Below are 114,168 nucleotides of genomic sequence, written 5' to 3' on the forward strand. Positions count from 1 at the left end.
GCCTGACCGCGGTGCCTCTGGATCGCCTGGAGCGCATGCTCGGCAAACACAACCTGAGCCTGCTGCCCGGTCTGCCAGCGCTCACCAGCTCCCCCTGCCTCTATGAAGAAAGCCTGCTGCGCGAACCGAGCCTGCTGATCAACTCGGGCGAACCGGGCCTGCTGCTGGAAGTCTCCAGCGAAGCCTTCAAAAGCATGCTCAACAAGGCCAGCGCCGCGAACTTCGGCGAAGCCCTGAACACGATCCGTCCGAACCTCGACCGCCCCCACGATGACCGCGAGGAAATCACCCAGGCGGTGCAAGCCTTCACTGCCCGGCGTATTCAGCAACGGCTGGAAGAGACCATCGAGATTCCACCACTGGCCGAGACCGCGCAGAAAATCATCAAACTGCGGGTCGACCCCAACGCCACCATCGACGACATCACTGGGGTGGTGGAAACCGATCCGGCCCTGGCCGCGCAAGTGGTGAGCTGGGCGGCGTCGCCGTACTACGCCTCGCCGGGCAAGATTCGCTCCGTGGAAGACGCGATCGTCCGCGTGCTCGGTTTCGATCTGGTGATCAACCTGGCGCTGGGCCTGGCGCTGGGCAAAACCCTGAGCCTGCCCAAAGACCATCCGCAACACACCACGCCGTACTGGCAGCAGTCGATCTACACCGCGGCAGTCATCGAAGGCCTGACCCGCGCCATGCCCCGCGCCCAGCGCCCGGAGGCTGGCCTGACCTACCTCGCAGGCCTGCTGCACAACTTTGGCTATCTGCTGCTGGCTCACGTCTTCCCGCCGCACTTCTCGCTGATCTGCCGCCATCTGGAGGTCAACCCGCACCTGTGCCACAGCTATGTCGAGCAGCACCTGCTGGGCATCAGCCGCGAACAGATCGGCGCCTGGCTGATGCGCCATTGGGACATGCCGGAAGAACTGTCCACCGCCCTGCGCTTCCAGCACGACCCAGGCTACGACGGCGACTACGCTGAGTACCCGAACCTGGTCTGCCTGGCCATACGCTTGCTGCGCAGTCGCGGGATCGGCTCCGGCCCCGATGAAGAAATCCCCGACGCCCTGCTCGACCGCCTGGGCCTGACCCGCACCAAAGCCGATGACGTCGTCAGCAAAGTCCTGGAAGCCGAAGCCCTGCTACGCGAACTGGCCTCGCAGTTCAGCCAGGGCTAAAGCACCGCAGGCAAGAACTGGGCGGCCCCCTGCTCCTGCGGGTTACGCGAGCGTCGAACGGCTCATCAGACTCAATGCCGGCTGCTCCCACACTCGATCTTATGTGGGGGAGCAGCCGGGCTACGCTGCGCTTGTTCACGAAGGCATAGAGAGTCTGGAGGGTGAATCAGTCAATTTTGGGGCTGGGATAACTGATTCACTCTCACTAAAGGCACTTTTATCAAAAATTAGATCGAGTATTTTCTGTGGGCTACCGTGGCCTTCAACCGTGTGTGTCCAATAGTTGAAGTCGCGGTCTATCCATCCTTGCAGTTGAGTTGCGTAACTCTCTGGGTACTGCGCCTGCTCGATGCCGGGCAACGTTTTATAGTGATCCAGTACCGCAGTGAAAAAGTGGGTGAGTTTTCCTGTGCCATTGTATTCAGCCGTCGCCATGGCTACGACCATTTGACGCCACGCTGACTCTTGGTGAAACGCTTCACTCCACGCCGCTCTTCTTTCATTGACCGTGAACGTTCCACTCTCATCATAGGTAATCAGCGCAAGCTGATCTCGTGACAGGCCAGCAAAAGGATTTGATCCACTCCCGTTTTCGAACTGTGTGGCTTTCCTGGCGCGAGCCAGAAGCTCAGGGTTATCTGTATTCGGAACCTCAGCGTCATTATTGGCCTTGTTGGCAAAGTAGCTGTCCCCCGCAACCTGGCTGAGCAACTCGGTAGCCTTCGCGCCGAGCGCCCTCCTGCTCAGACTTGCATCGCGAGCTTCGGCACGTGTTGCACTTTCGCTTAACTGCTGAGCAAGCAATGAAAGCCTGCCAGTGCCTCCAGAATTTTCTGTGACACGAGTTGCGGCACTGGCACTCGCTGTTGCGACAGATTGAGTTGAGGGGGTAGAGATACTGGCCGTCTGGTTATTAGTGAACAGCGTCGAGCTTACTGAAGTCACCATTATGAGGCTCTCCTTAACATGAAGTTTTCATGAAAATATCTTTGGCAGACTTATTATTGGCAGCTTAAAAGCTGCATTTTTTGGCGCACAACACGATTGAAGTCCTTCTATCAAGGTAGGGCCGTGCAGAAAACTCTCAGCACGGCCCGATCAGGTATCACTTCATCGTAAATTCAACTGACCACGCGTAAGTTGTTGCGTTCATCGAAGTAGACTTCGCCGTGCAGGTTGCTCCACCACCAGCGGTGGCTCTATTGTTCCACTTAGGAATTTTCGAGCCCTGTGGTCCTGACATAGCGACAAAAGTCGCGATAAAAGTACAAGTTTTACCGCCCATCATGTAGCGCAAGTTAGCGTAATTGCCATCTGGAGAAACATTGCTTTGCACAACATAAGTGTCAGTCTCCCCACTCCTGACTAAAGCAACAGGTTTTGGAGTTGCATTATTATGGGTAGAAGCTTCGTTGCTTGTTCCAATCCTGTAAATCGCGTCGGTGTCCCCAACGTTCTTGAATGTCACCGTAACTGCGGGTCCGGCCAGCGCCGAACCTGCAGCGGAGATTGCGATAATTGTCATTGCTACAAAAAGCGATGTTGATACTTTCATGCTTAGTGCTCCCTGAATTTTAAGTTGGTATTCCCTTACCGAATTGAACGCCGAAGATCTTTTGTGCGCTTTATATTCAATATCAGTGACTGGGCCAGTCTAGTGTGCTGAGCCATATCCACTCCCTGGATATGGTTCTTTTATCTAAACCTATGGAATCAAGTGCGCTAAGAATCCGGAGGGTGAATCAGTCAACTTTGGGGCTGGGACAGCTGATTCACTCTCGTTAAAGACACTTTTATCAAAAATCAGATCGAGTATTTTCTGTGGGCTACCGTGGCCTTCAACCGTGTGTGTCCAATAGTTGAAGTCGAGGTCTATCCATCCTTGCAGTGCGGTTGCGTAACTGGCTGGGTACTGCGCCTGCTCGATGCCGGGCAACGTTTTATAGTGATCCAGTACAGCAGTGAAAAAGTGGGTGAGCTTTCCTGTGCTGTTGTATTCAACCATCGCCATGGCTACGACCATTTGACACCACGCTGACTCTTGGTCAAACGCCTCACGCCACGCCGCTCTTCTTTCATTGACTGTAAACGTTCCACTCTCATCATATTTAATCAGCGCAAGCTGATCTGGTGACAGACCAGCAAAAGGATTTGTTCCGCTCCCGTTTATGAACTGTGTGGCTTTCCTGGCGCGAGCCAGAAGCTCAGGGTTATCTGTATTCGGGACCTCAGCGTCATTATTGACCTTGTTAGCAAAGTAACCGTCCCCCGCAATTTGGCTGAGCAACCCGGTAGCCTTCACACCGAGCTCCCTCCTGCTCAGACTTGCATCGCGTGCTTCGGCACGTGTCGCACTTTCGCTTAACTGCTGAGCAAGCAATGAAAGCGTACTAGTGCCTCCAGTATTTTCTGTGACACGAGTTGCTGCATTGGCACTGGCTGTTGCGACAGATTGGGTTGAGGGGGCAAAGATACTGGCTGTCTGGTTGTTAGTGAGCAGCGTCGAGCTTACTGAAGTCACCATTATGAGGCTCTCCTTAACATGAAATTTTTATGGAAATGTCTTTAGCAGATTTATGATTATCGGCAGCTTAAAAACTGCATTTTTTGGCGCACGACACGATTGAAATTCTTCTATCAAGGTAGGGCCGTGCAGAAAACTTTCCGCACGGCCTGACCAGGCATCACCTCATCGTAAATTCAACTGACCAAGCGTAAGTTCTTGCGTTCATCGAAGTAGACCTCGCCGTGCAGGTTGCTCCGCCATCAGCGGTGGCTTTATTGTTCCACTTAGGAATTTTCGAGCGCAGTGGTCCTGGCATAGCGACAAAAGTCGCGAGAAAAGTACAAGTTTTACTGCCCATCGTGTAACGCAAACTAGCGTAATTGCCATCTGGGGAAATATTGCTTTGTACAACATAAGTGTTAGCACCTCCACTTCCGACTGAAACAATGGGCTTTGGTCTTGAATTGACATGGGTAATAGCTTCGTTGTTTGTTACGACTGTGTAAGTCGCATCAGTGTTCCCAACACTCTTGAATGTCACCGTAACGGCGGGGCCCGCCAGTGCCGAACCTGCAGCGGAGATTGCGATAATTGTCATTGCTACAAAAAGTTATGTTGATACTTTCATGCTTAGCGCTCCCTGAATTTTAAGTTGGTATTCCCTTACCGAATTGAACGCCGAAGATTTTGTGTACGTTTTATATTCAATGTCAGTGACTGGGTCAGTCAGTCCAGCTTGCTGAGACATATCCACTCCCTGGATATGCTTCATTTAACTAAAACCTACTGGACCAAGTGCGCTACCGGGAAATCAGTCATTGGATTGATCGTTTGTCGTGCACTGTGCCCAGCGTGTATCTGCCTGAACTAATCTCATGGTATGCGATGGGTTCTAATCGTGCATCCGAGACCCTTGTAGGCTGTTTCTGCTTGTAACGAAGGGCACTTCGGACATTTTCAATAAGGCGTGAATTGCCTGACCAAGAGATAGACATTTCTTCGGGTTCAAGCGGAAATTGCTTGTAGGCGTATATCGAGTAAGGGTTCAGCTTCGAAGTTGAGGCCCCGCCGTAAAAATCACCGCCCATAAAAAAGGCCACTGCAAACGCAGTGGCCGGGAGGCATTAACCTATTTTGGGACTAGACAACCACAGCAAATAAGTCCGTCTTCTTTTCCCCGATCTCATGTAGGAGCGCACCGGGCGCCGCTGCACTTGCTCACGAAGAAGTAGAAGTGGTCTGACTGACCAACCTCACACCTGCGGCTTTTTCTTCGGCTTCAAATACTTGGTCAGCCCCTGGAACCAGATCACCAGCGCCGGGTTGCCCTTGATCTGGATCGACTTGTCCTGAATCCCTGTCATGAACGCCAGTTGCTTGTTTTTCGCCTGCATCGTGGCAAAGCCGTACGCGGCGTCTTTAAAGGCAATGGCGAATGCCGGCGTTGGGTAAACACCCGCGCGGCTGGTAATACGCTGGTCTTTGACGAAGAAGTGACGGGCAACCTTGCCGTCAATCGTCTGCAACTGGAACACCAGTTCTTTATCACCCAATTGCTGCTGAAACGCCGGGTTGTTACGACTGGCTTTGCCCATCAACAGGCCCAGCATCCAGAGAAGAAAACGAAATTTCATGCTCACAGCCTCAAAGGAAAAAATGAACGGCCGGCGCAGTGTAGCGGCTTCATTGAAGAACGCCACCGTTGTGCAGCGTTAGAAGAAGATGATGCGGTTTTTGCGGCTGATGACTACTAAGTCACGGAATTATCCTGGCCAGCCCACTCTCTGTAGTAGCTGCCGCCAAGACTTGGGCACACACAGGGCATCGTGCAATTCACGAGTCGTAATTTTTCGATCTGCCACATCGAAGGCCAGCGCTGTTCGCAGGGCTGGCCAACAGTGTTTAGGAAGATGTTTGGGCGCTTTCAGTTGCCGCTCCAGGTGCACGTCACGGGCGTGGGTAGATGGCAAACGGCAGAACGGGTGCTTACCGCCCGCCAGTTCAAAGATTACACAGGCCACCGCGTACAGATCGGCACTGGCCGACAACGGTGCACCTTCAAGCAGTTCGGGGGCAGCGTAACTTGGCGTCCAGGCGTTGAATCGGCTACGGCTCAGCCGCGGCAAGCCGGGCAACACACCCTCCTCGGCCTGGCCGAGGCCAAAATCGAACAGCCGTACCCCTTCTTCACTGAGCATGACATTGCTCGGTTTCAAGTCGCCATGCAGCACACCGCGGTCATGAGCATAGGCCAAGGCGTTCATTAGCGGTACGGCGACATCCCGCAGCTCGCTCCACGGCAAACCGGTCGGCCGCTCGCAGAGCAACCTATCCAGGGTCAACCCGCGCATCAGCTCCATGGTGAAGAAGGCGCGCTGGAAATCGGCGTCCACTTCGAAGCTGTGTGGGCGCAGTACATTAGGATGGTGTAGCCGTCGGGTCAGGGCGAACTCGCTATAGAGCAAGGCGCTTGCATCCGGAGACTCGACAAATTCTTCGCTGAGTATTTTCAGCGCAATGTACGGGTCGGGATCGCCATACTGTTCGTGCAGCAGATCCCGTGCTCGATAGACTGCGCCCATGCCCCCGGCACCGAGCAGGCGCTCGATGCGATAACGCCCCCCGAGCACCTCCGGCAACTCGCTTGCGCGGGTTTTGGTCGGGACCATGACACGCGGCATTTCACGGGGTATGGCGAAGGCGAAACAAGTCAGATTGCCTGGTTCCTCTTCGGTCGCCAGCAAGCGATCCATCTGCGGTATGAGGTCACTCATTTGCGAATTACCACAGCGGTCAGGTTATCCCGAGCCGAGCCTCGCAAGGCGCTGTCGAACAAGCGCTCCAATGCCACTTGCGGCGAAAGCAGGCTCAAGGCGTTGCCCAGCACTTCGCTGGACAGTCCTTGGTACAAGCCATCGCTGCACAGCAAAAATGCATCGCCTGGATAGACCTCGAGCTCGAGCACATCCAGGGTCAACTGTTCGCTGGCGCCGACCGCTCGGGTAAGCGCATTTGCGGACGGGTGGACTTTGGCTTGCTCGACACTCATCTGTTTTTCGTCGACCAATTGCTGTAGCAGTGAATGATCCCTGGACAGCTGATAGAGCCGCTGCCCGCGCCACAGGTAGCAGCGACTGTCACCGGCCCAGGTGCAGACTGCACGATTGCCCTCAAGCAACAGTACGACCACGGTGCTACCCATAATGCAGTCGCGCCGCTCGGCGGTGACGGTCAGTTCCTGTCCCAGGCGGCGGTTAAGCCAGTGCAGGCACTGGCGCACACCCTTGAGCCGTTCATCGAAGCCGTCTTGCGAAGGTAGTTCGGCGAGAGTGGCGACAATCAGCTGACTGGCAATATCGCCTCCCTGATGGCCACCCATACCATCGGCGACCACCCAAAGCCCCTGCTCCGGACAGGCCAGGAAGGCATCTTCGTTGCGCGCCCGAACCTTGCCCGGATCGGTACGCGCCGCGCTGCGCCAGGTACTGACACCCCCCATCAGAGCTGCGCCGGCATACGAAAGGTGCGCAACACGCCCATGTCGAACGGGTTCGGTGTGCGTTGGCTCAGCAGTAGATAGTTGGCGCGCAGGCCACCCAGATCGGCCTTGAGCACCATCACGTCGCGGCCGGTCAGGTACTCGGTCTGCATCAGGTCGAAAAGACGGAACAACGACCAAGGCCCGATGTTTTTCTCGATACCAATCGGTCGGCCGGCCATTTTTTCCAGGACCAGACTGGCACGACCGTCTTCTGCATCGCTCGGCCAATAGAAAGACGTCGACACAATCGGGCCATGGCGGTATTCCATCAACTGACTGCCGAAGCGGAATTCAGCGCGGCTCACGCCCGGGTCGAGGGTGTACGGTTCAAGCTTGAACTGCACCTGCGGCTCGGCTGGATTTTGTGCGAAGAAACTCTGGCGGATCACCTGCGCTGCGGCCATCTGGTCGAGGTAGCCCCTGGACATCGGCAGGCTGTGGCCATCGATGCTGCGCAAACGATAGTTGCCTGGATTGCCGTTGATGAAAGGCCTCATGTAGGTTTCGAAGAAGCCATCCACCACACCTTGCGCCTTGAAAAATTCGCGAAAGTCGTTGATGGCAACATCGCTGGTGCTATGGGCGTTGAACGGATAACGCTTGTTGATTGCCTTGTCGTAAAAGCTATAGAGCTCACTCTGATAGCGCTGGTTGAGGTGCTGGTAGGAATCGTTGAGCACCAGACGCCAAGTGTCCTCGGCTAGCAGGTTGAACCAGACACTCACCGGGCGCGGTAAGCGCATCGAGGCGTTCCGCAGGTTACTCAGTGCATCGCGCTGGCCGCTCATGCGGGTCTTGGCCATTTCGAAGGCGGCCTGCTCAGGCTGGCTCGCACGACCGAGACTGGCCAGCTGCAATTGCAGGTCGTTGAGCGCTTGCAGGGTTGGGGTCAGGTCAGCCGCTGGGCCGTTGTTGTCGTCCAGCAACCGATGCAGCGGCTCGAAACGACGTTGCAGGGATTGCTTCGCAGTGTCTGGCAGGTTCTTGGTCAGTGCACTCCGAGCATTGCCCAGAGCCGCAGTGCCAGCTGCAACCTTGCCCAGGATACTAACCTTCACACCGAACTTATCAGCGACTTCGGCCACGTCATCGACGTTGTCGGCGATGGTCGCAAAGCGTGTGTTTTCACGCACCGCGACCAACAGTAGCAGCAGCGGCGAATTGGCCGACGTCAGAGCGGCAAGCTGATCAGCGCCTTCGCCAGCATCGCTGAATGGCTGCAAACCAACCTGGCTGACGGCCTCGCCCCAGGCGTTGGCGTAGTCGCGGAAGTACAGTTGCTCAAGCTCGACCATCAAGCGCCGCAAATCCATGCCGCTGATGCTGCCGCCCTCGCCCAGCACCCAGTTGTCACGCAGGATATCGGTCACCAGGCTCGCGCCCTGGATGGTGAAATACTGCTGATAACCCTGCTGAGTGTAGAAGCCCGGGATCAGGTAATCGGTGCCGACAAACAAGCTACCTTGTGAGCCAAGATGCTGGCTAAGACGGTATTCCGGCAGATTGCGGGCTTGCTCGCGCAGAACCCGATAGACCACGTTGGCCAAGGATTCGCTACGCAATATCTGACGCGACTGGGCGACCAGTGCATCGTTGAGCGGATAGATAAACGGCTGTTTGAGCAGACGTTCGAAGTGCGCATTCAGTCCGCTCTGAACCGCGGGGTTACCGGGGTAACGCAGCGACCAATTGGACGCAACTCTCTCCTGCAGCCACGATGGGTCACGACGTTCCGTCATGCTCAACATCAGGTACGCGCGCAAGTTATTGAGCAGGCGATCGCGGTCTTTCATGTTGTCGCGGATCTGCCCTTCCAGCAGCTGTGCGACCCTTGGAAGCAGCTGTTTTTCCAGCTCTCGTTCATAGGAGCTCTTGAGCACCGGACCGGCCAGTCCACCCTGATACAGACCAACATGCTCATGTAGCGAAACATCACCTCTGGAGGCAAAGACCTTGGTCGCCTCAAAGGCCGTATCCAGCGGCTTGAGGACCGCCATCGCATCATCGCGTGCACTCAACGACGAACGCTGTTGAGTCCACTCTTGTGCCAGATCACGAATTCGCTCAAGACGCTCATGGTTGGCCGAATAACCTCCAGCCCAGAGAGAACCGAATAAGCCTAGCGCAACCAGTGCACCGACGTATAACGCACGCTGCCCCCAATGGATTCGGCTGTGCTCACGCTTTTCTAGCCCAACCAGATCGGCCTCAGGAAAAATCACTCGGCTCAACAAGTGGTGAATAAAACGCGCACGACCGCTGCGCAAGGTTGGCAGCACACCACTGCTCATGCTCAGGTTGGCGCCAATACTCGCAGTGTCCCGGTCAAGCTTTTCAGTCAGATATGGGGCGCTGGTCAGGTAAAAACCACGCAATTGGCAGACACGTTGATAGCGGTTGCCGGTAAACGCCATGTCGACAAACAGACACAGACGCTCGCCGATCTGCCCTAGCTGATGCGGAAAGTCGAGTATCCGTCCCCGACGCTGAGTGTCGCGCTCCTGGTGCATACGCATGATCACTTGGCTGTTGAGGCGCCGCAGCAGTTCTTCGAACTCCTGACGCAGCACCGCCACGTCAGTCCCGCCCTGCTCTTTGCGGAAACTGGTACCGAGTACCTGATCACTTTCTTCGCGGCTCAGCTGATCGAAGAACTCATCGAAGCCCAACAACTCATCGGCTTTGCTCAGGACCAGATAGATCGGTAAATCGACATGCAGCTTCTGGTGAACATCTTGCAGACGCGCACGGACCTGGCGCGCGAGGATATCAAGGTCCTGTTCACTGCTGGCCAGTAGCATCCCGACGGGAATAGTCACCAGCACGCCATTGAGCGGACGGTTGCGGCGACGAGTGCGCAGCAGACTCAGCAAGGTTGTCCAGGCACCGCCGTCAACGTCGGCGTCGGGCTGGGTCAGGTAGCGACCGGCGGTGTCGATTAATACGCCGTGATCAGCGAAGTACCAGTCGCAATGCATAGTCCCGGTGGTATCGCGGGTCAGTTTGCGTTCGATCTTGTTGATCGGAAACTCCAGCCCCGAAAAGTCCAGCAGGCTGGTCTTGCCGCTGCCCTGCGGTCCGATCAGCAGGTACCAGGGTAAATCGTCGCGCCAGCGTTCACTGCGACCGCGATACAAACTCGAACTCTTCAAGGTGCGCAAGGCATCCTTGAAGCGGCTGCGCAGTTCTTTATGCTCTTCGTCGATCAGCTCTTCACGGCGGAGGCGATCCTGGCCGCCCTCGCTTTCTTCAACCTGTTTCTTGCGCACACCGGTATGCCAGCTGGCAAAGACCATAGTGAGCCCCCAGATCAGGAATAACACACTGATGGTCAGTAAACGGGAGGTCGAACCTTCCCAGAACTTGTAGTCATTGACCGCGAGCAACGGTCCGATGAACCAGACCAACATCGCTACGAACAGCACCAGCAGCAACGTCCAGACCCAGGTCCTGCGCACAAACGCGCCGACTTTTTTGAAGAAAAATCTCATCACACTTCCCTGTATTAACGAGGTTGAACCACGGCCGGATCAAGCTGCAGATAGGGCTGCAGAACGGTCTCACGCTGCTCGCCGAGGACCCAGGAGAAACCCGAATACATCATTGCCAGGCAACCCACCGTGAACAGCACCACCATCCACCACGGCACGATGCGCACCAGCCTGCGGCGCTGATCGCTGATACCTTCCCAATGGGGTGACAGCTCACGGGAAACGTCACCGCGCAGCTGGCGAATCTGTCGATACAAGGCGTCGCGAACACCCTCGAGCTCCAGCACTCCGCGGGTCATCACCCGGTATTTGCCTTCGAAGCCCAGCGACAGACACAGGTACATCAGTTCAAGTATCGGCAAATGCTTGACCGGGCTCTTCGACAGCCGATCGAGCATTTGGAAGAATTTTTCACCGCCGAAAGTTTCGTTGTGGAAGCTACTGAGCAGGCTCATCTGCGCCCACTCGCTTTCGTTGCCCCAGGATGTCGTGACCACCGCTTCATCGGCCACAGTGCAGAGGACGTAACGGGCGGCCATTACCTGGCTACTCTCAGCACCGCTGTGCAGCGCCAGAACCTCAAACTGTTTCAGACTGTTGGTCAGTCGCTCATGAAGTCTTCGCATGTCTTCGCCAGACTTGCTGTGCTTGAGCCGCACTACTTCCGACAGCAGCTCGGAAGCCGCCGCGACCAACGAGTTGAGGCTGACGTTGAACACCTCCGCCGGGCGAAGACGCGCGGCATAAATCATCCGCTCTTCCAGCTGTTCGATACGCGGCGGCACAGCAAAGTCGGTGAGAGGGCTTAAAGCAGGGTCGTGACCTTGACGATCGAGAAGGACTGTCTTGTCGTCGAGCTGGTGATCGTTTTCCTTGATCATATCGTTCAGTTCCTGATGGCCCAGAATTTCAATTCAAGTTCGGCAAATTCACCAGACACGTGAAAGGCGAAGCCACCGGAGCCTCCCAGTTGCACTAAGTCTTCGGAATTGAGTTCGAGGATGAAATAGGTTTTGTTCGAGTGAAACGGAATCTGTCGCGGAGCCACGGGCAAGGGTTTGACCTTGATGCCTGGCAGGTGCAGGTTAACCAGTTGGCGAATGCGCTCTACCGGGCCTACTTTGAGGTGCGCCGGTAAACGATGGCGCAACTCGTCACCATCGCAGTTGGCACTGGCCGCCAGCACGAACGACGCCGAACCCAGCAGTTTGTGGTCGTGCAGCGGCGACACCAGAATCCCGTATTGACGGGCTTGCAGCGCCAGTTCGGTGGCGTGCTGTTCAAGCACCATCGACAGCACCTGACGGATCGCCTCCATTAGTTTGCGGAAGCTCGCGCCCTGGTCGCTATGAAGGTAACGACTGTCCAGATTCGGGCGTTTGCTGTCGCTGGCGAACGTCGCTAGATCACCCAGCATCGACAGCAGCGTGCGATACAACTCCTCCGGATGTACGTGTTCCAGGCTCAAGTAGTGACGCAGCACGAGTTCGGTCCGGTTGATCAATTGCAGCATCATGAAGTCGCCGACTTCCGCACCGCCGACCTTACCGTTGGCGCGAATCCGCTCAGCAATGGCGTCGCCCCGGTGGCCAAGCATGCTGATGACTTCTTTGAGACACGACAGCAGGTAACCGCAAGCATGGGCGTGAATGAAAGTCGGAACGAAGTCCGGGTCGAGACTGATCACGCCGTCTGGTGTAGTGTTGAGGACTTCGCAGACTTTCAGCTTCACGTAGGCCTGATCACTCTGCTGCTCGCCGAGTAGCAGGCGAAAATCCGGACGTGCACAGCTGACCTGGCAGCTGAAGTCATCACCCGCGTTGGAGTCGGCCACTTGTGCCTCATAGGCGGTATAGCGCGCCAGCACGTCGGACTGCTCCGGGCGACGGGATTCGATGTGGTTGCCGGTCACCAGTGGCAAGGCTAGATAGATCGGCGTATTGCCTGTATTCGGCGGTACATCCAGAGCTAGTGGCTCGGTGTTGCCACCCAATTCGAACAGGCTTCCGTCGGGCAAGACTCCACAGGCGTGGCTGATCACCAGTTTGCCCATGTTGAGGAACTGCAGGTCGATCTCAAGCCCGAGAAAACCCCAAATGTAACTACCCAGTAATTGGGTACGGGTTTTCATCTGGTTATCGTAGTAACGATCGTTGTGCTGGAAATGCTGTGGGCGCAACAGCATGCCTTCCTGCCAAATGACTTTATGCACACTCATAATCAGTCATCCGCCTTGGCGAACGTTTTATTGTTGTTGTGGATACCGGCCTGATCGAGAGTCAACTCGGCCTCCGTCAGTTTCACCGGGGTGACCTGAACCACATAGCGCCACTTGGTTTCAGGCAGGTCACGGTAAGCCGCCAACACCCCAACGTAACGGCTACCACTCTCGAGGCTGAGCTTGAGCTCGACACTTTCCCCGGGGCGCAACTCAAGCTCTTCGCTGGCTCCCAGATCCGGCGCCAAGGATTCCCTGGCGCGTTCGTAGAGACTGAAAAAGTCGGCGTTCTCAAAAGCCACCGGATGCTTGAGCTCCATCAGTCGTACCACGATCGGCGAAGGTCGGCCGTTAAGGTCCGGGTTGACCTGGTCGCTGGCGGTCAGCTTCAGGTCCAGCTTGGTCATGCTGGAATACGGCGAAAGCGACGAGCAACCGGCCAGTAGCACCAGAGCGACGAGCGCAGTCAGTGTTTTGAGTAAAACGGTCGAGAAGCGAGACATTCGCATCATCCTTGGTGTTCAGTGTGGAGGGTGGAGATCAGGCGGATCTGTTCTTCGTAGGCTTGAGCGAAATCCCGAGCCAACAGGCGCTCGCACCAGTCATGGTCCTGACACAACGCCTGGTGGTAACGACCATAGGCTCTCCAGCGGTTGCCCGAAGTGGCGAGTAGCGGCTGGTGGCCGTCGCGCTCGAAACGCAAGGTCAGCTGTTGCGGCGAGAAGTGTTCGAGGGCGCCGCGTATCGCCGCACGACTGGCGGCAAGCAAAGCCACCTGATGCGCCTGCAGGTCGCGGAAGGCCCGAGCGATGGCTTGCTCGGCCGGAAACTGGCCCGGCTTGTTGGGCTGCAGCAGAACGCCCAGCGCTTCGCTGGCATCCGCGGCAAATTTCAGTGGGTTTTTGCTGGTGCCCTGAGCGGTGGTCAACGCCAGACGCAGTTCATTCTTCAGCTCGCTACGGGTGTGCAGACTCTGCTGCAAACCACCAATGCTTTGCTTGAGCAAACACGCAGCATTAATCGCCAGGGCTTCGCGGCGCTCGTGGTCAAGAGAGTCAAGATCGACCCCCAGCGCGGCGCCAAAATGTTGCCAGAAACCTTCGCTCTGCAGTTCCACCGTCTTAGATGCTGACGCAGGCGCTGCCTCTTCCGGCGCCGAGACCAGCTCGGGCACGATCAAGCTTTCCATGTCGATGCGCGCATAATCGGCGCACTGTTTCGACTCTTGGCGCGGCGCATTGAGCTCGGTGAACTCATCGAGCTCCAAGTACACCTGCTCCTGCTGGTCGAGCGCACTCACCGGGTCGAGGTCGAGGAAGGCATCGTCAGGAATGGTGCTCCCCGCAGACTGCGGGCAGCCGACTTCAGCCTCGTAGAACTCTGGAGTGCGGACCAGCCGCGCGCGGATTTCGAAATCCCCCAGCATGTAGACGCTGCCATGCTCGATACGTCGGGCTTCGTCCTTGCGCAGGCGCTCACCGGTTTCACGGGTCTGAATACCGTTGCTGCTGGTATCGGTCAGGAAGAAAGCTCCGTCGCGATAGCTGATCAACGCGTGATGGTTGGACAAGTGACGTTTGCGGTCTGGAATGATCCAGTCGCAATCCTCTCCACGCCCTATCACGCCGCCGGCCTGCGTGAAGGTTTTGCTACTCGCCTGCGTGGGCACAAACTGCTGGGTGTTCAGCATTTCAAAAACCAGTTCCATATGATCATGCTCCTTGCGCTCACTGACCGCGATTGACCGTCTGCGGATCACCCAATGGGCGATAGGTGTTGTCGTTGAATTTGTAGTTGCCGTTACAGCCGCCGAGGCTGCTTAGAACGACGAGGATCAGCAGGACGGTTTGCCAGTGGCGAACAGACATCAGGTGGCTCCATGGAAAGACAATGCTGACAGCGTCGACCTGGTTGGCGACTCTGCGAAGAGCGAAAAATCGGGTTGAAATCAGCACGCGTTGCTAACCCTCAAAATTGCCAAGGTTTAGATTCAGGCGTCCGAGGCGATACAGCAGAGTGCGGCGCGGCAAGCCCAGTTCACGGGCCGCCAGGGTCTGGTTACCTCCGTTCTTGCGCAGGCAATCGAGCAACAGACTGCGCTCGACCTGTACCAGACGTTCACGCAGATTCAGGCTGAATGCTTGCGGCACAACGTCGGTGCGCAACGAAAAGTGCTCGGCCAGCAATTCCCCGTCCTCGCAGAGCAACACCGCACGCTCCACCAACCCTTTGAGCTCGCGCACGTTGCCTGGAAAGTCATAAGCGCACAGGCGATCCAGCGCTGCGTCGGACCAGCGCACCAGGTCACGCTGCAGAAAAGCGCAGGCCTTGTCGGCGAAATGCCTGGCCAGATCGGGGATGTCACCCTCGCGCTGACGCAATGCCGGCAATTCGATGGGAAACTGCGCCAGGCGGTAATACAGGTCCTCTCGAAACTTACCCTCGCCCACCAACACCGACAGATCACGGTGGGTCGCAGCGAGAATGCGCACGTCGGACTTATGGGTGTCGTTGGAGCCCAGCGGACGAATCTCGCCTTCCTGCAACACTCGCAACAACTTGGCTTGCAGAGACATCGGCATGTCGCCGATTTCATCCAGCAGCAAGGTGCCGCCATTAGCCGCATCGAACAGCCCGGCGCGGTCACGATCGGCGCCGGTAAAGGCTCCTTTGCGGTAACCGAACAATTCACTTTCCAACAGGTTTTCCGGAAACGCCGCGCAGTTCTGCACAATGAACGCCCGGGAGCGCCGCGGTCCACATTCGTGAATGGCGCGAGCAACCACTTCTTTGCCAGTCCCGGTCTCGCCACGTAGCAATACGGTGTAGGGGTTGTGCAAAACCTTGCTGATCAGCTGTAAAGTCTGGTGCATGGCAGGGCTCCTGCCGATCAACCCGTAACCACTGGCATTCGTGATAACGTTGGGTGTCGACGAAACATAGCCCGCTGGTCGACGCAAACCTTGCAGCAGGTGCAACTGCGCCAGAACGAACGAGCCCAATTGCCCAAGTGAATCAGCAAAACCTTGTAAATCGACATGCTCGCAGCTGACACAGAGCAACAGCCCTTGAACAGCCTTCTGCTGGTTGACCAAGGGCACGCACAACAGCGACTGCCACGGTACGTCCTGCACCGGCAAGAAACTGGTTTCGTGGAGGCTTGCGTTCAAGTTGCTGAAGCTCACTACCCGGTTCTGGCACAACGCGAACTGCAGCAACTGCTCGCCGTTGTAATCGACCGGCAGGCTCGCGGCCTCCCGTAGCTTCAGAGTGCCCTGCAAGCACTCGGCGTTCAGCCACAGGTGGGTGTGAGTCACATCGAGCAAGTACAGCTGACTCAACTCACAGGCACTGAGTTCGGCCGCTGCCCGCACAAAGTCACCCAGCAACGTAGCGCAGTCGGACACACGGGAAAGGCTGGTAAATTGCGCCACCAAAGCTTCGGCATAGACCAGCGGCTGCCCTACTCGAGTAAACATCACACCCACCTCAGGAGAACTCGCAGGTCACGCCGGCGCTGGCGTCGAACGTTGCATGTACGCGCTTAAGGCTTTCACCATTGGCCATGGCGTCAAGGAGCCGGTCAGCCACCAACGGCAACAGGTGCAGATCCAGCATGTGATCGATCAACCGCGCGCCGCTGTCGCTTTGGGTGCAGCGCTCAACCAGATGCTCGACAAGCGCCTGGCAGTGACTGAAGCTCAATTGGCGCCGTTGCAAACGATCACCCAAACGTCGCAGTTTGATTTCGATCAGCTCACGCAGGATCGGGCCACTGACCGGGTAGTAAGGGACCACCCGCATACGTGCCAGCAACGCTGGTTTGAAATGCTTGCTGAGGAAAGGGCGGATGGCTTCTTCGAGGGTTTCGGCCGTCGGCCGCGTACCGTTCTCGCAGAGCTCGCTGATGCGTTCGCTGGCAAGGTTCGAGGTCATCAGTATCAACGTGTTGCGAAAGTCGATCTCACGCCCTTCGCCGTCGTTGGCCACGCCTTTGTCGAAGATCTGATAGAACAGGTTCAGTACATCTGGGTCGGCCTTCTCGACTTCGTCGAGCAGTACCACCGAGTACGGCTTCTGTCGCACCGCTTCAGTGAGCATCCCGCCTTCGCCATAGCCGACGTAGCCCGGCGGCGCTCCGATCAGCCGTGAGACGGTGTGCTTCTCCTGGAACTCGGACATGTTGAGGGTGGTGATGAAACGGTCACCGCCATACAGCAGGTCTGCCAACGCCAGCGCGGTTTCGGTCTTGCCGACTCCACTAGGACCGACCAGCAGGAATACGCCCGCCGGTGCATCCGGTTTGTTCAAGCCAGCAGCGTTGGCGCGCATCGAACGGTCCAGCGCGTGGACCGCTTGCTCCTGACCACGAATACGCGTGCGCAAGTCCTTAGCGAAGCTTGCGACCTTCGCATTGTGCTCACGGGCCAATTGCGCCAGCGGCACACCGGTCCAGGCGCAGATCACTTCCGCCACCAGATGCGGGCAAACCTCGAAACGCACCAGACGCTCACTTGTCTGGGCGGCGCTCAGGGTACGGTGGGTTTCGTTGAGTGCGGCTTCCAGGGCTTCGACGCTTTGCGTCTGATCGACTGCAGTCTTGAGGGTTTCGACCTCTCGGGCCTTGACCAATTGCTGACGCAGTTCCAGCAGACGCTCAGCCAACTTGCGCTGTTTGCCCCAGCGTTTTTCCAACGCTTGCTGCTCGACTTCGGCATCGGCCAAGCGAGCTTCCAGAGCGTCCAGCTCTTGCTGATCGATCGGCAAACCGGCCTCGGCATCGCGGCGCAGGGCCTGACGCTGACGACCGCCTTCAGCCAGTTCTCCGCGCATGCATTCCAGACTTTCCGGCGCGGCAGCCAGGCTGATCCGCACCCGGGCGCACGCGGTGTCGAGGACATCAACGGCCTTATCCGGCAGTTGCCGGCCAGCGAGGTAACGGGCCGACAATTCAGCGGCGGCAACCACCGCATCATCGCGCAAGTAGATGCCATGGCTCTTCTCATAGACCTGGGCCAAGCCACGAAGAATAGTCACGGCTTCGCAGACGGTGGGCTCGTGCAATTGCACCGGCTGAAAGCGCCGAGCCAAAGCCGGATCTTTCTCAAAGTACTTCTTGTACTCTGCCCACGTCGTCGCGGCGATGGTACGCAACTCACCACGAGCAAGCGCTGGTTTCAGCAGGTTAGCCGCATCCAAACCACCGGCTTGGCCGCCAGCACCAATCAATGTGTGGGCTTCATCAATAAACAGAATGATCGGTTTTGGCGACGCTTTGACTTCTTCGATCACGCCTTTGAGGCGCCGTTCGAACTCACCTTTGATGCTGGCTCCGGCTTGCAACAGGCCCATGTCCAGCGACAGTAGCTCGACGCCCTTGAGCACCTGCGGAACTTCATCGGCAGCGATCCGCGAAGCCAGGCCTTCGACGATTGCGGTTTTACCGACGCCGGCTTCACCGACCACGATCGGGTTGTTTTTGCGGCGGCGTGCGAGGATGTCGATCATCTGGCGGATCGAGCCGTTGCGACACAACACCGGATCAAGCTTGCCGTCACGGGCTTGCTGGGTCAGGTTGTGAGTAAAACGTTGCAAGAGCGATTCGCCCGCAATGGTGGGTTTGCCAGCCGGATCGGCCTTGTCGGACAGGGCAAAATCCTTCAGACGTTCAATATTGAGCCTGGCCAGTAATGGCTGATAACGGCTACCGGCATAACGCATCGGGTTGCGCAGCAGCGAGAGAATCAGCGCCGCTTGCTCGACCTGGCTTTGACCCAACTCGAGGTTGGCCACTACCAGCGCATCTTGTAACCACTGCACCAGTTCAGGAGCAAACACCGGGTTACGCGAAGCACTGTGTTCGAGTCGCGGTTGCAGGGCCCCGATCAGCTCGCCAGCATTCACATCAGCATCTTGCAGGGCCCGAGCCAGCAAACCTTGCGGACGCTCCAACAATCCCAGCAACAGGTCTTCAACGAGGATTTTGCTGCCGCCGCGAACCACACAGCGTTCGGCAGAACCTTCCAGGTCTCGACGGGTTTCGGCGTCCAGCACCTGGATAAGTTGTTGCAGGTCTACATTGATCATGGTCATCCGTCCTTAATGAGTTTTACTGCCCAGGATCACCACGCCGTCTGCGTGTTCACCGCCCAGCCAACTGGTCCACCCGAGGCGACAGGTGTTCTGCTCCCCGATACGCAACTCGCGGATTTCCTCCTGACGCAGGACCAGGCGAATGTCGTAGTCCAAGGGGTCACGCAGGGTGAATCGCACCAATGCGCACAGCGGCTGGTAGCCGAAACCAATCGGCAGGAATTCGTGAAAACGTTGCCAGTCGAGCTGACGGATATGAATGCGGAACTTGCCACTGCGATCGCGCACACACTCGCCGAGCACCAGATCTTCGCCGAGCCTGCTGTTGGCGCGCCCCAAGCGATTGCGCTGCTCCTCCAGGATTTCCACACGGCGCTCGATGCACTGCTCGATGACAAGCTCCGCATGCTTGAAGTAGTAGCGCAGTACCGCCTCAATCAGCGCTGCCGAGTGGGCGCGTAAACTGAGTAAGCCGAGGTACGGCAGCAGACGCTTCCAGTTCAGCTCCCTGGCTGTGCGGATGTCTTCACCACCCAGACCGATCAGCGCGAACAGCTGCTCGGAAAACGGGTCGATTGCACCGCTCCGAAAACTCGCTCGATAGCGGTACTTACGCCAGATCGGCAGCATCAGACGTTGCAGACGGTGGTGAAACAAATCAAGGAAAGTGCGCGTCGGGTTGTCGTCCTGGTTGTTGCCCAAGGCCTGTTCACCGTAGAACGCCGGTAGCGGCGAACCGGAACCAACCAGGCCAATCAGGTTGAAACACAGCCGCGCGCGCAGTTCACCGTGCTCCTCGAAAAACTCCACGCTATCAACATCGCTGCCGGGGAACCCCAGGCTCGGGTTAGCCTGGAATTCCAGTTGGTCGTAGAGCTCCTCGTCACTCAAGTGCGGGTGGGCCACGCGCAGCCGGTCAACCACCAGCAGCACGGCCTGAAACAGCGAGTACTCGCGTATTACCCGGGTCAGCTCGCTTAAAGCAGGGGCTGCAGGCCCATACGTGGCGCCCATTGGTACACCTCTCCCTCTGTGCTTTTTACCCGCAGTTCGTGGTACGAATTGAGACTGGCGTAGAGAGCGAAAAACTCGTTAAGCATCGAAGCGAAAACGAACAGATCGCCTTCGCCGATGTACCCTTGCGGGTCGATAGTCAGCTCTGTGCGCAATCCGCGCAGCGGCAACCCACGGTGCAATCTGTCAACGTGTTGATGACGGATCGATTTGAGACCGTCCAGCAAGCGTTTGCTGACCTTTTCTGCATGCCGGTCGTAGTAGCGTGGCAGGTCGTAGGTCTCGAGGATCACCTTGAGCGCGTCGACGTTGGCCAGCGATAGGTAGTTGAGTGACATGTTGCTGATCAACTTCCAGAGGAAGTCGCGATTCAACGGCGGCGCGAAGCTCGACGTGGCAGGAGTGATGTCGCGGAAACTGAGGAACTGCGGTGTCTCTTCGCAGGCCTGGCAGATGTCGCCGAGCTTTAGTCGGCGCGGCAGGTTCTGGTTGGTGCAGGTCAGCTCGATGGACAAGGTTTCCTGGGCATCGGTGCGGCGAATACCGAAACTGAGGTAGGTGTCGAGACCGTCATGCAACAACGAGGAACGTTGACGAATGCTGTAGTGCGCACGGCTCTGCAGCACATCAAAGCTTGGGTCGTGCTCGAAGGATTCGAACGGTACGTACTCCTGAGATCCTGTACCGCCCGGACGCCAGCCAGTAACACTTTCGATCGAGAATACCCCGCAGTTTCCAAGGTCATACTCGGCGGGCAGCAACAGGTATTCGTCCTGCTTGCCATCGAGGCGGATCGGCAAGGCATCGTGCTTGAACAGATTGACGATAGGCGTGCAGTACAGCTTTACGTTGTCCAGGGTCGGACGCAGTCGCTGAATGCCGCTCTTGCGAATATCAAAGCGAAGCTCCAGGCCGCGTATCTGCTTAAGGGTATTTTCGGGCAGGGATTTGAGCAGATTGAGGCCGTTCAAATCGACGAACAGAAACTTGTCCTGAAAGGCGAAATATTCCTGCAAATAGCGATATCCGCGGAAGGTATTTAACGGATACGGAATCAAGGCTTCCTCTTCGGCAAAGCCGACCGGCTGCACCCGATCGCTCGGCAGGCTGAACAACATTGGCGCGCCGCTGACGCCATTAATCGGCTTGTTGGCCGCATCCAGAGGGATCAACTGGATACCTTCAAGGTTGCGCAGCAGGCTCAGATAAAGCATCTGGCTGATATAGCGCTCGCCGGCTAGATGCAGCCGCAGGCGACTCAGGTTCAGTTCACCGATATGCCCATCGCAACTCATCTCCAGCTGCAAGCTCAACAGCGAACCATCGCCCTTCACCGAGTACTTCAGAGTGGTCAAATCCAGCGGTAACACTTCCGTCGGATAGCAGGTGCGAAAGCGGCAGCGCACGTCATCGATCGGCACGCTCTCCACTGGCGTATCGCGCTCGACCAGCAATGCCGGCCCGGAACGCTTCAGCGCATCGAACTGCAAAATACTGAACGCCGGCAGCGGCCGCATGTAGTTCGGCCACAGCAGGTGCATCAGCGAATGACTCAGCTCCGGCAATTCGTCATCGAGCTTCTGGCGCAAGCGACCGGTCAGAAACGCAAACCCCTCAAGCAACCGCTCCACATCCGGATCACGCCCGGCCTGCCCCAAAAACGGTGCCAATGCCGGACTACGCTCAGCGAAACGGCGACCCAACTGGCGAAGCGCGGTGAGTTCGCTTTGGTAGTAGTGGTTAAAAGACACGGGGGTCACCTTTGCATGCTGTTTTTGCGTGGCTGGGTGCTGTAAATCGCAATCGGCCCGGTGCCATGACCAGGACGCGGGGAAGCGACTGGGTCGGTGACTCGTGCAGCGGTGTTTTTCCGGACATAGGAGTCTCCTTAGCTCACCCTGACTTGACCGCAGCCATCCAGCCGCGCGGTGAAACTGACCTGACGCTTTAAACCATCAACCTCCAGCTGGCCTTCGATACTGAACGACAGCTGAAGTTGATCGTTATTGCGCGGCAGGGGTACGACATGCGCATCGAACAAGCGCGGCTCATAAGCTTCGATGAAGCGTTCGATGGCCTGGCGGGCCTGGCTCAGGGAGTCGTGCAGGCTCAGGCGCATGTCGTTGAGATCGGGTAGTCCGTAATCGGCCAGAGTCTGTACGCTACCCGCACGGGTGCTGAGCATTTTCGCCAAATGGGCAGCCACCGAGGCCATGGCACAAGCCTCGCGGCTCCAGCCGACCCGTTTGTCGGTTTCACCACCAAGGCGTTCGAAAAGGCTGCCATATCCGGCCATAGCTCAGCTCCTGGTTACTCTTTGTCCAGTTTGCCAACCAGCGACAGAGTGAAATCAGCTCCCATGTATTTGAAATGCGGGCGCACGTTCAGGCTGACGCGGTACCAGCCAGGCTCGCCGTCAACATCACTGACGATGATCTGGGCAGCACGTAGCGGGCGACGGCCACGGACTTCGGCGCTCGGGTTTTCCTGGTCGGCCACGTACTGACGGATCCACTTGTTGAGCTCCAGCTCAAGGTCCGTACGTTCTTTCCACGAACCGAGTTGCTCGCGCTGCAACACTTTCAAGTAGTGAGCCAGGCGGTTGACGATCATCATGTACGGCAGTTGGGTGCTGAGCTTGTAGTTCAGCTCGGCCGTCTTGCCTTCGGCGCTGATACCGAAGCTCTTGGTCTTTTGCACTGAGTTGGCAGAGAAAAACGCGGCGTTGTCGCTGCCTTTACGCATGGTCAGGGAGATGAAGCCTTCCTCCGCCAGCTCATATTCACGACGGTCGGAGACCAGCACTTCAGTCGGAATCTTGGTTTCGATCTCGCCCATGCTTTCGAAGTGGTGCAACGGCAGGTCTTCAACCGCGCCACCGCTCTGCGGGCCAATGATGTTCGGGCACCAGCGAAATTTGGCGAAGCTGTCGGTCAGTTTGGTACCGAACGCATAGGCGGTATTGCCCCATAGGTAATGCTCGTGACTGTTGGCAACCGATTCCTTGTAGACGAAGGATTTCACCGGATTTTCTTCCGGATCGTACGGGTTGCGTAGCAGGAAACGCGGCACGGTCAGGCCGACGTAACGCGAGTCTTCGGACTGACGGAAGCTCTGCCATTTGGCGAATTGCGGGCCATCGAAATGATCTTTCAGATCCTTGAGGTCCGGCAGCCCGGCGAAGCTTTCCAGGCCGAAGAATTTCGGACCGGCCGCGGTGATGAACGGCGCATGGGACATGCAGGCAACATTTGCGACGTACTGCATCAATTTGACGTCTGGCGAGCTCGGTGACATGAAGTAGTTGGCGATGATCGCGGCCACCGGCTCACCACCGAACTGGCCGTATTCAGCGGTGTAAACGTGTTTATAGAGGCCTGCCTGCATCACTTCCGGGGAATCTTCGAAGTCGTCCAGCAAGTCGTCCTTGGAGACATTGAGAATTTCGATCTTGATGTTTTCGCGGAAATTGGTGCGCTCGACCAGCAACTGCAGGCCACGCCACGCGGATTCCAGCGACTGGAACACTTCGTGGTGAAGGATCTCGTCCATCTGGCGGCTGAGCTTGGCATCGATCTCGGCAATCATGCGGTCAACCATGGCCTTTTTGACCGGTTCACCTCTGTTCTGTGGCTTGAGCAGCTCTTCGATGAAGGCTGACACTCCACGCTTGGCGATGTTGTAGGCATCGTCGTTCCTGGTCAGTCTGGTCTCGGCAATGATGCTGTCGAGAATGCTGTGTTCTACGCTCTCATGGTTTTTTTGCTGTGCGACAAGTGTGCTCATAATGTTGGCTTCCTTGGCTGATGGGGACTCAAGCGTCTTGGATTACGGCAGCTTGCAGACCTAGTTCACCCAATACGCGACCGCGCGATGCGTCATCGGCAAGTACGCCTTCGATGGCTTTACGAAATGCCGGTGCATTGCCCAGCGGGCCTTTGAGGGCCATCAGCGCGTCACGCAGTTCCATCAGCTTTTTCAGCTCAGGCACTTGCTCAACCAGGCTGGCCGGGTTGAAGTCCTTCATCGAATTAATCCGCAGCTTGATTGCCAGTTCTTCGGTGTCGCTGTCTTCCTGAAGGCGGTTTGGCACACTCAACGTCAAACTCAGCGCCTGCTTGGACAGCACATCGTCGAACGTCATTTTGTCGATACTGATCGGCTTCCGATCCTCAACCTTGCGTTCGTCCGCACGGTGGGTGTAGTCACCGATTGCCAGCAGCTTCAACGGCAGTTCAATCTCTTCCTGAGCTCCGCCGGTGGCGGGTTTGAAGGTGACGTTGATGCGTTCCTTAGGGGCTACCGATCCTTCTTTGGCCATGGCTTTTCTCCTTGCGGTTGTGGCCCGGGGGCCTATTCGAGTACCACTTCAAGGTCGAGGTGGCACAGCCTGCGATAAATCTCTTCCTTGCGTTCTCGCACTGCGTGGTTCTGCGGTAACAACTCACAACAGCTGTGCAGGAGGTGCAGCACTTCAAGCGCAAGATCAGGTTCCCAGGCCTGCACACCTGAGTTCTGTAATTCTTGATCTAGGGATTCCAGTTGGGTCTTGGCCAGCTCGTATTTCTTGGCCATGAAACACAACCGGGCCAAACTGAACTGCCAGAAAAACCTTACGCGGCCACCATGGGCGCGTTGCAGTCCTTGCTTGAGAATCTGTACCGCGGCCTTGAGGCCGTCCTTGTGCAGAATCGGCATGACCTCTTCCAGCGCCTCTTCCCAGGCGAGTTGGCCGGTGTTGGTTTCGACCTTGCGCGGCGCACTGGTGGTTTGCAGATGGGGCATGACGTTGGCGCTGATCCAACTGCGGGTAGCCGGGTCGGCGAAGGGCGCGCCGTCGTGAAAACGCAGCTCGACAACTCCCGGCAACCGCTGCAGCAACAGCGAGAGTTGAATTTCCACCTCACGCATGGCGAAGTCGGCGTTCAACCCCTGCAAACACTCCCAAGCCATGCGCTGGCCGTCGAACCAGAACGGCGCTCGGGCCAAACTGGCTTCGAGCTCCACTAGCAGGTCGGCGTACTGTCCTTGCGCGTAGCCTTCCTGGTAGGTTTTCAACTTGTCCGCGGGCAACCCGCGCAAGGCGGTGATCTGCTCGGCATTGCGCTCGGGGACGCTGTCGATAGGCAGCCAAAGCAGCGTGCGACTGAGGCGCAGAGCACGCAGGTCGGTGGCCTTCTGACGCAACCACCAGGCACACAATGGACGAGCACTTTCCTGCTGCGCGCGCAGGGCTTTATGGGCTTCTTTTTCGTTATCGATGGGAGAACCGGGGGTAAACAGCTGGGTCGCGGCCTGCTTGACTTGGGCCACCGCCGCACCGACCGCGCCGGGTTCTGGTTGATTATCGGCGGCGCGCTGGACCATGGTCGCCAGTCGTCGGCAAATCGGCAGCAACAACGGTGCGCCATCGCCCAGGTGTTGCGTCAGCGCAACGTCCAGCCCCTCCAGGTACTCGACCAAGCGGCGAAATAGCGGAAGCTGCTCCTTAATTGGCACGTTTTCGCTCAGTATTTGCTCAAGACGCGGTACCAGCCAACCGATGGCGGCAGCCCGGGTACGCAGCTTGATCGGGTAAATCTGCTCCCAATGCTGGTCGCACAAGTGGTGCAGCAGACCGAAGCCGGCTAACAGGCCCTGAAAGGACTCACGTTGATACAACGCCCAGGTCAGCCATGCGGCGATCCGCAGATCCTTGGATTGAGTACGTAACAGAGCTTCGCTGTTTTCGAGAATTTTCAGCCAGTCAATTTGCCCGCTTCCATGCATGGATTGCGCTTTGCCCAGCTCACTCTCCAACGCCTCATATTCGTTTGAAAAACGAATGTCCTCGCCCGCCAGGCTTTTTTTGGAAACAGAGCACTTGGCAAGTTCAAGGTAATGGGCTGACAGTTTGCTTGAGTAGGACATCCATGGCCTTCATCAGGATTACAATTAATACAAATTTCGAAATTGCCGAGAAAGGGACAATATCGAAGATCAATTTGAGTCTTTTGCTCTTTCAGCAGACAAATATCGCATTCACAACGATGACAGTTGACGAGCAACGCATTTAACAAGCAGAAATACCTTATTACTTGTAGAAAACACCCTGCATCAAGCAACAAGCTCTTTTAACACCCAACCACTCAGGTATCGCCCCACCCCACCACCAATCCAATGTCGCAGCAACTTCTTGTAGAATTGATCACGAGGTAAGTAGTTGCGCAGAGTAAAGAGGACGAACACTCAGGTATGTAGGATTTATCCTAGAAATAAACACTTTGTGCGCACAAGATATTTCACGGAGCCCCATGAGAAAAACCCTGAAACAAAGGCACTTCATATATGATCGGCCAATAGTCGAATACGTAACCAACCAAATCAGATAACGATGCGCAGGCATTTTCAATACCTGCACACTCAACCGCCATACCCGTAATATCCAGCAAACCTTTCACCCACAAAAAATGGGCACCCAACCTGATTGGCGTGCCCATCTTAAATACCGCTCTCCCGCTACTTTGGGAGTACGCATCCGTTATGGATTGACGCTGTCTTTCAGCGATTTGCCTGGTTTGAAGGCAACGGTGTTGCTTGCCTTGATTTTCACAGGCTCACCGGTTTGCGGGTTTTTACCGGTGCGGGCGCCACGGTGGCGTTGCAGGAAGGTGCCGAAGCCCACCAGGGTGACGCTGTCTTTACGGTGCAGAGCGCCTGTGATTTCTTCAAGAACGGCGTTGAGCACGCGACTGGCTTGTTCTTTGGTGAGATCAGCTTTTTCAGCAATGGCGGCTGCGAGATCTGGTTTACGCATAGTGAAGCCTCTTTGACGGTTTTTTGTTGTTATGTCCGTGCTGTTCTTCCGGAACAGCGCCCAAGGCGCCGCAGGCTCTACTCTGCGGCAGACAGCAGTGAGAATGGCATGCGGGCAAGGGCGGCGCCAGCCTGCGCGCGACCTTTGTAGTGGCAAAAGTGTGTTGAATCCGACAGAACGACCGGTATTTATGCCAGCAGCGCTGGAAGCTCCCGGTTTAGAGCGAGTTTTTCCATCACGGCGCTGCCGGTCAGTGCATAGCCCAGCAGTTTGCCGCTGGCGTCACGGCACAGCGCCTTGATATTGACGCCCTCACCTTCAACCGTCCAGACACCTTCCGAGCCCCGTGGCGGCGGCGAGACGACCAACGGGCAGACCGGTGTTTTCACGGTAATCGGCATGGGGCCATAGCTGACCACCGTCGGGTTGCCGGCCAGGGTCTGGGCCAGCGCACGGGCGCAACTCATCAGCGGCATGACGTACAGCAGGTTCAGCCCGTCGACTTCGGCGCAGTCGCCCAGGGCGTAGATATTGGCGTGGGACGTTTTGAGATGACGGTCGACCACGATGCCGCGATTGACGGCCAGGCCAGCGGCCGCAGCCAGATCGATGCGCGGGCGCAGGCCAATGGCTGAAACAACGACATCGCAGGGGATGACCTCACCGTCGCTGAGGTGCGCCTCAAGCCCGCCTACCGTGCGCTGCAAGCGGTTGAGCACCGGCCCCAGGTGGAAACGCGCACCCAGGCTTTCCAGCCCGGCTTGTACCGCGGCAGCGGCGGCTGGATGCAGCAAAGTCGGCATCACTTGCTCGCACGGCGCCACCAGTTGCACTTCGTAGCCACCGAGGATCAGGTCGTTGGCGAACTCACAGCCGATCAGGCCGGCGCCGAGCAGCAATACCCGGCGCTTGCCGGCCGCCGCGGCGCGAAAGCGTGCGTAATCTTCAAGGTCGTTGATCGGGAATATCGCCTCGGGGGCATCGCCTTCCACGGGCACCCGCACGGTTTCCGCGCCCCAGGCCAAGATCAGGTCGCGATAGACCACCGCCTCTTCGCCGATCCACAGGCGCTTGTGGCCCGGATCAATGCCGCTGATGCGGGTATGGGTGCGTATCTCGGCCTTGAGTTGCTCGGCCATGGCACCGGGTTCGGCCATGCTCAGGCCGTCGGCGTCCTTGTTTTTGCCAAAGCCGGTGGAGAGCATCGGCTTGGAGTAGGAGCGACCATCATCTGCGGTAATCAGCAGCAGCGGAGTTTCGCCATCGAGTTTGCGAAACTCCCGGGCCAGGTTGTAGCCAGCCAGCCCGGTGCCGACGATCACGACAGGTGCGCTCATCCCTTTCTCCTCTTCAATTCATAAAAAAGCTGCGATCAAGCAGCAATTTCGATCATCTCGAAATCCATTTTGCCGACGCCACAGTCCGGGCACAGCCAGTCTTGCGGTACATCTTCCCAGCGAGTGCCAGGCAAAATACCGTCATCCGGCCAGCCGTCAGCCTCGTTGTAGATCAGGCCGCAGACCACACATTGCCACTTCTTCATTACTTGTTTCCTCAGATTCCAGGCTTTTTCTGGCACGCACAGTCTAATGCCTCGCCGTGCGGCTCAGGGCGTTTTGTACTGATCGGGATCAATAGATGCAAGCACGTTCGACGCGCGGGCCGGACCCGATCAGGCTCAATCGCTTATCAACATGGTAAGCTCGCCGCCTCATTTGCTGCCAATAATGACTCACTGTGCCGCACTCTACGCCCCTCACCCCTGCCCCTGTCTGGCTGCCCCAAAGCCATCTGACGCCCCTCCCCGACGCGCAAACCCTCGACTGGTTGTTCGATGAAGGCTCGCTGACCCGCCGCCTGACCCGGCTGTCGGATAACGGCTTCAGTGTCACGCCACTGTTCGAGGGCTGGCAAACGCTGCGCGCCGACGAATGCACCGCGCTGAACCTCCCCCCGGAGAGTCAGGGCTGGATCCGCGAGGTGTATTTGCGCGGTCATGGCCAGCCGTGGGTCTTTGCCCGCAGCGTGGCGGCGCGCAGTGCCTTGCAGGGTGGCGGGCTGAATATGGATGAACTGGGCAGCCGTTCGCTGGGCGAGCTGTTGTTCTGCGATCAGGCGTTCCAGCGCCGCGCCATCGAGGTCTGCCACTACCCACTCCAGTGGCTGCCCGTCGAGTCTCGGGCTCCCGGGCTTTGGGGGCGTCGTTCACGTTTTGATCGGGGTGCATTGAGCGTGCTGGTCGCGGAAATATTCCTCCCGACCCTTTGGCTCGCCGCGAGCACCCATCCGGAGAACTGCTGATGTACCTGAGCCTGCTCAAATCGCTGAATCGCCTGAACCCGCGCGCCTGGGACTTCATTCAGCTGACCCGCATGGACAAGCCGATAGGCATTTACCTGTTGCTGTGGCCGACCCTCTGGGCACTGTGGATTGCCGGCAAGGGCTCGCCATCGCTGAGCAACATCGTGATCTTCGTTCTTGGTGTGGTGCTGACCCGCGCTGGCGGCTGCGTCATCAATGACTGGGCAGACCGTAAAGTCGATGGCCATGTGAAGCGCACCGAGCAGCGGCCGCTGGTCAGCGGCAAGATCAGCTCCAAAGAGGCACTGGTGTTCTTTGCGGTGCTGATGAGCGTGAGCTTTTTGCTGGTGCTGTGCACCAATTCGACGACTATCTGGTTGTCATTCGGCGGGCTGGCGCTGGCGGCCAGTTACCCCTTCATGAAGCGCTACACCTATTACCCGCAAGTGGTGTTGGGTGCGGCGTTTTCCTGGGGAATGCCAATGGCGTTCACCGCCGAAACCGGCAACCTGCCGGCCGCCGCCTGGCTGCTGTATATCGCCAACCTGCTGTGGACCGTGGGTTACGACACTTATTACGCCATGACCGACCGTGACGACGACCTGAAGATCGGCGTGAAATCCACGGCGATCCTGTTTGGCGATGCGGATCGGGCGATCATCCTCACCCTGCAAGGGCTCGCGCTGGGTTGCTTGCTGCTGGCAGGCGCACGCTTCGAGCTGGGCGGCTGGTTCCACCTCGGGCTTGCGGCGGCGGCGGCGTGTTTTGCCTGGGAATTCTGGTACACCCGAGACAAGGACCGACTGAAATGTTTCCAGGCCTTCCTGCATAACCATTGGGCGGGGTTGGCGATATTTGTCGGGATCGTGGCGGATTACGGGTTACGTTGAATGTGAGTCCTGACAGGCGTCAGGGCTGACGCCTTCGCGGGCAGCCTCGCTCCTACGGGTAAGAGCAAGGCTTGCAGGTGGCGCAGATCAACTACTTCTGGGTCATGTGCCAGACACCACCTTTGCCGTCACCCATTGCGTCTCCCGGTTTCGCGTCCATTTTATAGGTGTACATCGGCTTGCCGTCATGAGCCCATTGCATCATGCCGTCGTCACGCTTGATGATCGACCACTTGCCTTCGGCCTTGGCACCCGCCGGGGCCATCATCGGCGGCCAATTCTTGGCACAATCAGCGTTACACATCGACTTGCCGCCTGTGTCCTTGTCGAACGTGTACAAGGTCATGCCCTTTTGATCGACCATCATGCCGTTTTTCATCATCCCCGGTTCTGCGGCAAGTGCCAGCCCCGGCAGGACTAGTGCAGCAGTCACCAACAGGGCTTTCCAGGAAACAGTGCAGTGAGACATAGAAACCTTCCTTTTGTGGTTGTCAGGAGTCGGACTTAGAGCTTAGTTCAGGATTGCGCTAATCGCCGTAGCACTGAAATACCGCCACACGACTGCAATAATTCCGTTATCTGGTGCGGCGCAAGACAGTTAAATGACAAGAGGATTCAGCATGGTTGGCAGGAGCATTCTGATTGTTGACGACGAAGCGCAGCGGCCCTGAAACCTGCGATCGCATGTCGTCAGCACACTGCATCTATAGGTTTTGCGACTGCTGCGCCCGAGCACGGACCGGCCGGCGGGAGCTCTCGCCACATGGAAAGAGCTCGACCAGAGAATTTGCGGTGTTTGGGCTGACGCTTCGCGGGCAACAGCCTCGCTCCCACAAGAACTGTGTTATTCCTGCAGGAGCGGGCTTGCAGGGGATCGACCTCAGGACTAACCCGAACTATTCAGGTTTGGCAACGTGCCAGGCGCCGTCCATTTTCCCTTCACCAGTCATGTCACCAGCCTTCTTGTCCATGACGAAGGTGTACAGCGGCTTGCCGTAGTAGGCCCATTGCATCTTGCCGTCAGCGCGTTTGATCACCGTCCAGTCGCCCTTGGACTTGTCGGCACTGGTGGCCATCAGCGGCGGCCAGTTGGCGGCGCATGCGTCATTGCACATGGACTTGTCAGCAGTGTCTTTGGCAAAGGTGTACAAGGTCATGCCCTTTTGGTCGACAAGCATTCCGCCCTTTGTCATCGCCGGATCGGCAGCAAAAGCCAGCCCCGGCAGGACTAATGCAGCAATCACCAACAAGGCTTTCCAGGAAACAGTGCTGTGAGACATAGAAACCTTCCTTTTGTGGTTGTCAGGTGTGGGACTTAGAGCTTAGTTCAGGAACACGCCGATCGCTCTGGCACTAAAATACTGTCACACGACTGCAATAATTCCGTTATCTAATGCGGCGCAAGACAGTTAAATGACAAGAGGATTCAGCATGGTTGGCAGGAGCATTCTGATTGTTGACGACGAAGCGCCTATTCGCGAGATGATCGCCGTTGCGTTGGAAATGGCCGGCTACGACTGCCTGGAAGCGGAAAACTCCCAGCAGGCCCATGCCATCATTGTCGACCGCAAGCCCGACCTGATTCTGCTCGACTGGATGCTCCCCGGCACGTCAGGCATCGAGTTGGCCCGGCGCCTCAAGCGCGATGAGCTGACCGGGGATATCCCGATCATCATGCTCACCGCCAAGGGCGAAGAGGACAACAAGATCCAGGGCCTGGAAGTCGGCGCCGACGACTACATCACCAAACCCTTTTCCCCTCGTGAGCTGGTCGCCCGTCTGAAGGCCGTACTGCGCCGCGCCGGCCCGACCGATGGCGAAGCGCCGATCGAAGTCGGTGGCCTGCTGCTCGACCCGATCAGCCATCGCGTGACCATCGACGGCAAACCCGCCGAGATGGGCCCCACCGAATACCGCTTGCTGCAGTTCTTCATGACCCACCAGGAGCGTGCTTATACCCGCGGGCAACTGCTCGATCAGGTCTGGGGCGGCAATGTGTATGTCGAGGAGCGCACTGTTGACGTGCATATCCGTCGTCTGCGCAAAGCCCTCGGCGATGCCTATGAGAATCTGGTACAAACCGTACGTGGCACCGGCTATCGCTTTTCCACCAAAGGCTGAGCCGCACTTACCCGCCGGACAAGCTGACAAGGACGCATGTTTAATTGAACCAAAACTGGCATGGCACCCTGATACGCCACATGCTGCTTCTGATCACCGGCTGTTTGCTGATCGGTTTGATCAGCGGTTATTACGGCTGGAGCCTGGCCATTGGCCTGGGTGCCTATCTGGGCTGGACGCTCAAGCAACTGTTGCGTTTGCACGAATGGCTGCGCCTGCACAAACCCGACGACGCCCCGCCCGACGGCTATGGCCTGTGGGGCGAAGTGTTCGACAGCATCTATCACCTGCAACGCCGCGACCAGCGGGTGCGCGGGCGGCTGCAAGCGGTGATCGATCGGGTTCAGGAATCCACGGCCGCGCTGAAAGACGCGGTGATCATGCTCGACAGCGACGGCAACCTGGAATGGTGGAACCGCGCCGCGGAAACCCTGCTCGGCCTTAAAACCCCGCAGGACAGTGGCCAACCGGTGACCAACCTGGTACGCCATCCGCGCTTCAAGGAATATTTCGAGCAGGAAAACTACGCCGAACCGCTGGAAATCCCCTCGCCGACCAATGATCGCCTGCGCATCCAGCTGTACATCACCCGCTACGGCAACAACGAGCACTTGATGCTCGTACGTGATGTCACCCGCATTCATCAACTCGAACAGATGCGCAAAGACTTCATCGCCAACGTGTCCCATGAGCTGCGTACGCCGCTGACGGTGATTTGCGGTTACCTGGAAACCTTGCTCGACAACATCGAAGAAGTGAACCCGCGCTGGACCCGCGCCTTGCAGCAAATGCAGCAGCAAGGTGGACGCATGCAGACCCTGCTCAATGACTTGTTGCTGCTGGCCAAGCTGGAAGCCACCGACTACCCGTCGGATAATCAGCCAGTGTCGGTGGACAACCTGCTGCTATCGATCAAGAACGATGCTCTGGCATTGTCCGGGCAACGCAATCAACGCATCACGCTGGAAGCCGATTCTTCGATTTTGCTCAAGGGCAGCGAAGCCGAGCTGCGCAGTGCGTTCTCCAATCTGGTGTTCAACGCGGTGAAATACACCCCGGCCGAAGGCAACATCCGCATTCGTTGGTGGGGCGACGAACAAGGCGCGCACCTCAGCGTGCAGGACTCCGGCATTGGCATCGACAGCAAACACCTGCCGCGCCTGACCGAACGCTTCTACCGCGTCGACTCCAGCCGCAACTCCAATACCGGTGGCACCGGGCTGGGGCTGGCCATCGTCAAACACGTGTTGCTGCGCCACCGCGCGCGGCTGGAGATCAGCAGCGTGCTGGGCCATGGCAGCACCTTCACCTGCCATTTCGTACCCGCCCAAGTCACGAAATCCAGGGCCGGCAGCCTGACCGACTAGCTCCACAATGACTGACCACTAGGCAATCACCCTGTCAGCCGCTACATTGGCTGACTTGGGCCTGCCTTTCAGGCTCGGCAATCCTCTTTCTTTTCGAATATACGGAACCCGCAAAACTCCACCATGGACCCTTCCCCTAGTTTCACCATCGCCTCACTCTTCGCCGATTTCGGCATGATCCTTTTTGCACTGATCCTGGTTTTGCTCAACGGCTTCTTCGTTGCGGCCGAGTTCGCCATGGTCAAACTGCGCTCGACCCGGGTTGAGTCCATCGCTCACACCAATGGCTGGCGCGGGCAGATCCTGCGCACCGTACACAGCCAGCTCGACGCCTACCTGTCTGCCTGCCAGCTGGGTATTACCCTCGCTTCCCTGGGCCTGGGTTGGGTCGGTGAGCCGGCGTTCGCGCACATTCTCGAACCACTACTCGACGCCGTCGGCGTACATTCCGCTGAAGTGGTCAAAGGCGTGTCGTTCTTTACCGCCTTCTTCATCATTTCCTACCTGCACATTGTGGTCGGCGAACTGGCCCCAAAATCCTGGGCGATTCGCAAGCCCGAGTTGCTGTCGCTGTGGACCGCGGTGCCGCTGTACCTGTTCTATTGGGTGATGTACCCGGCCATTTACCTGCTCAACGCCAGCGCCAATACCATCCTGCGGATCGCCGGCCAGGGCGAACCCGGCCCGCATCACGACCACCATTACACCCGTGAGGAACTGAAACTGATCCTGCACTCCAGCCGTGGCCAGGATCCGAGCGACCAAGGCATGCGAGTACTGGCCTCGGCCGTGGAAATGGGCGAGCTGGAGGTGGTCGACTGGGCCAACTCCCGTGAGGACCTGGTATCGATCGAGTTCAACGCTCCGCTCAAGGAAATCCTCGCGCAGTTCCGTCGCCACAAGTTCAGCCGCTACCCGGTCTACGACACCGAGCGCAATGAGTTCGTCGGTCTACTGCACATCAAGGATCTGCTGCTGGAACTGGCCGCGCTGGACCACATTCCCGAGTCGTTCAACCTCGCCGAACTGACCCGCCCGCTGGAGCGCGTGTCCCGACACATGCCGCTGTCGCACTTGCTGGAGCAGTTCCGCAAGGGCGGCTCACACTTCGTTCTGGTGGAAGAAGCCGATCGCAACATCATTGGCTACCTGACCATGGAAGACGTGCTGGAAGTGCTGGTCGGTGACATCCAGGACGAACACCGCAAGGCCGAACGCGGCATCCTCGCCTACCAGCCGGGCAAACTGCTGGTGCGTGGCGATACGCCGCTGTTCAAGGTCGAACGCCTGCTGGGCATCGACCTGGACCACATCGAAGCCGAAACCCTCGCCGGGCTGGTCTACGAAACCCTCAAACGGGTGCCGGAAGAGGAAGAAGTACTGGAAGTCGAAGGTTTGCGGATCATCATCAAAAAGATGAAAGGCCCGAAAATCATATTGGCCAAGGTGTTGATGCTCGATTAAGCACAAGGCGGGCGACCGCCTGCGATTTTCTGCTTTTAAACAATCATTGCCTGCCCAACGCAAAGTTGGGCAGTGCCCCTACCGGTTGATTGAACTGAAACGGGATCGACACCAACCCCAGGCCGGTATTGCGCTGCACCACAAAATGCAGGTGCGGCCCGCTGCTGTTGCCGGTGTTGCCTGACAGCGCCAACGCGCTCCCCACCGCCACTCGCTGCCCCTCACGAACATTCACCGAGCCTTGCTTGAGGTGCAGATAGACGCCCATGGTGCCGTCGTCGTGCAGCACCCGGACAAAGTTGCCGGAAGGGTCGGTGCCACGCCCGGTCTGGGTATTTTCAGTCTTCACCACTATCCCGCCACGGGCCGCGATGATGGGCGTGCCTTCGGGCATGGCAATGTCCATGGCGTAGCGACTCTTGACTGCGAAGTGACTGTATTGACCGTTGGCCCCCTGAGTCAGCCGAAACGGCCCGCCTCGCCAAGGCAGTGGATAACGATAGGCCTGCACCGCCCCTGAAGGGTCACCCAGCGAATAACGGAACCTTGGGGTATAGACCAACGGCTTGTCGCCCAGCGTTGGCCGGTCGCTGTACGAGACCACGCCGCTGGCGTCGGTGGACTTGTAGATCGTCATGGCCACAGCCGATGTGGTGGCCATGAAAAGACCACAGAAAAACAACAATCGCGCGAGCATGGGCAAGGATCTGTCGACTAAGGCGTGCAAAGCAGCCTATCAGCTGTGATGCACCAGCGAAGTCGTCAGATGTTTCAGAACTGTGCGTTGATTCAGGGAGGATTGTGTTGAATTCAAGGCCGCCATATCGCGGGCAATCCGACTTGCCCGCGATAGACGGTCTGACCATCGGAATAGAGATCGATCAGACCCAAAAACGCTTATGCACCCGGCACAAAATGCTTCTGCGCCGTACCGCGAGCGATCAGTCGGGAAATGTAGTCGAGTTTCTGCGCGTCCTGGTCGACAAAGCGGAAGGTCAGTTGCAGCCAGTCGCTGTCCGGTTTCGGCTCGTGGGCGACGACCGCGTGCAGGTAGCCGTTCAGACGCGCCACTTCGGCATTGTCGCCCTGCTCAAGGTCGAGCACGGCGCTGTCGAGGACTTGCGGCAGGGTGTCGGTGCGTTTTACTACCAGCAGCGCTTCTTTGATGCTCAGCGCCTTGATCACACACTGTTGGGTACCGCTGGGCAGACGCAATTGGCCTTGACCACGACCGCCAGCCGAGGCGGCGGAAGCTACTGGCGCCTTGACCGGTGGGCTGTTGAGCAGACCTCGAGCCGGCGCCTCGGCTGCAGGTTTGGTGAACGGGCTGACCGGGGCAGCAGCCGACGGAACCACTGCAGCCTTACCGCCGGTCAGCGCACTGAGGGAGTCGTTGCCGAACGCCGAGTTCATTTTGGTGGGGGCGCTGGAAAGCAAGGTGTCGAGTTTACCGACCTTGTTCAGGGCCTGTTTGACCTTGGTCAGCAACTGCTCGTTGGTGAAGGGTTTGCTGACGTAGCCGGAAACGCCGGCCTGGATCGCCTGAACCACGTTCTCTTTGTCGCCACGGCTGGTGACCATGACGAACGGCATGGCTTTGAGGTTGTCCTGTTCGCGGCACCAGGTCAGCAGTTCGAGGCCGGACATTTCCGGCATCTCCCAGTCGCACAGGACCAGATCGAACGCTTCACGGGCGAGTAAGGCCTGGGCTTTCCTGCCGTTGACGGCATCCTCAATCCTGATGCCGGGGAAGTAGTTGCGCAGGCACTTCTTCATCAGATCACGAATGAACGAAGCATCATCCACCACCAACACACTTACCTTACTCATCGACCACCCCTTTAAAAAATCCCGGCAAGCATAACGCTCATCTGATGGCAATTTGCCAAAACTCTTCAGCCACGCCGGTACTTTTTTCGTTCGCGGGTGCTATGAATTCGAAAACCACAAACAAAAACGCCCGACCAAAAGGCCGGGCGCTTTTCTTGGGCAATCTTACTTATCGTCAGGTTTGCCCGGAACATTAGCGCTTTCAGCGCTTGTGCCTTCAACTTCTTCTTTCATGCGTTTGAGGCCCAGGTGACGTACGTCGGTGCCGCGCACCAGGTAGATCACCAGTTCCGAGATGTTGCGCGCATGGTCACCGATCCGCTCCAGCGAACGCAGGACCCAGATGATGCTCAAGACCCTTGAGATAGAGCGCGGGTCTTCCATCATGAAAGTCGCCAGCTCACGCAGCGCGGTCTTGTATTCGCGGTCGATGACCTTGTCGTACTGTGCCACCGACAGCGCCAGATCGGCGTCGAAGCGCGCGAAGGCGTCCAGTGCATCGCGGACCATGTTGCGCACCTGGTCACCGATGTGCCGGACTTCGACGTAACCACGCGGCGCTTCGCCTTCTTCGCACAACTGGATGGCGCGACGGGCGATCTTGGTCGCTTCATCGCCGATGCGCTCCAGGTCGATCACCGATTTGGAGATGCTGATGATCAAACGCAGGTCGGACGCCGCCGGTTGACGACGAGCCAGAATGCGCAGGCATTCTTCGTCGATGTTGCGCTCCATCTGATTGATCTGATCGTCGATCTCGCGCACTTGCTGGGCCAGACCCGAGTCGGCTTCAATCAGCGCGGTCACGGCGTCGTTGACCTGTTTCTCCACCAAACCACCCATCGCCAGAAGGTGGCTGCGCACCTCCTCGAGTTCGGCATTGAACTGCTGGGAGATGTGATGCGTGAGGCTGTCTTTACTAATCATGGTTGGCGTCCTTGGAGCGTCCGGTAAGGTGCGGTCGACCGCAGCGTTGGTTCAGTGAACGACTGCTGCTTCCTAGCCGTAACGACCGGTGATGTAGTCTTCAGTCTGCTTCTTCGCCGGATTGGTGAACAGGGTGTCAGTGTCGCCGAACTCCACCAGTTTGCCCATGTACATGAACGCCGTGTAGTCAGAAACCCGGGCGGCCTGTTGCATGTTGTGGGTGACGATAACGATGGTGAATTTGGATTTCAGCTCGTAGATCAGCTCTTCCACTTTCAGCGTCGAGATAGGGTCCAGAGCCGAGCACGGTTCGTCGAGCAACAGGACTTCCGGCTCCACGGCGATGGTGCGGGCAATCACCAGACGTTGCTGCTGACCACCGGACAGGCCAAGTGCCGACTCGTGCAGGCGGTCCTTGACCTCCTCCCACAGCGCCGCGCCCTTAAGCGCCCATTCGACCGCTTCGTCGAGCACACGCTTTTTGTTGATGCCTTGAATGCGCAGGCCGTAAACCACGTTCTCATAGATGGTTTTCGGGAACGGGTTAGGCTTCTGGAACACCATCCCGACCCGGCGACGCAATTCGGCGACGTCTTCACCCTTGCGGTAGATGTTGTTGCCGTACAGATTGATTTCACCTTCCACGCGGCAGCCGTCGACCAGATCGTTCATCCGGTTGAAGGTACGCAGCAGGGTCGACTTGCCGCAGCCGGACGGGCCGATGAAGGCGGTCACGCGCTGCTTGGGAATGTTCATGCTGACGTCGAACAGTGCTTGTTTGTCGCCGTAATACAGGCTCAGGCTCGGCACTTCGATGGCGACGGTTTCTTGCGCCAGACTCAAGCTTTGCTTGTCGCGCCCCAGGGCGGACATGTTGATGCCGTGGCTATGTGCTTCGTGCTGCATGGGATGCTCCCTACGCTAACAAATTCGATTCAGTTGGCCGCTGGCCTCACGAGGCGGGCCAGCGGTAATGCCGTTCTGTAGGAGCGAGCGGTGCGGCGATCCGACTTGCCCGCGATGCCGCCGGTGAGTTTTAACCGGCTCACCACGGTGATGCCATCGCGAGCAAGCATCGCTCCTACAGGGTCGGCGGCGATTAACTATCCAAAGCTTTGTATTTTTCGCGCAGGTGGTTACGAATCGCCACCGCGGACAGGTTGAGCAAGGCGATCACCAGCACCAGCAGCAGCGCCGTGGCGTACACCAGCGGCCGTGCGGCTTCGACGTTCGGGCTTTGGAAGCCGACATCATAAATATGGAAGCCCAGGTGCATGATCTTCTGGTCCAGGTGCAGGTACGGGTAGTTACCATCCATCGGCAGCGACGGGGCCAGTTTCACCACGCCCACCAGCATCAGCGGCGCCACTTCACCAGCGGCGCGGGCCACGGCGAGGATCATGCCGGTCATCATCGCGGGGCTGGCCATCGGCAGAACGATCTTCCACAGCGTTTCCGCCTTGGTCGCACCGAGCGCCAACGAACCTTCACGCACTGTGCGAGGGATCCGCGCCAGACCTTCTTCCGTGGCGACGATGACTACCGGCACCGCCAGCAATGCCAGGGTCAGGGACGCCCAGAGCAGGCCCGGCGTACCGAAGGTCGGTGCCGGTAGCGCTTCAGGGAAGAACAAACGGTCGACCGAGCCGCCCAATACGTAGACAAAGAAGCCCAGACCGAACACGCCGTACACAATGGCCGGAACACCTGCCAGGTTGTTCACGGCGATGCGGATCAGTCGGGTCATCGGGCCCTGACGTGCATATTCACGCAGGTAAACCGCCGCCAGCACGCCGAACGGGGTAACGATCATGGCCATGATCAGGGTCATCATCACGGTGCCGAAAATCGCCGGGAAGATCCCGCCTTCGGTGTTGGCTTCACGCGGGTCGTCGCTGAGGAATTCCCAGGCCTTGTTGAAGTAGAAACCGACTTTGGTCAGCGTGCTCATGGCGTTCGGCTGATAGGCGTGAACCACTTTGCCGATGCCGATTTCCACTTCTTTACCGTTGGCATCGCGGGCCGTGAGGCTGTCGCGATTGAACTGCGTGTGCAGGTCACTGAGCTGCGCTTCGACCGCCTGATAGCGGTTGTTCAGCTCGGCGCGCTCCCCGTCCATATCCGCCTGAGCGGCGGCATCGAGCTTGCCGGCCAGTTCCAGCTTGCGAGCATGCAGACGCAAACGTTCGAGGCCGGCGTTGATGGCACCGATATCAGACTTTTCGAGGGCTTTGAGTTGCACGGCGAGCTTGTTGACGCGCTCGACACGGGCTTGCAGTTCCGGCCATGCGGCCTCGCCTTCAGCGATGACCTTGCCGTCCTGCTTGACGTTGACCAGGTAGCCGTAGAAGTTGCCCCACTCACGACGCTCGATGGTCATCAGTTCAGCAGGCGTGCTCTGGTTGGTCAGCCACTCGCCAACGATCCAGGTGAAGTCGTTGCCATTGAGGTCACGGTTGCCGACCTTGATCAGCTCGCGGGTCATGAACTCCGGGCCTTGATCAGGTACTGGCAGGCCAGCACTTTTCAGGCGCTCACGAGGCACTTCTTCTTTCTGCACCACTTCGCCGATGACGATGTGATTGGCCTGGTTCGGCACGTTGTAACTGGCGTGCATCAGGTCCGCCGGCCAGAAATGGCCCAGACCGCGCACGGCAATCACTGCCAGCAGACCGAGGGTCATGATGACCGCGATGGACACCGCACCACCGCTGATCCAGACGCCGGGGGCGCCGCTCTTGAACCAGCCTTTTAGGGAGTTCTGTTTCACAGACTTCTACCTTTCTTAAAGCGACGAGTATTTCTTGCGCAGACGCTGACGGATCAGCTCGGCGAGGGTGTTCATGATGAAGGTGAACAACAGCAGCACCAGCGCCGAGAGGAACAGCACGCGGTAGTGGCTGCCGCCGACTTCCGATTCGGGCATTTCCACCGCGACGTTGGCGGCCAGGGTACGCAGCCCTTCGAACAGGTTCAATTCCATGACCGGGGTGTTGCCGGTGGCCATCAGCACGATCATGGTTTCACCCACCGCACGGCCCATGCCGATCATCAACGCCGAGAAGATGCCCGGGCTGGCGGTGAGGATCACCACCCGTGTCATGGTCTGCCATGGAGTAGCACCCAGTGCCAGCGAACCCAGCGTCAGGCCACGCGGCACACTGAACACAGCGTCTTCGGCAATCGAGTAGATGTTCGGAATAACGGCGAAACCCATGGCCAGACCAACTACCAGGGCGTTGCGCTGGTCGTAGGTAATGCCCAGGTCGTGGGAGATCCACATGCGCATGTCGCCGCCGAAGAACCAGGTTTCCATGTATGGGCTCATGTACAGCGACAGCCAGCCTACGAACAGAATCACCGGAATCAGGATTGCGCTTTCCCAGCCGTCCGGAACCCGCAGGCGCAGCGACTCAGGCAGGCGGCTCCAGGCGAACCCGGCCACCAGGATGCCAATCGGCAGCAGCATCAGCAGGCTGAAGATGCCCGGCAAATGACCTTCGACATACGGTGCCAGGAACAGACCGGCGAAGAAACCGAGGATCACCGTCGGCATCGCTTCCATCAGCTCGATTACCGGTTTGACCTTGCGGCGCATGCCCGGAGCCATGAAATACGCGGTATAGATCGCGGCGGCGACGGCCAGCGGTGCGGCCAGCAGCATGGCGTAGAACGCAGCTTTCAGCGTACCGAAGGTCAGCGGCGAGAGGCTCAGCTTGGGTTCGAAGTCAGTGTTGGCGGCGGTCGACTGCCAGACATACTTAGGCTCGTCGTAGTTTTCGTACCAGACCTTGCCCCACAGCGCGCTCCAGGAAACCTCCGGGTGCGGGTTGTCGAGCAGCAGCGGTTGCAGCTTGCCACCCGCCTCGACGATAACGCGGTTGGCTCGTGGCGACAGACCGAAAATACCGGCGCCGTCGACCACTGGTTCAACCAGCAAGGTGCGGTGGGCGGTGCTATGGAACACACCGAGCTTGCCCGAGGCGTCCAGGGCGATGAAACCTTTGCGACGTTCTTCAGCGGTGATTTCAACGATCGGCGTGGTGCTCATCTGGAAGGTCCGAATCTGCTTCAGACGCAGCTCGCCATCCGTGTCGCGGGCCATGAACCACTGGGCCAGGCCGCCTTTGGAGTCACCGATGATCAACGAGATACCGCCCACCAGTTGGGTACTGGCAGTCACTTCGGCATTGCCGTCTTCGAGCAGCTTGTAGCGACCGTTGAGGCTCTTGTCGCGCAGGCTGAACACGTCGGCCTGGGCACGACCGTTGACCACGTACAGCCATTGCTGGCGCGGATCGATGTAGATCGCTTTGACCGTCTCGGTCATTTGCGGCAGTTCGATGCGGGTCTGATTACTGGTGACTTCACCGGTCATCATGTTTTCTTCGCGGGTCAGCGACAGCACATGCAGCTGCGGACCGGTAGAGCCGGCAACCACCAGCGCCGATTCGGTGGCGTTGAGGCTGACGCGCTCAAGGGCGCCGCCCTGCTCGTTCAGCGCGATCGGTGTTTCACCGTACGGGTATTCGATGGCTGGCGAAATGGTCTTCTTGCCATCCGGGTAGCTGACTTTGTAAGTGTGGCGGAACACCAGGGCCTGGCCGTTTGACAAGCCAACTACCACCAACGGATGCCCCGGCTGGTCTTCACCAATGGACGTCACGCTGATGCCGGCCGGAATCGGCAGGTTCACGCGGCTCAATTCGGCACCACTGTCGATGTCGAAGAACAACGCCTGACCTTTGTCGGAAACCCGCATAGCGACCTGGTTCTGCTCTTCAAGAGAGATCATCAACGGCTTGCCGGCGTCTTGTATCCAGGCAGGGGTGATGGCGTCCTTGGCGGTCAAGTCAGCGCCCTGGAACAGCGGCATTACGACGTAACCGAGGAAGAAGAAGATCAAGGTGATTGCGCCGAGGACGGCCAGACCGCCTATCAGCACATACCATTGGGTCAGGCGGTCTTTGAGCGCGCGGATACGGCGCTTGCGTTGCAGCTCAGGCGTATTGAAGTCAATTCGCTTGGGGGGATTGGTAGTCATGGTGGAATTGGCCAGATCATTCATGCGCACACCCTAGCGGTCCTGTATGACAAAAAGATGACAATGCAGTGACGCGACAAATCCGCCGCGTAGCAGAGCTGGCAGCGGACCGGAAAAATTGGGGGCGTAGAAGCGAGGCTTGCCCGCGATTCAGTCGACTCGATCTGACTGGATCACCGCGGTGATGCCAGCGCGAGCCAGCATCGCTCCTACAGGTCCGGGCTAAGCCCCCGGACCTAAGGTGTTACTTTTTTACGACTTCACCGCCGCCTTCTTGCAGGCCCAGGTCAGCCAGTGCTTTTGCAGCAACCTTGGCTGGCAGAGGGATGTAGCCGTCTTTCACAACCACTTCCTGGCCCTGTTTGGACAGAACCAGCTTCACGAACTCGGCTTCCAGCGGGGCCAGAGGCTTGTTCGGGGCTTTGTTGACGTAAACGTAGAGGAAACGCGACAGCGGGTATTTGCCGTTCAGGGCGTTTTCTTCGCTGTCTTCGATGAAGTCAGTGCTGCCTTTTTTGGCCAGAGCCACGGTCTTCACGCTAGCGGTTTTGTAGCCGATGCCCGAGTAACCGATACCGTTCAGCGAGCTGCTGATCGATTGTACGACCGAAGCCGAACCTGGTTGTTCGTTGACGTTTGGCTTGTAGTCGCCTTTGCACAGGGCTTCTTCTTTGAAGTAGCCATAGGTGCCTGATACCGAGTTACGACCGAACAGCTGGACTGGCTTGTTGGCCAGGTCGCCGGTCACGCCCAGGTCACCCCAGGTTTTCACTTCGGTTTTGGCGCCGCACAGACGAGTCGAGGAGAAGATTGCGTCGACTTGTTCCATGGTCAGGTGCTTGATCGGGTTGTCCTTGTGCACGAATACGGCCAGGGCATCCACAGCGACCGGGATTGCGGTCGGCTTGTAACCGTACTTCTGCTCGAAGGCAGCCAGTTCGGTGTCTTTCATCTTGCGGCTCATCGGGCCCAGGTTCGAGGTGCCTTCAGTCAGCGCAGGTGGCGCAGTGGCGGAGCCAGCGGCCTGAATCTGGATGTTTACGTTCGGGTATTCTTTTTTGTAGTTCTCGGCCCACAGGGTCATCAGGTTCGCCAAGGTATCGGAACCGACGCTGGACAGGTTGCCCGACACACCAGTGGTCTTGGTGTAGCTCGGGATAGCAGGGTCAACAGCGGCAACCGCATTAGCAGTCGCAACGCCAGCAGCGACAAAAGTCATTGCCGCCATCAAACGCTTCAGTTTCATGCCTTACTCCTAGCAGATAGGGTGAATTGGATCGGGGCCAAGTATCTGTAGGCCGTGTGAACACTCTATGACTGGAATATGACAATTAGATGAAGGTCCGGCATTCGATTAGAAGGCTGGACCTTGAGGGAGAAGGTAAAGCAAACGCTGAGGTGATGCGGGGTTTAGCGAGCTTTACGCCACAGATACAGGCCCACCAACAGGCCCATGCTGCAAATTACTGCAACATAATAGGCAGGACCCATCGGGCTTTCCTTGAGTAGCAGGGTGACGATCATCGGGGTCAGACCGCCGAAAATCGCGTAGGCCAGGTTGTAGGAGAATGACAAACCGCTGAAGCGCACTACGGCCGGAAACGCGTTGACCATCACGAATGGTACCGCGCCGATGGTGCCGACGAACAAACCGGTCAGCGAGTACAGCGGGAACAGCCAGTCAGGGTGGTTGAACAGGCTGTGATAGAAGGTCCACGACGTCAGCAACAGCGCCGCGCTTCCAAACACGAACACCCTGCCCGCGCCGAAACGGTCAGCCAGTGCGCCGGAAGCGACACAACCCAGGCTCAGAAACACGATTGCCAGGCTGTTGGCCTGCAACGCGGTGGTCGCCGAGAAGTGGTAGACCGTCTGCAGTACGGTCGGAGTCATCAGAATGACCACAATGACCCCCGCAGAGAGCAACCAGGTCAGCAGCATCGAAATCACAATCGCCCCGCGATGATCGCGCAGCACGGCGCGCAACGGCACTTCTTCGGCCAGGGCTTTGCGCAGTTGCAGTTCGGCGAACACCGGGGTTTCGTGTAGCCAGCGACGCAGGTACACCGAAAACAGGCCGAACACCCCACCCAGCAGGAACGGGACACGCCAGGCGTAATCGGAGACTTCGGTCGGGCTGTAAATGCTGTTGATCGCCGTGGCGACCAATGAGCCGAGCAGGATCCCGGCGGTCAGGCCACAAGTCAGCGTCCCGCAGGCGTAACCGATGTGCCGCTGCGGTACGTGCTCGGACACGAACACCCAGGCGCCTGGCACTTCACCGCCGATGGCCGCACCCTGGATAACTCGCATCAGCAGCAAGAGAATCGGCGCCCACATACCGATCTGCGCGTAAGTCGGCAACATGCCCATGATCAGCGTCGGCACGGCCATCATGAAAATGCTCAGGGTGAACATCTTCTTGCGCCCCAGCAGGTCACCGAAGTGTGCCATGACGATACCGCCCAACGGCCGGGCCAGATAACCAGCCGCGAAAATCCCGAAGGTCTGCATCAGGCGTAGCCACTCCGGCATGTCCGCCGGGAAGAACAGCTTGCCGACCACCGTGGCGAAGAACACGAAGATAATGAAGTCGTAAAACTCCAGTGCCCCACCCAAGGCAGAGAGCGACAAAGTCTTGTAGTCGTTGCGGGTCAACGGACGTGCGGCTTGTGCTGGCTGCGCAATGCTCGAGGGCACACTGGTCATGGCAAGGGCTTCTCTTATAGTCGGGTCTGGAAGCCGCAACAGCGCTGGTTGGGGCCTGGCAGGTTTGGCACGATAGCAAATTGTTCGAAAAAGCACATAGATGAGCGCAATTGACGGTCAAAATGAGAACCGGACGGTCGTCGCGAGGTCTACCGATCGATATACTCGCAATCTACGGGTAAACACCCGCACGCAGAGGGTTGCTGTGCGAAAGCGCCGTTGGGCACCAACCAGCCGGTTTCGCAGAGTTTCCCTTTAGTACGCCTTACGAAAAACGTGACGAACGTAGTATGTTCGGGCTGAATCGTTTTTCCCGAGACGGCTATTCACCCGCAGCACACTGTAGAGTCACGGGTCAGAGGCACCCCCGGCATGATAGAGCTCGAACAAGAAGATCCTATTCCGCAAGGCGATCTGGCCCTGCAAATCACCGCGCTTCCTCGCGAAACCAACGGTTTTGGCGATATTTTCGGTGGTTGGCTGGTCGCGCAAATGGACCTGGCCGGCACGGCGATGGCCAGCAAAGTCGCGGGCGGACGCGTGGCAACGGTAGCGATTGATCGCATGGCGTTTCTGGTGCCGGTTGCGGTCGGAGCGCAACTGTCCTTCTATACCCAGGCGCTGGAAATCGGCCGCAGCTCGATCCAGATGATGGTTGAGGTCTGGAGCGACGATCCACTGTCCAGCGAATGGCGTAAAGTGACCGAAGCGGTGTTTGTCTTCGTCGCCATCGATGGCAGCGGCCGGACCCGTTCGGTGCCTCCACGGCGTTAAACTCATGGACCCGTTGCGGGTCCATTGCAGTCATTGTTTCCAAGTGAGATCTGCAGCATGCCTACGCCCAACGTTGAAGCTGTGAAACTGGATGAACTGAACTGCTGGCGCATCCGCCACGGTCAGGCCGAATTGCTGGTGGCCCAACAAGGTGCACACATCCTCAGCTATCAGTTGGCGGGGCAACCACCGTTGATCTGGCTCAACGATGAGGCCGTGTTCAAAACCGGCAAGAGCATTCGTGCCGGCGTTCCGGTGTGCTGGCCGTGGTTCGGTAATCTGGCGCGCAACCCGCAAAGCGTTCAGGACATGCGCCAGAGCACTGAACCCGCCACCGCCCACGGTTTGGTAAGGGCGATGGACTGGGAGTTGGACGGGATTGAAGCTGAAGGTGAAAACCTGAAGGTTGAATTCGTTCTGCCTCAACCCGAAGGCGGCTTGCCTGGCTGGCCGCACAAGGTTGATTTGAAGCTGAGCATTCGTCTGGATGAGCAACTGCACATCAGCCTCACCAGCCACAACCAGGGTACTGAAAACGTGAGTATCAGCCAGGCGCTGCACAGCTACTTTGCAGTCAGCGATGTGCGCAACGTGCACGTCGAAGGACTGGACGGGGTGAGCTATATCGAAACCCTGGACGACTGGAAAACCTGTATTCAGGCCGGTGATTTGCGCTTTGCCGGTGAAACTGACCGCATCTACCTGGATACGCCTGAACAGCTGAACATTGTTGACCCGAGTTGGGAGCGGCGGATTCAACTGACCAGCCGCGGCTCGCGCTCGGCGGTGATCTGGAATCCGTGGATCGAACGCGCCAAACAATTCAGCGACATGGCCGACGATGGCTGGCAGCGCATGCTGTGCATCGAAACGGCGAATGTGATGGATGATGTGATAACCCTGGCGCCGGGGGCGAGTCATACGCTGGGCGTGAGTGTTGCCAGCAAGCCCCTTTAACACCACGAAACCAATGTGGGAAGCGTCGCCCGACCCTTCCCACATTAAATCGGTGCCCAAATGTCTGGCGCTGTTATAGATCCGACTCTTTCACCACCCTAACCTTCGCCGCATCCAGCGCATACGCCGCATCAGCCAGGTCATTGTTGACCTTCTCGACTTTCAGCGTGCCGGTTACCCACAGCGGCGTATAGATATCATCGAGCTTCAAACCCTTCGGATAACGCACCAGCACCAGTTGATTGGGAGGCGGCGGCGGTACGTGGATGCAGGCGCCTGGGTATGGCACCAAGAAGAACAGCGTGCTGCGACCTTTGGCATCCGTTTCCAGCGGCACCGGGTAACCACCGATACGGATGTCCTTGTCGTTCATCGCCGCCACGGTTTTGGTCGAATACATCACCGCAGGCAGGCCTTTACTCTGTTTCAAGCCACCCTTGTCGGTGAATGTCCCATTGGCTTCGGGCGAGTTATGGTCAATTTCCGGCATTTGTTCGAGGGCTTTCTGGTCCGACTTTGGCATCAGTTCGAGCCAGTCGGTTTCCGGCAGTTCGCCGGCATGGGCCAGGCCACTGCCCAGCAGAAGAAGAGTCAACAGAAGACGGCGCATGGGTTTGCTCGGAAAAGGAAGAACAGTGGAACGCCGAGCATTCTAGTGCCCTATTTCGTAACTGCGTTCAACTTTTGACAAGTGAATAGCGTTTTCAGGCAAGGCGCGGCGACGAGTCATAGCCTGCTATGGCGAAGAGCTGGACGCGGTCAAAGGTGAACACTCATTTCGAGACGGGCACCACTCTCCGCGTTCCGCGCAGAGAGGGCTTTGTCGCTTTAATCAGCTCTTTTTGACCAGGCCGTAGATCACCAGAAGGACGATTGCGCCAATCAGTGCGCCGATGAAGCCCGCCCCCTGACCCGCATGATAGATGCCTAATGCCTGGCCACCATAGGTCGCCGCCAGCGAACCGCCGATACCGAGCAGGATGGTCATGATCCAGCCCATGCTGTCATCGCCCGGTTTCAGGAAGCGTGCCAGCAGACCAACGATCAAGCCGACAAAGATGGTTCCAATAATATGCATGGCATTTCCTCTGTATGAAATGGTTATGCCGAAGCCTAGTCAGCGCTTTGGCATCCTGCCATCAGAGAACGGCGGTGACCGAAGGTTCCCGCCAACCCAAGGGATTTCTTACTCGGCGATCAGCGCTTCGACCTTGAGAATCTGCCGCTCAAGGGTGGCCTTGTCAGCGCAGCGCAGGCTGGCGTGACCGACCTTTCGGCCGACCTTGAACGCCTTGCCATAATGGTGCAAATGGCAATCGGCAATGGCGATGACCTTCTCCACGGCCGGTACTTCACCGATAAAGTTGAGCATTGCGCTTTCGCCGACCTTGGCGGTCGACCCCAGCGGCAGACCGGCCACCGCCCGCAGGTGGTTTTCGAACTGGCTGCACTCGGCGCCTTCGGTGGTCCAGTGCCCGGAGTTGTGGACCCGCGGGGCGATTTCGTTGGCCTTGAGGCCGCCGTCGACTTCAAAGAACTCGAACGCCATCACGCCAACGTAATCCAGCTGCTTGAGCACGCGGCTCGAGTAGTCTTCGGCCAGGGCCTGCAGCGGATGGTCGGTGCTGACCACGGACAGACGCAGAATGCCGTTGTCGTGGGTGTTGTGTACCAACGGGTAAAACTTCGTTTCGCCATCGCGGGCACGCACGGCGATCAGCGAGACTTCGCCAGTGAACGCCACGAAACCTTCCAGCAGGCAGGCGACACTGCCCAACTCGGCGAAAGTGCCCGCCACGTCGGCGGCGCTGCGCAGAACCTTCTGACCCTTGCCGTCATAACCTAGAGTACGGGTCTTCAGGACTGCCGGCAGACCAATGCTGGCCACGGCTGCGTCCAGATCGGCTTGCGACTGGATGTCGGCGAACGCCGGAGTCGGAATCTCGAGGTCCTTGAACATGCTCTTTTCGAACCAGCGATCCCGGGCGATGCGCAGGGCTTCGGCGCTCGGGTAGACCGGCACGAACTGCGACAGGAAGGCCACGGTTTCAGCCGGGACGCTCTCGAATTCGAAAGTCACCAGATCCACTTCATCGGCCAGCTGGCGCAAGTGATCCTGATCGCCGTAATCGGCCCGCAGGTGTTCGCCCAGCGCCGCTGCGCAAGCATCCGGTGCCGGATCAAGGAAAGCGAAGTTCATCCCCAGCGGTGTACCCGCCAGAGCCAGCATGCGACCCAACTGGCCGCCACCGATTACACCGATCTTCATCGTCAAAAACCTCAGGCGACGCGTGGGTCTGGATTTTCCAGAACGCTGTCTGTCTGCTCAGCGCGGAATTTCTTCAGCACAGTGTGAAATTGCGGGTGCTTGGCACCAAGGATGCTCGCGGACAATAGCGCGGCATTGATCGCCCCGGCCTTGCCGATGGCCAGCGTGGCGACCGGAATGCCCGCCGGCATCTGCACGATGGACAGCAGCGAGTCGACGCCCGAGAGCATCGACGACTGCACCGGCACGCCCAGTACCGGCAGGTGCGTCTTGGCCGCACACATACCCGGCAAGTGGGCAGCGCCACCGGCGCCGGCGATGATCACCTCGATGCCACGCGCTTCGGCCTCTTCGGCGTACTGGAACAGCAGGTCCGGGGTACGGTGGGCAGAGACCACTTTCACCTCGTAAGGGATGCCGAGCTTTTCCAGCATATCGGCGGTGTGGCTAAGGGTGGACCAATCGGACTTGGAGCCCATGATCACGCCAACCAGTGCACTCATCGTCGTGCCTCTTCTCTCTGGGCGCCCGCAGGCGCGTCAAAAAACAACAAGCCACGCGGGAAAACCGGCGTGGCTTGTTATACGAATCAAGGCCGGTTAAACCGGCCGAAGGCCGCGCAGTATACCGTAAAGAGACAGATAAACAGACCCCGGTTCGACCATCTGTCATATGGCGCAAAGTGGTGATTTTATTGACTCGAAGGTCAGGGCAATACACCACAAATCCAGTGTGGGAGCGGGCTTGCTCGCGAAAGCGGACTGTCAGTCACATTAATGCTGGATGTGCCGCCGTCTTCGCGAGCAAGCCCGCTCCCACATTGGATCTTCGTTGGCTTCAGGATCCTGTTGTGCCTTGCGCCGCACCACCTTCCAGCTTGCGCCACAACAAACGGACGTTGGCCTTGCGCACCAGGGCGCAACGATACAGGCGGATCTCCAGCGGCACATGCCATTGCGGGCCACCGCAGACCACCAGCTCACCTCGCGCCAGTTCGGCGCGCGCGCTGAGCTGCGGTACCCAAGCGATGCCCAGGCCTTCCAGTGCCATGCTTTTGAGGCTGTCGGCCATGGCAGTTTCATAGATGGTGGTGAAACGCAGGGCGCGCTGACGCAGGAGCATGTTCACCGAACGACCGAGGAAGGCACCGGCGCTGTAAGCCAGCAACGGCACACTGGCTTCGCCTTCCAGGTCAAACAGCGGTTTGCCGTCGGCATCGGCGGCGCAGACCGGGAGCATTTCAGTGTGACCCAGGTGCAGCGAGGGAAAGATTTCCGGATCCATTTGCATGGCCGCATCGGGATCATAGAACGCCAGCATCAGGTCACAACCACCTTCGCGCAGGGCATGCACGGCGTCGCCGACGTTGGTCGCAACCAGCCGCGTGGCGATGTTCAAGCCTTCGTTGCGCAGTTGCGCGATCCAGCGCGGGAAGAAGCCCAGCGCCAGGGAATGCGCGGCGGCGACTTGTATCACTTCGCCCTGCCCGCCTTCCAGATGATGTAAATGGCGCAACACTTCGCCGAGCTGCTCGACCACGGTACGCGCGGTCACCAGAAACAACTGTCCCGCCGCCGTCAGTTCGATTGGCGTGCGCGAGCGGTTGACCAGCGTCAGACCCAGTGCCGCCTCAAGACTGCGGATCCGCCGACTGAACGCTGGCTGGGTGACGAAACGTCGCTCGGCAGCCTGGGAGAAACTGCGGGTGGCGGCCAGAGCACTAAAGTCCTCAAGCCATTTGCTTTCCAGATTCATCACGCCCTCCCGGACACGCACCATTTTAGGTCGCACGTTCGACGCCCAAGCGGCGTCACATCGACATTATGCCGTTTATGCATAGGCTAGTGCTTAACAGCATTGGCCGTAAATTGCCCCCAAGCCTAGCATTGGCAGCGTTCCGGCACAGACCGGGTCCATATCGAGATGATTTCTATCATGTCCTCCGCTGCATCTTTCCGCACCGAAAAAGACCTGCTTGGCGTACTCGACGTACCGGCTCAAGCGTATTACGGCATCCAGACCCTGCGAGCGGTGAACAACTTCCGTCTCTCCGGCGTTCCGATTTCGCATTACCCGAAGCTGGTTGTGGGCCTGGCCATGGTCAAACAGGCCGCTGCCGACGCCAACCGTGAGCTGGGTCACCTCAGCGAAGCCAAGCACGCTGCCATCAGCGAAGCCTGTGCCCGTCTGATCCGCGGCGATTTCCACGAAGAGTTCGTGGTGGACATGATTCAAGGCGGCGCTGGCACTTCGACCAACATGAATGCCAACGAAGTCATCGCCAACATCGCGCTGGAGGCCATGGGTCACCAGAAGGGCGAATACCAGTACCTGCACCCGAACAACGACGTGAACATGGCGCAGTCGACCAACGACGCCTACCCGACGGCCATCCGCCTGGGTCTGCTGTTGGGTCACGACGCGCTGCTGGCCAGCCTCGACAGTCTGATCCAGTCGTTCGCCGCCAAAGGTGAAGAATTCAGCCACGTCCTGAAGATGGGTCGTACCCAACTGCAAGACGCCGTGCCGATGACCCTGGGCCAGGAATTCCGCGCCTTCGCCACTACCCTGAGCGAAGACCTGGCGCGCCTGAAAACACTGGCGCCTGAGCTGCTGACTGAAGTGAACCTGGGCGGCACCGCGATCGGCACCGGCATCAACGCCGACCCGCGTTACCAGCACCTGGCTGTTCAGCGCCTGGCCCTGATCAGCGGTCAACCGCTGGTACCGGCTGCCGACCTGATCGAAGCCACCTCCGACATGGGCGCCTTCGTGCTGTTCTCCGGCATGCTCAAGCGCACCGCGGTCAAGCTGTCGAAGATCTGCAACGACCTGCGCCTGCTGTCCAGCGGCCCACGTACCGGCATCAACGAAATCAACCTGCCAGCGCGTCAGCCAGGCAGCTCGATCATGCCTGGCAAGGTCAACCCGGTTATTCCTGAAGCGGTCAACCAGGTGGCGTTCCAGATCATCGGTAACGACCTGGCGCTGACCATCGCGGCCGAAGGCGGCCAGCTGCAGCTGAACGTGATGGAGCCGCTGATCGCCTTCAAGATCTTCGACTCGATCCGCCTGCTGCAACGCGCCATGGACATGCTGCGCGAGCATTGCATCGTCGGCATCACTGCCAACGAAGCCCGCTGCCGCGAACTGGTCGAACACTCGATCGGTCTGGTCACCGCTCTGAACCCGTACATCGGCTATGAGAACGCCACCCGCATCGCTCGCATCGCGCTGGAAAGCGGCCGCGGCGTGCTGGAACTGGTGCGCGAAGAAGGCTTGCTCGACGAAGCCATGCTCGACGACATCCTGCGCCCGGAAAACATGATTGCTCCGCGTTTGGTGCCTCTGAAGGCCTGACCAACGCCGGCTTTCAAGGCATAGCACTGCTCACCAGGATGAGGGACTAGACACCTCTCACCTTTTGAGGGCTTGGAGATTACTCTCCAGGCCCTTTTTTTTAACTTGTTTGCAACAACGCAGAACCTGTGGGAGCGAGCTTGCTCGCGATGAACGATGACGCGGCTTTCCTGAAAAACTGCGGTGCCGGCATCGCGAGCAAGCTCGCTCCCACAAGAGCCCGACGCCATAAAGTCGGGTGTTTCAAGGCTTCGTTTCGGCGTTTGCACCACAACTGTGCAGACGGACGCCGCACTGATAGGTATAGTGCCGCCCCTCTTCGCGTGAGCGGTCGTCAGTAACGAGGCCCAAACCCATGCGAAACCCGAACTAATAACAACCCGCGAAATGGAACAGGACCAACCTTCGCCTCACCTATTGTGCCGTGCGCAATCGGGTGTAATGCGATGTGTCGGACCGACCAGCATTTGCCTACACAAAAAAACAGCGAGGAAAACTCCATGCTCGAAGTCATCAACGACTTCCTCTCAGGGAAAGTACTGATCGTGCTCATTGTCGGGCTCGGTAGCTACTTCACGATCCGCTCGCGTTTCGTCCAGTTGCGTCACTTCTTCCACATGTTCGCGGTGTTCCGTGACAGCCTGCGCAGCAGCGCCGGTCAACTCAGCTCCTTCCAGGCCCTGATGCTCAGCCTCGCCGGCCGAGTCGGCGCGGGCAACATTGCCGGTGTCGGCATCGCCGTGACCCTGGGTGGCCCGGGTGCGGTGTTCTGGATGTGGGTGACCGCGCTGGTCGGCATGTCCAGCAGCTTCTTCGAATGCTCCCTCGGCCAGCTCTACAAGCGCTGCGACTCCGAAGGCCAGTACCGTGGCGGCCCGTCCTATTACATCCAGCATGGCCTGCAGAAACGCTGGTTGGGCATGATCATGGCCTTCCTGCTGCTGGTGACCTTCGGTTTCGCCTTCAACGGCCTGCAATCCCATGCCGTGACCCACTCGCTCAATAACGCCTTCGGCCTGAACACCACCTACACCGGGCTGGGCCTGGCAGTGCTGCTGGGTCTGGTATTCATCGGTGGCATCAAGCGTATCGCCAAGGTCGCTGACCTGCTGGTTCCGGTGAAGACCCTGGTGTACATCGGCGTGACCCTCTATGTGATCGTGCTGCAATTCGACCACGTGCCGGCCATGCTGATGACCATCGTCAAAAGCGCCTTCGGTCTGGATCAAGCCTTCGGTGGCCTGATCGGTAGCGCAATCATCATGGGCGTGAAGCGCGGCGTATTCGCTAACGAAGCCGGTCTGGGCAGTGCGCCTAACGTTGCCGCTGTCGCGCAGGTCGAGCACCCGGTCGCACAAGGCGTAGTACAAGCGTTCAGCGTGTTCCTGGATACCTTCGTGATCTGCACCTGCACCGCGTTGCTGATTCTGCTGTCAGGCTTCTACACCCCTGGTTTCGAAGGTGACGGCATTGCCCTGACCCAGAACTCCCTGGCGGCGGTAGTCGGCGACTGGGGCCGGATGTTCATCAGCGTCGCGCTGGCGTTGTTCGTGTTCACCTCGATCCTCTACAACTACTACCTGGGCGAGAGCAACCTGCGCTTCTTGATCGGCGACAACCGCAAGGTGCTGATCGGCTATCGCGCATTGGTATTGGTGTTGATCTTCTGGGGTGCGATCGAGAACCTCGGCACCGTGTTCGCCTTCGCCGACATCACCATGACGTTGCTGGCCTTCGTTAACCTGATCGCGTTGTTCCTGCTGTTCAAGGTCGGCATGCGCATCCTGCGTGACTACGACGACCAACGCGCCGCAGGCATCAAGACACCAGTGTTCGACTCCAGCAAGTTTGCGGACCTGGATCTGGACCTGAAAGCCTGGCCAGCCAATCCGCCAGCACCGGCCACTCAAGCCCAGGCAACACCTGCAGTCGCGAGCGCAGCGCAACGCTGATCGCCAAACCGGGCGCAATCCATTGCGTCCGACGTGACACACCGCACGGTCAGCGTCATGCTCGACCGTACGGTGTACTCGTCCAGGAGATTCCCACATGAACCCCGCAACTTACCCCGCAGCACAGCACGTCATGGTGCTCTACACCGGTGGCACCATCGGCATGCAAGCCAGCGCTCACGGCCTGGCGCCAGCTTCCGGTTTTGAAGCACGGATGCGCGACTACCTCCACAGCCAGCCAGAGCTGGTAGTGCCGAACTGGCGCTTCCGCGAAATGGCCCCGCTGATCGACAGCGCCAACATGACACCTGCCTATTGGCTGCGTTTGCGTGAAGCGGTCATCGATGCAGTCGACGTACAGGGCTGCGACAGCGTGCTGATCCTGCACGGCACTGACACCCTCGCTTACAGCGCCGCAGCCATGAGCTTCCAGTTGCTCGGCCTGCACGCGCGGGTCGTGTTCACCGGCTCCATGCTGCCGGCCGGCGTGACCGACAGCGATGCCTGGGAAAACCTCGGCGGAGCGTTGGTTGCACTGGGCCAAGGCCTGGCGCCGGGAGTGCATTTGTACTTCCACGGCGAACTGCTGGCGCCGACCCGTTGCGCGAAAGTTCGCAGCTTTGGTCGTCATCCGTTTGCTGCGCTGCAACGTAACGGTGGCGTGGCCAAGGCGCCGTCAGTTCCCGCTCAGCTGCAATACGATCAGAGCAAGCAACTGGCCAGGGTTGGCGTGCTGCCGTTGTTCCCCGGCATTGGTGCTGAACAACTTGATGGCCTGCTCAATAGCGGCATTCAAGGGCTGCTGCTCGAGTGCTTCGGCAGCGGCACCGGGCCAAGCGACAACTCAGAGTTCCTCGCCAGCCTGCGACGAGCGCAGGACAAGGGCATCGTAGTGGTGGCGATCACTCAGTGCCATGAAGGCGGGGTTAAGCTGGACGTCTACGAAGCTGGCAGCCGGTTGCGCGATGCTGGCGTGTTGTCGGGTGGCGGCATGACTCGTGAGGCGGCGTTTGGCAAATTGCATGCGCTGTTGGGTGCAGGGCTTGAGACGGCCGAGGTTCGGCGTTTGGTTGAGCTGGATCTGTGCGGCGAATTGAGCTGACCGTCCACTGATCGTTCCCACGCTCTGCGTGGGAATGCAGCCCGTGACGCTGCGCGTCACTGCCGAAGCGGACGCAGAGCGTCCAGTGAGGCATTCCCACGCGGGAGCATGGGAACGATCAATTATCCGCCAACTTGCGGCACACAACTTGCTCGGTTCCAGCATCCCCAGCCGGAACCGAGCATGCTGCACTCCCATCTCACGACCCTCAACGCGGTCTCACTGGTGCTCAGCACCTTCAAGGCTGAAGGTCTGTCCAGCGAAGCGCTGTTGGCCGGCAGCGGCATCAGTGCGACAGATCTGAGCCGTGCCGACACGCGAATCACCACTAATCAAGAAATGCAGGTTTGCGCCAATGCTGTCGCGCTCAAGCGCGAGATCGGCCTGGAGCTGGGCCGGCGCATGCATGTCTCTTCCTACGGCATGCTGGGTTATGCCCTGCTCACCAGTGCCACCTTCGGTGACGCTTTGCGTCTGGCGCTGCATTATCCGGCGCTATTGGGAACACTTTTCGAGTTGAGCCTCGAGGACGATGGCGAGCGCATCTGGCTCACGGCCGGCGACTATCGGGAAAACCCGGCGCTGGCGGAGTTCAACACCGAGTTCTGCCTGGTCTCGATGAAGGTCATCTGCGACGACCTGCTCGGCCACCCGCTGCCATTGCTCGGTGCCCGCTTCGAATATCCCGCACCGGACTACCAGACCCGCTACACCGAGCGCTTCGACTGCTCCTTGCAGTTCGATGCCACGGCCAATGGCTTTGCCTTCGACAAGCGGTGGCTCGACCAACCGTTGCCACTGGCCGACACCATTACCCACCAGGCCATGGCCGAGCGCTGCCGCAAACAGAACACCGAATTCACCGGACGTCAGGCCTGGCTGGGGCGAATCCGCCAACTGCTCGCCACGCAACTCAACGCTGCACCGGGACTTGAGGGCTTGGCCGAGCAAATGAACTGTTCGGCGCGCACTCTGCGCAGGCATCTCAAGGATCTGGGGTGCAGCTATCAGGAGCTGCTCGACGAGCTGCGCTTTGAGCGGGCCAAGCAAATGCTCCGCGAAGATCAGTTGCCGATTTACCAGATCGCCGAAAACCTGGGTTTCAGCGAAACCGCCAGTTTCCGCCATGCCTTCGTCCGCTGGAGCGGCGTTGCGCCGAGTCAGTTCCGGCCCTGAACCGAATATCGCAGCCTGCGGCAGCTCCTACGGGCGACGATCGTTCCCACGCTCCCGCGTGGGAATGCAGCCCGTGACGCTCCGCGTCGCAGCCGAAGCAGAGCGTCCAATGAGGCATTCCCACGCAGAGCGTGGGAACGATCATGTCTCCCGCGCCATTGAGGGGCGAATTTCGGACAAACAATTTGGCCATATCGATCCCCTTTTGGCCGCTCCTGCCGTTCTCTCAAACTCCGTGCGCCGCAAGACTGTGAGCAACCGAATCAGCCTGCGGAGAATAAGAAATGCTGACGATCTACTCGGATGATCACCACCTGCACCACGGCCGTTGTGAATTGATGGACGGGCAACTGATGCCCTGCTTCGAAATGCCCTCGCGCGCCGATCACGTTCTGCAGCGGGTCCAGTACCGCAGCCTGGGCCCGGTGCAAGCACCGCAGGATTTCGGTTTGGGGCCGATCCAGCGGATTCACTCCAGCGAATATCTGGACTTCTTCAAAGGCGCCTGGCAGCGCTGGACCGAGTTCGGTCGTGAGGGTGACTTGCTGCCCTACACCTGGCCGGCCCGCACCTTGCGCAGGGTGATCCCGAAAAGTCTGCATGGCCAACTCGGCTATTACAGCTTCGACGGCGGCGCGCCGATCACCGCCGGCACCTGGCAAGCCGCGTACAGCGCAGCGCAAGTCGCGCTCACAGCCCAGGCGGAAATCCAACGCGGCGCTCGCAGTGCTTTCGCCCTGTGCCGACCACCGGGACACCACGCTGCCAGCGACTTGATGGGCGGTTACTGCTACCTGAACAACGCGGCCATCGCCGCTCAGGCATTCCTCGATCAAGGCCATAAAAAGGTTGCCATCCTCGACGTCGACTACCACCACGGCAACGGCACCCAATCGATTTTCTATGAGCGCAGCGACGTGCTGTTTGCTTCGATCCATGGCCACCCGCAAGCCGAGTTTCCGTTCTTCCTCGGTTACGAAGACGAGCACGGAGAAGGTGCTGGCGAAGGTTTCAACTTCAACTACCCGCTGGCCGCCGGCAGCGGCTGGGACAGCTGGAGCGCTGCACTGGAACTGGCCTGCAAAGAGATCGAAAGCTACGGCGCCGATGTCGTGGTGGTTTCTCTGGGCGTCGACACCTTCAAGGACGACCCGATCTCCCAGTTCAAGCTCGACAGCCCGGACTACCTGCGCATGGGCGAACGTATCGCGCGTCTCGGCAAGCCGACGCTGTTCGTGATGGAAGGCGGTTACGCGGTAGAAGAAATCGGCATCAACGCCGTGAACGTTCTCGAAGGTTTCCAAAGCGCCCAATGAGGAATTAGAACAATGAACAGACTCAAGCGTTTTATCGCTCCAGCGCTCTGCGCCACAGTGCTCAGCGGCGCCGTACATGCTGAAGACCGCACCTTGCGGGTCTACAACTGGTTCGATTACATCACCCCCAAAACCCTCGAAGACTTCAAGGCCGAGACCAAGGTCAAACTGATCTACGACATCTTCGACACCAACGAAGCGCTGGAAGCCAAGCTGCTCACCGGCAACTCCGGTTATGACGTGGTGGTGCCGTCCAACGTGTTCCTGGCCAAGCAGATCGAAGCCGGGGTGTTCCAGCCACTGGACCGCAGCAAGCTGCCGAACTGGAACCACCTCGATCCCAAGCTGATGAAGCTGATCGAAGCCAACGACCCCGGCAACAAATACGCCGTGCCCTACATGTACGGCACCATCCTGATCGGTTTCAACCCGGACAAGATCAAGGCCGCGCTGGGCGACAACGCGCCGGTGGACAGCTGGGACCTGATCTTCAAGGAGGAGAACATCAGCAAACTCAAGCAGTGCGGCGTCGCTCTGCTCGACTCGCCGTCGGAGATCCTGCCGCTGGCCCTGCAACACCTCGGCCTGCCGCCCAACAGCACCAAGCCTGCGGACTACGCCAAAGCTGAAGCGCTGCTACTGAAGATTCGTCCGTACATCACCTACTTCCACTCCTCCAAGTACATGGCCGATATCGCCAACGGCGACATCTGCGTCGCGGTCGGTTATTCCGGCAGCTTCTCCCAGGCCGCCAACCGTGCCAAGGAAGCCAAGAACGGTGTCGTCGTCGATATGCGCCTGCCCAAAGAAGGCGCGCCGATCTGGTTCGACATGCTGTCGATCCCTAAAGGCGCCAAAGATCCGGAAGACGCTTACACCTTCATCAACTACCTGCTGCAACCGAAAGTGATCGCGCCAATCAGCGACTTCGTCGGCTACCCGAACCCGAACAAGGACGCCACCGATCTAGTCGACCCGGCGATCCGCACCAACCCCAACCTGTACCCGACCGAAGCGGCGATGAGCACGCTCTATACCCTGCAACCCTTGCCGCGTGATGCGGAGCGCGCACGTACCCGAGCCTGGACCAAGATCAAGTCCGGGACCTGAACCGAATGATTGCCGGGCATTGATGTCCGGAGAGCGAAACCGAAGACCCGCCACTGCGCGGGTCTTTCAATCCCGATCAGATCTCATCAACTCCAGACGCCCCGTAACCGCGTCAGTGCCGCCTCAATGGCCACTTCCGGCACCGCCGCAAACCCGAGCACCAACCCTGCCCGCTCCTCTACTGGCGTACTCGAATCCGGTAACCAGTAACGGCTCAAGCCACTGATCTCCACATCGACACTCGCGGCTTGTTCGATCAGCTCACGTTCGCGGGCCGGACTGTCCACCCGTACGGTCAGATGCAAACCCGCCGCCACACTGGGCAAACTGCCAACACCCGGGATATCCACAGGCCAACCGGCCAACAATGCATTGCGTCGACTCAACGCTGCGCGGCGCATCCGGCGGATATGCCGCTGAAAATGCCCGGCCGCCATGAACTCAGCCATCACCGCTTGGGTGCTGACCTCCGAGTGCCGCACATCCACTGCCCGACGTTGGGCGAAGGCCTCCACCAGCCCCATCGGCAACACCAGATAGCCCAGGCGCAACGCCGGAAACGCGACTTTGCCGAAAGTCCCGACATACAACACACGGCCCTGGCGATCCAGCGCGGCCAAGGGCGCCAGTGGTGCGCCGCTGTAACGGTATTCGCCGTCATAGTCGTCCTCGACGATCCAGCCTTGGGTGCGCTCGGCCCATGCCAGCAACTCCAGACGCCGCGCCAGACTCATGACCACCCCGGTCGGATACTGATGAGAGGGGGTGACATAGGCCAGCCGGCAATCGCTCAAAGTCGCCAATTGCGTGCAGTCCATGCCCTCGCTGTCCACCGCCACACCGCGCAACTGCGCCCCTGCCACGGCAAAGGCATGGCCGGCCGCGCGATAGCCCGGGTTTTCCACAGCCACCCCATCGCCGGGCTCCACCAGCAACTGTGCACAAAGGCTAATTCCCTGCTGCGCGCCACTGGTGATCACAATTTGTTCAGCGCTGCACTGCATGCCACGGGAGCTGCGCAAATATGCAGCGACCAGCCCGCGCAAGCGTGCGTCGCCTTCCGGCGCGCCATAACACAACTGCTGCAAATCCGGTTTTCGCCAGAAAGCCGCATTCAGCTTGGCCCAGACCTCGAACGGGAACAGATCAAAAGCCGGAACACCCACCCGAAAAGCGCGCGGAGGACCACCCGGCGGCCTGGTCAAATGGTGCTGCTCGACACGCTCAAGGGCACTGCTGTGGATAACTTTACTGGATGTAATCCCAGGTAAAACAGACGATTTTGTGGATAACCCTGTGGGTAAGCCTGTTGAAAACCCTGTGGATACTTTTGTGGATAGTTTTTTCACCGGGAGGGCTGTCTCCGGTAACAGAGCCACATAGGTGCCGTCACCCACGCGCCCTTCGATAAAGCCTTCGGCGTACAGCTGATCGTAGGCGCGAACTACGCTATTGCGGGAAATCGACAAGGCTGCGGCCAGGTCCCGGGTAGCAGGCAAACGCGTGCCGCTGGCCAGGCGTCCGTCCAGTACCCGCAAGCGCAAAGCCTGATAGAGCTGTCGACTCAAGCCCTGACGACGATCCAGTTCGATACCCGCCGGGTTGAACGACAAGGACAGCGGCGCAAGGGACATGGGCTGGGACCTCAAAAAATGGACCTATGAAATTTGTCATTAATGGCTCTTACAACAGACCAATAGCCTGCCTAGGATGCAGGCATTCGCCAAGGAATATTTCCATGTACACACCCAGCGCATTTGCCGAACAAGACGTGTTGCAACTGCACCAACAAATCCTCAGCACCCGGCTCGCGATGCTGATCACCCACGGCGCACAAGGCTTGCAAGCCAGCCATTTGCCGCTGTTGCTGAGCCCTGAGCAAGGGCCCAATGGCACCCTCTACGGGCATTTGGCCAGGGCCAATCGGCAATGGCAGGAACTGGAGGCCGGCGCTGAAGCACTGGTGATCTTCGCCGGGGCCGATGCTTATGTCAGCCCCTCGTTTTACCCGAGCAAAGCCGACCACGGCAAAGTCGTGCCGACCTGGAACTACGTCGCCGTACATGCCTATGGCAAGGCCGAAGTGTTCAGCGACGCGCACCGCTTGCGCAACCTGGTCAGCGCCCTGACCGATCGCCACGAAGCCGGTCGCGCCAAACCGTGGAAGGTCGACGATGCGCCGGCCCACTACATCGACGGCATGCTCAAGGCCATCGTCGGTATCGCTTTGCCGATCCAGCGTCTGGAAGGCAAACGCAAGCTCAGCCAGAACCGCAGTACCACAGACATCGCCGGTGTGCGTGAAGGGCTGGCCGCCAGTCCCGACCTGCACGACCAGGCCCTCGCCCACTTGATGCGTTAAGGAATAACCATGAGTCAGATCGAGATCCGCCCCGTCACCGCCAACGACCACGCCGCCTGGCAACCGTTGTGGCAAGCCTACCTGCGCTTCTACGACACTGAGTTGCCCGGCACTGTTTATCAGAGCACCTGGCAACGCTTACTCGATCCGAACGAACCAACCCACGCCGCCCTTGCCTGGCTCGACGGCAAGGCGGTGGGTCTGGTGCACTTCATTTACCACCGCTCCAACTGGAGCATCGAAAACGCCTGCTACCTGCAGGACCTGCTGGTCGTCCCGGAAACACGCGGCACCGGCGTCGGTCGGCAGCTGATTGAATTCGTCTATGACACCGCACGCGCTGACGGTTGCGCCAAGGTCCATTGGCTGACCCACGAGACCAATGCCACTGCTATTCGGCTCTACGAGCGCATCGCCGAGCGCCCTGGCTTCATCCAGTTTCGCAAAGGCCTTTAAGGTTTAAGGAGAGCAGCATGTCGAACCCACTCGCTCACTGGAAAGGCGTCCCTGCGCCCTCGGTGAAACTCATCGAAGGGCGCTTCATCCGCCTGGAGAAACTCGACCCGGCACGTCACGGCGATGGCCTGTGGCAAGCGCTACAAGGCCCGAATTCCGATCCAAAACTCTGGGACTATCTGCCTTATGGCCCCTTCGCCGAGCGCGATGCATTCGATGACTGGCTAAACAACCACGCGGCCAATAGCGACCCGTATTTTTTCACCGTGATCGACCGCGCCAGCGGCGACGTTCAGGGCATTCTCAGCCTGATGTCGATCGTCCCGGCCCAAGGCCGGATCGAAATCGGCCACGTTACCTTCGGCGCACCAATGCAGCGTTCACCGAAAAGTACGGAAGCGGTTTATCTGCTGGCCAAAGAGTCTTTTGCGTTGGGGTACCGCCGTCTGGAATGGAAGTGCAACAACGGCAATGCCCGCTCCAAGTACGCGGCTGAGCGTCTGGGCTTCAGTTTTGAAGGGGTGTTCCGCCAGCACATGGTGGTCAAAGGTCAAAACCGTGACACGGCGTGGTACTCGATCCTGGATTCGGAATGGCCGGCGATTGGGGCAGGGTTTGAGAAGTGGTTAAGCGAGGAAAATCAGGCGGGGTCTGGGCAGGTCAAGACGTTGGTGGAGTGTCGTCAGAATTCCTGACGATGATCGTTCCCACGCTCTGCGTGGGAATGCAGCCCGTGACGCTGCGCGCCACATTCAGGAGCGGACGCAGAGCGTCCAGTGAGGCATTCCCACGCGGAGCGTGGGAACGATCTTTACACCAGTTTCTGCGCCAACACCGCAATATGCTCCGGCCCTATCCCGCAGCAACCGCCCAGATGGCTGGCACCACGTTTCTGCCAATCGGCCGCCCATTGCAGGTATCCCGGCGGATCGAGGTCTTCACGCAATGGGTCCAGACCATCGTTGGCCGTGGCTTCTTTGGGCTGCGGCGGGAACGCGTTGGCGTAAGCGCCAATGTTGATTTTCACCCCCAACCGCTCAAACGTTTCCCGGGCTGCGTCGATCGCGGCCCCGATCACTTCCGGCTGGCTGCAATTGAACAACAAGGTTTCAACGCCCAGTTGCGCGGCGACAGCTGCGGCCTCGCTAACCGGCTCGCCGGAGCGCAAACGCGGTACTTCGTCGGTGTCTTCATCCTTCAAGGTGAATGACAACCAGAACGGCTTGCCATCCTTCGGCAGGCCCGCGTGAATCGCCCGGGCTTCGACGATAGAACTCTGGGTTTCCGCCAGCCACAGGTCCACATGCGGGGCCAGACCGGCCACCAACGGCGTCAGTAACTCGGACACCCGCGACGCATCGAACAGGTCCGGACGATAGGAACCGAACAGCGGTGGCAATGAGCCCGCCACACGCACCGGCTGCCTGGCGGCGTCGGCCGCACGACGCGCCAGTTCACCCGCCAATGCGGCGAGCGCCTGACCTTCAGCTGCAAAACGCTCTTCCCCAATATGAAACGGCACTACCGCATAGCTGTTGCTGGTAATAACGTTGGCACCGCTTTCGATATAAGCGATGTGAACCGCCTCAACCGCTTGCGGGGCTTCGCTCAAGGCCAGTGCTGACCACTCAGGCTGCCTGAACGGAGCGCCTCGGCGCTGCAGTTCACGACCCATGCCGCCATCCAGAATTACCGTGCTGCCTGCGCTCATATGCTTTTTACTCATATGCTTATGAAAATAACTCACTACCTGAGTCGTTCTTATAACTATTAAATACGCACCATTCAGTTAATAACAACCTCTTTTTTATTCAGGAACCACCCGTGAAACTTCAACCGCTGCTGGCCTTGGGCCTGACGATTCTCGCTGCCTCCACCCAGGTATTTGCCGGTGCCACGCTGGATCGCGTCGAACAAAAGAAAGAGCTGGTGGGCGTGCTGATGGAAAGTTATCCACCCTTCTCGTTCCTCAACGATCAGAACCAACTCGATGGTTTCGATGTTGACGTGGCCAAAGCCGTAGCAGACAAACTCGGCGTCAAACTGCGCCTCGAGACCCCGTCCTGGGATGTGATCGCCGCCGGGCGCTGGAGTGGTCGCTATGACATCTGCATCTGCTCCATGACCCCGAGCAAGGCACGCGCCGAGGTCTTCGATTTCCCGGTGGAGTACTACGCCTCACCGGCAGTGATCGTGGTCAATGCCAAGGATGACCGCATCCATAACGCCAAAGACCTGAGCAGCAAAAAAGTCGGCCTCACCAGCGCCTCCAGCTACGAAAGCTACCTGAACAAAAACCTGGTGATCGAAGGAGCCGAGGACACCCGGTTGCAGTACCCGTTCGAGGACGTGCAGATCGCCCCGTATGACACCGACAACGTCGCCTTCCAGGACCTGGGCCTGGGTGCCGGGGTTCGGCTGGACGCAATCCTTACCAACCTGGTAACCGCGCAACCGCGACTTACCGAAGACAAACGCTTCAAGCTTGCCGGTGAGCCGCTGTATTCGGAACCTAACTCGGTGGCCATCGAAAAAGGCGACGCGCAGTGGGACAGCAAAGTGCGTGAAGTCTTCGCCCAGCTGAAACAGGACGGCACCCTGACCAGGCTGTCGCAAAAATGGATCGGCGCCGACATCAGCAAATGACTTCTTTCCCCCAACCGCCTCAGCCGCCACAACCGGTGGCTGAGTCGTTGCTCAAACGTGTCTTTGGCTTTCGCACGCGCCTGTACCTGACCTGGGCGGCGATGCTCGGCTTGTTCGCGAGTTTTTTCCTGAGCTTCGACCTGAAGTTCTCGATCATCCTCGACAAACTGCCGAACCTGATCGGCCTGCATCTGGCGCCCAATGGCTTCTTGCAAGGCGCAGCGCTGACACTGTTTTTGTGTCTGGGCTCGATCGTCGCCTCGTCTCTGCTGGGCTTCATCACTGCCCTGGCGCGGCTGTCGAAGAGCGCGGTAGCGTTCGGCGTCGCGAGTTTTTACGCGTCGTTTTTTCGCGGCACACCGCTGTTGATTCAGATCCTGCTGATCTACCTCGGCCTGCCGCAACTGGGCATTGTCCCCGGCGCCATTGCGGCCGGGATCATCGCCTTGTCGCTGAACTACGGCGCGTACTTGAGCGAAATTTTTCGCGCCGGCATCCTCGGCGTACCCCACGGTCAGCGCGAAGCCTCGCTGGCACTGGGCATGCGCGAGACAGTGATCTTCTGGCGGGTCACCCTGCCGCAAGCCATGCGCACCATCATCCCACCCACCACCAACCAATTCATCTCGATGCTCAAAGACTCGTCACTGATCTCGGTGATGGGCGTCTGGGAAGTGATGTTCCTGGCTCAGTCCTACGGCCGCTCCAGCTACCGCTACATCGAAATGCTGAGCACGGCGGCGATCATCTACTGGTTGATGTCGATTGGTCTGGAGTTGATTCAGGCACGGATGGAGCGCCATTACGGGAAGGCGTATCAGCAGCGCAGCCAGATGACCGATTGAGCTTCCAGCCCAGTGCATCCAGGGCATCGCAGCCATCCTGAATCAGCAAATGCGCGGCGTTGGCGAAGTGTTCCAGGTCGTAGCCCTCGGCATCCTTCACGCTCAGGCAGGTGACGCTGTTGAGCAAATTACGTGCGGTCTTGATGCGGTGGATCGCGGTCTCGAAGAGATCGCAGGCGTCGGCGTCGAGGTTGAGGAATAAAGTGGGTTCGACGCTGAGGTTGCTTTGGAGGGGGGTGTAATTGAGCATGGCATTGATCTCATCTGTTAGGAAAACTTCCACCGTTCGCGGCTAAACGAATCAGGGTGGCAGCTGTACGCGGGTTAGCCGACCGGACAGATGAATCCGGCACACCCGAAGGTGTCCCACGCACAGCCGCCATAGACACAGACATGCCAGGCAGCAAAAAGCGCCGCGTCGAAACGGGCGCTTGTGCATCATCTATTCCGACCGGCTAAAGTCGATCACCGATTCGTCGGCGACGGGCGAACTATAGGCGAGCGCCTGCCCGATGTAAAACCCGGTCCCTGCATCCCAGACCGTTCCTACGCTCATGCCTCGCCACCCTCCGTAGCAGCTGCCGAAGGCTGCGTTCGGCTGCGTAGCAGTCGTAAAACCTGCGTGTGCGGTCAGTCAGATGAGTCGTGGTGTCCGAATTGCGACGGCTTCGCCGCCGAACGCAGCCTTCGGCAGCTGCTACGAGGGATCTCACCCGACGTAATTAAAGGTGTGATGCCCACGCTCAACTAATGTTCCTGCGAACCCTCACCACCCCCATCTGCAACCCAAAGGGCCGAAACACGGCATTCAGCGACTTGAGGGTCTGATTCCCTTCCCCATGCTCGATGTGCACCAGCGTGCGCACCGAAATTTTGCACATGCGGGAAAATTGGCTTTGATGCAGGCCGGTGACCTCCACTCGCAAACGGCGGACGGCCTCGCCGATTTCCAGAGTGCCTTCAGCCAGTCCTTGTTGAATGCTCTCGATCAGCAGAGCGCGAGCGTCAATGGAAAGCGTCATTTCAGCCCCCAGTTTTTTAAACGCTGCTCAAGGTTTTTCAAGGCGATACTCGGGTGGTTCATGGTGACGTCGGGCAAGCCGCTGGCCGCCAGAATGTCTGGCAGCGCCAGCAAGTGGTCAGCATCCTGTCGCAGGCGTTCGAACGCACCCTGCGGGTCGAGAATGCCAGCCAACGCGTCCTGCGGATCAGCGATATCAGCTAACGCATGGCACACACCGCGCCAGTCAATCTCACCGGCCACCTCCAGGTCTTTCGGCCATTTGGTGGTGCGCGTGACGCCCTCCTCATCCATCACCATCGGTGCCAGATCGTAGATCGGAGCGAGGCGAAAGGAATCCACATCGCGGATGATCGCCGTGTTACGCCCATGGTTATCCGAGTTACCGAGAATCTTGTTGAGCAAATCACGTCGCAGATAATCCGCCACCAGCTCCGGCACTTGATCCACCTGGCCAGCCTGTTTCCATAGATTTGCAAGGAGCTGAATCACCTCCAGATGATTCATATAGCTGCCGGGTGTGGTGACGCCGGCCAGCGAATAGATCGATTCGACCGCCAGCCGCTCGACGCCCTGTTCGGTCACCTTGCGGTCAAAGCGTTGCATCCATAGGCTCGGCTTGTTCGCCTCCTCCAGCGCCAGACCTTCTGCTGCAATGGTCTCGATTCCTAGGGTCTGCAACGCTTTGTAGTAGTGAAATTCACTTCTAAGAATGTCTTGATCAGTCTGTGCGGCTTTATTACGGGCGAACTTCACGAACCAATGACGCACCACTTCAGCGTCGCTCAGCACGGCGTCCGGGTACAGCAGGCCCGCGCGGTTTTCGGTCATCAACAGCTTGGGCGCTTCACCACCCGCCCCGGTCGCCCCACCAATGGCCGCTCCTTGCTCGTAGGCGTATTCCAGAAAGGAGTTATCGCGGGCAATCACTTCCTCCCGGCGAAATCCCATCGGTAATCGGTTATCCAACGCGTCAACCGACTCCTTGATCCGCATGTTGCCGATGGGCGCCGGGGTGCTTCGACCCAGCAAAAACAGGTCGGCACTCACCTCTTCAGGTTTTTCCTGGCCAATGCGCGCCATCAGGAAGCGCTTGGCCGCACCAGCCGGCGCGATGTCATGCAGGAAGGCGGGCGCTTTTTTCAGCGACACACTGTCCCAATCCAGCGGCAATCTGGCGCTGACGGCCCTGGCAAAGGGTGATGGGATGTAGTCGAAATTACCGGTGATGTAATCCTGCTTGTAAGCGAATCGGCACGGGCCTTCGAAGCCTTTTTGCGGCTCGGCAAATACCAAGGTCATGGCGTCTAGCCAATTTCCGACTGCGTAGATCTGGAGTGTCAGGGCGTACATAAGCAAACCTGCAATTTAATGCATCTTTGATGCGCTAAGTAACTCTTGGTTTGCAATATAGTGCAGATTCACTTCATCCACTCAACTTTAAAACGCAATAAAATGCAGTTCTTATCGTTATTATCGGAAAAAAACGCAATAAATTGCAGATAATGGCAAACGAGCTACTGACAGACCGCGTCATCGTTCTTCGCGAGCAAGCTCGGCTCCTACAGGACATCTGGGCAACCCGCCAGGACGGTGTTTCGGACAGACGAAAAAAAAGGGGAGCACATGCCCCCCCGAGGTTTAAAGCGTTTCAGTCAAAGGCTGTCAATCAGCCCTCGATCTCGATCAGGATTTCGCCAGGGTTGACCCGGTCGCCCTTGGCCACATGGATAGCGGTGACTTTGCCGGCGATGGCCGATTGAACTTCGGTTTCCATCTTCATCGCTTCGGTGATCAGCACCGCCTGGCCGGCTTTCACGGTGTCGCCTTCCTTGACCAGCACATCGACGATGTTGCCCGGCATGGTGGTACTGACGTGGCCCGGCGCGGAGGCCTGCTTGCGCTTGCTGCTACCGCCGCTGACGAATTCATTGAGCGGTTCGAACACCACTTCTTCCGGCATGCCGTCGATGGACAGGTAGAAGTGACGCTTGCCTTCAGCCTTGACGCCAACACCGGTGATGTCGACGCGGTAGGTTTCGCCGTGGACGTCGATGACGAACTCGGTCGGTACGCCTTCGCCACCGGCCGACCTCACGCCGCCGGCTTCCGGGATCGGCAGCAGCACTTCCGGGGTCAGGGTGCCGGCTTCGCGCTCTTCGAGGAACTTACGACCGATGTCCGGGAACATGGCGTAGGTCAGCACGTCTTCTTCGGACTTGGCCAACGCGCCGATGTCGCCACGTAGCTTGGTCATTTCCGGCTTGAGCAAATCGGCCGGACGCACGTCGATCACCTCTTCGCTGCCGATGGCCTGACGACGCAGTTTCTCGTTCACGGTACCCGGCGCCTTGCCGTAGCCGCCTTGCAGGTAGAGCTTCACTTCGTTGGTAATGGTTTTGTAACGCTCGCCAGCCAGCACGTTGAAGAACGCCTGAGTGCCGACAATCTGCGAGGTCGGGGTTACCAGCGGCGGGAAGCCGAGGTCCTCACGAACCCGCGGGATCTCCGCCAGCACTTCGCTCATGCGGTTCAGCGCGCCCTGCTCTTTCAACTGGTTGGCCAGGTTGGAAATCATCCCGCCCGGTACCTGGTTGACTTGCACGCGGGTGTCGACGGCGGTGAATTCGCTTTCGAACTGGTGATATTTCTTACGCACGGCGTAGAAATACAGACCGATTTCCTGCAAAAGCTCCAGGCTCAGGCCGGTGTCGAATTCGCTGCCTTTAAGGGCGGCGACCATCGACTCGGTACCCGGATGGCTGGTGCCCCAGGCGAAACTGGAGATCGCAGTGTCGATATGGTCGGCACCGTTTTCGATGGCCTTGAGTTGGCACATCGCAGCCAAACCGGCGGTGTCATGGGAGTGGACGAACACAGGCAGCGATTGCTCGGCTTTCAGCGCCTTGACCAGTTCGCCAGTGGCGTACGGGGTCAGCAGGCCGGCCATGTCCTTGATCGCAACAGAGTCGCAACCCATGGCTTCCATTTGCTTGGCTTGCGCCACGAAGGCCTCGATGGTGTGCACCGGGCTGGTGGTGTAGGCGATGGTGCCCTGGGCGTGTTTGCCGGCAGCTTTCACCGCTTCGATGGCAACGCGCAGGTTACGCACGTCGTTCATGGCGTCGAAGATGCGGAACACGTCGATGCCGTTGACCGCGGCCTTGGCGACGAAGGCTTTGACTACGTCGTCGCTGTAGTGGCGGTAGCCCAGCAGGTTCTGACCACGCAGAAGCATTTGCAGACGGGTGTTAGGCAAGGCCGCACGCAGTTTGCGCAGGCGCTCCCACGGGTCTTCTTTCAGGAAGCGCACGCAGGCGTCGAAAGTCGCGCCGCCCCAGACTTCCAGCGACCAGTAGCCGACTTTGTCGAGCTTGTCGCAGATCGGCAGCATGTCTTCGGTGCGCATGCGGGTCGCGAGCAGCGATTGGTGGGCGTCGCGCAGGATCGTGTCAGTAACGTGAATTTTCTTGGTCATGATTATTCCTCACAGGCCTGCGTGGGCGGCGATGGCGGCGGCGATGGCCAGGGCCAGCTCTTCGGGTTTGCGCTTGATCGAGTAGTTGGTCAGCTCAGGGTGGCTTTCAACGAAGCTGGTGTTGAACTGACCGCTACGGAATTCCGGGTTACGCAGGATTTCCTGGTAGTAGGCGGCGGTGGTCTTGACCCCTTGCAGACGCATGTCGTCGAGGGCGCGCAAACCACGGTCCATCGCCTCTTCCCAGGTCAACGCCCACACCACCAGTTTCAGGCACATGGAATCGTAGAACGGCGGGATGGTGTAACCGGTGTAGATCGCCGTATCCGTGCGCACGCCGGGACCGCCGGGTGCGTAGTAACGAGTGATCTTGCCGAAACTCGGCAGGAAGTTGTTTTTCGGGTCTTCGGCGTTGATCCGGAACTGCAGCGCAAAACCGCGGTGCTGGATGTCTTCCTGTTTCACCGAAAGCGGCAGACCGGAAGCGATGCGAATCTGTTCGCGAACAATGTCGATGCCGGTGATTTCTTCGGTAATGGTGTGCTCTACCTGGACCCGGGTGTTCATCTCCATGAAGTACACCTCGCCCTCGGCGAGCAGGAACTCCACGGTACCGGCGTTCTCGTAGCCCACAGCCTTGGCTGCGCGCACCGACAGGTCGCCGATGTAGGCGCGCTGTTCAGGGGTCAGTTGCGGGCTTGGGGCGATCTCGATCAGTTTCTGGTTGCGGCGCTGGATCGAGCAATCACGTTCGAACAGGTGAACCACGTTGCCAAAGCTGTCGCCGAGGATCTGCGCTTCGATGTGCTTTGGATTGACGATGCATTTTTCCAGGAAGACTTCCGCCGAACCAAACGCCTTGGTCGCTTCGGAAATCACCCGCGGGAAAGCTTGCTCCAGCTCTTCGCGGCTGTTGCAGCGACGAATACCGCGGCCACCACCACCGGAGGTGGCCTTGAGCATCACCGGGTAACCGATGCGGTCGCCTTCGACCAACGCTTCGGCGATGTCCGCGACGTTGCCTTCGGTGCCCGGGGTCACTGGCACGCCAGCCTTGATCATGCTGCGGCGCGCTTCAGTCTTGTCGCCCATGCGGCGAATCACTTCTGCCGACGGACCAATGAATTTGATACCGCGCTCGGCGCAGATTTCTGCCAGTTCAGCGTTTTCCGACAGGAAACCGTAACCTGGGTGCAATGCATCGCAACCGGTTTCCACTGCCAGGTTCACCAGCTTGCGCGGATTCAGGTAACCGGCCAGGGGTTCGGCACCAACGCTGTGGGCTTCATCCGCGCGCTTCACATGCAATGCATGGCGATCGGCGTCAGAATAGATCGCGACCGAGCGAATGCCCATCTCGGCGCACGCACGCACGATTCGTACGGCAATTTCCCCACGGTTGGCGATCAGGATTTTTTTTATCACTTGGAGGTTCCCTTGAGCCGATGGCACTGACGACCTGCTAAACCAGGTCGGCGCGTGACTAAATGTTTCAGTTCAGTCGCATAGCCACACTATCCCGCTCAAGGAATTAACAAAAATCAATAATAATTGGGCCGCTCATAAGCAAAGACTTATAGTTGACGGACAAGCCTGCGGCCAGAGTTTCTAAAAATGCGTAAGTCCTTGATGCGTATGACATTGCGCCAGCTTCAGATTTTCAATGAAGTCTGCGATCTACGGTCCTACAGCCGTGCAGCTGAGGAAATGTCTCTCACACAGCCGGCCGTCAGCCTGCAAATTCGTCAGCTGGAAGAGCTGATTGGTCAGCCATTGTTCGATTATGTAGGCAAAAAACTCTACATGACCGAAGCCGCTGAAGCCCTGCAACGGGCCAGCCGGGATATTTTCGGGCGCCTGGAAAACCTCGACATGCAGCTCTCGGACATGCAGGGCTCACTGCAGGGGCAACTGAAACTGGCAGTGGAATCCAGCGCCAAGTACTTCGTGCCGCACCTGTTCGCCGCCTTCAAGCGCCAGCATCCAGAGGTCAACCTGCAGCTGACCGTGATCAACCGCGCACAGGCCATTCGGCGCCTCTCGGATAACCGCGACGACCTGGTGATCATGTCCATGGTCCCGCAGGACATGGGCCTGGAGTTCCTGCCGTTCCTCAACAACCCGATCATCGCCGTGGCGCCGCCGGACCATCCGCTATGCCACATGGGGCCGCTGCGTTTGCAGGATCTCGAACCCTATACGCTGCTGCTGCGCGAGCAAGGCTCGGGCACACGACTGGCGTGTGAGGAGTATTTCAAGGAGAAGCGTGTGCACTTCACACAAACCCTGGAGGTCGCTTCGGCGGAAGCTCAGCGCGAGTGTGTGGTGGCAGGTTTGGGCGTAGCACTGTTGACGCGCCACGCCCTGAACCTTGAGTTGGCAACCGGCACGCTCAAAGAGTTGCCGGTGGAGGAGTTACCACTGTACCGCAGTTGGTGCGTGGTACAGGCCAAAGCCAAGCGCCTGTCACCGGTGGCGCATGCGTTCCTGGGGTTTATCCGCAGCGAACGGGTGCAGATCAGCGGGCTGGTTGAGCGTTTCGACGGGAAGTTGCCGGCGCTGCCTGCCAGTAATTGAGCTCCGCCGAGTCGGGAAAGTCACCAATCTCGGCGAGCAACTGACGCTGCTCACAACGGTGCTCAATCGCGCGACGGAATGCCATGCGGCGCTGATCTTCCTGCTGACGGCGGGTTTTGACGGCGCTGTTGCGTTCTTCGTAGTGCTGGGCCATTTCGAGTCTCCCAAGACGAGTACGGGAGTTACACGATGGACGTCAGGGATGACGATTTGGCTGCGCGGGGATTACAAGGATGTGAAAGTTACCGGGCGGCGATAGTGCAAGCCTCACCCTTACAGGGATTTGTGGCGCTCTTGTAGGAGCGAGGCTTGCCCGCGATAAGGTCGGAACGACCTTCCAGCAATCAATCGTCCAGCGCTTTGACCGACTTGGGCGACAGACGCAAGCTGCGCAGGCTACGTTTGACGCTTTTGAGGTGGTTGACCAGGCTTGGGCCACGGGCCATGGCTACGCCCATCGCCAACACGTCGATCACCACAAGGTGAGCAATACGCGAAGTCAGCGGCGTGTAGATTTCGGTGTCTTCATGCACGTCGATCGCCAGGTTGACAGTCGACAGCTCGGCCAACGGCGTCTGGCTCGGGCACAAGGTGATCAGCGTCGCGCCGCTTTCGCGGACCAGGTTGGCGGTGATCAACAGGTCTTTGGAGCGCCCGGACTGGGAAATACAGATCGCCACGTCGGTAGGTTTCAGCGTCACCGCCGACATCGCCTGCATGTGCGGGTCGGAATAGGCTGCGGCGGTCAGCAGCAAGCGGAAGAATTTGTGCTGAGCATCCGCCGCCACCGCGCCAGATGCACCAAAGCCGTAGAATTCGACGCGCTGGGCCTGGGACATGGCGGTGACCGCACGCTGCAAGGCCGCCGGGTCGAGCTTCTCGCGCACTTCCATCAGCGTATGCAGGGTAGTGTCGAAAATCTTCAGACTGTAGTCGGCAACCGAGTCGTCTTCATGGATCGCGAACTGCCCGAAGCTCGCACCTGCCGCCAGGCTTTGCGCCAGTTTCAGCTTCAAGTCCTGGAAGCCCGAACAGCCGATGGCACGGCAGAAGCGCACGATGGTCGGCTCGCTGATGCCAACGCTGTGGGCAAGATCGGCCATGGAACTGTGCATCACAGCCGCGGGGTCAAGCAGCACATGATCGGCGACCTTGAGCTCCGACTTGCGTAACAGGTGGCGTGACTGGGCGATGTGTTGCAACAGATTCAAAGGGCTGGACTCGTTGTTATTGGCAGACGCCAGGGATGTAGCCATTTTGTAGTTATACTACATGAATGCGCTTTTTGCCCGCTCAATGCGTAACTGAATCGCCTTGCCGCCCCCTATTTTGGCCGGCCGCGCGCTATGTAGCAGCTGGCGCAGCCTGCGTTCGGCCGCGAAGCGGTCGTAAAATTTACGACCGCAATTTTCCTGAAAGCTGCATTCATCCAATCTACGGCCGCTTCGCAGCCGAACGCAGCCTTCGGCAGCGGCTACAAAAAGCGCTCATCCGCGCGCAATAAATCCGCCAACCCCGCGGCTTCCACCGGCCGGCTAATCAGATACCCCTGCACTTCATCACAGCCCTCAGCCTTGAGAAACTCAAGCTGCTCCGGACGCTCGACCCCTTCAGCCACCACTTTGAGTGACAGCCCATGGGCCATGGCGATGATTGCCCGGGTGATCGCCGCGTCTCCACTACCCTCGGCCAAACCGCGAATAAACGCTTGATCGATCTTCACGTAGTCCACCGGAATGCGCTTGAGGTAACTCAACGACGAATACCCGGTACCGAAGTCGTCAATCGCCAGTTTCACTCCCAGATCACGCAGTTGCTGGAAGGTGGCGATGATGTGCTCGACGCTGTCCAGCAGTTGGCTTTCGGTCAGTTCGAGCTCCAGGTAGTGCGGCGCCAGACCGGTTTCCTCAAGCACCTGGCGAACCAGACTGACCAGCTTGCCCTGACGCAATTGATGCACCGACAGATTGACCGAGACCCGGATCGGCTCCAGCCCCTGACGTTGCCATTCGCAGGCTTGCCAGCAGGCCTGACGCAACACGAACTCGCCGATCGGACCGATCAGCCCGGTTTCTTCGGCAAGCCCGATAAAGTCGCCTGGCGGCACCCGCCCCATGGTCGGGTGATCCCAGCGAACAAGGGCTTCAGCGGCATTCAAGCGGCCCGTCGCCAGACACAGCTTCGGTTGGTAGAACACCATCAACTGCTGCTCTTCGATTGCCTTGCGCAGCTGGTTTTCCAGTTGCAGGCGTTCCAGAGTGCTGGCTTGCAGACTTTCGGTGTAGAACTGGAAATTGTTGCCGCCCAAATGTTTGGCATGTTGCATGGCCATATTCGACTGACTGACCAACGTCGAAATGTCCCGTGCATTGTCCGGCAACATGCTGATACCCATCGAGGCACTGACCACCAGCTCATGCCCTTCCACCGTCAGCGGCAACCGCAGCTTGGTCGCTAGCCGGGTCGCTACCCGGGCCAGGCTGGACAAGTTGCCATAAGCGTCGAACAGCACCGCAAATTCATCGCCGGATAAACGCGCGATGGTGTCGGCCTCCGGTAGCGCATTGACCAGTCGGCGTGCCATTTTCTGCAACAACTGGTCGGCGATTTCATGGCCTAGGCTGTCATTGAGCAACTTGAAGCGATCAAGATTGATATGCAGCAACGCCAGGCTTCGGCCACCCTGGCGCACCCGCTGATGGGCGTCGTGCAGCCGCTCGCGGAACAGTGAGCGATTGGCCAAACCGGTCAGTTCGTCGTAATGGGTCAAATAGCGCATGCGCTCTTCGGATTCGCGTCGGGCGGAGAGATCGGTGAAAAAGCCGACGATATGGCTAACATTTCCTCGAACATCGCGCACGACGTTGAGCTGGAGCCATTGCGGATACAGCTCGCCGTTCTTGCGCGCCTCGACCAACTCCCCCTGCCAACTGCCGTGTTGCTCCAGAGCCTGATGGATCACCGGGTAGTACCGGCGCGCGTCACGACTGCCAGGCAACTCGACGACGTTACGCCCGAGCATGTCTTCGATCTGGTAACCGGTCACCCGGCTGAACGCCTGATTGACCGCGATTAACGCGTAATTCGGATCGAGAATCACGATACCTTCGCTGGCCGCTTCGAACACCGTGGCCGCCAGCCGACGCTGCTCTTCCAGCTCTTTGCTGGTGCTGATGTCGCGTCGGGTACCGACCATACGGATTACTCGACCGTTTTCCCCTCGCTCCACTGCCCGCCCGCGGTCCTCGATCCACACCCAATGCCCGTCGCCATGGCGCACGCGGTACTCAATAGAATAATCCTCGGTGCGGCCCTTCAAATGCTCGACCAGTGCGCGCTTGAGCGGCAGCAGATCCTGTGGATGCAAACGCGGCTTGAGATGGCTGAGCATCGCAGTCACGTACTCCGGCTCCAGGCCAAACAGCTCTTTAAGCTGCGTGTGATGCACCTCGTCGGTTTGCAGATTCCAGTCCCACAACCCCAATTCACTGGCCTTTAAGGCCAACCCCAGACGCGCTTCGCTTTTGCTCAAGGCCTGATTCGCCGCGTCCAGTTCCAGGCTGCGTTGCGAAACCCGGCTTTGCAGACTGGTCTGAGCCTCACGCAGTTGCTCTTCGGCACTGCGACGCTGGTCGATTTCCCGGGCCAGTTCCTGGTTCAGCTGTTCGCTGCGACTTTGCGCTTGCTGTAAATGCTCGATCAGCGCCTGGTTCTGGAAGCGCCGCTGCAAACCATGATGAATCAACCGATTAACCTGCCAGGCGACGACACTCAAGGAGGCCAGCAGAATCACCCCCAGCCAGCCCCAGCCTTGCTGCTGTTCGTCACCACCCCAGAATAAATAGCCAATTGCCGGCAACAGACACGGCAAGGTAAAGGACAGGAACGCCGGCAGACTGACTGCATAGGCGACGCTGGCCGAAAGCGTCGCCGCACCGATCAGGCCAAAGACCCAGGCCTGTTGCAGGAAACTGTCGGTCGGCACCAGGGCGATGCCGGCACAAGCCAGGGTCAAACCGCTCATGCCGGAGCCAAGCAGGAACATCCGCCGCCAGATCGGCTGCGCCTGGCGGCTCGGCATTGCGGAGTCGAAGGCCGCTACCTGAATGACCCGTAGCGCCACCAATGTCAGCAGCCAGACCAGCCAAATGCTGACCAGCAAATAGCGCTGCGGGCTCCAGAGCAACCAGACGCAGACCAGACCATTGAGCAACATGAACAACGTGGGCAGCAGCGAGCCTTGATAAAGCAAACGCGTGCGTTCGACCGCCATCTCCATGGCGTAGTGCTTGCGTATAACCCGCGGTTCCACAGAGGGGCCCGGCAGGCCAGGGCTGAGTGTCATAGGCAATGTTCTTATAATGGTGAGCCCGAAACGTCGCAGGAGCATACACAAGCAACCGCCCGGACCAAACTGCTCCAGATCATAAAATCGACAAACAATTTGCGTCTGATTCCCTCTCCGGACCGCTCAAGCGAGCCCCGCCAACGCCTGCAGCGAATGACTGACCGGTCGTCCCCCGTCTCTTTTTATCGGTTAAACCAAAGCTCGGTTTGCCCGGTGTGGCCCAGCACCCTAGAATGCTCCGATGCGCGATGATCTCTCCTTTCTGCTGAACTCTCTCAACGATGCCCAACGCCAGGCTGTAGCTGCCTCCGTGGGTCGTCAGTTGGTCCTGGCCGGTGCTGGTTCCGGTAAAACCCGTGTGCTGGTACACCGCATCGCCTGGTTGATCCAGGTCGAGCAGGCCTCCTCGCACTCAATCCTGTCGGTGACCTTCACCAACAAGGCCGCTGCCGAGATGCGTCATCGCATCGAGCAGTTGATGGGCATCAGCCCGGCCGGTATGTGGGTCGGCACCTTCCACGGCCTGGCGCACCGCCTGTTGCGGGCGCACTGGCAGGAAGCCGGTTTGAGCCAGACCTTCCAGATCCTCGACAGCGATGACCAGCAACGCCTGGTCAAGCGGGTAATCCGCGAGCTGGGGCTGGACGAACAACGCTGGCCGGCCCGTCAGGCACAGTGGTTCATCAACGGGCAGAAGGACGAAGGTCTGCGCCCGCAACATATACAGGCCAGCGGCGATCTGTTCCTGGCCACCATGCGCAGCATCTATGAAGCCTACGAGGCCGCCTGCCTGCGCGCCGGGGTGATCGACTTTTCCGAGCTGCTGCTGCGCGCCCTCGATCTGTGGCGCGATCACCCAGGCTTGCTCGCGCATTATCAAAAGCGCTTCCGCCATATACTGGTGGACGAATTCCAGGACACCAACGCCGTGCAGTACGCCTGGTTGCGGCTGCTGGCCAAGGGTGGCGACAGCTTGATGGTAGTTGGCGATGACGACCAATCGATCTATGGCTGGCGCGGCGCGAAGATCGAGAACATCTACCAGTATTCCGAAGACTTCCCGGACGCTGAAACCATTCGTCTGGAACAGAACTACCGCTCCACCGCCGGGATCCTCAAGGCTGCCAACGCCTTGATCGCCAACAACACCGGCCGTTTGGGCAAAGAGCTGTGGACCGACGGCGGCGAAGGCGAAGCGATCAATCTGTACGCGGCCTTCAACGAGCACGATGAAGCGCGCTACGTCGTGGAAACCATCGAAAGCGCCCTGAAAACTGGCCTGGCCCGCAGCGATATCGCCATTTTGTATCGCTCCAACGCCCAATCCCGGGTACTCGAAGAAGCGCTGCTGCGCGAACGCATCCCTTACCGGATCTACGGCGGCCAACGCTTCTTCGAACGCGCCGAAATCAAGAACGCCATGGCCTACCTGCGTTTGCTCGAAGGTCGTGGCAACGATGCAGCGCTGGAACGGGTGATCAACGTTCCGGCCCGCGGCATCGGCGAGAAAACCGTCGAAGCGATTCGCGAGCACGCACGCCACAGCGATGTGTCGATGTGGGAAGCCATGCGCCTGTTGGTCGCCAATAAAGGCCTGACCGGTCGTGCAGCCAGTGCCCTTGGGGTATTCGTCGAGCTGATCGAGAACCTTGCGGCCAAAACCGTGGACATGCCACTGCACCTGATGACCCAGACGGTCATCGAGCAGTCGGGTTTGATCGCCTACCACGAGGCGGAAAAGGGCGAGAAAGGCCAGGCTCGGGTAGAAAACCTTGAGGAACTGGTCAGTGCCGCGCGTAACTTCGAGAACGCCGAAGAGGACGCCGACCTGTCGCCACTGGCCGCCTTCCTTGGCCATGCGTCGCTGGAAGCCGGTGATACCCAGGCTGACGAGCACGAAGACAGTATTCAGTTGATGACGCTGCACAGCGCCAAGGGCCTGGAATTCCCTTATGTGTTCCTGGTGGGCATGGAAGAAGGTCTTTTCCCGCACAAGATGAGCCTGGAAGAGCCTGGCCGCCTGGAAGAGGAACGCCGCCTGGCCTACGTGGGCGTCACCCGGGCGATGCAGAATCTGGTGATGACCTACGCCGAAACCCGACGCCTGTATGGCAGCGAGACTTACAACAAGGTTTCACGCTTCGTACGCGAGGTACCGAAAGGCCTGATTCAGGAAGTGCGGCTGTCCAATAGCGTCAGCCGACCGTTCGGCAGCGGCCAGAAACAAAGTTCGAGCAGTATGTTCAGCGGCACCGAGATCCCGGAAACCGCGTTCAGTCTCGGTCAGCACGTACAACACTCGGTGTTCGGCGAAGGAGTGATCCTCAACTTCGAAGGCGCTGGCGCCCAGGCACGGGTGCAAGTGAACTTCAGCGAAGGCAGCAAGTGGTTGATGCTGGGTTACGCCAAGCTGGAAGCAATCTGACTTTATTGAAGGTAGAAGTACATGGGCTCGGGTTTTTTCTCTTCCTGGACATTCTGGGCCCTGCTTTCGGCGGCGTTCGCGGCCATGACGGCGATCTTCGCCAAAATTGGCATTGAAAACGTCAACTCTGACTTTGCCACCCTGTTGCGCACCATGGTGGTATTGGTCAGTCTGGCCTTGATTTTGTACGCCACGGGCCAATATCAGTCATTAGGATCGATCTCGGCGAAGAGCTACCTGTTTCTGTTGCTGTCCGGACTTGCAACAGGCGCCTCATGGATTTGCTACTTCCGCGCACTGAAGCTGGGGCCTGCGTCGCTGGTGGCGCCAGTGGACAAGCTCAGCGTGGTGCTGGTGGCGGTGCTCGGGGTGATCCTGCTGGGTGAAAAGCTCGACCTGCGCCAATGGGGCGGAATCGGCCTGATCACCTCCGGTGTAGTAATGTTGGCCTTACGGCGCTAAAAAAAGACATTCCTACAGAACTTATCCATCAGGCCTACAGCCCAAACATTACCGGCCCTACGCCACCGACTGCGCTTCATGGCAGACGACCAGGCAAAAGCCCGAAACACTCTGCCGCTAGCCAGTGACACTTCACCTGTGCAACATGGCACGCGTGCCATCCACAAATGGGAATTCCCTTTATGAAACGTTTTCTTAGCATCGCCATGGCGTTGTGCATCGGCCTGACGATGAGCCTCGACGCCAACGCCAAGCGTTTTGGTGGCGGCAAAAGCGTCGGCGCTGCGCCGACCCACCAGACCAGCCAGATGGCCCCGTCCTCTTCGGGCGTTGGCTCTGCCGCCGCTACTGCAGGGGCTGCCGGTGCCGCAGGCGCTGCCGCCAAAGCCGGCGGAGCTTCGCGCTGGCTCGGCCCTCTGGCCGGCATCGCTGCCGGTGGCCTGCTGGCCTCCATGTTCATGGGCGGCGGCTTCCATGGCATGCAGATCTTCGACATCCTGATCATGGCGGCCATCGCCTTCCTGATCTTCCGCTTCATTGCCGCTCGTCGCCGCAAGCAACAAGAGCACATGACTCCAGCTGGCCACGCACCGATGCAGCGTGAAGTATTCGAGCAAAAACCGGCTCAAGGGCCGATCTTCGGTGGTTCGGCAGCACCTGCTGCCGCTCGTCCGGTGATCAACGCACCAGCCTGGTTCAATGAACAGCGTTTCGTTGAAGCCGCGCGCAACCACTTCCAGTCCCTGCAGCAGCACTGGGACGCCAACGAAATGGACAAGATCGCCGAGTTCGTGACCCCGCAACTGCTGGAGTTCCTCAAGCGCGAACGTGCTGATCTGGGCAACGGTTTCCAGTCCACCTACATCGACAACCTCAATGTTCAGCTGGACGGCGTGGATGATCGCGCCGACAAGACCGTCGCCACCCTGACCTTCAGCGGCGTGTCGAAAACCTCTCGTTTCGACCAGGGCGAAGTGTTCAGCGAAAGCTGGAACATGGAACGCCCGCAGGGCGAGAACCAGCCTTGGCTGGTGGCCGGTATCCGCCAAAACGGCTGATCCCATACTCTGCGTTGAGTATGTTGAAACAAAACCCCAGCCTCGGCTGGGGTTTTCTATTTCGCAGTTGCACTTATAGCGAGCTACTGTATAAACCGCCCCCTATATAAACCGCGCCATTGAGCAAGAGGATTGAGGTCGTGGAAGAAGTCATTGAAGAACTGCGTGAAAAAAATGAACCTGTGCCGGTCCCGTTGGAACTGCCAGATGAAGATCTACTGGTGGAGATCGAAGAACAGCTGTTCATCGACATTCCCTTTGTCTTCAAAGAATTCCTGTTGACCGTCAGCGATGTTGTCTATGGCAGCCTGGAGCCGGTAACCGTCACGGATCCACAGTCCCATACCTATCTGCCTGATGTTGCGGCCAACGCCTGGGACGCCGGTGTTCCCCGGGAGTTGATCCCGATCTGCCAGGACGGTGATGACTATTACTGCGTCGAGGAAGACGGCACTGTGGTGCTGTGGTCCGCCGAAGAAGAACTGGTTACCGAAGAAACCTGGGAATCTGTATGGCATTGGGCGCGGGACGTCTGGCTGGAAAGCTGATCCCGACCGCTTGAGCCCGCGTCCAGCGCCAGACTGGAGCGGGCCTCAATGTTCGGCAGAATCGTTGTGGTTATCCAGGGTTTCCAACAGGGCAACCTGCATCCGCGTATGCACGCGGATAAACCAGCGCCACAGAAGTGCTGCGACAGCCGCCGCAACGACGGCAATCAGGATCAACAGCTCGGTGGTCGGCAGAATGCTCGACGACAATGCCGCCAGCAGCAGGAAGATCACCAGCAACGACAGAATCGGTATCACCTCGGCGATCACCCGCCGCACCCGCTGGGTATGACGACCGGCCATGTCAGCCTTCACGCCCATCTCCGCCAGCAGCATCGACAGCGCTTTGAGTTTGCGATAAGCGGCGATCAAAAACGGCAGCGACAACAGCAATGCCCCTCCCCAGATCAGCGCCTTCTGCCATCCTGGATCGCTGATCCAGCCTTGAAGATAACCGCCAATACGCCCGGCGAAAAAACCGCCAGAGAAAAAGATCGCCATCACCAGCGCCAGATTGACCCCCACCTGTAACAGGATCCGCCGAATCATTTTGGCCAACAGCGCGCCCTGCCCTTGGGGCTGGATGCTGCGCAGCCATTCACCGTACATCCCAAGTACACGAGCCAGACGCTGCGGCATCACCGCTGTCAGTTTTAGCGACAACGGGTCGGCCGCACGAATCAGGTAGGGAGTCAGTAAAGTGGTGATAGCCGACACGGCCACAGCCACCGGATAGAGAAAATCACTGGTGACCTGCAAGGTCATACCCAAGGCCGCAATGATGAAAGAAAATTCGCCGATCTGCGAAAGCCCCATGCCAACCCGCAGTGAGGTGCGTCCGTCATTGCCCGCGATAAAGGCGCCCAGCCCACAGGACAACATTTTGCCCAGCACCACAGCGACAGTGATCACTGCAATCGGCCAAGCGTATTGCAGCAGAATCTGTGGGTCGATCATCAAGCCGATGGCGACAAAGAAGATGGCGCTGAACATGTTGCGAACCGGCTCGATCAATCGCTCTATTTTCAGTAATTGGCGCGACTCGGCCATAATCGCGCCAATCAGAAATGCCCCCAGCACCATGCTGTATTCCAGCTTGACCACCAGCAGACAGAAGCCAAAGCACAGACCCAACACGGTGATCAGCAACATCTCGTCGCTTTCAAATGTGGCCACATAGGCCAGCAGCCGTGGCACCAGTGAAATGCCGATCACCAAGGCGACAATCATGAACAATGAGAGCTTGCCGACCGTGGAAAACACTTCTCCGGAGCTGACGGTGCCGCTGACCGCAATACTCGAAAGCAGCGCGATGATGCCAATCCCGAGAATGTCTTCAACGATCAACACACCGAAGATCAGCTGCGCAAAGCGCTGGTTTTTCATTTTCAGGTCGTTGAGGGCTTTGACGATGATGGTTGTCGAGGAAATCGCCAGGATGGCGCCGAGGAACAACGAGTCCATGGTGTTCCAGTCGAACCAGCGGCCGATTTCGTAACCGATCCAGATCATCAGCACGATTTCGAGGAATGCCGCGATAAACGCCGTAGCCCCTACCCTGAACAATTTACGCAGGCTGAACTCCAGCCCAAGACAGAACATCAGAAAAATCACCCCGAGCTCTGCCAGGGTCTTGATGGTCTGCTCGTCATGGATCAGACCGAAAGGTGGCGTGTGCGGCCCGATGATGAAGCCGGCGACGATATAGCCGAGCACCACCGGCTGTTTGAGCCGATGAAAAAGAATTGTCACCACCCCCGCGACCAACATGATCACTGCCAGGTCCTGAATGAAACTGATGGCGTGCATGGTGTGGGGCTCCTTGGGTCAGGTGCTGACACAGTCGTTCGATCACCGGAACGCCAACAATGGCGTGATTGAGTGAACTACAAATCTGAATCTCAGGTAGAAAATGCCCTCGGGACAGGCTTTTGAAGGGTAACACCGCGACTTCCGGCAGAAAGGCGGTGCAATATATGGAAACAGATCGATCCGGGCGTGACGGCCTTCACCGGTTCGGCGTCCCGTTAAAGATGGTTTTGAAAAACTGACCAGGCGCCCGCAGAGGTGCTCCCAAAATCCCTGCCTAGAATCGTGAGTAGTGAGCTATGGAACCCGGAAACGCCCAGCTGTCGATGACGGTATTGATGACCCCCGACATGGCCAATTTCTCTGGCAATGTCCACGGCGGAACGCTGCTCAAGTATCTCGACGAAGTCGCCTACGCCTGCGCCAGCCGCTATGCCGGACGCTACGTGGTCACCCTGTCGGTGGATCAGGTGATCTTCCGTGAGCCGATCCATGTTGGTGAATTGGTAACCTTTCTTGCTTCGGTCAACTACACCGGCAACACCTCGATGGAGGTGGGAATCAAGGTGGTGACGGAGAACATTCGTGAGCGCTCGGTGCGCCATACCAATAGCTGCTTTTTCACCATGGTAGCGGTCGACGACCAGCGCAAACCCGCCGTCGTGCCTCAGCTGCAACCGCAAAACAGCGAAGACAAACGCCGTTTTATGCAGGCCAAGCAACGCCGCCAGATTCGTCAGGAGCTGGAAAAGCGTTATCAGGAAATCAAGTCGGACGCCTGAGGGCCGTCATTCAAGGACAATCAGGCGAGCGCCTGACCTGTGGCGAAGGGGCAAGCCCCCTCGCCACAAGGTTATCGCCAGACTTGGGACTTGCCTGACTCAGCTCAGAGGCTGATCGCCGTCGCCTCAAACCGCACCCTTGGATGGGCAATCCGGTCCTGGGCTCGCACCAACTCCAGTTCGTAGCTGGCGCAGGCCTGGGTTTCCAGCAGCACTTCATGTACCGCCGCGGCGGTGAACTCGAAGGCCGCCAGCAGGCTGTCCCCCAGCAGCACCCGAGCCAGAAACAGACCGGACGTCAGGTCACCGACACCCACCGGTTGGCGCGGAAAAGCCAGTAACGGCCGACGCAGGTGCCAACTGCCCTCGGCGGTCACCAGTAACATCTCAAAGCCGTCCGGCAACTTGCCGGGATAATCCAGGTGTTTGACCAGCACCGCCTTCGGACCGCGTACCAGCAGCGCTCGCGCCATGGCCAGGCAATCGAACAGCGACTGCGGCTTGCGACCGGAGAAGCTGTCCAGCTCGAGTTGATTCGGGCACATGAAGTCAGCCATCGCCGCAGCTTCGTCCAGCAGGAAGTCGCTGACTTCGGCCGGCACACTGCAGCCCTTTTCAGGATGGCCCATCACCGGGTCGCAAAGGTACAAGGCTTTGGGATTGATCGCCTTGATCCGCGCCACCCCGGTAAGAATCGCCCGCCCTTGGGCCGCGCTGCCGAGGTATCCGGACAGCACCGCGTCGCAGTTACCCAATTCGCCAATCGCCGCTATCCCTTCCACCAGCGCCGGAATCTGTTGCGGTGCCAACACCTCTCCCGCCCACTGTCCATACTGAGTATGGTTGGAGAACTGCACGGTATTGAGTGGCCAGACATTCACCCCGACCCGCTGCATGGGGAAAACCGCAGCACTGTTGCCAGCATGACCGAAGACCACGTGAGACTGGATGGCGAGCAAATGGGGTGTACGTTTCATGCGAGATTTCCGTAAACCGATTGAAATTCGAGCCGCGCAGTATGCGACTAAACGCAGCCTGTACGACAGACCGGAGACACAGTTAAGCTGACACTACTTTGTTGGAGCGTTCGTTCATGCTGACCCTGGGAAATATTTTCGTGCTGATGCTGCTGGCGACCGGCGCCGCCTGGCTGTGGCACAACCACGGCTTGCGCGAGCGGGCACTGGAGAGGGTCAAGCAGCATTGCGCCAAGCTCGATATCGAACTGCTGGACGGCAACGTCGCGTTGAAGCGCATTGGCTTCGTCAAGGATGCCAACGGTAGACGACGCCTGGCCCGCATCTATAACTTCGAGTTCACCGTAACCGGCGAGACGCGTCATTCAGGCACCATCACCCAGTTTGGCGCCCACAGCTCACAAATCGAGCTGGCGCCCTACCCGTTCGAGGTCAAAACCCCACTCCCGAGTGCTGAAATAATCGAACTGAACCAGTGGCGCCAGGAACATAACAAGCGCAGTAGTTGACGCAAAGGCAAAAGATCGCAGGCTGCGCCAGCTCCTGCAAGGGGTACGCGTGGGTCAAGCCTGCACTACGCGGCACCCGGCCAAGATGTTTTGCAGCGCTGCCGCGTCCTGCGGCTCGCTGAAAATCAATTCGATACGTGAATCACGCCGCCATTCACTGGGCTGCCAGTGCAGACCCGAGTTATCCACTGCGTTGGCTGACACCCAGCCGTCGGCGCTGTGGATAACCAGCTTGGCCCGCCGCCACTCAATGCTTTGAAGCCATTGCAGAACCCGCGTCGCATCGAATCGCTGACTCGGATGCCAACGCCAACCAATACTCCAGTCGCCTTCCTGTTGCTGGCTCAGACAAATCGGCTGCGCCGGATCAGTCCAGATCGAGGGCATCTTTGCCTGGCCTTTAGGCGCGGTGAAGTTATCCACACCCGCGTTTGCCTGGTTCTGCACACCGGGTAATTCGGACAGTGGCAAAGCGGCTTGCTGCGTCCAGCACATCGGACAATCGGGCAATTGTTTGATGATCCGCTGGCGATCCGCATCGCTGAGCTGCTCGTCCTTGTTCAGTACCAACAGACCAGCATTGGAAAGCGCTTCCTGCTGCGCTTGCGGCAGTGGTTTCCCGGCGGCCAGCGCTTGGGCATCCAGTACCAGCACACACGGCTGAACGGCCAAAACGCCCTGCCACGGCGCATCCTGTAATTGTTTGAGTAACTGCGCCGGATGGCCCAATCCGGAAGGTTCGATAAACAACCGGTTTGGCCGCGCCTTACGCAACAAACGCCCAAGCCCAATCTGAAACGGCGCTCCATTCACGCAACACAAGCAACCGCCTGCCACCTCACCCAGCGCAATACCATCGGCGTCCTGAGTCAGCAACGCAGCATCCAGGCCGATTTGACCAAACTCATTGATCAGCACCGCCCAGCGCTCATGGGCCGGCCGCTGCGCCAGCAGGTGCTTGATCAGGCTGGTCTTGCCGGCGCCAAGCGGCCCGGCAATGACGTGGGTGGGAATGTTCTGCAGCATGTTCGACAGTTTTCTAAAGAGGTGAATGATGCGGGTGATATGGCTGCCATTGCTGTGAGGCGTTGGCCCAGGCCTGTGTGGTCCACAGCCAGGCACAACGGCTCGACGTCAAGGTCTGTCAGCAGAACCGCGACGTCCCGAAAAACTGTTCAACGACGGCTTCTGCCAACCCAGACTGGCCGGCCAGAAAGTCGACGTAGCGTTCACCAAGCAGTGCCCCGCCGGAGCCTTCGGCGTTTGCAGCAACGCCCAAGTGGCCAATATGCCTTACCGGCAGGATATTCACTATTACGGCGTGGCCACTGATGCAACGTATTCGCAGCCGTATTGCGAAAACCAAAGCCAGGGTACATGGCTGAAGTCTTGAGTGCGCCTAGCTCAGCCAGTCGAGGGTCAGAATCAGTCGGCGTTCACCCGATGCCGGTTGCGGCGAGCGATGGATCAGGCCGAAGCCTTCGTTGCCATGCCATTTCTCGCCTTTGAGCAAAGCCACTTCACCGCAGGCGACTTGCTGAATCTTTGAGAAGTCTTGCGGCTCGGCGTCGACCTTGCCCAGTTGCCGACGATCCATCGCCCCCTCTTGTAGCCATTGGCTGCCGATGCCGGCGTAAGTGGTGATCAGACGCACCGGCACATGATCGACGTGGAAGCGCGGGCACATGGCCTTGTCCAGCACCCGCAGACGCAGGCCGATGCGCTTGGCGCCCAGCAAGCAGGCGAAGGCGCTGACCAGCCAGGAGATGTCGGCGATAAATCCTTCGTAGCCCTCCAGGTCGCTGAAGCCTGAGGCCAGACCTTGCAGATTCGGTTCTGAATCATCATTGGCCAACTCCAGCGATAACGACTCTGCCAGCGGCTCACCCAAGGACAGCAGCAACGTGCCGAAATCGGCGACATGCACTGGCAGGTGGCGTTGCCAGACAGCCAGATTCACTCCGTCGTCCAGAATTTGAGTGAGCGCTTTTGGTGTATCACCCCGGACCTGACGAATTATCGGACGCAGCTTCAGACTGGGCGCGAGCATCAAGCCGCCTCCTCTTCATGCCAAGGGCCGAAAGGGTCAACCATCAGTCGCCAGCCTTCCACACCCACGGCCATTTCGTCGTCGGTCAGCAGGCAGCTATCAAGCTCGGCAGTGAGCAGGGCGAAGTCGATGTTCTGACCGATGAATACCAGTTCCTGACGGCAATCACCGGTGGCGGCGGCCCAGTTTTCCATGATCGCCGAGGTGCTTTCCTGATCCTGTGGCCACTGCGGCTTCGGCACGAATCGCCACCAGCGTCCGGCAAAGCCATGACGCATCAAACCGCCAGCCTGGGACCAGCTTCCAGCGTCCTGATGCTTGCTGGCCAGCCAGAAAAAACCCTTGGAACGCAGCAGTTTGCCGTTCACCCACGGGCGGTCGATGAAGCTGAAAAAGCGCTGCGGATGGAAGGGGCGTCGCGCCCGATAAGCCGTCGAGGCGATGCCGTATTCCTCGGTTTCCGGGACGTGCTCACCGCGTAACTCCTGCAACCAGCCCGGCGCCTGAGCGGCACGTTCGAAGTCAAAACGCCCGGTGTTGAGGATCTTCTTCAGCGGTACTTCACCCATCACCATGGGGATTATTTCTGCCTGGGAGTTGAGCCGTTCGAGAATGGCGATCAGCTCCTGGCGGTCACTGCGGCTGATCAGATCGATTTTGCTGATCAGAATCACGTCGGCGAATTCGATCTGCTCGATCAACAGATCCGTGATCGAACGCTCGTCCTCCTCGCCCAGGGTTTCACCACGGGAGGCGAGGCTTTCGGCCGCTTGATAGTCGAGCAGGAAGTTCATACCGTCGACCACCGTGACCATGGTGTCGAGCCGGGCGATGTCGGCCAGGCTCTGGCCTTCTTCATCGCGAAAGGTAAAGGTTTCCGCAACTGGCAAAGGCTCGGAAATACCAGTGGATTCAATCAGCAGGTAATCGAAACGACCTTCCCTGGCGAGCTTGCTGACCTCTTCCAGCAAGTCTTCACGCAAGGTGCAGCAAATGCAGCCATTGCTCATTTCGACGAGTTTTTCTTCGGAACGATTCAGCGTGACATCGCGCTGAACCTCGCTGCCGTCGATATTGATCTCACTCATATCGTTGACGATCACCGCCACCCGAAGGTTGTCGCGGTTGCGCAGAACGTAGTTGAGCAGCGTGCTTTTACCGGCGCCGAGAAAGCCGGAGAGCACAGTAACGGGAAGGCGATTGGGCATCAGGGTGTCTCATCAGAGCGGGACTTATTTTAATGTTATAATATAACAATGCAATTAAGCCAATCCCCTCTTGTTCCCAGCGACGAAGGGCGCAATGCTTGCGCCAACCCGCCTCACGAGAAACCCCATGCGCAACGCTCTGAAATACACGCTGTTGGGCCTTACGCTGTTTGCCGCGAGCAACGCCTTCGCGCAACTGCCGAGAACGCTTGCCAACTGCACCCGCAGCGCCAACCTGCTGGCGTGCGTGGATGCCGATGGCAATGCCTATAGCGTCGCCACGGCCGGCAGCACCACGTATCTGCGGGGTTTCGAAGTAATCGGCAAACGCTACTGGGCGCAGACCAACAGCCGCTACGGGCAATTGACGTTCTTCACAGGCATCGCCTCTGACGGCGAAGCCTGGGTCGGCTACAGCCGCCGTGTTGGCTGGACCACTATCAATCGCTTCTCCAGTTCCGGTGGCGCCAGTGCCAAGTTCACTTGCAGCCGTATCAGCGGCTGTTAGACCTGGGCTTTTTTCTGATCCTGCAACCAGGCCATGTAGCTATTCACCGGTGGATTCTTCTGGAAGTAGCGCTGCAACCCTTCGAACAAGCCGTCGGCCATCGCCTGCTGGTGCCGTGGGGTGACCAGCCGCTGACTGTCGCGGCTGTTGGAGATGAAGCCGGTTTCCACCAGGATTGAAGGCACGTCCGGCGACTTAAGCACCGCGAACCCGGCCTGTTCCACGCGCTTCTGATGCAACGTGGTGATCCCGGCGAGGCTACCGAGCACCGTGCTGCCCAACTGCAAACTGGCAGCGATGGTCGCGCTCATCGACATGTCGAGAATCACCCCGGCGAGCATCGGATCCTTGTCCTTCAGATTGAGCAGGCTGGTGGCGCCCAGCAGGTCGGCGCCGTTCTCCCGTTGCGCCATAAAGCGCGCGGTGGCCGAGGTCGCCCCGCCCTCGGACAAGGCATACACCGAAGCACCGGACGCCGTAAGCCTTGGCGCGGCGTCGGCATGCACCGAGATAAACATGTCGGCGTTGTGCTTGCGGGCGATCTCCACGCGTTTTCGCAGCGGCACGAAGAAGTCATCGTTGCGCACCAGCTTCACGTTAAACCCCTTTTCTCGTTTCAGTCGCTTGGCCAACAGTTGCGCGATGGACAGCACCACATCTTTTTCGCGCTCACCCTTGGCGCCAACCGCGCCTGGATCCTTACCGCCATGGCCGGGGTCGATCACCACCATGATGTCGCGCTTGGGATGGGCTTTATCCATCGGTGTTTCACGCTGAACCAAAGGCGCAGCGGCAATCTGTATCGGCACGTGGGCAAGGCTGGTGAGGTCGAGTACCAGCCGATGACCCTGCCCGTCCTGCGGCGGCAACTGAAAGCTGTTGAGCTGCACCGGCCCATAGAGGTCGAGCACGATCCGTGTATCGCCTTGCCCTAAGTACCCGGAGCGGATCGAACGAATCACCGTGTTGGTCAACGCCAACTGACTGAAGTCGCCACTCAGGCGCGCGCCACTCAAATCGATGATCAGCCGTTGCGGCTCGGTCAGCGAGAAGGTCTTGTACTGCACCGGTCCGCTCAGATCGAGCACCAGCCGCAGCTTGTCATCCGAACGCCAGAGCCGGGCGTTGCGGATTTGCGTGGCGGACACGCCCAGCGGTAAAGCGAAGGCCACACTGGCCAGAAGCAGGTTGAGCAATTGACGTCTGCGCATGACATTTACCGCTGATGAGGGAGCGTCCGTACTCAACTTGATGTGATGAAAGGCCGTTCAGGAAAAAGACATCGTCGACTGTAAAGTTATAATATAACATGTCGAATCATTTCCAACGATGGACCTGCTTATGAACGCGCTGACTCTGCCGGATATCGCCGCGCAGGCCTCACGCCAAGCCTTGCCACTCGAGTGGGTGGGCATGTGCGGCATTGCTCTACCCATGTTGTTCGATGGCCAGCGAATGAGCGCAAAAGCGGATGCAGGCGTGAGTCTCGATGATGGCGAGGCGCGTGGCATTCATATGTCACGTCTGTATCTGGCGCTGGAAATTCTCGAACAGGAAAACCTCACACCGCTGCTTTTACGTCAGGTTCTTCAACGTTTTCTCGATAGCCATGACGAGTTGTCCAACAGTGCCTATCTGCGTATTCACACCGATCTACTGCTTAAGCGGCCAGCCTTGGTCAGTCCGCTGTCGGGTTGGAAAACCTACCCGGTGAGCATCGAAGCGCGGCTGAAAAACGCAATGTTCCACGTGGAACTAAAAATTGAGGTTAGTTATTCCTCAACTTGCCCGTGCTCAGCCGCACTGTCGAGACAGCTAATTCAGCAGCAATTCGTCGAGGACTTCGCCAACAAAGCGTTGCAGCACGCCGACGTTCTGGCCTGGCTCGGTTCCTCAAAAGGCATCGTTGCGACGCCTCATAGCCAGCGCAGCAGCGCGCAGTTGCAGCTGCGGTTGGACGACTGTCTCGAAAGCTTGCCATTGATCACGGTGATCAATGACGCTGAAGCAGCCCTCGGCACCGCCGTTCAAACCGCGGTGAAACGCGCCGACGAACAAGCCTTCGCCTTGGCCAATGGTCAAAACCTGATGTTCTGCGAAGACGCCGCTCGACGCTTGAATCTGGCCTTGAAAAGATCCCCGGGCATCAACGCCTTCCTCCTGCGCGTTACCCACGCCGAAAGCCTGCACGCCCACGATGCTGTGGCCGAAAGTTGCTGGAACTGGGAGGCCGCATGATCCGTTGCCAAGCATTACGCTGGGGCGCTCCCGGTCAACCACTGACTCCCCCCGTGAATTTCGAACTGGCGAACGGCAGCCTGACCGCGGTAATCGGCGCTAACGGCTCGGGTAAAAGCAGCCTGCTGAAAGTTATCGCTGGGTTACAGAGGCCGCTGGCTGGCAAAGTCGAACTGGATGTTCCACGACGCGGCAGCCTGTCTTTCCTTGCGCAACAACAGCATCTGGACCGACAGTTCCCCATCAGTCTGCAAGAGCTGGTCGCCGCTGGATTCTGGGGCAGCAAGCAAACCCCACAGATGCGCAACCAACGCCTGCAAACCGTACTGGAAGACTGGTGCTTGAGTGGCCTGGAACATCGCCCATTGATGGCGTTGTCGGGCGGTGAATTGCAGCGAGCCCTACTAGCCCGTTTGAGTCTGGGCCATGCGCCGGTGTTGTTACTCGACGAACCCCACGCCGCGCTCGACGAGCTCGGCCAGACACTGCTCTGGAAACACATCCACGCCTGGCATGCCGATGGTCGGACGTTGGTCGTCGTCTGCCATGACCTGGCTGCAGTGCGCCAACACATTCCTCAAACGCTGCTGATCAAAAGCAGTGGCTGCATACTTGCGCCAAGTACCGAACTGATCACCCAACTACCTCAGACGCAGGTGGCGTAATGGTCGCCGCTGCTGCGCTTTGGCAACCGTTCCACGAATTCGTCTTCATGCGCCGGGCACTTCTTGGCGGTTTGGTATTGGCCTGTAGCACTGCCCCACTCGGGGTGTTTTTGATCCTGCGGCGCATGAGTCTGATCGGTGACGCGGTGGCTCACGGGATCTTGCCCGGCGCCGCCTTGGGGTTCTGGTACGCCGGTTTGAGCCTGACGGCGCTGACCGTTGGCGGCCTCGGTGCGGGCCTGGGCATGGCCGGGCTCGCAGCATGGATCACCCGCCGTACCGGCCTGCGAGAGGACGCCAGCCTCGCGGCGATCTACCCGATTTCCCTGGCTTGCGGTGTGCTGATTCTCGGGATCGCCGGCAAACGTCTGGACCTGCTGCACCTGCTATTCGGCTCAGCGCTTGCCGTCGACGGACCGACGTTGGCCGGCATGCTTTGGGTCTCGGGTTTCAGTCTGACTGCCATGGCGCTGATCTATCGCCCCTTGTTGCTCGACACCCTCGACCCGCTGTTTCTGCAAACCGTCAGCCGTCTCGGACCGTTGGCACACGGGCTGTTTTTGACCCTGGTGGTGCTGAATCTTGTCATCGGCTTCCAGGCCATCGGCGCGCTGATGGTGGTCGGTTTGATGATGTTGCCCGCCGCCGCTTCGCGTTTCTGGAGTCGACGCTTGCCAGTGTTGATGGTCATCGCCGCGGTGTTCGGTTGCCTCTCGGTGTGGCTTGGTCTGTTGCTGTCGTTCTACTACTCGCTGCCCAGCGGTCCGGCCATCGTGCTGGTGGCTGGCGGTTTTTACCTGCTGTCCGTGGTGTTCGGTCCGGTGCACGGTTTGCTGCGCCGCCCACCTTTGCTTACATCCCAATGAGGTGTTTCCCGATGCGCGCTCTACTTGTGCTGTTCAGTCTGCTGCTGCCGTTGTCGCTCTCGACAGCATCGGCGGCAGAAAGACTTCAGGTCGTCACCAGCTTCAGCATTCTCGCCGACATGACCCATCAGGTAGGCGGTGAGCATATTCAGATCACCAACATGGTCGGCCCGGACGCAGACGCCCATACCTACGAACCCACCCCGGACGATGCCAAAGCGCTGCTCAAGGCCAGGCTGATCATCAAGAATGGCTTGGGTTTCGAACCATGGCTGGATCGCCTGGTCACCAGCACCGAGACCAAAACCCCGGTGATCACCGCCAGCCGTGGCGTCATCCCGCGAACCATGGATGAAGACGGCGAGACCATTCCCGACCCGCATGCCTGGCACAACCTGGCGAACACCGAACTCTATGTGAACAACATCACCAAGGCGCTGATCGCAGCGGATCCGGCGAACAAAGCCGACTACGAACGTAACAGCCAGGCCTACCTCAAACAGATCTACCGTCTGCTGGCCGACGCCAAAGCCAAGCTCGGTTCCCTGCCACCGGGAAACCGCAAGATCGTCACCTCCCATGATGCCTTTGGCTATCTTGGCCAGGCTTACGGCATCAACTTCATGGCGCCTCAAGGTTTGTCCACCGAGCGCGAACCCTCCGCAGCCGAGGTCGCTGCGCTAATCACCCAGATCCGCCAGGCCAAGGTCAAAGCGGTGTTTATGGAAAACATCAAGGACGCGCGCCTGCTCAAGCAGATCGCCGAAGAAAGCGGCGCGCATATTGGCGGTACCTTGTACTCCGATGCCCTTGCCGCCACGGGTCCGGCCAGTACCTTCGCCGGACTCTTCGAATACAACCTCAACACGCTGTACGACGCCTTGAGCACGCCATGATTCGAAAGAACCCGTCAGGCGATCTGCCGCTGATCGCCGAGTCCGCTTATGTGGATAAAACCGCGATCATCTGCGGCAAGGTGGTAATCGGCGAGAACGTCTTCGTCGGCCCCTATGCGGTGATTCGTGCCGACGAAGTGGACGACTCAGGTCAGATGGAGCCAATCAGCATCGGCGCCAATTCGAACATCCAGGACGGCGTGGTCATCCACTCAAAATCCGGCGCGGCGGTGACGATCGGCGAGTTCAGTTCGATCGCCCACCGCTCCATCGTTCACGGGCCATGCTCCGTCGGCAATCGGGTGTTCATCGGCTTCAACAGCGTGTTGTTCAACTGTGCGGTCGGCGACGGCTGTGTGGTGCGGCACAACTCGGTGGTCGATGGCAGGGATCTGCCTGAAGAGTTCTACGTACCGTCGACCACACGCATCGGACCCAAGACCGACCTGTCGCAGTTCCCGCCTGTCAGCGTCAGTGCTTCGGAGTTTTCCGAGGATGTGGCGCGGACCAACGTCGATCTGGTGCGCGGCTACAAAGCCCTGCAGAACGAGTTTTGAACATGAACAGTGCGCTGACTCACAACGCCCGGTTGGTCAACGAAGGTCATGAGTTCGATGCCGATCTACTGCTGGACCACGGTCGCATCGTGAAGTATGTAAGTTTGCGTAGCCGCAATGGGGAGGGTTGGGGGCAGATGAGTGTTCATCAGGTGTGTGGGCGATTGGGGTTGGAAACCAACGCTAATTAGTGACTAGATCGTTCCCACGCTCCTGCGTGGGAACGCCTCAATGGACGCTCCGCGTCCGCTTTGTGACGCAGCGTGTCACGGCTGCATTCCCAAGCAGAGCGTGGGAACGATCATCACGCTCGTGGCTTGACCGTACCGCAGTCTTGCCCCATCCACACCGCTCGGGTGTCCAGGCTGCCCTTCTGCTGGATGCCGGTGGCATTGAAGGTGCCGTTGACCTTGGTCGTGAACTCTCGATCACTGAGGAAAGTGGCGACACCGGTGCCCTGCGCTTTCGGGCAGCTGAAGCGAAATTTCCACTGATTGCCGGCGCGGTCGGTGATTTCCTGCTTGCAGCCCGATTGCGGATCCGTCAGCGGAATGTTGTCGGACTGCACTTGGGCCTGAGTCAGACAAGCTCGAATACCTTTGCCGCCCATGGTGATGCCCTGCTGCTCTAGCGCTGCCCGTTGTTCCGGGGTCATCTGGCTCTGTAACTGGCCAAGGATCAATTGCAGATCAGGCAGGTTCTGGTCATCGACCTTCATATTGCTCGACGTCAATTCCCACAACCCAGGCTGCAACATTTGCGCCTGAGCAGCGACAGGAAGTGACAAGCCAACAACCATGGCCAAACCCAGCAGACGAACGTTCATCAAGTAACTCCTAGAGAATAGTGGCCGTTAGACGTCTGCAACCTACTTCAGTTGCATGGCGAATTAAATAGCGACATTCGCCGTGGAACATGGTCTGTTAAGCATTGAACCTTCAGGAGAAAGGCTGCCCCATGGATTATTTTGGCCCGCATTTTTTCGGTTATCTGATCGCCACTATTCATTTGCTGGGCATGATCGCCGCCATCCATGCCGTATTCACTGTCAGGACTGCCCAAGGCGCAATCGCCTGGGCCTTGTCACTGTTGTTCATTCCTTATCTGACCCTCATCCCCTACCTGGTCTTCGGCCGCAGCACGTTCGATGCCTATATCAAGGCAAGGCGCCAGGCCAACGAGGAAATGCGCAAAGCCATCGCCGATCTGAACTGGCGCCCCTGGATCGAAGAAGCGCTGACCGCTCGCGCCTCAAATGCCTACGCCTCGCTGCGTGCCATGCCGAAACTGGGACAAATGCCCTGCCTTGCCAATAACCAGGTGCGCCTGCTGATCAATGGCGAAGCCACTTTTGCGGCGATTTTCGATGCCATCCGTAACGCCCGCCAAACCGTACTGATCCAGTTTTTTATCATCCACGACGACCACCTCGGTCGCCGCTTGCAGGCCCTGCTGATGGAGAAAGCTGCCGAAGGCGTAGCCATTTACGTGCTCTACGACCGTATCGGCAGCCACTCCCTGCCTCACAGCTACGTTCAGCCAATGCGCGAGGCCGGCGTACAGATCAAAGCCTTTGCCACACGCAGCGGCTGGCTCAATCGCTTCCAGATCAACTTTCGCAATCACCGCAAAATTGTCGTGGTCGATGGTTTGTCCGGATTCGTCGGCGGGCACAACGTCGGCGACGAATACATGGGTGAGAAACCGCCGCTGGCGCCTTGGCGCGACACCCACGTCCAAGTCAGCGGTCCGGTGGTGGCCTGCATGCAGGAGTCGTTTGCTGAAGACTGGTTCTGGGCTTCACGCCAGCTGCCGCCGCTGATCCTGCCGGACACCTATCCGGATGACGGCGTACTCTGCCAACTGCTGGCCAGCGGCCCGGCAGACCCCTACGAAACCTGCTCGCTGTTTTTCGTTGAAGCGATCCATGCCGCGACTGAGCGGGTGTGGATCACCAGCCCGTATTTCATTCCCGACGAAGCGGTTTTCGCTGCGCTGCGACTGGCAGTGTTGCGCAATGTGGATGTGCGGATTCTCCTGCCGTCGCGGCCGGATCACCGCGTCGTCTACGCCGCGTCCAGTCTCTTCGCCTTCGAAGCCGTGCGGGCCGGGGTACGAGTGTTCCGTTATGAGCCCGGTTTTCTGCATCAGAAAGTAGTGCTGATCGACAGCGAAATCAGCGCCATCGGCAGCGCGAATCTGGACAATCGATCGTTCCGGCTCAACTTCGAAGTGATGCTGCTGACCGTCGACAGACAATTTGCCGCCGAGGTGGAACACATGCTCTGCGAGGATTTCGACCAGGCCCACGAGATCGCTAAAGGAGAAAGCCGGGAGACCCACCGCCTGCAACAACTTGGCATGCGGGTCGCCCGGCTTATATCGCCGATCCTTTAAGGGTTGTAGATATCGTCGCGAGTCCACGGCAGTTCATGGCTACCGTCGGCATGAGCCTTGACCGCGAGGATCTGGTGCAAATTGATCCAGCCTCTGGCGAATGCATAAGCGCAACCGGCCAGGTAGAGCCGCCAGATACGTAGAACCTGCTCTGGCACCTGTTTTGCGGCGGCTTCAAGGTTATCTTCCAGGCGCTCGCTCCAGTGGTCCAGGGTGCGTGCGTAATGCAGGCGCAGGCTTTCGACGTCGACGATTTCCAGCCCCGCCTCGCTGATTTCAGCCGAGATCATCGACAGATGCGGTAGCTCGCCATTGGGAAACACATAACGCTCGATGAATTCGCCAGCACCCCGCCCAACCGGCCGACCGTCGATGTGCTTGGCGGTAATACCGTGGTTCATCACCAGGCCGCCTTCGCGCACAGCCCCGAACAGGGTCTGACAATACTGCGCCAGGTTCGCATGGCCCACATGCTCAAACATGCCGACGCTCACCACCTTGTCGAAACGGCCGTCCTGAGGCAGGTCGCGATAATCGAGCAATTGCAGTTCGACCATATCCTCCAGACCTTCCTCAATCACCCGCTCACGAGCCAGCGCCAACTGCTCTTTGCTCAGGGTAATCCCGAATACTTTCGCTCCGAATTCCCGGGCGGCAAAGCGCGCCAGCCCTCCCCAACCGCAACCGACATCCAGCAAGTACTCGCCGGGCTGCAGGCGCAGCTTACGGCACAGATGCCGAAACTTGGCTTGTTGGGCCTGTTCGAGGCTCTCGCTACCGGTCTCGAAATAGGCGCAGGAATAGGCCATGTCGCTATCGAGCCAAAGCTGATAGAACGCATTGGACAGGTCGTAATGATAGGAAATGGCTGCCGCGTCGGTAGCTTTGTCATGGACGGAGCGAACCGGTTGATTGCCTTCGTCCTCAGCCAGCAGAGCCTGGCTCCACTCATCGCAGACCCGAATGACCTCATTGATAGAGCCTTCGAGTTCCAGCTTGCCTTCGACGAACGCGGCCCCTAGCAAATCAAGGCTCGGATGAGTGAATTTGGCAACCAATTGCGGGTCCTTGACCACAATGGTGACGCTGGGCGCCGGGCCCAGATTAAACTCATGGCCATCCCAGAGTCTGAGGCATAACGGTAGTTGCAGATTCTGTAAGGCCGGTGGAAGTTGCACGAGCATGGATAGTCCCCCTTGTTTCAGACGTCTGATTTGAGGGTAGACCATCCATGAAAATTAGCAGGCTATCGAACTCATAGCCTCTCTCTATGACCCGCGACGGTGATCGAACCGTCGTGAACCCACTGTTTCAGCCAGGTTACGGCCTGTAGTGGCGCACCCTCTACACAAGTGACTGTGAACTCGCTACACAGTTCGGAAAAGCTCAAACCGTCGTTCACCACGGTAGTCCCGACATAGCACTAGAGAGAGATCCGCCCCTGATCAGACATCCTCTTTGAGCTTGAGCAACGGCTCCTGAAAACGCAGCAAACGGCCCGCATTGCCGAGCACCAGCAAGGTGCTGAGGTTGTGCAGCACCGCGGCGATCATCGCCCCCGCCGCCCCAAGCCAGCCGAACGCGGCAAACGTGACGATCGCAAGCGTCCAGCCCAGACCGATGATCACATTGACTTGCAGCGTCTGACGACACTGGCGACTCAAGCGTACGCAAGTGCCCAGGCGTCGCAGGTCGCTGCCAATCAGAACGATGTCCGCCGAGGCCAAAGCGATATCCGCCCCGCCCGCGCCCATGGCGACACCGACCACCCCGGCTTTGAGTGCCAGCGAATCGTTGATCCCGTCGCCCACCACCATCGGCCGAAAACCGCTGCCGATTTCCTGCAGAACGCGGTTGAGTTTGTCTTCAGGCAAGGCCTGGGCTTCGACATCGCTGATCCCGACTTCATAGGCCAGGCTGTGGGCCACGCTATGCCGATCCCCGGTGAGTAGCAGTTGCCGCCCCAGTCCCAGTTCTCGCAGCTCGCTCAGTGCGTGGCGAGCCTCGGGTTTGATGCTGTCCGCCAACAACAGCCAACCGAGAAATTGCCCGTCCAGCGCCAGCCCGGCAATGGGGCCGTCATGCTCGGGCACGGCGGACGTCGCAATGCCCAACTGGGTAAACAGCTCCGGACGACCGAGTGCCGCCTCGCCCTGCTCCGTTCGCGCCACGACACCCAAACCCTGGCGTTCACGGATATCCGACAGCACCAGAAAATGTTCCTGCGTCACCAGTCCGGCCAACGCACGGCTAACCGGATGGCTACTGGCCGAACCCAGGCTGGCTGCCAGTTTCAGCAAGGCGCTGCGATCTCCGACCGGGCTGTCGATCGATTGCAAACGCAGGGTGCCAAACGTCAGGGTGCCGGTCTTGTCCACTACCAGCGAGGTCAGGTCCGCCAGCTCTTCGAGAAACGCCGAGCTGCGAATCAAAATCCCGTGGCGCGCCGCTACGGCGATCCCGGCAATTGCCGTTGCCGGCGCCGACAACACCAAAGCACAAGGACAGGCTGCCACCAACACCGCCAACATCGCCTGCGCATCGTTGCTGATAAACCAGGTGACGGCCGCCAGCAGCAAGACCAGCACCATGTAGCTGCCGGCATAACGCTCGAGCAAACGAGTGATCGGCGGCTTCGAGCGCTCGGCGCTTTGCATCAGTGCAATGACTTTGCCCAAGGTCGACTCATTACCGGTGCGGGTAACTTCAATGCGCAACAGGCCATCGAGGTTGATCGCCCCGCCGAACACCTGCATACCGACACTCGCCTCCAGCGGCACCGACTCGCCAGTGATCGGCGCGGTGTCGAGGCTGGCCTGCCCGGAAAGCACCAGGCCATCGGCCGGCACCCGGTCACCGGCGCGCACTTCCACCAGGTCGCCGGTCTTGAGCGTGGTGTTGTCCACTTCGATAATCGTGCCGTCACCCTGCACTCGCCGTGCATGGCTGCGCGTCAACTTACCCAAGGCATGAATAGCTTCCTGGGAGCCGATCACGCTGCGCTCTTCCAGCACATGGCCGAAGATCATGATGATCGGCAGCAAGGCCGCCGTCAGCAGATCGCCAGTGGCCCACGCGCCCATCATCGCCAGTGCGATCAACTGATCGGTGATGCCGTGCAGGCTTGGATAACGCAGGCTGTACCAGGCCGAACGCATCACCGGAACGGCCACCAGCAACGAGGCAAAACCCAGCAGCAACTGGCTGACACCATTTTGCTCCGGCACCAACCAGCGCCAGACCAGACCCAGCCCGAGCAGGCCGAGGGCGAGCATCGCCAGGGTCAGTTGTCGCGCGGCGCCGCGTTGTTCGGCAGAGGTCAGCATGCTCGCCGCAGGTTGGGCGGCAGCAGAATGGGCAGTCATTGTTCGGCTCCCTGAATGATCAGGCGGGTATCGTCTTTAGGATCGACCGTGGTCACCGAGCCGGCCTGGCCGAAAATCTTAGGCAGACGCTCACGATAAATTCGCAGCAGCATTTCAGGGTCGGTGCCCTTCTGCTGCACCTGGGCCAGGCTCTGTACTGTTGCCGTGTCGGTCGACGCTTTGGCCAAGCGCTCACTGGCTTGTGCATGAGCTACTTGCAGGACACGGTCGGCTTGCTGGGTGGCGGTCTGGGTCAATTTTTCAGCATCGGTTCGCGCGTTCGCCACGGCCTTGTCAGCCTGTTGGCTGGCGGTCAACACCGCGTTGAACGCGTTCACCGCAGGCTCCGGCAAACTCGATTGCACGTCGACTCGTGCCACCTCAATCCCCAATCCCTGCCCCGTCGCGGTCAATTCGGCCAAGCGTTGATTGATGCCCTGCACCAGATCCCCGCGCAGACGTTCGCGACGCTCGGCGGCCTGGTTATCCGCGCCGATCAACTCAGGGCGCGCCACCAGAATTGTGTCCAGGTCTCGCGCAGCCGTCAGCGCCACCGCACTGCGGGTCACCAGGCGATCCAGTGCCGGCAGCACATGCTCGCCTTGCAGTACGAACGCATACGGCTCGTTGACCTTGTAGAAGACCCGTACATCCAGTTGCACCACACCGGCATCACCGGTCAGCAAGTAACCGGAGCCGGCCAAGGCGTCACTCAACGGCGTGGCGAAACTGGCAACTCGATCACCTTGTAGCGCAGCATCGGAACGCAACAGGTTTTCCACCCGGCGCTCGATCACCCGATCCGCCGCCGGCAACAACACAACCTGTTCAAACGGTCGCGGCCACGCCAACAACAAACCAGCATTCTGAATACGATCCAGAGCCCCAAAGTGCAGTACCACCGCCCGATTCTGTGGATCGATCTGCCGCACGTTGGAGAACGCCCAGACCACCGCAGCCAACACTGTCACTGCGTACAACGCGAGAAAGGTCAAGCGGCCGGCTTGAATCCACGGGCTACTGACTTCATTTGTTCCACGTGGAACGTTACTCATGGCTGCGACTCGGCCTTGCTACCCAGGCTCGGCGGCCCGTCCACCAACACCCGAAATGGCGCCGCGTCGGTGCGCAATATCAGCTTGGTACCCGGAGTGACTACCGTGCCCAGAGTGTCCAATGAGCGCAGCAAGTTATATAGCTGCGGTGAACCCGCATAAGCACGGCCGTAAATCTGCGCGGCCTCGACTCGCGATTGAGCTTCGATATCTGCGGCTTTCACCGTGGCATCGGCTTGCACAATTCGCGCATCACGCTCGGCGGCCGATCGAATTTGCGCCGCCTCGCGTTTGCCGATTGCGGTGCGCTCAGTGGCAATGGTTTCACGCTCAGCGCGCATTCGGTCGACAGTAGCGGTCAGGGTCACCGACGGCAGAGTCAGCCGCTCGATACCGACTTGCAGCACACGCACGCCATAGGTGGTCAGCAACTGCTGATCGATCTGCTTACGCAGTTGCGCTTCGAAGTCAGCGATGTGGACCTGGTTGGCGTCGGTGTTCACCAGATTGGCCAGGTCAAAACTGCTGGCCGTGGTTTCCAGCGCCGAGCCGACAAAGGTACGAATCTGCCGCGCCGCCTCGTCTGGCTGGTTTTGTACCGCCCGCATAAAGCGCTGCACGTTATCCGGATCGCCCTGCACCTGCCACGCCACGTAGGCCTGAACAATGATCCGCAAACCATCACGCGTACCGACGTCCTGTAAACCGCTGGAGGTGGTGCGCAACCGCAGGTCCACCGGGATCGCCGCCTCGAACGGCGCTGGCCAACGCCAGCCAAGACCAGGCTTCAGCAGCACCCGCGACGGGTTACCAAAACGGGTGATTACCGTGGCTTCACCTGAGCGCACTTGCACCAGGCTCGCCGCCGCAATAGCAAACAACACCAGCAACACCGCCCAGGCCATGCGCCGCCAAGGAAAAGGTCCAGCCTCTTGTGGATCGCCATGGTGATGATGGTGGCCATGATGGTGCCCGCCATGGCCGTGGTCGTGGCCGACGTGGTCTTGATGATCGTGGGAATGAGGCTGGCTCATTGGGAAGCTCCTGACTGAACGGCTTTACGCGGCGCCGCAGGGTCAACCGGTAGCGTGAACGTACGTAGATCGATTGTCGGAGCGCTGTTGCCGCCCAAACGATGATCGAGAATAAGCAGCTTGGTTTTCGCCAGGCCCAAGGTTAGCTGGCTGAAGTACTGCTCCAGCACAAAGGCCTTCCCGGCCGAGGCATAAGCCTTTTGTTCAGCCGCAAAACGCAGGTCGGCGGACTGGGCGGTGGCTTTGACTTCATGGGCGCTGGCCTGCGCCTGATCACGGGTAACACTGGCTTGCAATTGCGCCTGATTGGTCTGCTCACTGGCAGCCCCGCGCTCACGGGCAATCAACGCCTGGGCGCCGATCTGCGCGGCTTGCACACCGTGATAAGCGTTGGCAGCACCGGCCGGTGGATGAATCGCTTCAACCACCGTGGCAAGGATTTCCACGCCGCTGTCGAGTTTCTGCAAGTCAGCCTGCACCGCGCGACCGATGTCATCGGCAAGCCCTACACGATCCTCACCCAGCAACCCATCGAGGGTACGCGAAGCGAAATCGTGAACAAGAATCCGGCTGGCGGTGCTGCGAATCAGCGTCGGAACATCCGCAGTGTTATAAGTCGCCGCCAGCGCCGCCTGATCGGTCAGGCCGATGCGATAGACAAAACGCACGTCCATGTTGACGATCTGAAAGCTCTGTTTGTCGGCACTGCTGCTGGCGATGACCTGTGATTTGTCGTTCACATGGCTGGCATCCCACAGCCGATTGGCGATCAACGGTGCGGGGCCTTCCGCCGAATCTGGCAGTGTTGCGACAGTCGCTTCACCGGTGCTGGTGGCCAACTCATGCACCACACCGTTCTCGACACTCAGCACGCGACCTAAAGGCCAAGGCAAGCCGGCATGCAGTCCCGGCCCGAAGACCTCGACCGGCTTACCGAAGCGCTCGTAAATTCCCCGCGCTTGCAGGGGAATTTCGTGAATCCCGGTGAGCAGCCAACCAACCGCCAGCACCACCATCAGTACTGGAAAAAACGCCCGGCGCATGTAGGTGAAAGCCCAGATCTGCCTAAGGTCGATACCGAAGCGGTTGTGCAGTTCGTGCTGTAACGCCAGCAACGGCTGCGGAGGCCAGCGCAGCATGCCGGCGACAAAACTTTGCGCCAATAGCCGTGGTTCAAGCTGTTCGCGACGAGGGCTGAACAGCGACAACAGCGCGCGCAACAGCAATTCAATCGCCACCAAACCCGGCAGCAAACCGATCAACACCGCCAGACGTACAGGCCAAACCGACGTTTCACTGCTGAACAACAGGCATAACGCGCTCAACACCAGGCAGATGATCGCCACCCGGACCAATTGCCCAAGCTGCCCGGCCTCGGGCCATTCAGCGGGGCTTTCCTGGGCCAGCTGACGTTCGAACACCAGCAAGCCGAAGGCCAGTAATAACGAAAGCGCCGCCCCCACACTGGCCGGCAGCCCCAATGCGGCGCCGGGCAACGACAGATCCCAGACCTGCTCGATGCTCAGCAGCGCCAACAGTGCCCAGCCACACAGCCAGAGAGTCGGTGCGCCAATCTGCGCCAGCAGGCGTATCCAGCTGTCGCCAATACGCTCCAGCAGCCGCTCGTACCAGCCCAGCGCTTCAATCGGCCTGTCCACGATTTGCTCAGCGGGTGGTGCGGCCTGTGACCCCAGCGCTCGCCCGCGCCACTGTGTCACCCACCAGGCTGATTGCAGCCCGGCAATCACGACCAGCAGGGAGGCGGTCTGATTGACCAACAGTGCAGACCATGGCGATTGCGGGGCGAAAAGTCCGACAAAAAACGCCAGCACCAAGCCGACTACCGAGCCCCCCGCCAAACCGATGCCGACCCGCTTCAACCGCCGCGCGTGAAATGCCGCTTGTTGAAAACGCGGCAGCCCTTCTACATCCGCCCCATCCACATCCAGATCGACTTGCATACCACCCCAGCCTGTTGTTGCTAAAACCCAGGCCTGTGGATAAGTCCCAGGCCGCTGCGAATATCACATTTCGTTACGATATAACGATGGTAATGAAATTTTCTCTTCGCACCTATCCTTTTGTCTGCACGGCAGTGCCTGTGGATAAGCCCTTTCCATGGGGCTTGACCAAAAGCGTACAACCGAAACATATTACGAGCATAATTTTTTGTGCGATCTAACTTCCTGACCTGCCACCCGCACCCGACACGCTCTGAAGCGTTGCGTCAGGCGCCGATGAATGTGGAGGGGATGGCGACGCAGATCCAGTTTTATACGGTGGGAGTTTATGTTGGTTGTTCAACCGTCTTCGCGGGCAAGCCTCGCTCCCACATCAGTTATTCGGCGAACACAAAATGTATGCCTCACACTGACCCGTAGGAGCGAGGCTTGCCCGCGATCGACTCAATCCGGCAAATGCCCCAACGGCAATGGCCCGGGGGTTTTCACTGTGTGGATCGCGAAGTTGCTGCGAATGTCGCTGACGCCCGGCAGTTTGAGCAAACTGCCGGTGAGAAAGCGTTCATAGCCACGCAAGTCCGGCACCACGACTTGCAGTAAAAAGTCTGACTCGCCCGACACCAGAAACGCTGAAATCACCTCGGGCAACGCCGTCACCGCCTGGCGAAAAGCTTCGGCTTGAGCATCGTTATGCCGCTCGACCTTGACCCCGACAAACACCGTCAAACCCAGGCCCACCTCGTCGCGATCGAGGTTGGCCTGATAGCCGCGAATCACCCCGGCCTCTTCCAGCAATCGAACCCGACGCAAGCACGGCGAGGCCGAAAGACCGATCTCGTCGGCCAATTGTACGTTGCTCAGGCGTCCGTCTCGTTGCAGGGCCGCCAGGATTCGGCGGTCGTAGGCGTCCAGTTTCATGATTGGCATATCCTGACTGTTCTTGTTCATCACTTGGTAGATTATGCCAAGTCTAACCACTTTACTGGCTTACTACGCAAGCACCTACCCTGCCCGTCGGGCATAGACTTTGATCACCGAATCGATAACGAATGGGGTGGCAAGGTGGCAGAACTCTGGATGTTTTTTTTGGCTCTGGCGGTGGTGTATCTGCTGCCGGGCCCGGACATGATTCTGCTGCTGCAAACCGGCGCGCGTCAGGGCACAGCCACGGCGCTGGCGACTGCCGTGGGGCTGGCGATTGCCCGTGGTTGCCATGTGGCCTTGGCGGCGTTGGGCCTGGCGACCTTGTTCAAGGCCGCGCCCTGGACCTTTGAGGCGGTGCGCCTGGCGGGTGCCGCCTACCTGCTATGGCTGGGGGTTCAGTGTCTGCGCTCCAACATGTTGCCGAGCCTGAATTCAGCCGGTGCGTCCACCCGGACCTTGCTGTGGCGTGAAGCGATCCAGCGTGGGTTGCTGACCAACTTGCTTAACCCCAAGGCGTTGCTGTTTTGCTCGGTGCTGCTACCGCAGTTCATCGACCCGCAATCCGGCCCGGTAGTGGCGCAGTTCGCCAGGCTTGGCGTGGTGCTGGTCATCGTTGGGCTGTTGTTTGACAGCTGTTACGCACTGGTCGGGACCAGGCTCGGCCGCTGGCTCGAACGCAGCCCCTCGGCGCAGCGGGTGCAGCAATGGCTGTTCGGCAGCTTGTTGATCGGTTTTGCCCTGCGCCTGACGTTCGTTCAGCAGGCGTAAAGCCCTGCGCTTGGCAATCGGCCGGTACTTGCAGGATCTATGCGATGACTTCGGAATGAAACAAGGGCCTTTCAAGGCCCTTTGCGTCACTGGCCAGTACCCTGCTCAGCCAGGCTTGCGGGCAATGATGACCTGACTTTTCGCCACGACCGCGTCTAGCGCCTGCTTGATCTGCGCGCCACGCGGCGAGGACAGAACCGCCTGCCAGGTGTCGGCCCAGTGATTGAGCAGCGGATGATCGGCGTTGCCGAAGTCGACCTTGGCTTCCCAGAACAGCAGCATCCACATCGACCAGTAGAAACCGTACTGGCTGTGGCTGATCACTTCCAGACCGGCATCGCTGACCATCTGCTTGAACTGGTCTTCGCTGATGATCCGAATGTGGTTGGGTTTCTGGAAGTATTCGGGTGCAGCAATGTCTTTTTGCAGGTCTTCGGAGCTCGGATGCGGAACGCTCAACAGGTACAAAGCACCCGGTTTGCCGACTCGCACCAGCTCGCAAAGAAACTGCGCCGGATCGTCTACGTGTTCGATGACTTCAGTGGAGACGATACGTGTCGCGATGGCATCGGCCAGCGGCAGCGGGTTGCAATCAGTGACATGGGATTCGATATCGCGCGCCGGGGTGTCGCTCATGCGCTGGCGAGCGGCCTCGACTTTGGCCGCGTCGATATCGGCGATGATGATTTTCGCCCCGCGCATGGCACAGAAATGCACGTTACCGCCGTCACCGCAGCCGACATCCAGCACCGTATCTTCGGTGGTGATCGGGAATCCGCTGAACAGCTCGCCGGTTTGCTGATTGAACCAGCCGCTGAGCATCGCATCGTGCAGCCCCAGCATGTACGGGTCGACCTTGTCGGTCGAGGTCTGGGACTGCACTGGTTCGGGTACTTTGCCCGCCGTGAGTTTCTTCAAAAGGCTCAGCATGAGGTAGCTCCAGAGGGTTGGACGGCGGTTCGGCTGGCGTTCAAGCGCTCAACCCGGCGTGTGCCCCGGTTGCGCATGGGCAGCTCGATGAATTGATAATTGAGCTCGCTCAACAGGATGATCAGGGTCATGGCGAGGAGGATGGTCAATATGGGATGACCGGCCGGGCTCGGCAGCCCCGCCGACTGCAGCCGGAAACAGAGTTCGCGGACCAGCAAATAGGCCGGTACATGGATCAGATAGATCCCATAGGAGCGACTGCCGACCCAAGTAAGCAGGTTTTTCAGCGGGCCACGCGGGAACAGGTAATCGCGGTTGTAAGAGGCGACCCAGACCAGTACGGCGCAGAGGACTGCCATTGCGCCAATGCGGTAGCTGGCGAACGTGTAGGGTTCAGTACCCAACACGCTCAGCATCAGCCCGATGCCAATCAGCAACGGCACGCCGAGCCACGGATGGCGCAACACCGTGGGTTCCCAGCGAGCGTGGCTGGCGTGCGCGCCCCAGATCGCCAGCAATACCCCGAGGGCCAGGGCATCGGTCCTGATCACCATCAGTAAAGGCGTGCGCAGGGTAAGCAATTGCATGGCAACCAGCGCCAGCAGCGCCCAGACCAGACGTTTGCGGAACACCAGAATGAACACCGGCAGCAGCACATAAAACTGTTCTTCCAGCGACAGGCTCCAATAGACAAAGCTGGCCCCGTATTCATAGCGGAAGAAACTGTCGGCGAAACGGAAATTGGCAAACTGCAGAAAACCCGCCTGGGTCGCTTGAAGGTTGGCGGACAGGCTGCCGAAAGCCCCGGACTGATTGAGGAACGCGCACGCCAGCAGAATCAGCACCAGCCACAACCAGGCTGAAGGCAACAACCGGAAGGCCCGGCGAATCCAGAAATTGCGGGTCTGCTGCCAAAACTGCTGGCCCGAGGTGCAGCCTTGCAACACCGGGATCAGACTGCGGGCGATGACGTATCCGGAGATAACGAAAAACAGGTCAACGCCCCACCACGACTGAACGTGCGCATTGATGGCCTCCAGCAGCGGGACAGGCGTGGGGAACATGCTGCCCTGCAAGTGGTGAAACAGTACGCCGAGCACGGCAATCGCCCGCAGCAGCTCAATGTCCATGATTCGTTTGTTGTTCATCACGTGCTTCCTGCTTCTGGAGCGGATTGAGCAATGCCCGCTTTGCGCGCAATAATCACCTGACTTTTTGGCATGAACTGATCCAGCATGCGTTTGATGGCCAGCCCATCGGGCTGCGCCAGCAGGTCTTGCCAGGTTCTCGCCCAACTTTCCATCAGTGGCGGATACGGCGCCTGAATCCGGTCGCGTACAGCCCCACCAAGATCGCGCCCGGCGGCCCGTTCGCTGGCCCAGAAAAAAATCATGCCCATGACCCAGAAGAAGCCGCTGGCCTGACGATGCTCGATGACCAGGCCGGCGTCCTCGATCAACGCGGCGAAGCGCTCACGGGAGAAAATCTGAATGTGGTTGGGGGACTGGTAATAGCCCCGCGGCGCGATGCCCTGTTGCAGATGCTCGCCCACGGCGTCCGGAACGCTGATCAAATACTGGGCGCCGGGGCGGCCCATTCTCACCAGTTCAGCCATGAACTGCTCGGGCTGGTCGACGTGCTCCAGCACTTCCATGCACACAATCTTGCTCGCACAACCGTCGGCCAACGGCAGCGGCAGGCTGTTGCTGACCAGGCCCAGCGACGGAGCCTGTGTCTGAGCGCAAACCTGGCGGGCAAGGTCTCGAACCTTGTCGAATTCGCTGTCGGTGAAAATAACCGAAGCGCCCTGACGGACCGCGAACAGCGTCGCAACGCCCTCGCCGCAGCCTACGTCGAGCAGCGTATCGCTTGCACTGATGGCGAAACCTTTGAGCAGTTCGCCGCTGTCCGCCAGAAACCAGCCGTCGTGCATGGCGTCGTGCAGACCAATATCACGCGGCGACACTGCGGGCGCGGGCGCAAGCAGCGGCTCAGCCTGTACACCACACAGACGTCTGAACAGTGCACGGATCATGCTTCCGGGGTTTCCACTGCTAGCGTCTTGCGACTATCGAACAGTTGCACGAAAAAGGCCTGCAAACGCTCCTGCGCATTGGCCTGGCTGCAGAACTTTTCCAGGCTGCGTACGGCATGCGCGGACATGTGTGCGTAGCGCTCGCCATCCAGTTTGGCCACCTCATAGCTGGCCCGATAAGCCGAACACAATGACGCCCAGTTGGTGATGTAGCGCAGGGTGCGAAACGCCTTGCGCGGATCATGGGGCCAGGCGGTCAGCTCTTCAGTGGAGTCGATGATGAAGCTGTTGTCCGCGTCCATGTAATCAATCATCGCCGTGGTGCAAGGCGCCACCGCAGGTTTGCCACAGGACATGAACTCCATCAGCGGCAGGCATTGTCCTTCGCCGTAGGAGGTATTCACCACGTAGCTGGTGGCTTGCACCAGGCGTTCATAGTCGGGGTCAGCCAGATAGCCGTAAATCAAGACGATCCGGCAACGGTAGGATTGATTCTTGTAGAGGTGGTGAAGGATATCGCTCAGCGCTTGCTCGGCATCGTGATGGGTCAGCTTCAACACCAGCGTTGCATCCTCCACCTCGCGGAACGAGACACAGAAAGCGCTGAGCATGTCTTCCCAGTTCTTGCGACCATCACTTGGGTTGAATACCGAGGTGTAGACCACGCCATCGAGCACCAGCTCACGATCCTGAACCGGAGCATCGAAATCGATTGCAGTGCCATTGCGCAAGTGCGCGGGCCCAAAGGCGCACAGATCGAGCTGGCGGCTGTCGACCAGCAGCCCCTTCAGATTGAGCTTGACCTGATGAGCCTGTGGCTGACGCTCAAGTTGTTGGCCCCGCGCTGCAAAACGATCCCAAACCGGGGCCGGGATGGCGCTGATGGGGTAGTCCGCGCCCATGGCGTCGCACACGGCTTTTACCGTGTAGCTGGAATGGGTAATCGCCGCGCCCGCTGCGCCAAGGACGTTGCGCCAATCGTTTCGGGGTTCGCCGTCCCAGCTTTCGTTGGGAATCGTGCTGAACTCCCAGGCAAACACCGGAATGGTCGGGCAGGCATAGTGGATCGGCGTGCGATGAGGCGGTGAAAACGATAGAAACACGCACTCTTCGCCACGGCCCAGACACTCACGGTACAAGTGATCCACCTGCTCGTCGGGGTCGATGATTTCCACCACCGTGCCCAGCCGCTCGAGCACCGGGCGGTATTCCTTGAGCACGAAGTAATAGCTGTATTCAGAGCGGCCAAGATTCTGCGCGATGGTGCTCTTGTTGGTTTCCGAATGAATGAGAATCAGCATGATGCGTTGTCCGCCACAGCGACTGTCGGTGCAGTCCCGAGCGCACCTGTCAGGGGAAGCTCGAAGAACGCCCAGAGACGCTTTTGTACGGGGGTGAAGGCGCAATAGTCACGCATGCGCTCAATCGCCGCACGGGACATGTTCTGGTAGACGTCCGGCTGTTCCTTGGCCATTCGATAGCTGTCCTGATAGGCAGTTTTCAGCGAGCCCCAGTCCGGTCGATGACGCAGGGTGCGATAGATAATGCGTGTGTCCTGCGGCCAGATCGTCAGCTCCTCGCTGGACTTGACGACAAAAGCCACTGTCTCATCGATGTAGTCTTCCATGGCGGTATGGTTCGGTGCGATCACCGGTTTGCCGCTGGCCATGAACTCCATCAGTGGCAGGCAAAGCCCCTCACAGCGTGAGGCGTTCACATAAAAACTGGCGGCCCCATACAGACGGGCATATTGCGGGTCATCGAGATAGCCATGCATGACGACCACCCGGCAGGCGAACGGCGAAAGCTGCGCCAGCAGAGTCATCAGCTCGGTGTAGTAGCAAGACAGATCGTTATGGGTGATCTTCAACACCAGCGTGGCATCGTCGATCTCACGAAAGGCCCAGCAGAAGGCGGTGATCAATTGATGCCAGTTCTTGCGGCCGTCCTTTGGGTTGAACACGCTGACATACACGACGCCATCCACCAGGGTTTCGACGCGCTGACTGGTGTCAGGCAGGTCCAACGCAGGTTGCTCCGGTTGCGGCAAGGACTGAGGACCGGCCACACCCGGCAGGTATCTGGCCAAGCGTGAATGCTGCTTGTACGACAGCAGGTCGCGAATACCTTCCCAATACCACTGACTCAAATACAACGTGCGGCTGGCAGGCCCCGACTGCGACTGGCCGCGAACCGCTTCCAGGCACCACAGGCGCAGGTAATGCTTGGCGATGACAAAGCGTCGCTGCCAGGTCAATGGCGGCGGCCGCAAGGCATCCAGCAGTTCCTGCTCCTCGGGGGTCAGCCGCGGTGCAAGCAGCGCATCGGGAGACAGACCGAGCAACCGTGTGTCGAGAATGCAGCCCTTGATGTCCAGGGTAGTCCCCGGATTGATCGGCGCGCTGGAGTACTGATCGCGAATGGTGGCGAAATTTTCCCAGAGCGGCGTGGGCAGTACCAGGACCGGAAAGTCCTCACCCAGCGCCCGACGGACGGCCCGAGCGGTGTGGCTCGATAACGTAATGACCCGGCCATGACGAGCAAGTGTACGGCTCCAGTCCTGATGCGGGTCGTTATCCCAGTGTTCGTCGGGGATCGAATCGAACTCCCAGGCCACCACGCAAATGGTCGGGCAGCTCAGGTCGGTCGGGGTTTTCTGGGGTGGCGTGAACGAAAGGAAGAGACTCTCCTGGCCTTCACGCAGGAGTTGCCGATAGAGCGGATCGACTTCAGCGGTCGACTGCACCACGTGAACCCGCCCAAGGCTTTCGAGTACCGGACGGTAGGCCTTGAGCACGAAGTAGTAACTGTACTCCGGACGGCCGAGGCTCTGGCTGATCGAACTGTCGTTTACGTCCGAGTAAAGAATAAAATTCATGGCATCCCACGATGAAGCCGCCGTTGGGCAACTTCACTCTATGACGGCAGAGCCATTGACGAAGTCCTGTATTTCCAGTGGCTTCGCCGATCGTCCTCATGCCCGTCTACGTTCTTGTTTTATTGGTCAGCTTTCCCTGGCCAAAAGCAGCCATGCTGATCGCTGGGCGGTCGCGACGAGGGGCATTCTAAACACATCCGTTGAGGGTTCGTGAACCGGCGGGCGACAAATTTTGCGCTACGCTGACGAGAACTGACTGGTCACAATTGGACTTATTGAAATTGCCGGGCAATTGGCACAGATTGTCTCAAAACAACTACAACAATAACTTCGCACGCCACTGAATCTGGAACAACTACTAGAAATTACCGGATTTTCTCAGCAAAGACTGGGGTGATTTGCCGAAGTTTGATAATTGAGGGGGCTGCTGTTTGAAGAAGCGTCTGTTCGTTACGGGTCTGACTGGATTCGTAGGACGTCACATCCAATCCCGTCTGAGTGCTCCCGATTCGGTTTGGGATCTCCTGCCTGTCGCGTCCGGCTATGACCTTTCCCAGCCACACAGCCTGGAAGACCTGTGGCCCGAAATGCCCGACGCCGTCATCCACCTGGCTGGCCAGACCTTCGTCCCCGAAGCGTTCCGTGATCCGGCCAAGACTCTGCACGTCAACTTGCTCGGGACGCTGAATTTGCTGCAGGCGCTCAAAGCTCGCGGCTTCAACGGCACCTTCCTGTATGTCAGCTCTGGCGACGTTTATGGCCAAGTGAGTGAATCCGCGCTGCCCATCAATGAAAACCAGTCGCCCTGCCCGCGTAACCCATATGCTGTCAGCAAGCTCTCGGCGGAATTTCTGTGCCTGCAATGGGGTATGACCGAGGGCTGGCCGGTGATCGTCGCGCGCCCCTTCAACCACATCGGTACCGGACAAAAGGACAGTTTCGTCATCGCCAGCGCCGCACGCCAGATCGCCAGGATCAAACAGGGTCTGCAAGAACCACAACTGGAAGTGGGCGATATCGACGTGACCCGCGACTTTCTCGATGTGAGCGACGTGGTGTCTGCCTATCTGGCCATGCTGCAGCGCGGCTCACCCGGTCAGACCTATAACGTCTGCTCAGGCAAAGAGCAAAGCATCCGCAGCTTGATCGCACAGCTGGCGGACATCGCACAGGTCGACATCGAATTGATTCAGGACCCTGCGCGTCTTCGCCGCGCAGAGCAGCGTCGCGTCTGTGGTAGCCATGCCAGGCTGCAACACGCCACTGGGTGGACGCCTGAGATAACTACACAACAATCCTTGCGGGCGATCCTGTCCGACTGGGAGTCACGAGTACGCCAAGAATGACAAAAAGTGCACTGATCACTGGGATCACCGGACAAGACGGCGCCTATCTGGCCAAGCTGCTGCTCGACAAGGGTTATCAGGTCCACGGTCTGGTGGCGCGTCGCAGCAGCGATTCGCGCTGGCGCTTGCGTGAGATGGGTATCGAGGGCGAGATTCGCTATCTGGATGGCGACATGGCCGACGCCTGTTCAGTGCAGCGCGCGGTGATCAAGGCCGCTCCCGATGAAATCTATAACCTGGCGGCACAGAGCTTTGTCGCAGCCTCCTGGGATCAACCGGTGACCACCGGAATCGTCGATGGGCTGGGTGTGACCCACCTGCTCGAGGCGATCCGTCAGTTCAGTCCGCACACGCGTTTCTACCAGGCCTCCACCAGCGAAATGTTCGGCCTGATCCAGGCTGAGCAACAGGACGAGAACACTCCGTTCTATCCACGCAGCCCCTATGGTGTAGCCAAGCTCTACGGTCACTGGATCACGGTGAACTACCGCGAAAGCTTCAACTTGCACGCCAGCAGCGGGATTCTGTTCAACCACGAATCGCCCCTGCGCGGGATTGAATTCGTGACGCGCAAAGTGACCGATGCCGCCGCGCGTATCAAGCAGGGCAAACAGCAGGAGCTGCGCCTGGGGAATATCGACAGCAAGCGCGACTGGGGCTTTGCCGGCGATTACGTCGAGGCCA

104 protein-coding genes and 3 pseudogenes (2 of these 107 running past the window's edge) are annotated in these 114,168 nt (G+C 58.9%); 39 read left to right on the plus strand and 68 right to left on the minus strand.

All coding sequences use genetic code 11. The annotated features are described in order from the left end of the window. Positions 1-1,172, plus strand: partial view of an aminoacyl-tRNA deacylase and HDOD domain-containing protein gene (locus tag AC07UI_RS02185; protein WP_494990911.1) — the 3' portion only. 229 nt of this gene lie to the left of the window's left edge; the window shows 1,172 of its 1,401 coding nt (coding positions 230-1,401); its start codon lies off the left edge, out of view; it ends in the stop codon at positions 1,170-1,172. A gap of 135 nt (positions 1,173-1,307) precedes the next feature. On the opposite strand, the gene AC07UI_RS02190 is transcribed toward AC07UI_RS02185, so the two are convergent. The 24 genes from AC07UI_RS02190 to AC07UI_RS02305 all read right to left on the minus strand — a co-directional run bounded on the left by AC07UI_RS02190 (position 1,308) and on the right by AC07UI_RS02305 (position 28,374). After that, entirely contained in the window at positions 1,308-2,120 is an 813-nt protein-coding gene (locus tag AC07UI_RS02190; RefSeq protein WP_494990912.1) for a hypothetical protein, read from the minus strand. Positions 2,121-2,277: 157 nt separating this feature from the next. Further along, a complete protein-coding gene (locus tag AC07UI_RS02195) occupies positions 2,278-2,727 on the minus strand; it encodes a hypothetical protein (RefSeq protein WP_494990913.1) in 450 nt (149 codons plus the stop codon). A gap of 150 nt (positions 2,728-2,877) precedes the next feature. Beyond that, entirely contained in the window at positions 2,878-3,696 is an 819-nt protein-coding gene (locus AC07UI_RS02200) for a hypothetical protein (RefSeq protein ID WP_494990914.1), read from the minus strand. 1,235 nt (positions 3,697-4,931) lie between these two features. Next, positions 4,932-5,312, minus strand: coding sequence for a helicase (locus AC07UI_RS02205; protein WP_494990915.1), 381 nt, complete (start codon positions 5,310-5,312; stop codon positions 4,932-4,934). 129 nt (positions 5,313-5,441) lie between these two features. Then, positions 5,442-6,452: a serine/threonine-protein kinase gene (locus tag AC07UI_RS02210; RefSeq protein ID WP_494990916.1), complete on the minus strand. Its 1,011-nt coding sequence runs from the start codon at positions 6,450-6,452 to the stop codon at positions 5,442-5,444. Continuing rightward, entirely contained in the window at positions 6,449-7,177 is a 729-nt protein-coding gene (locus AC07UI_RS02215; protein ID WP_494990917.1) for a PP2C family protein-serine/threonine phosphatase, read from the minus strand. The genes AC07UI_RS02210 and AC07UI_RS02215 overlap by 4 nt, the downstream gene beginning before the upstream one ends. Next, positions 7,177-10,710 carry a type VI secretion system membrane subunit TssM gene (gene tssM / locus AC07UI_RS02220; RefSeq protein WP_494990918.1) on the minus strand — a complete coding sequence of 1,178 codons (3,534 nt, stop codon included), beginning with the start codon at positions 10,708-10,710 and terminating at the stop codon, positions 7,177-7,179. The genes AC07UI_RS02215 and tssM overlap by 1 nt, the downstream gene beginning before the upstream one ends. A gap of 14 nt (positions 10,711-10,724) precedes the next feature. Then, positions 10,725-11,591 carry a type IVB secretion system protein IcmH/DotU gene (icmH, locus tag AC07UI_RS02225; RefSeq protein WP_494990919.1) on the minus strand — a complete coding sequence of 289 codons (867 nt, stop codon included), beginning with the start codon at positions 11,589-11,591 and terminating at the stop codon, positions 10,725-10,727. A 5-nt stretch (positions 11,592-11,596) separates the two neighbouring features. Continuing rightward, entirely contained in the window at positions 11,597-12,928 is a 1,332-nt protein-coding gene (gene tssK, locus AC07UI_RS02230) for a type VI secretion system baseplate subunit TssK (RefSeq protein ID WP_494990920.1), read from the minus strand. Between the two features lie 2 nt (positions 12,929-12,930). Further along, a complete protein-coding gene (gene tssJ / locus AC07UI_RS02235) occupies positions 12,931-13,431 on the minus strand; it encodes a type VI secretion system lipoprotein TssJ (RefSeq protein WP_494990921.1) in 501 nt (166 codons plus the stop codon). A gap of 5 nt (positions 13,432-13,436) precedes the next feature. Further along, positions 13,437-14,636, minus strand: a complete 1,200-nt coding sequence (gene tagH / locus AC07UI_RS02240; RefSeq protein WP_494990922.1) for a type VI secretion system-associated FHA domain protein TagH — start codon at positions 14,634-14,636, stop codon at positions 13,437-13,439. A 19-nt stretch (positions 14,637-14,655) separates the two neighbouring features. Continuing rightward, positions 14,656-14,796, minus strand: a complete 141-nt coding sequence (locus AC07UI_RS02245; RefSeq protein WP_494990923.1) for a type VI secretion protein — start codon at positions 14,794-14,796, stop codon at positions 14,656-14,658. A gap of 93 nt (positions 14,797-14,889) precedes the next feature. Continuing rightward, positions 14,890-16,407: a sigma-54 interaction domain-containing protein gene (locus tag AC07UI_RS02250; protein ID WP_494990924.1), complete on the minus strand. Its 1,518-nt coding sequence runs from the start codon at positions 16,405-16,407 to the stop codon at positions 14,890-14,892. 10 nt (positions 16,408-16,417) lie between these two features. After that, positions 16,418-19,021, minus strand: a complete 2,604-nt coding sequence (tssH, locus tag AC07UI_RS02255; protein WP_494990925.1) for a type VI secretion system ATPase TssH — start codon at positions 19,019-19,021, stop codon at positions 16,418-16,420. Positions 19,022-19,027: 6 nt separating this feature from the next. Further along, positions 19,028-20,035 (minus strand): type VI secretion system baseplate subunit TssG, encoded by a 1,008-nt coding sequence (gene tssG / locus AC07UI_RS02260; protein ID WP_494990926.1) that lies wholly within the window; start codon positions 20,033-20,035, stop codon positions 19,028-19,030. Continuing rightward, positions 19,999-21,786, minus strand: a complete 1,788-nt coding sequence (tssF, locus tag AC07UI_RS02265) for a type VI secretion system baseplate subunit TssF (RefSeq protein ID WP_494990927.1) — start codon at positions 21,784-21,786, stop codon at positions 19,999-20,001. The genes tssG and tssF overlap by 37 nt, the downstream gene beginning before the upstream one ends. A 137-nt stretch (positions 21,787-21,923) precedes the next feature. Then, positions 21,924-22,331, minus strand: coding sequence for a type VI secretion system baseplate subunit TssE (gene tssE / locus AC07UI_RS02270; RefSeq protein WP_494990928.1), 408 nt, complete (start codon positions 22,329-22,331; stop codon positions 21,924-21,926). A gap of 14 nt (positions 22,332-22,345) precedes the next feature. Next, positions 22,346-23,821 carry a type VI secretion system contractile sheath large subunit gene (tssC, locus tag AC07UI_RS02275; protein ID WP_494990929.1) on the minus strand — a complete coding sequence of 492 codons (1,476 nt, stop codon included), beginning with the start codon at positions 23,819-23,821 and terminating at the stop codon, positions 22,346-22,348. 28 nt (positions 23,822-23,849) lie between these two features. Further along, the gene (gene tssB / locus AC07UI_RS02280) at positions 23,850-24,356 is read right to left on the minus strand and encodes a type VI secretion system contractile sheath small subunit (protein ID WP_494990930.1); all 507 of its coding nucleotides are present in this window, start codon (positions 24,354-24,356) and stop codon (positions 23,850-23,852) included. 32 nt (positions 24,357-24,388) lie between these two features. After that, positions 24,389-25,945, minus strand: a complete 1,557-nt coding sequence (gene tssA, locus AC07UI_RS02285; protein ID WP_494990931.1) for a type VI secretion system protein TssA — start codon at positions 25,943-25,945, stop codon at positions 24,389-24,391. A 371-nt stretch (positions 25,946-26,316) separates the two neighbouring features. Continuing rightward, complete coding sequence (locus tag AC07UI_RS02290; protein ID WP_494990932.1) at positions 26,317-26,514, minus strand: hypothetical protein; 198 nt, start codon at positions 26,512-26,514, stop codon at positions 26,317-26,319. Between the two features lie 41 nt (positions 26,515-26,555). Then, the gene (locus AC07UI_RS02295; protein WP_154860881.1) at positions 26,556-26,831 is read right to left on the minus strand and encodes an HU family DNA-binding protein; all 276 of its coding nucleotides are present in this window, start codon (positions 26,829-26,831) and stop codon (positions 26,556-26,558) included. A 188-nt stretch (positions 26,832-27,019) separates the two neighbouring features. Further along, positions 27,020-28,168: an NAD(P)/FAD-dependent oxidoreductase gene (locus AC07UI_RS02300; RefSeq protein WP_494990933.1), complete on the minus strand. Its 1,149-nt coding sequence runs from the start codon at positions 28,166-28,168 to the stop codon at positions 27,020-27,022. Positions 28,169-28,203: 35 nt separating this feature from the next. Continuing rightward, positions 28,204-28,374 (minus strand): rubredoxin, encoded by a 171-nt coding sequence (locus AC07UI_RS02305; protein ID WP_494990934.1) that lies wholly within the window; start codon positions 28,372-28,374, stop codon positions 28,204-28,206. Positions 28,375-28,568: 194 nt separating this feature from the next. On the opposite strand from AC07UI_RS02305, the gene AC07UI_RS02310 reads away from it, so the two are divergent. Together AC07UI_RS02310 and ubiA are read left to right on the plus strand one after the other, a co-directional pair. Next, positions 28,569-29,132: a chorismate--pyruvate lyase family protein gene (locus AC07UI_RS02310; protein ID WP_494990935.1), complete on the plus strand. Its 564-nt coding sequence runs from the start codon at positions 28,569-28,571 to the stop codon at positions 29,130-29,132. Continuing rightward, entirely contained in the window at positions 29,132-30,022 is an 891-nt protein-coding gene (gene ubiA / locus AC07UI_RS02315; RefSeq protein ID WP_494990936.1) for a 4-hydroxybenzoate octaprenyltransferase, read from the plus strand. Before AC07UI_RS02310 ends, ubiA begins: the two co-directional genes overlap by 1 nt. A gap of 91 nt (positions 30,023-30,113) precedes the next feature. Here the strand turns inward: ubiA and AC07UI_RS02320 are convergent, their stop codons facing one another. After that, the gene (locus AC07UI_RS02320) at positions 30,114-30,491 is read right to left on the minus strand and encodes a COG4315 family predicted lipoprotein (protein WP_494990937.1); all 378 of its coding nucleotides are present in this window, start codon (positions 30,489-30,491) and stop codon (positions 30,114-30,116) included. A 427-nt stretch (positions 30,492-30,918) separates the two neighbouring features. Then, positions 30,919-31,302, minus strand: coding sequence for a COG4315 family predicted lipoprotein (locus AC07UI_RS02325; protein ID WP_494990938.1), 384 nt, complete (start codon positions 31,300-31,302; stop codon positions 30,919-30,921). 151 nt (positions 31,303-31,453) lie between these two features. Here AC07UI_RS02325 and phoB point away from each other — a divergent pair, with 151 nt between their 5' ends. The 3 genes from phoB to AC07UI_RS02340 all read left to right on the plus strand — a co-directional run bounded on the left by phoB (position 31,454) and on the right by AC07UI_RS02340 (position 34,974). Then, positions 31,454-32,143 (plus strand): phosphate regulon transcriptional regulator PhoB, encoded by a 690-nt coding sequence (phoB, locus tag AC07UI_RS02330; protein ID WP_003176964.1) that lies wholly within the window; start codon positions 31,454-31,456, stop codon positions 32,141-32,143. 80 nt (positions 32,144-32,223) lie between these two features. Continuing rightward, positions 32,224-33,510, plus strand: coding sequence for a phosphate regulon sensor histidine kinase PhoR (gene phoR, locus AC07UI_RS02335; protein WP_494990939.1), 1,287 nt, complete (start codon positions 32,224-32,226; stop codon positions 33,508-33,510). A 123-nt stretch (positions 33,511-33,633) separates the two neighbouring features. Continuing rightward, a complete protein-coding gene (locus AC07UI_RS02340) occupies positions 33,634-34,974 on the plus strand; it encodes a hemolysin family protein (protein WP_494990940.1) in 1,341 nt (446 codons plus the stop codon). Positions 34,975-35,017: 43 nt separating this feature from the next. On the opposite strand, the gene AC07UI_RS02345 is transcribed toward AC07UI_RS02340, so the two are convergent. The 8 genes from AC07UI_RS02345 to AC07UI_RS02380 all read right to left on the minus strand — a co-directional run bounded on the left by AC07UI_RS02345 (position 35,018) and on the right by AC07UI_RS02380 (position 45,484). After that, positions 35,018-35,671 carry a peptidoglycan DD-metalloendopeptidase family protein gene (locus AC07UI_RS02345; RefSeq protein ID WP_494990941.1) on the minus strand — a complete coding sequence of 218 codons (654 nt, stop codon included), beginning with the start codon at positions 35,669-35,671 and terminating at the stop codon, positions 35,018-35,020. 200 nt (positions 35,672-35,871) lie between these two features. Further along, a complete protein-coding gene (locus tag AC07UI_RS02350; RefSeq protein ID WP_494990942.1) occupies positions 35,872-36,804 on the minus strand; it encodes a response regulator in 933 nt (310 codons plus the stop codon). 165 nt (positions 36,805-36,969) lie between these two features. Further along, positions 36,970-37,731, minus strand: a complete 762-nt coding sequence (gene phoU / locus AC07UI_RS02355) for a phosphate signaling complex protein PhoU (RefSeq protein ID WP_494990943.1) — start codon at positions 37,729-37,731, stop codon at positions 36,970-36,972. 72 nt (positions 37,732-37,803) lie between these two features. Then, positions 37,804-38,637 (minus strand): phosphate ABC transporter ATP-binding protein PstB, encoded by an 834-nt coding sequence (gene pstB / locus AC07UI_RS02360; RefSeq protein WP_494990944.1) that lies wholly within the window; start codon positions 38,635-38,637, stop codon positions 37,804-37,806. A gap of 193 nt (positions 38,638-38,830) precedes the next feature. Continuing rightward, positions 38,831-40,501, minus strand: a complete 1,671-nt coding sequence (gene pstA, locus AC07UI_RS02365) for a phosphate ABC transporter permease PstA (RefSeq protein ID WP_494990945.1) — start codon at positions 40,499-40,501, stop codon at positions 38,831-38,833. A 15-nt stretch (positions 40,502-40,516) separates the two neighbouring features. Continuing rightward, positions 40,517-42,550, minus strand: coding sequence for an ABC transporter permease subunit (locus tag AC07UI_RS02370; protein ID WP_494991180.1), 2,034 nt, complete (start codon positions 42,548-42,550; stop codon positions 40,517-40,519). Between the two features lie 469 nt (positions 42,551-43,019). Then, positions 43,020-44,021, minus strand: coding sequence for a phosphate ABC transporter substrate-binding protein PstS (locus tag AC07UI_RS02375; protein WP_494990946.1), 1,002 nt, complete (start codon positions 44,019-44,021; stop codon positions 43,020-43,022). Positions 44,022-44,185: 164 nt separating this feature from the next. Then, positions 44,186-45,484: an MFS transporter gene (locus AC07UI_RS02380; RefSeq protein WP_494990947.1), complete on the minus strand. Its 1,299-nt coding sequence runs from the start codon at positions 45,482-45,484 to the stop codon at positions 44,186-44,188. 372 nt (positions 45,485-45,856) lie between these two features. On the opposite strand from AC07UI_RS02380, the gene AC07UI_RS02385 reads away from it, so the two are divergent. Both AC07UI_RS02385 and AC07UI_RS02390 read left to right on the plus strand, forming a co-directional pair. Next, the gene (locus AC07UI_RS02385; protein WP_150640794.1) at positions 45,857-46,258 is read left to right on the plus strand and encodes an acyl-CoA thioesterase; all 402 of its coding nucleotides are present in this window, start codon (positions 45,857-45,859) and stop codon (positions 46,256-46,258) included. A 57-nt stretch (positions 46,259-46,315) separates the two neighbouring features. Then, positions 46,316-47,215, plus strand: a complete 900-nt coding sequence (locus tag AC07UI_RS02390) for a D-hexose-6-phosphate mutarotase (protein WP_494990948.1) — start codon at positions 46,316-46,318, stop codon at positions 47,213-47,215. Positions 47,216-47,288: 73 nt separating this feature from the next. On the opposite strand, the gene AC07UI_RS02395 is transcribed toward AC07UI_RS02390, so the two are convergent. The 5 genes from AC07UI_RS02395 to AC07UI_RS02415 form a co-directional block, all read right to left on the minus strand. Then, the gene (locus AC07UI_RS02395; RefSeq protein WP_494990949.1) at positions 47,289-47,825 is read right to left on the minus strand and encodes a DUF3299 domain-containing protein; all 537 of its coding nucleotides are present in this window, start codon (positions 47,823-47,825) and stop codon (positions 47,289-47,291) included. 222 nt (positions 47,826-48,047) lie between these two features. Next, complete coding sequence (locus AC07UI_RS02400) at positions 48,048-48,293, minus strand: GlsB/YeaQ/YmgE family stress response membrane protein (RefSeq protein ID WP_494990950.1); 246 nt, start codon at positions 48,291-48,293, stop codon at positions 48,048-48,050. A 108-nt stretch (positions 48,294-48,401) separates the two neighbouring features. Beyond that, complete coding sequence (locus tag AC07UI_RS02405; RefSeq protein ID WP_494990951.1) at positions 48,402-49,484, minus strand: 5-(carboxyamino)imidazole ribonucleotide synthase; 1,083 nt, start codon at positions 49,482-49,484, stop codon at positions 48,402-48,404. Positions 49,485-49,495: 11 nt separating this feature from the next. Further along, positions 49,496-49,987, minus strand: a complete 492-nt coding sequence (purE, locus tag AC07UI_RS02410; protein WP_494990952.1) for a 5-(carboxyamino)imidazole ribonucleotide mutase — start codon at positions 49,985-49,987, stop codon at positions 49,496-49,498. 334 nt (positions 49,988-50,321) lie between these two features. After that, the gene (locus AC07UI_RS02415; RefSeq protein WP_494990953.1) at positions 50,322-51,239 is read right to left on the minus strand and encodes a LysR substrate-binding domain-containing protein; all 918 of its coding nucleotides are present in this window, start codon (positions 51,237-51,239) and stop codon (positions 50,322-50,324) included. A 180-nt stretch (positions 51,240-51,419) separates the two neighbouring features. Here AC07UI_RS02415 and aspA point away from each other — a divergent pair, with 180 nt between their 5' ends. The 6 genes from aspA to AC07UI_RS02445 all read left to right on the plus strand — a co-directional run bounded on the left by aspA (position 51,420) and on the right by AC07UI_RS02445 (position 59,500). Further along, entirely contained in the window at positions 51,420-52,844 is a 1,425-nt protein-coding gene (aspA, locus tag AC07UI_RS02420) for an aspartate ammonia-lyase (protein WP_494990954.1), read from the plus strand. Between the two features lie 500 nt (positions 52,845-53,344). Next, entirely contained in the window at positions 53,345-54,796 is a 1,452-nt protein-coding gene (locus AC07UI_RS02425) for an alanine/glycine:cation symporter family protein (RefSeq protein WP_494990955.1), read from the plus strand. Between the two features lie 97 nt (positions 54,797-54,893). Then, positions 54,894-55,898, plus strand: coding sequence for an asparaginase (locus tag AC07UI_RS02430; protein ID WP_494990956.1), 1,005 nt, complete (start codon positions 54,894-54,896; stop codon positions 55,896-55,898). A gap of 183 nt (positions 55,899-56,081) precedes the next feature. After that, positions 56,082-57,074 carry an AraC family transcriptional regulator gene (locus AC07UI_RS02435; protein ID WP_494990957.1) on the plus strand — a complete coding sequence of 331 codons (993 nt, stop codon included), beginning with the start codon at positions 56,082-56,084 and terminating at the stop codon, positions 57,072-57,074. A 284-nt stretch (positions 57,075-57,358) separates the two neighbouring features. Continuing rightward, positions 57,359-58,390 carry a histone deacetylase family protein gene (locus tag AC07UI_RS02440; RefSeq protein WP_494990958.1) on the plus strand — a complete coding sequence of 344 codons (1,032 nt, stop codon included), beginning with the start codon at positions 57,359-57,361 and terminating at the stop codon, positions 58,388-58,390. A 12-nt stretch (positions 58,391-58,402) separates the two neighbouring features. Further along, positions 58,403-59,500, plus strand: coding sequence for a polyamine ABC transporter substrate-binding protein (locus AC07UI_RS02445; protein ID WP_494990959.1), 1,098 nt, complete (start codon positions 58,403-58,405; stop codon positions 59,498-59,500). 86 nt (positions 59,501-59,586) lie between these two features. On the opposite strand, the gene pdxR is transcribed toward AC07UI_RS02445, so the two are convergent. Further along, positions 59,587-61,134: a MocR-like pyridoxine biosynthesis transcription factor PdxR gene (gene pdxR / locus AC07UI_RS02450; protein WP_494990960.1), complete on the minus strand. Its 1,548-nt coding sequence runs from the start codon at positions 61,132-61,134 to the stop codon at positions 59,587-59,589. Between the two features lie 104 nt (positions 61,135-61,238). On the opposite strand from pdxR, the gene AC07UI_RS02455 reads away from it, so the two are divergent. Genes AC07UI_RS02455 through AC07UI_RS02465 form a run of 3 tightly spaced genes read left to right on the plus strand, consistent with a single transcriptional unit; the run spans position 61,239 to position 63,013 of the window. After that, on the plus strand, positions 61,239-61,862 hold the full coding sequence (locus tag AC07UI_RS02455) for an FMN-binding negative transcriptional regulator (RefSeq protein WP_494990961.1): 624 nt from the start codon (positions 61,239-61,241) through the stop codon (positions 61,860-61,862). A gap of 9 nt (positions 61,863-61,871) precedes the next feature. Beyond that, the gene (locus tag AC07UI_RS02460) at positions 61,872-62,318 is read left to right on the plus strand and encodes a GNAT family N-acetyltransferase (protein WP_494990962.1); all 447 of its coding nucleotides are present in this window, start codon (positions 61,872-61,874) and stop codon (positions 62,316-62,318) included. A 17-nt stretch (positions 62,319-62,335) separates the two neighbouring features. Continuing rightward, complete coding sequence (locus AC07UI_RS02465; RefSeq protein ID WP_494990963.1) at positions 62,336-63,013, plus strand: GNAT family N-acetyltransferase; 678 nt, start codon at positions 62,336-62,338, stop codon at positions 63,011-63,013. 116 nt (positions 63,014-63,129) lie between these two features. Here AC07UI_RS02465 and AC07UI_RS02470 read toward each other — a convergent pair whose 3' ends face one another. Further along, positions 63,130-64,029 carry a homocysteine S-methyltransferase family protein gene (locus AC07UI_RS02470; RefSeq protein WP_494990964.1) on the minus strand — a complete coding sequence of 300 codons (900 nt, stop codon included), beginning with the start codon at positions 64,027-64,029 and terminating at the stop codon, positions 63,130-63,132. 113 nt (positions 64,030-64,142) lie between these two features. On the opposite strand from AC07UI_RS02470, the gene AC07UI_RS02475 reads away from it, so the two are divergent. Both AC07UI_RS02475 and AC07UI_RS02480 read left to right on the plus strand, forming a co-directional pair. Further along, positions 64,143-64,964 carry an ABC transporter substrate-binding protein gene (locus tag AC07UI_RS02475; protein WP_494990965.1) on the plus strand — a complete coding sequence of 274 codons (822 nt, stop codon included), beginning with the start codon at positions 64,143-64,145 and terminating at the stop codon, positions 64,962-64,964. Beyond that, a complete protein-coding gene (locus AC07UI_RS02480) occupies positions 64,961-65,809 on the plus strand; it encodes an amino acid ABC transporter permease (protein WP_494990966.1) in 849 nt (282 codons plus the stop codon). Before AC07UI_RS02475 ends, AC07UI_RS02480 begins: the two co-directional genes overlap by 4 nt. On the opposite strand, the gene AC07UI_RS02485 is transcribed toward AC07UI_RS02480, so the two are convergent. The 5 genes from AC07UI_RS02485 to AC07UI_RS02505 form a co-directional block, all read right to left on the minus strand. Further along, positions 65,709-66,059 carry a hypothetical protein gene (locus AC07UI_RS02485; RefSeq protein ID WP_494990967.1) on the minus strand — a complete coding sequence of 117 codons (351 nt, stop codon included), beginning with the start codon at positions 66,057-66,059 and terminating at the stop codon, positions 65,709-65,711. The genes AC07UI_RS02480 and AC07UI_RS02485 overlap by 101 nt on opposite strands. A 493-nt stretch (positions 66,060-66,552) precedes the next feature. Next, positions 66,553-66,831 carry a helix-turn-helix domain-containing protein gene (locus AC07UI_RS02490; RefSeq protein ID WP_494990968.1) on the minus strand — a complete coding sequence of 93 codons (279 nt, stop codon included), beginning with the start codon at positions 66,829-66,831 and terminating at the stop codon, positions 66,553-66,555. Continuing rightward, positions 66,828-68,183, minus strand: a complete 1,356-nt coding sequence (locus AC07UI_RS02495) for a type II toxin-antitoxin system HipA family toxin (protein WP_494990969.1) — start codon at positions 68,181-68,183, stop codon at positions 66,828-66,830. The genes AC07UI_RS02490 and AC07UI_RS02495 overlap by 4 nt, the downstream gene beginning before the upstream one ends. A 316-nt stretch (positions 68,184-68,499) precedes the next feature. Continuing rightward, positions 68,500-70,308 (minus strand): sodium-extruding oxaloacetate decarboxylase subunit alpha, encoded by a 1,809-nt coding sequence (gene oadA / locus AC07UI_RS02500; RefSeq protein ID WP_494990970.1) that lies wholly within the window; start codon positions 70,306-70,308, stop codon positions 68,500-68,502. A gap of 9 nt (positions 70,309-70,317) precedes the next feature. Further along, positions 70,318-71,733, minus strand: a complete 1,416-nt coding sequence (locus AC07UI_RS02505; RefSeq protein ID WP_494990971.1) for an acetyl-CoA carboxylase biotin carboxylase subunit — start codon at positions 71,731-71,733, stop codon at positions 70,318-70,320. Between the two features lie 189 nt (positions 71,734-71,922). On the opposite strand from AC07UI_RS02505, the gene AC07UI_RS02510 reads away from it, so the two are divergent. Continuing rightward, positions 71,923-72,885, plus strand: coding sequence for a LysR family transcriptional regulator (locus tag AC07UI_RS02510; RefSeq protein ID WP_494990972.1), 963 nt, complete (start codon positions 71,923-71,925; stop codon positions 72,883-72,885). On the opposite strand, the gene AC07UI_RS02515 is transcribed toward AC07UI_RS02510, so the two are convergent. From AC07UI_RS02515 to AC07UI_RS02525, 3 genes are all read right to left on the minus strand, one after another. Continuing rightward, positions 72,827-73,039 (minus strand): PA3496 family putative envelope integrity protein, encoded by a 213-nt coding sequence (locus tag AC07UI_RS02515; RefSeq protein WP_494990973.1) that lies wholly within the window; start codon positions 73,037-73,039, stop codon positions 72,827-72,829. The two genes, AC07UI_RS02510 and AC07UI_RS02515, sit on opposite strands and share 59 nt — an antisense overlap. Before the next feature lie 190 nt (positions 73,040-73,229). Then, on the minus strand, positions 73,230-74,096 hold the full coding sequence (hexR, locus tag AC07UI_RS02520; RefSeq protein WP_494990974.1) for a transcriptional regulator HexR: 867 nt from the start codon (positions 74,094-74,096) through the stop codon (positions 73,230-73,232). A 263-nt stretch (positions 74,097-74,359) separates the two neighbouring features. After that, positions 74,360-77,230 (minus strand): putative bifunctional diguanylate cyclase/phosphodiesterase, encoded by a 2,871-nt coding sequence (locus AC07UI_RS02525; RefSeq protein WP_494990975.1) that lies wholly within the window; start codon positions 77,228-77,230, stop codon positions 74,360-74,362. 244 nt (positions 77,231-77,474) lie between these two features. On the opposite strand from AC07UI_RS02525, the gene uvrD reads away from it, so the two are divergent. The 4 genes from uvrD (at position 77,475) to AC07UI_RS02545 (ending at position 81,726) form a co-directional block, all read left to right on the plus strand. Beyond that, positions 77,475-79,658 (plus strand): DNA helicase II, encoded by a 2,184-nt coding sequence (gene uvrD / locus AC07UI_RS02530; RefSeq protein ID WP_494990976.1) that lies wholly within the window; start codon positions 77,475-77,477, stop codon positions 79,656-79,658. Positions 79,659-79,679: 21 nt separating this feature from the next. Next, the gene (locus AC07UI_RS02535; RefSeq protein ID WP_494990977.1) at positions 79,680-80,120 is read left to right on the plus strand and encodes an EamA family transporter; all 441 of its coding nucleotides are present in this window, start codon (positions 79,680-79,682) and stop codon (positions 80,118-80,120) included. 182 nt (positions 80,121-80,302) lie between these two features. Next, the gene (locus tag AC07UI_RS02540) at positions 80,303-81,178 is read left to right on the plus strand and encodes a Tim44 domain-containing protein (RefSeq protein WP_494990978.1); all 876 of its coding nucleotides are present in this window, start codon (positions 80,303-80,305) and stop codon (positions 81,176-81,178) included. A gap of 140 nt (positions 81,179-81,318) precedes the next feature. Further along, positions 81,319-81,726: an SMI1/KNR4 family protein gene (locus AC07UI_RS02545; RefSeq protein ID WP_494990979.1), complete on the plus strand. Its 408-nt coding sequence runs from the start codon at positions 81,319-81,321 to the stop codon at positions 81,724-81,726. 45 nt (positions 81,727-81,771) lie between these two features. Here the strand turns inward: AC07UI_RS02545 and AC07UI_RS02550 are convergent, their stop codons facing one another. Next, on the minus strand, positions 81,772-83,535 hold the full coding sequence (locus AC07UI_RS02550) for a cation:proton antiporter (protein WP_494990980.1): 1,764 nt from the start codon (positions 83,533-83,535) through the stop codon (positions 81,772-81,774). Between the two features lie 299 nt (positions 83,536-83,834). On the opposite strand from AC07UI_RS02550, the gene AC07UI_RS02555 reads away from it, so the two are divergent. After that, positions 83,835-84,317, plus strand: a complete 483-nt coding sequence (locus AC07UI_RS02555) for an acyl-CoA thioesterase (RefSeq protein ID WP_494990981.1) — start codon at positions 83,835-83,837, stop codon at positions 84,315-84,317. A gap of 104 nt (positions 84,318-84,421) precedes the next feature. Here the strand turns inward: AC07UI_RS02555 and pdxY are convergent, their stop codons facing one another. Beyond that, complete coding sequence (pdxY, locus tag AC07UI_RS02560) at positions 84,422-85,294, minus strand: pyridoxal kinase PdxY (RefSeq protein ID WP_494990982.1); 873 nt, start codon at positions 85,292-85,294, stop codon at positions 84,422-84,424. A 116-nt stretch (positions 85,295-85,410) separates the two neighbouring features. Here pdxY and AC07UI_RS02565 point away from each other — a divergent pair, with 116 nt between their 5' ends. Continuing rightward, positions 85,411-85,803 carry a DUF3301 domain-containing protein gene (locus AC07UI_RS02565; protein ID WP_494990983.1) on the plus strand — a complete coding sequence of 131 codons (393 nt, stop codon included), beginning with the start codon at positions 85,411-85,413 and terminating at the stop codon, positions 85,801-85,803. 54 nt (positions 85,804-85,857) lie between these two features. Here AC07UI_RS02565 and AC07UI_RS02570 read toward each other — a convergent pair whose 3' ends face one another. Next, a complete protein-coding gene (locus tag AC07UI_RS02570) occupies positions 85,858-86,829 on the minus strand; it encodes a CobW family GTP-binding protein (RefSeq protein WP_494990984.1) in 972 nt (323 codons plus the stop codon). A 62-nt stretch (positions 86,830-86,891) separates the two neighbouring features. Between AC07UI_RS02570 and AC07UI_RS02575 the strand changes: the two are divergent. Continuing rightward, a pseudogene (locus tag AC07UI_RS02575) lies at positions 86,892-87,196 on the plus strand (NADH:ubiquinone oxidoreductase). 6 nt (positions 87,197-87,202) lie between these two features. Here AC07UI_RS02575 and AC07UI_RS02580 read toward each other — a convergent pair. Both AC07UI_RS02580 and zigA read right to left on the minus strand, forming a co-directional pair. Continuing rightward, positions 87,203-87,853: a DUF1826 domain-containing protein gene (locus AC07UI_RS02580; protein ID WP_494990985.1), complete on the minus strand. Its 651-nt coding sequence runs from the start codon at positions 87,851-87,853 to the stop codon at positions 87,203-87,205. After that, positions 87,853-89,061, minus strand: coding sequence for a zinc metallochaperone GTPase ZigA (gene zigA, locus AC07UI_RS02585; protein ID WP_494990986.1), 1,209 nt, complete (start codon positions 89,059-89,061; stop codon positions 87,853-87,855). The genes AC07UI_RS02580 and zigA overlap by 1 nt, the downstream gene beginning before the upstream one ends. Positions 89,062-89,188: 127 nt before the next feature. On the opposite strand from zigA, the gene AC07UI_RS02590 reads away from it, so the two are divergent. Beyond that, entirely contained in the window at positions 89,189-89,569 is a 381-nt protein-coding gene (locus AC07UI_RS02590) for a glutamine synthetase (RefSeq protein ID WP_494990987.1), read from the plus strand. Here the strand turns inward: AC07UI_RS02590 and AC07UI_RS02595 are convergent. Beyond that, positions 89,566-90,780: an N-acetylmuramoyl-L-alanine amidase gene (locus AC07UI_RS02595; RefSeq protein ID WP_494990988.1), complete on the minus strand. Its 1,215-nt coding sequence runs from the start codon at positions 90,778-90,780 to the stop codon at positions 89,566-89,568. The genes AC07UI_RS02590 and AC07UI_RS02595 overlap by 4 nt on opposite strands. Before the next feature lie 130 nt (positions 90,781-90,910). On the opposite strand from AC07UI_RS02595, the gene folE2 reads away from it, so the two are divergent. The 6 genes from folE2 to AC07UI_RS02625 are packed head-to-tail and all read left to right on the plus strand — an operon-like array spanning position 90,911 to position 94,982. Then, positions 90,911-91,807: a GTP cyclohydrolase FolE2 gene (gene folE2 / locus AC07UI_RS02600; RefSeq protein WP_494990989.1), complete on the plus strand. Its 897-nt coding sequence runs from the start codon at positions 90,911-90,913 to the stop codon at positions 91,805-91,807. Next, entirely contained in the window at positions 91,804-92,472 is a 669-nt protein-coding gene (locus AC07UI_RS02605; protein WP_494990990.1) for a metal ABC transporter ATP-binding protein, read from the plus strand. Before folE2 ends, AC07UI_RS02605 begins: the two co-directional genes overlap by 4 nt. Further along, positions 92,472-93,338: a metal ABC transporter permease gene (locus AC07UI_RS02610; RefSeq protein WP_494990991.1), complete on the plus strand. Its 867-nt coding sequence runs from the start codon at positions 92,472-92,474 to the stop codon at positions 93,336-93,338. Before AC07UI_RS02605 ends, AC07UI_RS02610 begins: the two co-directional genes overlap by 1 nt. A gap of 11 nt (positions 93,339-93,349) precedes the next feature. Beyond that, a complete protein-coding gene (locus AC07UI_RS02615; RefSeq protein WP_494990992.1) occupies positions 93,350-94,234 on the plus strand; it encodes a metal ABC transporter substrate-binding protein in 885 nt (294 codons plus the stop codon). Further along, positions 94,231-94,791 (plus strand): gamma carbonic anhydrase family protein, encoded by a 561-nt coding sequence (locus tag AC07UI_RS02620; RefSeq protein WP_494990993.1) that lies wholly within the window; start codon positions 94,231-94,233, stop codon positions 94,789-94,791. The genes AC07UI_RS02615 and AC07UI_RS02620 overlap by 4 nt, the downstream gene beginning before the upstream one ends. Before the next feature lie 2 nt (positions 94,792-94,793). Then, positions 94,794-94,982, plus strand: coding sequence for a hypothetical protein (locus AC07UI_RS02625; protein ID WP_494990994.1), 189 nt, complete (start codon positions 94,794-94,796; stop codon positions 94,980-94,982). A gap of 113 nt (positions 94,983-95,095) precedes the next feature. Here the strand turns inward: AC07UI_RS02625 and AC07UI_RS02630 are convergent, their stop codons facing one another. Continuing rightward, positions 95,096-95,617, minus strand: coding sequence for a DUF3617 domain-containing protein (locus AC07UI_RS02630; protein WP_494990995.1), 522 nt, complete (start codon positions 95,615-95,617; stop codon positions 95,096-95,098). A 131-nt stretch (positions 95,618-95,748) separates the two neighbouring features. Between AC07UI_RS02630 and cls the strand changes: the two genes are divergently transcribed. Next, positions 95,749-97,188, plus strand: coding sequence for a cardiolipin synthase (gene cls / locus AC07UI_RS02635; protein WP_494990996.1), 1,440 nt, complete (start codon positions 95,749-95,751; stop codon positions 97,186-97,188). Here the strand turns inward: cls and cfaB are convergent. The 6 genes and pseudogenes from cfaB to hflK (AC07UI_RS02665) all read right to left on the minus strand — a co-directional run bounded on the left by cfaB (position 97,185) and on the right by hflK (AC07UI_RS02665) (position 104,603). Then, entirely contained in the window at positions 97,185-98,372 is a 1,188-nt protein-coding gene (gene cfaB / locus AC07UI_RS02640; RefSeq protein ID WP_494990997.1) for a C17 cyclopropane fatty acid synthase CfaB, read from the minus strand. The two genes, cls and cfaB, sit on opposite strands and share 4 nt — an antisense overlap. A 71-nt stretch (positions 98,373-98,443) precedes the next feature. Beyond that, positions 98,444-98,593, minus strand: a pseudogene (locus AC07UI_RS02645) (HvfC/BufC N-terminal domain-containing protein); the annotation flags it as partial. A gap of 40 nt (positions 98,594-98,633) precedes the next feature. Next, the gene (locus AC07UI_RS02650; RefSeq protein ID WP_494990998.1) at positions 98,634-100,553 is read right to left on the minus strand and encodes a cation-translocating P-type ATPase; all 1,920 of its coding nucleotides are present in this window, start codon (positions 100,551-100,553) and stop codon (positions 98,634-98,636) included. Further along, positions 100,550-101,608 carry a protease modulator HflK gene (gene hflK, locus AC07UI_RS02655; RefSeq protein WP_494990999.1) on the minus strand — a complete coding sequence of 353 codons (1,059 nt, stop codon included), beginning with the start codon at positions 101,606-101,608 and terminating at the stop codon, positions 100,550-100,552. The genes AC07UI_RS02650 and hflK (AC07UI_RS02655) overlap by 4 nt, the downstream gene beginning before the upstream one ends. Continuing rightward, complete coding sequence (gene hflC / locus AC07UI_RS02660; protein WP_494991000.1) at positions 101,605-102,642, minus strand: protease modulator HflC; 1,038 nt, start codon at positions 102,640-102,642, stop codon at positions 101,605-101,607. Before hflC ends, hflK (AC07UI_RS02655) begins: the two co-directional genes overlap by 4 nt. Next, the gene (gene hflK, locus AC07UI_RS02665; RefSeq protein ID WP_494991001.1) at positions 102,639-104,603 is read right to left on the minus strand and encodes a protease modulator HflK; all 1,965 of its coding nucleotides are present in this window, start codon (positions 104,601-104,603) and stop codon (positions 102,639-102,641) included. Before hflK (AC07UI_RS02665) ends, hflC begins: the two co-directional genes overlap by 4 nt. A gap of 225 nt (positions 104,604-104,828) precedes the next feature. On the opposite strand from hflK (AC07UI_RS02665), the pseudogene AC07UI_RS02670 reads away from it, so the two are divergent. Beyond that, positions 104,829-104,906: pseudogene (locus tag AC07UI_RS02670) on the plus strand (hypothetical protein); the annotation flags it as partial. A gap of 141 nt (positions 104,907-105,047) precedes the next feature. Here AC07UI_RS02670 and AC07UI_RS02675 read toward each other — a convergent pair. Next, positions 105,048-105,521, minus strand: a complete 474-nt coding sequence (locus AC07UI_RS02675; RefSeq protein WP_494991002.1) for an Lrp/AsnC family transcriptional regulator — start codon at positions 105,519-105,521, stop codon at positions 105,048-105,050. Between the two features lie 144 nt (positions 105,522-105,665). Here AC07UI_RS02675 and AC07UI_RS02680 point away from each other — a divergent pair, with 144 nt between their 5' ends. Further along, positions 105,666-106,295, plus strand: coding sequence for a LysE family translocator (locus tag AC07UI_RS02680; RefSeq protein ID WP_494991003.1), 630 nt, complete (start codon positions 105,666-105,668; stop codon positions 106,293-106,295). 105 nt (positions 106,296-106,400) lie between these two features. On the opposite strand, the gene AC07UI_RS02685 is transcribed toward AC07UI_RS02680, so the two are convergent. Genes AC07UI_RS02685 through AC07UI_RS02705 form a run of 5 tightly spaced genes read right to left on the minus strand, consistent with a single transcriptional unit; the run spans position 106,401 to position 112,138 of the window. Then, positions 106,401-107,225 (minus strand): class I SAM-dependent methyltransferase, encoded by an 825-nt coding sequence (locus AC07UI_RS02685; RefSeq protein WP_494991004.1) that lies wholly within the window; start codon positions 107,223-107,225, stop codon positions 106,401-106,403. Further along, the gene (locus AC07UI_RS02690; RefSeq protein ID WP_494991005.1) at positions 107,219-108,373 is read right to left on the minus strand and encodes an acyltransferase family protein; all 1,155 of its coding nucleotides are present in this window, start codon (positions 108,371-108,373) and stop codon (positions 107,219-107,221) included. The genes AC07UI_RS02685 and AC07UI_RS02690 overlap by 7 nt, the downstream gene beginning before the upstream one ends. Continuing rightward, a complete protein-coding gene (locus AC07UI_RS02695) occupies positions 108,373-109,260 on the minus strand; it encodes a class I SAM-dependent methyltransferase (protein ID WP_494991006.1) in 888 nt (295 codons plus the stop codon). The genes AC07UI_RS02690 and AC07UI_RS02695 overlap by 1 nt, the downstream gene beginning before the upstream one ends. Further along, entirely contained in the window at positions 109,257-110,561 is a 1,305-nt protein-coding gene (locus AC07UI_RS02700) for a glycosyltransferase (protein ID WP_494991007.1), read from the minus strand. The genes AC07UI_RS02695 and AC07UI_RS02700 overlap by 4 nt, the downstream gene beginning before the upstream one ends. Further along, positions 110,555-112,138: a glycosyltransferase gene (locus tag AC07UI_RS02705; RefSeq protein ID WP_494991008.1), complete on the minus strand. Its 1,584-nt coding sequence runs from the start codon at positions 112,136-112,138 to the stop codon at positions 110,555-110,557. Before AC07UI_RS02705 ends, AC07UI_RS02700 begins: the two co-directional genes overlap by 7 nt. 431 nt (positions 112,139-112,569) lie before the next feature. On the opposite strand from AC07UI_RS02705, the gene AC07UI_RS02710 reads away from it, so the two are divergent. Beyond that, positions 112,570-113,484 (plus strand): GDP-mannose 4,6-dehydratase, encoded by a 915-nt coding sequence (locus AC07UI_RS02710; RefSeq protein ID WP_494991009.1) that lies wholly within the window; start codon positions 112,570-112,572, stop codon positions 113,482-113,484. Next, a protein-coding gene (gene gmd, locus AC07UI_RS02715; RefSeq protein ID WP_494991010.1) for a GDP-mannose 4,6-dehydratase crosses the window boundary here: on the plus strand, positions 113,481-114,168 show its 5' portion. 284 nt of this gene lie beyond the right edge of the window; 688 of the gene's 972 nt are visible here — the first part of the coding sequence; its start codon is at positions 113,481-113,483; its stop codon lies beyond the right edge, outside the window. Before AC07UI_RS02710 ends, gmd begins: the two co-directional genes overlap by 4 nt.

This window comes from Pseudomonas sp. GW821-FHT04C07 (genome assembly GCF_059420325.1).

What these genes read in the sequence shown, in the direction of transcription:
- AC07UI_RS02430 (WP_494990956.1), top strand. Translation starts at nt 54,894, where the DNA reads ATGAACCCCGCAACTTACCCCGCAGCACAGCACGTCATGGTGCTCTAC.
- pdxR (WP_494990960.1), bottom strand. Translation starts at nt 61,134, where the DNA reads ATGTCCCTTGCGCCGCTGTCCTTGTCGTTCAACCCGGCGGGTATCGAA.
- tssM (WP_494990918.1), bottom strand. Translation starts at nt 10,710, where the DNA reads ATGAGATTTTTCTTCAAAAAAGTCGGCGCGTTTGTGCGCAGGACCTGG.
- AC07UI_RS02675 (WP_494991002.1), bottom strand. Translation starts at nt 105,521, where the DNA reads ATGAAACTGGACGCCTACGACCGCCGAATCCTGGCGGCCCTGCAACGA.
- AC07UI_RS02405 (WP_494990951.1), bottom strand. Translation starts at nt 49,484, where the DNA reads ATGAAGATCGGTGTAATCGGTGGCGGCCAGTTGGGTCGCATGCTGGCT.
- tssK (WP_494990920.1), bottom strand. Translation starts at nt 12,928, where the DNA reads ATGAGTGTGCATAAAGTCATTTGGCAGGAAGGCATGCTGTTGCGCCCA.
- phoR (WP_494990939.1), top strand. Translation starts at nt 32,224, where the DNA reads ATGCTGCTTCTGATCACCGGCTGTTTGCTGATCGGTTTGATCAGCGGT.
- AC07UI_RS02470 (WP_494990964.1), bottom strand. Translation starts at nt 64,029, where the DNA reads ATGAGCGCAGGCAGCACGGTAATTCTGGATGGCGGCATGGGTCGTGAA.
- AC07UI_RS02460 (WP_494990962.1), top strand. Translation starts at nt 61,872, where the DNA reads ATGAGTCAGATCGAGATCCGCCCCGTCACCGCCAACGACCACGCCGCC.
- AC07UI_RS02550 (WP_494990980.1), bottom strand. Translation starts at nt 83,535, where the DNA reads ATGCACGCCATCAGTTTCATTCAGGACCTGGCAGTGATCATGTTGGTC.
- pdxY (WP_494990982.1), bottom strand. Translation starts at nt 85,294, where the DNA reads ATGAAACGTACACCCCATTTGCTCGCCATCCAGTCTCACGTGGTCTTC.
- AC07UI_RS02345 (WP_494990941.1), bottom strand. Translation starts at nt 35,671, where the DNA reads ATGCTCGCGCGATTGTTGTTTTTCTGTGGTCTTTTCATGGCCACCACA.
- tagH (WP_494990922.1), bottom strand. Translation starts at nt 14,636, where the DNA reads ATGGAACTGGTTTTTGAAATGCTGAACACCCAGCAGTTTGTGCCCACG.
- tssA (WP_494990931.1), bottom strand. Translation starts at nt 25,945, where the DNA reads ATGTCCTACTCAAGCAAACTGTCAGCCCATTACCTTGAACTTGCCAAG.
- AC07UI_RS02325 (WP_494990938.1), bottom strand. Translation starts at nt 31,302, where the DNA reads ATGTCTCACAGCACTGTTTCCTGGAAAGCCTTGTTGGTGATTGCTGCA.
- AC07UI_RS02190 (WP_494990912.1), bottom strand. Translation starts at nt 2,120, where the DNA reads ATGGTGACTTCAGTAAGCTCGACGCTGTTCACTAATAACCAGACGGCC.
- AC07UI_RS02690 (WP_494991005.1), bottom strand. Translation starts at nt 108,373, where the DNA reads ATGAACAACAAACGAATCATGGACATTGAGCTGCTGCGGGCGATTGCC.
- AC07UI_RS02395 (WP_494990949.1), bottom strand. Translation starts at nt 47,825, where the DNA reads ATGCGCCGTCTTCTGTTGACTCTTCTTCTGCTGGGCAGTGGCCTGGCC.
- AC07UI_RS02320 (WP_494990937.1), bottom strand. Translation starts at nt 30,491, where the DNA reads ATGTCTCACTGCACTGTTTCCTGGAAAGCCCTGTTGGTGACTGCTGCA.
- AC07UI_RS02435 (WP_494990957.1), top strand. Translation starts at nt 56,082, where the DNA reads ATGCTGCACTCCCATCTCACGACCCTCAACGCGGTCTCACTGGTGCTC.
- AC07UI_RS02590 (WP_494990987.1), top strand. Translation starts at nt 89,189, where the DNA reads ATGCGCAACGCTCTGAAATACACGCTGTTGGGCCTTACGCTGTTTGCC.
- zigA (WP_494990986.1), bottom strand. Translation starts at nt 89,061, where the DNA reads ATGCCCAATCGCCTTCCCGTTACTGTGCTCTCCGGCTTTCTCGGCGCC.
- AC07UI_RS02245 (WP_494990923.1), bottom strand. Translation starts at nt 14,796, where the DNA reads ATGTCTGTTCGCCACTGGCAAACCGTCCTGCTGATCCTCGTCGTTCTA.
- AC07UI_RS02650 (WP_494990998.1), bottom strand. Translation starts at nt 100,553, where the DNA reads ATGACTGCCCATTCTGCTGCCGCCCAACCTGCGGCGAGCATGCTGACC.
- AC07UI_RS02615 (WP_494990992.1), top strand. Translation starts at nt 93,350, where the DNA reads ATGCGCGCTCTACTTGTGCTGTTCAGTCTGCTGCTGCCGTTGTCGCTC.
- uvrD (WP_494990976.1), top strand. Translation starts at nt 77,475, where the DNA reads ATGCGCGATGATCTCTCCTTTCTGCTGAACTCTCTCAACGATGCCCAA.
- AC07UI_RS02390 (WP_494990948.1), top strand. Translation starts at nt 46,316, where the DNA reads ATGCCTACGCCCAACGTTGAAGCTGTGAAACTGGATGAACTGAACTGC.
- phoU (WP_494990943.1), bottom strand. Translation starts at nt 37,731, where the DNA reads ATGATTAGTAAAGACAGCCTCACGCATCACATCTCCCAGCAGTTCAAT.
- AC07UI_RS02425 (WP_494990955.1), top strand. Translation starts at nt 53,345, where the DNA reads ATGCTCGAAGTCATCAACGACTTCCTCTCAGGGAAAGTACTGATCGTG.
- AC07UI_RS02305 (WP_494990934.1), bottom strand. Translation starts at nt 28,374, where the DNA reads ATGAAGAAGTGGCAATGTGTGGTCTGCGGCCTGATCTACAACGAGGCT.
- AC07UI_RS02445 (WP_494990959.1), top strand. Translation starts at nt 58,403, where the DNA reads ATGAACAGACTCAAGCGTTTTATCGCTCCAGCGCTCTGCGCCACAGTG.
- tssH (WP_494990925.1), bottom strand. Translation starts at nt 19,021, where the DNA reads ATGACCATGATCAATGTAGACCTGCAACAACTTATCCAGGTGCTGGAC.
- AC07UI_RS02495 (WP_494990969.1), bottom strand. Translation starts at nt 68,183, where the DNA reads ATGTACGCCCTGACACTCCAGATCTACGCAGTCGGAAATTGGCTAGAC.
- AC07UI_RS02630 (WP_494990995.1), bottom strand. Translation starts at nt 95,617, where the DNA reads ATGAACGTTCGTCTGCTGGGTTTGGCCATGGTTGTTGGCTTGTCACTT.
- AC07UI_RS02705 (WP_494991008.1), bottom strand. Translation starts at nt 112,138, where the DNA reads ATGAATTTTATTCTTTACTCGGACGTAAACGACAGTTCGATCAGCCAG.
- AC07UI_RS02515 (WP_494990973.1), bottom strand. Translation starts at nt 73,039, where the DNA reads ATGGCCCAGCACTACGAAGAACGCAACAGCGCCGTCAAAACCCGCCGT.
- AC07UI_RS02620 (WP_494990993.1), top strand. Translation starts at nt 94,231, where the DNA reads ATGATTCGAAAGAACCCGTCAGGCGATCTGCCGCTGATCGCCGAGTCC.
- AC07UI_RS02465 (WP_494990963.1), top strand. Translation starts at nt 62,336, where the DNA reads ATGTCGAACCCACTCGCTCACTGGAAAGGCGTCCCTGCGCCCTCGGTG.
- AC07UI_RS02385 (WP_150640794.1), top strand. Translation starts at nt 45,857, where the DNA reads ATGATAGAGCTCGAACAAGAAGATCCTATTCCGCAAGGCGATCTGGCC.
- AC07UI_RS02565 (WP_494990983.1), top strand. Translation starts at nt 85,411, where the DNA reads ATGCTGACCCTGGGAAATATTTTCGTGCTGATGCTGCTGGCGACCGGC.
- AC07UI_RS02250 (WP_494990924.1), bottom strand. Translation starts at nt 16,407, where the DNA reads ATGTTTACTCGAGTAGGGCAGCCGCTGGTCTATGCCGAAGCTTTGGTG.
- AC07UI_RS02415 (WP_494990953.1), bottom strand. Translation starts at nt 51,239, where the DNA reads ATGAATCTGGAAAGCAAATGGCTTGAGGACTTTAGTGCTCTGGCCGCC.
- purE (WP_494990952.1), bottom strand. Translation starts at nt 49,987, where the DNA reads ATGAGTGCACTGGTTGGCGTGATCATGGGCTCCAAGTCCGATTGGTCC.
- tssJ (WP_494990921.1), bottom strand. Translation starts at nt 13,431, where the DNA reads ATGTCTCGCTTCTCGACCGTTTTACTCAAAACACTGACTGCGCTCGTC.
- aspA (WP_494990954.1), top strand. Translation starts at nt 51,420, where the DNA reads ATGTCCTCCGCTGCATCTTTCCGCACCGAAAAAGACCTGCTTGGCGTA.
- ubiA (WP_494990936.1), top strand. Translation starts at nt 29,132, where the DNA reads ATGTACCTGAGCCTGCTCAAATCGCTGAATCGCCTGAACCCGCGCGCC.
- AC07UI_RS02535 (WP_494990977.1), top strand. Translation starts at nt 79,680, where the DNA reads ATGGGCTCGGGTTTTTTCTCTTCCTGGACATTCTGGGCCCTGCTTTCG.
- AC07UI_RS02525 (WP_494990975.1), bottom strand. Translation starts at nt 77,230, where the DNA reads ATGACACTCAGCCCTGGCCTGCCGGGCCCCTCTGTGGAACCGCGGGTT.
- AC07UI_RS02510 (WP_494990972.1), top strand. Translation starts at nt 71,923, where the DNA reads ATGCGTAAGTCCTTGATGCGTATGACATTGCGCCAGCTTCAGATTTTC.
- AC07UI_RS02555 (WP_494990981.1), top strand. Translation starts at nt 83,835, where the DNA reads ATGGAACCCGGAAACGCCCAGCTGTCGATGACGGTATTGATGACCCCC.
- pstB (WP_494990944.1), bottom strand. Translation starts at nt 38,637, where the DNA reads ATGCAGCACGAAGCACATAGCCACGGCATCAACATGTCCGCCCTGGGG.
- tssB (WP_494990930.1), bottom strand. Translation starts at nt 24,356, where the DNA reads ATGGCCAAAGAAGGATCGGTAGCCCCTAAGGAACGCATCAACGTCACC.
- AC07UI_RS02695 (WP_494991006.1), bottom strand. Translation starts at nt 109,260, where the DNA reads ATGATCCGTGCACTGTTCAGACGTCTGTGTGGTGTACAGGCTGAGCCG.
- AC07UI_RS02380 (WP_494990947.1), bottom strand. Translation starts at nt 45,484, where the DNA reads ATGACCAGTGTGCCCTCGAGCATTGCGCAGCCAGCACAAGCCGCACGT.
- AC07UI_RS02210 (WP_494990916.1), bottom strand. Translation starts at nt 6,452, where the DNA reads ATGAGTGACCTCATACCGCAGATGGATCGCTTGCTGGCGACCGAAGAG.
- AC07UI_RS02610 (WP_494990991.1), top strand. Translation starts at nt 92,472, where the DNA reads ATGGTCGCCGCTGCTGCGCTTTGGCAACCGTTCCACGAATTCGTCTTC.
- icmH (WP_494990919.1), bottom strand. Translation starts at nt 11,591, where the DNA reads ATGATCAAGGAAAACGATCACCAGCTCGACGACAAGACAGTCCTTCTC.
- AC07UI_RS02605 (WP_494990990.1), top strand. Translation starts at nt 91,804, where the DNA reads ATGATCCGTTGCCAAGCATTACGCTGGGGCGCTCCCGGTCAACCACTG.
- AC07UI_RS02350 (WP_494990942.1), bottom strand. Translation starts at nt 36,804, where the DNA reads ATGAGTAAGGTAAGTGTGTTGGTGGTGGATGATGCTTCGTTCATTCGT.
- AC07UI_RS02400 (WP_494990950.1), bottom strand. Translation starts at nt 48,293, where the DNA reads ATGCATATTATTGGAACCATCTTTGTCGGCTTGATCGTTGGTCTGCTG.
- AC07UI_RS02195 (WP_494990913.1), bottom strand. Translation starts at nt 2,727, where the DNA reads ATGAAAGTATCAACATCGCTTTTTGTAGCAATGACAATTATCGCAATC.
- tssC (WP_494990929.1), bottom strand. Translation starts at nt 23,821, where the DNA reads ATGAGCACACTTGTCGCACAGCAAAAAAACCATGAGAGCGTAGAACAC.
- hflK (WP_494991001.1), bottom strand. Translation starts at nt 104,603, where the DNA reads ATGCAAGTCGATCTGGATGTGGATGGGGCGGATGTAGAAGGGCTGCCG.
- cfaB (WP_494990997.1), bottom strand. Translation starts at nt 98,372, where the DNA reads ATGCTCGTGCAACTTCCACCGGCCTTACAGAATCTGCAACTACCGTTA.
- cls (WP_494990996.1), top strand. Translation starts at nt 95,749, where the DNA reads ATGGATTATTTTGGCCCGCATTTTTTCGGTTATCTGATCGCCACTATT.
- tssG (WP_494990926.1), bottom strand. Translation starts at nt 20,035, where the DNA reads ATGGGCGCCACGTATGGGCCTGCAGCCCCTGCTTTAAGCGAGCTGACC.
- AC07UI_RS02595 (WP_494990988.1), bottom strand. Translation starts at nt 90,780, where the DNA reads ATGCGCAGACGTCAATTGCTCAACCTGCTTCTGGCCAGTGTGGCCTTC.
- hflC (WP_494991000.1), bottom strand. Translation starts at nt 102,642, where the DNA reads ATGAGCCAGCCTCATTCCCACGATCATCAAGACCACGTCGGCCACGAC.
- AC07UI_RS02215 (WP_494990917.1), bottom strand. Translation starts at nt 7,177, where the DNA reads ATGGGGGGTGTCAGTACCTGGCGCAGCGCGGCGCGTACCGATCCGGGC.
- AC07UI_RS02485 (WP_494990967.1), bottom strand. Translation starts at nt 66,059, where the DNA reads ATGCTCAATTACACCCCCCTCCAAAGCAACCTCAGCGTCGAACCCACT.
- AC07UI_RS02580 (WP_494990985.1), bottom strand. Translation starts at nt 87,853, where the DNA reads ATGCTCGCGCCCAGTCTGAAGCTGCGTCCGATAATTCGTCAGGTCCGG.
- AC07UI_RS02570 (WP_494990984.1), bottom strand. Translation starts at nt 86,829, where the DNA reads ATGCTGCAGAACATTCCCACCCACGTCATTGCCGGGCCGCTTGGCGCC.
- AC07UI_RS02290 (WP_494990932.1), bottom strand. Translation starts at nt 26,514, where the DNA reads ATGGGCACGCCAATCAGGTTGGGTGCCCATTTTTTGTGGGTGAAAGGT.
- AC07UI_RS02455 (WP_494990961.1), top strand. Translation starts at nt 61,239, where the DNA reads ATGTACACACCCAGCGCATTTGCCGAACAAGACGTGTTGCAACTGCAC.
- AC07UI_RS02200 (WP_494990914.1), bottom strand. Translation starts at nt 3,696, where the DNA reads ATGGTGACTTCAGTAAGCTCGACGCTGCTCACTAACAACCAGACAGCC.
- oadA (WP_494990970.1), bottom strand. Translation starts at nt 70,308, where the DNA reads ATGACCAAGAAAATTCACGTTACTGACACGATCCTGCGCGACGCCCAC.
- AC07UI_RS02340 (WP_494990940.1), top strand. Translation starts at nt 33,634, where the DNA reads ATGGACCCTTCCCCTAGTTTCACCATCGCCTCACTCTTCGCCGATTTC.
- phoB (WP_003176964.1), top strand. Translation starts at nt 31,454, where the DNA reads ATGGTTGGCAGGAGCATTCTGATTGTTGACGACGAAGCGCCTATTCGC.
- AC07UI_RS02685 (WP_494991004.1), bottom strand. Translation starts at nt 107,225, where the DNA reads ATGCTGAGCCTTTTGAAGAAACTCACGGCGGGCAAAGTACCCGAACCA.
- AC07UI_RS02480 (WP_494990966.1), top strand. Translation starts at nt 64,961, where the DNA reads ATGACTTCTTTCCCCCAACCGCCTCAGCCGCCACAACCGGTGGCTGAG.
- AC07UI_RS02540 (WP_494990978.1), top strand. Translation starts at nt 80,303, where the DNA reads ATGAAACGTTTTCTTAGCATCGCCATGGCGTTGTGCATCGGCCTGACG.
- folE2 (WP_494990989.1), top strand. Translation starts at nt 90,911, where the DNA reads ATGAACGCGCTGACTCTGCCGGATATCGCCGCGCAGGCCTCACGCCAA.
- AC07UI_RS02490 (WP_494990968.1), bottom strand. Translation starts at nt 66,831, where the DNA reads ATGACGCTTTCCATTGACGCTCGCGCTCTGCTGATCGAGAGCATTCAA.
- AC07UI_RS02375 (WP_494990946.1), bottom strand. Translation starts at nt 44,021, where the DNA reads ATGAAACTGAAGCGTTTGATGGCGGCAATGACTTTTGTCGCTGCTGGC.
- AC07UI_RS02625 (WP_494990994.1), top strand. Translation starts at nt 94,794, where the DNA reads ATGAACAGTGCGCTGACTCACAACGCCCGGTTGGTCAACGAAGGTCAT.
- hflK (WP_494990999.1), bottom strand. Translation starts at nt 101,608, where the DNA reads ATGAGTAACGTTCCACGTGGAACAAATGAAGTCAGTAGCCCGTGGATT.
- AC07UI_RS02700 (WP_494991007.1), bottom strand. Translation starts at nt 110,561, where the DNA reads ATGCTGATTCTCATTCATTCGGAAACCAACAAGAGCACCATCGCGCAG.
- tssE (WP_494990928.1), bottom strand. Translation starts at nt 22,331, where the DNA reads ATGGCCGGATATGGCAGCCTTTTCGAACGCCTTGGTGGTGAAACCGAC.
- AC07UI_RS02440 (WP_494990958.1), top strand. Translation starts at nt 57,359, where the DNA reads ATGCTGACGATCTACTCGGATGATCACCACCTGCACCACGGCCGTTGT.
- AC07UI_RS02295 (WP_154860881.1), bottom strand. Translation starts at nt 26,831, where the DNA reads ATGCGTAAACCAGATCTCGCAGCCGCCATTGCTGAAAAAGCTGATCTC.
- AC07UI_RS02205 (WP_494990915.1), bottom strand. Translation starts at nt 5,312, where the DNA reads ATGAAATTTCGTTTTCTTCTCTGGATGCTGGGCCTGTTGATGGGCAAA.
- AC07UI_RS02300 (WP_494990933.1), bottom strand. Translation starts at nt 28,168, where the DNA reads ATGAGCGCACCTGTCGTGATCGTCGGCACCGGGCTGGCTGGCTACAAC.